Source organism: Maledivibacter halophilus (assembly GCF_900167445.1).
GTDB classification, from domain to species: domain Bacteria; phylum Bacillota; class Clostridia; order Peptostreptococcales; family Caminicellaceae; genus Maledivibacter; species Maledivibacter halophilus.
In genome coordinates this window covers 111,729-227,071 of record NZ_FUZT01000006.1, presented here as the reverse complement: position 1 = coordinate 227,071, position 115,343 = coordinate 111,729, and the positions used below count along the sequence as shown (strand labels likewise).

At 30.9% G+C, this 115,343-nt stretch carries 117 protein-coding genes and 2 pseudogenes (2 of these 119 cut by a window edge); 9 read left to right on the top strand and 110 right to left on the bottom strand.

Features of this window, described 5'->3' with window-relative positions:
* From B5X81_RS28785 to B5X81_RS13200, 7 genes and pseudogenes are all read right to left on the bottom strand, one after another.
* A protein-coding gene (locus B5X81_RS28785; protein ID WP_079492307.1) for a recombinase family protein crosses the window boundary here: on the bottom strand, positions 1-86 show its start. Its footprint begins 130 nt before the window's first position; only the first 86 of its 216 coding nucleotides appear in the window; its start codon is at positions 84-86; its stop codon lies off the left edge, out of view.
* A 151-nt stretch (positions 87-237) separates the two neighbouring features.
* On the bottom strand, positions 238-1,425 hold the full coding sequence (locus B5X81_RS13220) for a M28 family metallopeptidase (RefSeq protein WP_244282097.1): 1,188 nt from the start codon (positions 1,423-1,425) through the stop codon (positions 238-240).
* 92 nt (positions 1,426-1,517) lie between these two features.
* Positions 1,518-2,288, bottom strand: a complete 771-nt coding sequence (locus B5X81_RS13215) for a MerR family transcriptional regulator (RefSeq protein ID WP_079492305.1) — start codon at positions 2,286-2,288, stop codon at positions 1,518-1,520.
* A gap of 86 nt (positions 2,289-2,374) precedes the next feature.
* Positions 2,375-2,482 (bottom strand): hypothetical protein, encoded by a 108-nt coding sequence (locus B5X81_RS28780; protein WP_408606808.1) that lies wholly within the window; start codon positions 2,480-2,482, stop codon positions 2,375-2,377.
* Positions 2,464-2,808: pseudogene (locus tag B5X81_RS28775) on the bottom strand (C40 family peptidase); the annotation flags it as partial. The pseudogene B5X81_RS28775 and the gene B5X81_RS28780, both read right to left, overlap by 19 nt.
* Positions 2,809-2,823: 15 nt before the next feature.
* Complete coding sequence (locus B5X81_RS13205; protein ID WP_079492302.1) at positions 2,824-3,486, bottom strand: TetR/AcrR family transcriptional regulator; 663 nt, start codon at positions 3,484-3,486, stop codon at positions 2,824-2,826.
* A gap of 9 nt (positions 3,487-3,495) precedes the next feature.
* Positions 3,496-4,626 carry an alpha/beta fold hydrolase gene (locus tag B5X81_RS13200; protein ID WP_079492301.1) on the bottom strand — a complete coding sequence of 377 codons (1,131 nt, stop codon included), beginning with the start codon at positions 4,624-4,626 and terminating at the stop codon, positions 3,496-3,498.
* Positions 4,627-5,172: 546 nt separating this feature from the next.
* On the opposite strand from B5X81_RS13200, the gene B5X81_RS13195 reads away from it, so the two are divergent.
* On the top strand, positions 5,173-5,793 hold the full coding sequence (locus B5X81_RS13195; RefSeq protein ID WP_079492299.1) for a CocE/NonD family hydrolase: 621 nt from the start codon (positions 5,173-5,175) through the stop codon (positions 5,791-5,793).
* A 197-nt stretch (positions 5,794-5,990) separates the two neighbouring features.
* On the opposite strand, the gene B5X81_RS13190 is transcribed toward B5X81_RS13195, so the two are convergent.
* The 34 genes and pseudogenes from B5X81_RS13190 to B5X81_RS13035 form a co-directional block, all read right to left on the bottom strand.
* Complete coding sequence (locus B5X81_RS13190) at positions 5,991-6,608, bottom strand: HutD/Ves family protein (protein WP_079492298.1); 618 nt, start codon at positions 6,606-6,608, stop codon at positions 5,991-5,993.
* Positions 6,609-6,680: 72 nt separating this feature from the next.
* A complete protein-coding gene (locus B5X81_RS13185; RefSeq protein WP_079492296.1) occupies positions 6,681-7,100 on the bottom strand; it encodes a hypothetical protein in 420 nt (139 codons plus the stop codon).
* Positions 7,091-7,558: a recombinase family protein gene (locus B5X81_RS13180; protein ID WP_208985059.1), complete on the bottom strand. Its 468-nt coding sequence runs from the start codon at positions 7,556-7,558 to the stop codon at positions 7,091-7,093. The genes B5X81_RS13185 and B5X81_RS13180 overlap by 10 nt, the downstream gene beginning before the upstream one ends.
* A gap of 352 nt (positions 7,559-7,910) precedes the next feature.
* Positions 7,911-10,292, bottom strand: coding sequence for an ABC transporter permease (locus tag B5X81_RS13175; protein WP_170917413.1), 2,382 nt, complete (start codon positions 10,290-10,292; stop codon positions 7,911-7,913).
* A 1-nt stretch (position 10,293) separates the two neighbouring features.
* Positions 10,294-10,971 carry an ABC transporter ATP-binding protein gene (locus tag B5X81_RS13170; protein ID WP_079492292.1) on the bottom strand — a complete coding sequence of 226 codons (678 nt, stop codon included), beginning with the start codon at positions 10,969-10,971 and terminating at the stop codon, positions 10,294-10,296.
* A 118-nt stretch (positions 10,972-11,089) separates the two neighbouring features.
* Positions 11,090-12,121: a sensor histidine kinase gene (locus B5X81_RS13165; protein ID WP_079492290.1), complete on the bottom strand. Its 1,032-nt coding sequence runs from the start codon at positions 12,119-12,121 to the stop codon at positions 11,090-11,092.
* Positions 12,118-12,801 carry a response regulator transcription factor gene (locus tag B5X81_RS13160; RefSeq protein ID WP_079492289.1) on the bottom strand — a complete coding sequence of 228 codons (684 nt, stop codon included), beginning with the start codon at positions 12,799-12,801 and terminating at the stop codon, positions 12,118-12,120. Before B5X81_RS13160 ends, B5X81_RS13165 begins: the two co-directional genes overlap by 4 nt.
* A 352-nt stretch (positions 12,802-13,153) precedes the next feature.
* A complete protein-coding gene (locus B5X81_RS27855) occupies positions 13,154-13,303 on the bottom strand; it encodes a hypothetical protein (RefSeq protein WP_208985058.1) in 150 nt (49 codons plus the stop codon).
* Positions 13,281-13,649 (bottom strand): hypothetical protein, encoded by a 369-nt coding sequence (locus tag B5X81_RS13155; protein ID WP_079492287.1) that lies wholly within the window; start codon positions 13,647-13,649, stop codon positions 13,281-13,283. The genes B5X81_RS27855 and B5X81_RS13155 overlap by 23 nt, the downstream gene beginning before the upstream one ends.
* A gap of 76 nt (positions 13,650-13,725) precedes the next feature.
* A complete protein-coding gene (locus tag B5X81_RS13150; RefSeq protein WP_244282096.1) occupies positions 13,726-14,253 on the bottom strand; it encodes a hypothetical protein in 528 nt (175 codons plus the stop codon).
* A complete protein-coding gene (locus B5X81_RS13145; RefSeq protein WP_079492284.1) occupies positions 14,241-14,633 on the bottom strand; it encodes a DUF4320 family protein in 393 nt (130 codons plus the stop codon). The genes B5X81_RS13150 and B5X81_RS13145 overlap by 13 nt, the downstream gene beginning before the upstream one ends.
* A 49-nt stretch (positions 14,634-14,682) precedes the next feature.
* A pseudogene (locus tag B5X81_RS13140) lies at positions 14,683-15,230 on the bottom strand (SF0329 family protein).
* Positions 15,231-15,379: 149 nt separating this feature from the next.
* A complete protein-coding gene (locus tag B5X81_RS13135) occupies positions 15,380-15,871 on the bottom strand; it encodes a Csac_0668 family 2Fe-2S cluster-binding (seleno)protein (protein WP_408606802.1) in 492 nt (163 codons plus the stop codon).
* Between the two features lie 196 nt (positions 15,872-16,067).
* Positions 16,068-16,418 (bottom strand): hypothetical protein, encoded by a 351-nt coding sequence (locus B5X81_RS13130; protein ID WP_170917412.1) that lies wholly within the window; start codon positions 16,416-16,418, stop codon positions 16,068-16,070.
* A 93-nt stretch (positions 16,419-16,511) separates the two neighbouring features.
* On the bottom strand, positions 16,512-16,820 hold the full coding sequence (locus tag B5X81_RS13125; protein WP_208985056.1) for a hypothetical protein: 309 nt from the start codon (positions 16,818-16,820) through the stop codon (positions 16,512-16,514).
* 127 nt (positions 16,821-16,947) lie between these two features.
* The gene (locus B5X81_RS13120; protein ID WP_079492283.1) at positions 16,948-17,157 is read right to left on the bottom strand and encodes a hypothetical protein; all 210 of its coding nucleotides are present in this window, start codon (positions 17,155-17,157) and stop codon (positions 16,948-16,950) included.
* Positions 17,150-18,190, bottom strand: coding sequence for an RcpC/CpaB family pilus assembly protein (locus tag B5X81_RS13115; protein ID WP_139380330.1), 1,041 nt, complete (start codon positions 18,188-18,190; stop codon positions 17,150-17,152). Before B5X81_RS13115 ends, B5X81_RS13120 begins: the two co-directional genes overlap by 8 nt.
* Before the next feature lie 211 nt (positions 18,191-18,401).
* On the bottom strand, positions 18,402-19,253 hold the full coding sequence (locus B5X81_RS13110) for a hypothetical protein (protein ID WP_079492281.1): 852 nt from the start codon (positions 19,251-19,253) through the stop codon (positions 18,402-18,404).
* A 151-nt stretch (positions 19,254-19,404) separates the two neighbouring features.
* A complete protein-coding gene (locus B5X81_RS27850) occupies positions 19,405-19,635 on the bottom strand; it encodes a hypothetical protein (protein WP_079492280.1) in 231 nt (76 codons plus the stop codon).
* Between the two features lie 241 nt (positions 19,636-19,876).
* A complete protein-coding gene (ltrA, locus tag B5X81_RS13100; protein ID WP_079492278.1) occupies positions 19,877-21,142 on the bottom strand; it encodes a group II intron reverse transcriptase/maturase in 1,266 nt (421 codons plus the stop codon).
* 853 nt (positions 21,143-21,995) lie between these two features.
* A complete protein-coding gene (locus B5X81_RS13095; protein WP_244282093.1) occupies positions 21,996-23,039 on the bottom strand; it encodes a BtrH N-terminal domain-containing protein in 1,044 nt (347 codons plus the stop codon).
* Between the two features lie 157 nt (positions 23,040-23,196).
* The gene (locus tag B5X81_RS13090) at positions 23,197-23,676 is read right to left on the bottom strand and encodes a relaxase/mobilization nuclease domain-containing protein (protein ID WP_079492277.1); all 480 of its coding nucleotides are present in this window, start codon (positions 23,674-23,676) and stop codon (positions 23,197-23,199) included.
* The gene (locus tag B5X81_RS13085; RefSeq protein WP_139380329.1) at positions 23,663-23,986 is read right to left on the bottom strand and encodes a plasmid mobilization protein; all 324 of its coding nucleotides are present in this window, start codon (positions 23,984-23,986) and stop codon (positions 23,663-23,665) included. The genes B5X81_RS13090 and B5X81_RS13085 overlap by 14 nt, the downstream gene beginning before the upstream one ends.
* Positions 23,987-24,003: 17 nt before the next feature.
* On the bottom strand, positions 24,004-24,309 hold the full coding sequence (locus tag B5X81_RS13080) for a DUF6809 family protein (protein ID WP_079492273.1): 306 nt from the start codon (positions 24,307-24,309) through the stop codon (positions 24,004-24,006).
* Positions 24,310-24,529: 220 nt separating this feature from the next.
* Positions 24,530-25,363, bottom strand: coding sequence for a dihydrofolate reductase family protein (locus B5X81_RS13075; RefSeq protein WP_079492272.1), 834 nt, complete (start codon positions 25,361-25,363; stop codon positions 24,530-24,532).
* A 206-nt stretch (positions 25,364-25,569) separates the two neighbouring features.
* Positions 25,570-25,767: a hypothetical protein gene (locus B5X81_RS13070; RefSeq protein ID WP_079492270.1), complete on the bottom strand. Its 198-nt coding sequence runs from the start codon at positions 25,765-25,767 to the stop codon at positions 25,570-25,572.
* 117 nt (positions 25,768-25,884) lie between these two features.
* Positions 25,885-26,220, bottom strand: coding sequence for a helix-turn-helix domain-containing protein (locus tag B5X81_RS13065; RefSeq protein WP_170917411.1), 336 nt, complete (start codon positions 26,218-26,220; stop codon positions 25,885-25,887).
* A gap of 321 nt (positions 26,221-26,541) precedes the next feature.
* Positions 26,542-26,682: a hypothetical protein gene (locus B5X81_RS27490; protein WP_170917410.1), complete on the bottom strand. Its 141-nt coding sequence runs from the start codon at positions 26,680-26,682 to the stop codon at positions 26,542-26,544.
* A 226-nt stretch (positions 26,683-26,908) separates the two neighbouring features.
* A complete protein-coding gene (locus B5X81_RS27070; protein ID WP_139380328.1) occupies positions 26,909-27,085 on the bottom strand; it encodes a hypothetical protein in 177 nt (58 codons plus the stop codon).
* 197 nt (positions 27,086-27,282) lie between these two features.
* Positions 27,283-27,936, bottom strand: a complete 654-nt coding sequence (locus B5X81_RS13060) for a DUF3991 and TOPRIM domain-containing protein (RefSeq protein WP_079492267.1) — start codon at positions 27,934-27,936, stop codon at positions 27,283-27,285.
* Positions 27,937-28,214: 278 nt separating this feature from the next.
* Positions 28,215-29,339 carry an aminotransferase gene (locus B5X81_RS13055; RefSeq protein WP_079492266.1) on the bottom strand — a complete coding sequence of 375 codons (1,125 nt, stop codon included), beginning with the start codon at positions 29,337-29,339 and terminating at the stop codon, positions 28,215-28,217.
* Between the two features lie 114 nt (positions 29,340-29,453).
* Positions 29,454-29,741: a PucR family transcriptional regulator ligand-binding domain-containing protein gene (locus B5X81_RS13050; protein WP_079492264.1), complete on the bottom strand. Its 288-nt coding sequence runs from the start codon at positions 29,739-29,741 to the stop codon at positions 29,454-29,456.
* 918 nt (positions 29,742-30,659) lie between these two features.
* Positions 30,660-31,496: a class I SAM-dependent methyltransferase gene (locus tag B5X81_RS13045; protein ID WP_079492263.1), complete on the bottom strand. Its 837-nt coding sequence runs from the start codon at positions 31,494-31,496 to the stop codon at positions 30,660-30,662.
* A 1,609-nt stretch (positions 31,497-33,105) separates the two neighbouring features.
* On the bottom strand, positions 33,106-33,405 hold the full coding sequence (locus B5X81_RS13035; RefSeq protein WP_079492260.1) for a LysM peptidoglycan-binding domain-containing protein: 300 nt from the start codon (positions 33,403-33,405) through the stop codon (positions 33,106-33,108).
* Positions 33,406-33,556: 151 nt separating this feature from the next.
* Between B5X81_RS13035 and lexA the strand changes: the two genes are divergently transcribed.
* Positions 33,557-34,177 carry a transcriptional repressor LexA gene (gene lexA, locus B5X81_RS13030; protein WP_079492258.1) on the top strand — a complete coding sequence of 207 codons (621 nt, stop codon included), beginning with the start codon at positions 33,557-33,559 and terminating at the stop codon, positions 34,175-34,177.
* A 203-nt stretch (positions 34,178-34,380) separates the two neighbouring features.
* On the opposite strand, the gene B5X81_RS13025 is transcribed toward lexA, so the two are convergent.
* The 8 genes from B5X81_RS13025 to miaB all read right to left on the bottom strand — a co-directional run bounded on the left by B5X81_RS13025 (position 34,381) and on the right by miaB (position 45,020).
* Positions 34,381-35,679, bottom strand: coding sequence for an acetamidase/formamidase family protein (locus B5X81_RS13025; protein WP_244282092.1), 1,299 nt, complete (start codon positions 35,677-35,679; stop codon positions 34,381-34,383).
* 70 nt (positions 35,680-35,749) lie between these two features.
* Positions 35,750-37,033 carry a methionine gamma-lyase family protein gene (locus B5X81_RS13020; RefSeq protein ID WP_079492255.1) on the bottom strand — a complete coding sequence of 428 codons (1,284 nt, stop codon included), beginning with the start codon at positions 37,031-37,033 and terminating at the stop codon, positions 35,750-35,752.
* Between the two features lie 101 nt (positions 37,034-37,134).
* Positions 37,135-37,377, bottom strand: a complete 243-nt coding sequence (gene hfq / locus B5X81_RS13015; protein ID WP_079492254.1) for an RNA chaperone Hfq — start codon at positions 37,375-37,377, stop codon at positions 37,135-37,137.
* Between the two features lie 41 nt (positions 37,378-37,418).
* A complete protein-coding gene (gene miaA / locus B5X81_RS13010; protein WP_079492252.1) occupies positions 37,419-38,360 on the bottom strand; it encodes a tRNA (adenosine(37)-N6)-dimethylallyltransferase MiaA in 942 nt (313 codons plus the stop codon).
* A 13-nt stretch (positions 38,361-38,373) separates the two neighbouring features.
* Positions 38,374-40,278, bottom strand: a complete 1,905-nt coding sequence (mutL, locus tag B5X81_RS13005; protein ID WP_079492251.1) for a DNA mismatch repair endonuclease MutL — start codon at positions 40,276-40,278, stop codon at positions 38,374-38,376.
* A 10-nt stretch (positions 40,279-40,288) separates the two neighbouring features.
* Complete coding sequence (mutS, locus tag B5X81_RS13000; RefSeq protein WP_079492249.1) at positions 40,289-42,931, bottom strand: DNA mismatch repair protein MutS; 2,643 nt, start codon at positions 42,929-42,931, stop codon at positions 40,289-40,291.
* A gap of 228 nt (positions 42,932-43,159) precedes the next feature.
* Complete coding sequence (locus B5X81_RS12995; protein WP_079492248.1) at positions 43,160-43,555, bottom strand: YlbF family regulator; 396 nt, start codon at positions 43,553-43,555, stop codon at positions 43,160-43,162.
* Positions 43,556-43,592: 37 nt separating this feature from the next.
* On the bottom strand, positions 43,593-45,020 hold the full coding sequence (gene miaB / locus B5X81_RS12990; protein WP_079492246.1) for a tRNA (N6-isopentenyl adenosine(37)-C2)-methylthiotransferase MiaB: 1,428 nt from the start codon (positions 45,018-45,020) through the stop codon (positions 43,593-43,595).
* Between the two features lie 290 nt (positions 45,021-45,310).
* Between miaB and B5X81_RS12985 the strand changes: the two genes are divergently transcribed.
* Positions 45,311-45,625, top strand: a complete 315-nt coding sequence (locus tag B5X81_RS12985) for a hypothetical protein (protein ID WP_079492245.1) — start codon at positions 45,311-45,313, stop codon at positions 45,623-45,625.
* A 175-nt stretch (positions 45,626-45,800) separates the two neighbouring features.
* On the opposite strand, the gene B5X81_RS12980 is transcribed toward B5X81_RS12985, so the two are convergent.
* The 6 genes from B5X81_RS12980 to B5X81_RS12955 form a co-directional block, all read right to left on the bottom strand.
* Positions 45,801-46,733, bottom strand: coding sequence for a phosphotriesterase family protein (locus B5X81_RS12980; protein WP_079492243.1), 933 nt, complete (start codon positions 46,731-46,733; stop codon positions 45,801-45,803).
* 600 nt (positions 46,734-47,333) lie between these two features.
* Entirely contained in the window at positions 47,334-47,678 is a 345-nt protein-coding gene (locus B5X81_RS12975; RefSeq protein ID WP_079492242.1) for a transcriptional regulator GutM, read from the bottom strand.
* Position 47,679: 1 nt separating this feature from the next.
* On the bottom strand, positions 47,680-48,048 hold the full coding sequence (locus B5X81_RS12970) for a PTS glucitol/sorbitol transporter subunit IIA (RefSeq protein ID WP_079492240.1): 369 nt from the start codon (positions 48,046-48,048) through the stop codon (positions 47,680-47,682).
* A 31-nt stretch (positions 48,049-48,079) separates the two neighbouring features.
* A complete protein-coding gene (gene srlE, locus B5X81_RS12965) occupies positions 48,080-49,084 on the bottom strand; it encodes a PTS glucitol/sorbitol transporter subunit IIB (RefSeq protein ID WP_079492239.1) in 1,005 nt (334 codons plus the stop codon).
* Positions 49,085-49,098: 14 nt separating this feature from the next.
* Positions 49,099-49,629 (bottom strand): PTS glucitol/sorbitol transporter subunit IIC, encoded by a 531-nt coding sequence (srlA, locus tag B5X81_RS12960; RefSeq protein WP_079492238.1) that lies wholly within the window; start codon positions 49,627-49,629, stop codon positions 49,099-49,101.
* Positions 49,630-49,699: 70 nt separating this feature from the next.
* A complete protein-coding gene (locus tag B5X81_RS12955) occupies positions 49,700-50,719 on the bottom strand; it encodes a Gfo/Idh/MocA family protein (protein ID WP_079492236.1) in 1,020 nt (339 codons plus the stop codon).
* A 232-nt stretch (positions 50,720-50,951) separates the two neighbouring features.
* On the opposite strand from B5X81_RS12955, the gene B5X81_RS12950 reads away from it, so the two are divergent.
* Positions 50,952-51,815 carry a MurR/RpiR family transcriptional regulator gene (locus B5X81_RS12950; protein ID WP_079492235.1) on the top strand — a complete coding sequence of 288 codons (864 nt, stop codon included), beginning with the start codon at positions 50,952-50,954 and terminating at the stop codon, positions 51,813-51,815.
* A 265-nt stretch (positions 51,816-52,080) separates the two neighbouring features.
* Here the strand turns inward: B5X81_RS12950 and amrS are convergent, their stop codons facing one another.
* The 9 genes from amrS to B5X81_RS12905 form a co-directional block, all read right to left on the bottom strand.
* Positions 52,081-53,052 (bottom strand): AmmeMemoRadiSam system radical SAM enzyme, encoded by a 972-nt coding sequence (amrS, locus tag B5X81_RS12945; protein ID WP_244282091.1) that lies wholly within the window; start codon positions 53,050-53,052, stop codon positions 52,081-52,083.
* 46 nt (positions 53,053-53,098) lie between these two features.
* On the bottom strand, positions 53,099-54,499 hold the full coding sequence (amrA, locus tag B5X81_RS12940) for an AmmeMemoRadiSam system protein A (RefSeq protein ID WP_079492232.1): 1,401 nt from the start codon (positions 54,497-54,499) through the stop codon (positions 53,099-53,101).
* Between the two features lie 304 nt (positions 54,500-54,803).
* Positions 54,804-54,995 (bottom strand): hypothetical protein, encoded by a 192-nt coding sequence (locus B5X81_RS12935; protein WP_079492230.1) that lies wholly within the window; start codon positions 54,993-54,995, stop codon positions 54,804-54,806.
* A 194-nt stretch (positions 54,996-55,189) separates the two neighbouring features.
* Positions 55,190-55,921: a DNA alkylation repair protein gene (locus B5X81_RS12930; protein ID WP_244282090.1), complete on the bottom strand. Its 732-nt coding sequence runs from the start codon at positions 55,919-55,921 to the stop codon at positions 55,190-55,192.
* A gap of 2 nt (positions 55,922-55,923) precedes the next feature.
* Positions 55,924-56,343, bottom strand: coding sequence for a hypothetical protein (locus B5X81_RS12925; protein ID WP_079492229.1), 420 nt, complete (start codon positions 56,341-56,343; stop codon positions 55,924-55,926).
* Between the two features lie 205 nt (positions 56,344-56,548).
* Positions 56,549-57,913: an alanine/glycine:cation symporter family protein gene (locus B5X81_RS12920; protein ID WP_079492227.1), complete on the bottom strand. Its 1,365-nt coding sequence runs from the start codon at positions 57,911-57,913 to the stop codon at positions 56,549-56,551.
* A 405-nt stretch (positions 57,914-58,318) separates the two neighbouring features.
* Positions 58,319-60,430, bottom strand: a complete 2,112-nt coding sequence (locus tag B5X81_RS12915) for a methyl-accepting chemotaxis protein (protein WP_079492226.1) — start codon at positions 60,428-60,430, stop codon at positions 58,319-58,321.
* 512 nt (positions 60,431-60,942) lie between these two features.
* Entirely contained in the window at positions 60,943-61,140 is a 198-nt protein-coding gene (locus tag B5X81_RS12910; protein ID WP_079492224.1) for a cold-shock protein, read from the bottom strand.
* A 298-nt stretch (positions 61,141-61,438) separates the two neighbouring features.
* Entirely contained in the window at positions 61,439-62,545 is a 1,107-nt protein-coding gene (locus B5X81_RS12905; protein ID WP_170917409.1) for an HD-GYP domain-containing protein, read from the bottom strand.
* Positions 62,546-62,816: 271 nt separating this feature from the next.
* On the opposite strand from B5X81_RS12905, the gene B5X81_RS12900 reads away from it, so the two are divergent.
* Positions 62,817-64,010 (top strand): pyridoxal phosphate-dependent aminotransferase, encoded by a 1,194-nt coding sequence (locus B5X81_RS12900; protein WP_079492221.1) that lies wholly within the window; start codon positions 62,817-62,819, stop codon positions 64,008-64,010.
* 70 nt (positions 64,011-64,080) lie between these two features.
* Here B5X81_RS12900 and B5X81_RS27485 read toward each other — a convergent pair whose 3' ends face one another.
* The 21 genes from B5X81_RS27485 to surE form a co-directional block, all read right to left on the bottom strand.
* Complete coding sequence (locus B5X81_RS27485; RefSeq protein ID WP_170917408.1) at positions 64,081-64,218, bottom strand: hypothetical protein; 138 nt, start codon at positions 64,216-64,218, stop codon at positions 64,081-64,083.
* A gap of 125 nt (positions 64,219-64,343) precedes the next feature.
* Complete coding sequence (locus B5X81_RS12895) at positions 64,344-64,964, bottom strand: MerR family transcriptional regulator (protein WP_170917407.1); 621 nt, start codon at positions 64,962-64,964, stop codon at positions 64,344-64,346.
* Between the two features lie 525 nt (positions 64,965-65,489).
* Positions 65,490-66,266 (bottom strand): CheR family methyltransferase, encoded by a 777-nt coding sequence (locus tag B5X81_RS12890; protein ID WP_079492218.1) that lies wholly within the window; start codon positions 66,264-66,266, stop codon positions 65,490-65,492.
* A gap of 371 nt (positions 66,267-66,637) precedes the next feature.
* Complete coding sequence (gene rpsA / locus B5X81_RS12885; protein WP_079492217.1) at positions 66,638-67,792, bottom strand: 30S ribosomal protein S1; 1,155 nt, start codon at positions 67,790-67,792, stop codon at positions 66,638-66,640.
* Between the two features lie 3 nt (positions 67,793-67,795).
* Entirely contained in the window at positions 67,796-68,638 is an 843-nt protein-coding gene (locus B5X81_RS12880) for a 4-hydroxy-3-methylbut-2-enyl diphosphate reductase (RefSeq protein WP_079492215.1), read from the bottom strand.
* A gap of 13 nt (positions 68,639-68,651) precedes the next feature.
* The gene (gene cmk / locus B5X81_RS12875) at positions 68,652-69,302 is read right to left on the bottom strand and encodes a (d)CMP kinase (RefSeq protein ID WP_079492214.1); all 651 of its coding nucleotides are present in this window, start codon (positions 69,300-69,302) and stop codon (positions 68,652-68,654) included.
* 624 nt (positions 69,303-69,926) lie between these two features.
* Entirely contained in the window at positions 69,927-70,538 is a 612-nt protein-coding gene (locus B5X81_RS12865) for a histidine phosphatase family protein (protein ID WP_079492211.1), read from the bottom strand.
* 170 nt (positions 70,539-70,708) lie between these two features.
* Positions 70,709-73,501, bottom strand: coding sequence for a VWA domain-containing protein (locus tag B5X81_RS12860; protein WP_079492209.1), 2,793 nt, complete (start codon positions 73,499-73,501; stop codon positions 70,709-70,711).
* The gene (locus tag B5X81_RS12855; protein WP_079492208.1) at positions 73,491-75,290 is read right to left on the bottom strand and encodes a vWA domain-containing protein; all 1,800 of its coding nucleotides are present in this window, start codon (positions 75,288-75,290) and stop codon (positions 73,491-73,493) included. Before B5X81_RS12855 ends, B5X81_RS12860 begins: the two co-directional genes overlap by 11 nt.
* Before the next feature lie 5 nt (positions 75,291-75,295).
* A complete protein-coding gene (locus B5X81_RS12850) occupies positions 75,296-76,153 on the bottom strand; it encodes a DUF58 domain-containing protein (RefSeq protein ID WP_170917406.1) in 858 nt (285 codons plus the stop codon).
* Positions 76,154-76,177: 24 nt separating this feature from the next.
* On the bottom strand, positions 76,178-77,158 hold the full coding sequence (locus tag B5X81_RS12845) for an AAA family ATPase (protein WP_079492205.1): 981 nt from the start codon (positions 77,156-77,158) through the stop codon (positions 76,178-76,180).
* A gap of 45 nt (positions 77,159-77,203) precedes the next feature.
* Complete coding sequence (locus B5X81_RS12840) at positions 77,204-78,841, bottom strand: hypothetical protein (RefSeq protein WP_079492204.1); 1,638 nt, start codon at positions 78,839-78,841, stop codon at positions 77,204-77,206.
* Positions 78,831-79,763: an ABC transporter permease gene (locus B5X81_RS12835; protein ID WP_079492203.1), complete on the bottom strand. Its 933-nt coding sequence runs from the start codon at positions 79,761-79,763 to the stop codon at positions 78,831-78,833. The genes B5X81_RS12840 and B5X81_RS12835 overlap by 11 nt, the downstream gene beginning before the upstream one ends.
* On the bottom strand, positions 79,760-80,689 hold the full coding sequence (locus B5X81_RS12830; protein ID WP_079492202.1) for an ABC transporter ATP-binding protein: 930 nt from the start codon (positions 80,687-80,689) through the stop codon (positions 79,760-79,762). The genes B5X81_RS12835 and B5X81_RS12830 overlap by 4 nt, the downstream gene beginning before the upstream one ends.
* Positions 80,689-83,082 (bottom strand): hypothetical protein, encoded by a 2,394-nt coding sequence (locus B5X81_RS12825; protein ID WP_079492201.1) that lies wholly within the window; start codon positions 83,080-83,082, stop codon positions 80,689-80,691. Before B5X81_RS12825 ends, B5X81_RS12830 begins: the two co-directional genes overlap by 1 nt.
* Before the next feature lie 285 nt (positions 83,083-83,367).
* Positions 83,368-84,228, bottom strand: a complete 861-nt coding sequence (locus tag B5X81_RS12820; RefSeq protein ID WP_079492199.1) for a MurR/RpiR family transcriptional regulator — start codon at positions 84,226-84,228, stop codon at positions 83,368-83,370.
* 33 nt (positions 84,229-84,261) lie between these two features.
* Positions 84,262-84,795, bottom strand: coding sequence for a 2-oxoacid:acceptor oxidoreductase family protein (locus B5X81_RS12815; RefSeq protein ID WP_079492198.1), 534 nt, complete (start codon positions 84,793-84,795; stop codon positions 84,262-84,264).
* A 2-nt stretch (positions 84,796-84,797) separates the two neighbouring features.
* Positions 84,798-85,619 carry a 2-oxoacid:ferredoxin oxidoreductase subunit beta gene (locus B5X81_RS12810; protein WP_079492196.1) on the bottom strand — a complete coding sequence of 274 codons (822 nt, stop codon included), beginning with the start codon at positions 85,617-85,619 and terminating at the stop codon, positions 84,798-84,800.
* Positions 85,620-86,759: a 2-oxoacid:acceptor oxidoreductase subunit alpha gene (locus tag B5X81_RS12805; RefSeq protein ID WP_079492195.1), complete on the bottom strand. Its 1,140-nt coding sequence runs from the start codon at positions 86,757-86,759 to the stop codon at positions 85,620-85,622.
* Positions 86,749-86,958, bottom strand: coding sequence for a 4Fe-4S dicluster domain-containing protein (locus B5X81_RS12800; RefSeq protein ID WP_079492194.1), 210 nt, complete (start codon positions 86,956-86,958; stop codon positions 86,749-86,751). Before B5X81_RS12800 ends, B5X81_RS12805 begins: the two co-directional genes overlap by 11 nt.
* Before the next feature lie 231 nt (positions 86,959-87,189).
* Positions 87,190-87,951, bottom strand: a complete 762-nt coding sequence (gene surE / locus B5X81_RS12795; protein ID WP_079492193.1) for a 5'/3'-nucleotidase SurE — start codon at positions 87,949-87,951, stop codon at positions 87,190-87,192.
* Between the two features lie 102 nt (positions 87,952-88,053).
* Here surE and B5X81_RS12790 point away from each other — a divergent pair, with 102 nt between their 5' ends.
* Positions 88,054-88,701, top strand: coding sequence for a hypothetical protein (locus B5X81_RS12790; protein WP_244282088.1), 648 nt, complete (start codon positions 88,054-88,056; stop codon positions 88,699-88,701).
* Positions 88,702-88,772: 71 nt separating this feature from the next.
* Here the strand turns inward: B5X81_RS12790 and B5X81_RS12785 are convergent, their stop codons facing one another.
* The 10 genes from B5X81_RS12785 to B5X81_RS12740 all read right to left on the bottom strand — a co-directional run bounded on the left by B5X81_RS12785 (position 88,773) and on the right by B5X81_RS12740 (position 99,686).
* A complete protein-coding gene (locus B5X81_RS12785; protein ID WP_079492190.1) occupies positions 88,773-89,342 on the bottom strand; it encodes a tRNA (mnm(5)s(2)U34)-methyltransferase in 570 nt (189 codons plus the stop codon).
* A 31-nt stretch (positions 89,343-89,373) separates the two neighbouring features.
* Complete coding sequence (locus tag B5X81_RS12780) at positions 89,374-89,850, bottom strand: GNAT family N-acetyltransferase (protein WP_079492189.1); 477 nt, start codon at positions 89,848-89,850, stop codon at positions 89,374-89,376.
* A gap of 174 nt (positions 89,851-90,024) precedes the next feature.
* Entirely contained in the window at positions 90,025-90,732 is a 708-nt protein-coding gene (locus tag B5X81_RS12775; protein WP_079492188.1) for a pseudouridine synthase, read from the bottom strand.
* A 1,392-nt stretch (positions 90,733-92,124) separates the two neighbouring features.
* Positions 92,125-93,174: a serine hydrolase domain-containing protein gene (locus B5X81_RS12770; RefSeq protein ID WP_079492186.1), complete on the bottom strand. Its 1,050-nt coding sequence runs from the start codon at positions 93,172-93,174 to the stop codon at positions 92,125-92,127.
* A 586-nt stretch (positions 93,175-93,760) separates the two neighbouring features.
* Positions 93,761-94,450: a hypothetical protein gene (locus B5X81_RS12765; RefSeq protein ID WP_079492185.1), complete on the bottom strand. Its 690-nt coding sequence runs from the start codon at positions 94,448-94,450 to the stop codon at positions 93,761-93,763.
* A gap of 507 nt (positions 94,451-94,957) precedes the next feature.
* Entirely contained in the window at positions 94,958-96,238 is a 1,281-nt protein-coding gene (locus tag B5X81_RS12760) for an FAD-dependent oxidoreductase (protein ID WP_079492183.1), read from the bottom strand.
* The gene (locus B5X81_RS12755; protein ID WP_244282087.1) at positions 96,238-97,203 is read right to left on the bottom strand and encodes a sulfide/dihydroorotate dehydrogenase-like FAD/NAD-binding protein; all 966 of its coding nucleotides are present in this window, start codon (positions 97,201-97,203) and stop codon (positions 96,238-96,240) included. Before B5X81_RS12755 ends, B5X81_RS12760 begins: the two co-directional genes overlap by 1 nt.
* Before the next feature lie 103 nt (positions 97,204-97,306).
* A complete protein-coding gene (locus B5X81_RS12750) occupies positions 97,307-98,404 on the bottom strand; it encodes a D-alanyl-D-alanine carboxypeptidase family protein (protein ID WP_079492182.1) in 1,098 nt (365 codons plus the stop codon).
* Positions 98,405-98,450: 46 nt separating this feature from the next.
* The gene (gene ytfJ / locus B5X81_RS12745) at positions 98,451-98,903 is read right to left on the bottom strand and encodes a GerW family sporulation protein (protein WP_079492180.1); all 453 of its coding nucleotides are present in this window, start codon (positions 98,901-98,903) and stop codon (positions 98,451-98,453) included.
* A 159-nt stretch (positions 98,904-99,062) separates the two neighbouring features.
* A complete protein-coding gene (locus tag B5X81_RS12740; RefSeq protein WP_079492179.1) occupies positions 99,063-99,686 on the bottom strand; it encodes a DUF2953 domain-containing protein in 624 nt (207 codons plus the stop codon).
* A 259-nt stretch (positions 99,687-99,945) separates the two neighbouring features.
* Here B5X81_RS12740 and B5X81_RS12735 point away from each other — a divergent pair, with 259 nt between their 5' ends.
* From B5X81_RS12735 to speB, 3 genes are all read left to right on the top strand, one after another.
* On the top strand, positions 99,946-100,485 hold the full coding sequence (locus B5X81_RS12735; RefSeq protein ID WP_079492177.1) for a helix-turn-helix domain-containing protein: 540 nt from the start codon (positions 99,946-99,948) through the stop codon (positions 100,483-100,485).
* Positions 100,486-100,679: 194 nt separating this feature from the next.
* Complete coding sequence (gene speE, locus B5X81_RS12730) at positions 100,680-101,534, top strand: polyamine aminopropyltransferase (RefSeq protein ID WP_079492176.1); 855 nt, start codon at positions 100,680-100,682, stop codon at positions 101,532-101,534.
* On the top strand, positions 101,521-102,381 hold the full coding sequence (gene speB / locus B5X81_RS12725; protein ID WP_139380325.1) for an agmatinase: 861 nt from the start codon (positions 101,521-101,523) through the stop codon (positions 102,379-102,381). Before speE ends, speB begins: the two co-directional genes overlap by 14 nt.
* A 9-nt stretch (positions 102,382-102,390) precedes the next feature.
* Here the strand turns inward: speB and scpB are convergent, their stop codons facing one another.
* The 15 genes from scpB to B5X81_RS12650 all read right to left on the bottom strand — a co-directional run.
* Positions 102,391-102,939, bottom strand: a complete 549-nt coding sequence (gene scpB, locus B5X81_RS12720; protein WP_079492174.1) for an SMC-Scp complex subunit ScpB — start codon at positions 102,937-102,939, stop codon at positions 102,391-102,393.
* Positions 102,940-102,959: 20 nt separating this feature from the next.
* Positions 102,960-103,706 (bottom strand): segregation and condensation protein A, encoded by a 747-nt coding sequence (locus B5X81_RS12715; protein WP_079492173.1) that lies wholly within the window; start codon positions 103,704-103,706, stop codon positions 102,960-102,962.
* Between the two features lie 266 nt (positions 103,707-103,972).
* Positions 103,973-105,139, bottom strand: a complete 1,167-nt coding sequence (locus B5X81_RS12710; protein WP_079492171.1) for a D-alanyl-D-alanine carboxypeptidase family protein — start codon at positions 105,137-105,139, stop codon at positions 103,973-103,975.
* 161 nt (positions 105,140-105,300) lie between these two features.
* Complete coding sequence (hypE, locus tag B5X81_RS12705; RefSeq protein WP_330397377.1) at positions 105,301-106,311, bottom strand: hydrogenase expression/formation protein HypE; 1,011 nt, start codon at positions 106,309-106,311, stop codon at positions 105,301-105,303.
* Between the two features lie 11 nt (positions 106,312-106,322).
* On the bottom strand, positions 106,323-107,408 hold the full coding sequence (gene hypD / locus B5X81_RS12700; protein WP_079492168.1) for a hydrogenase formation protein HypD: 1,086 nt from the start codon (positions 107,406-107,408) through the stop codon (positions 106,323-106,325).
* Between the two features lie 29 nt (positions 107,409-107,437).
* Positions 107,438-107,680 carry a HypC/HybG/HupF family hydrogenase formation chaperone gene (locus tag B5X81_RS12695; RefSeq protein ID WP_244282086.1) on the bottom strand — a complete coding sequence of 81 codons (243 nt, stop codon included), beginning with the start codon at positions 107,678-107,680 and terminating at the stop codon, positions 107,438-107,440.
* A complete protein-coding gene (gene hypF, locus B5X81_RS12690) occupies positions 107,670-109,922 on the bottom strand; it encodes a carbamoyltransferase HypF (RefSeq protein ID WP_079492167.1) in 2,253 nt (750 codons plus the stop codon). The genes B5X81_RS12695 and hypF overlap by 11 nt, the downstream gene beginning before the upstream one ends.
* An 8-nt stretch (positions 109,923-109,930) precedes the next feature.
* Complete coding sequence (gene hypB / locus B5X81_RS12685; protein ID WP_079492165.1) at positions 109,931-110,599, bottom strand: hydrogenase nickel incorporation protein HypB; 669 nt, start codon at positions 110,597-110,599, stop codon at positions 109,931-109,933.
* 1 nt (position 110,600) lies between these two features.
* Positions 110,601-110,942 (bottom strand): hydrogenase maturation nickel metallochaperone HypA, encoded by a 342-nt coding sequence (gene hypA, locus B5X81_RS12680; RefSeq protein ID WP_079492164.1) that lies wholly within the window; start codon positions 110,940-110,942, stop codon positions 110,601-110,603.
* A complete protein-coding gene (locus tag B5X81_RS12675) occupies positions 110,935-111,411 on the bottom strand; it encodes a hydrogenase maturation protease (protein ID WP_079492162.1) in 477 nt (158 codons plus the stop codon). Before B5X81_RS12675 ends, hypA begins: the two co-directional genes overlap by 8 nt.
* A 2-nt stretch (positions 111,412-111,413) precedes the next feature.
* A complete protein-coding gene (locus B5X81_RS12670) occupies positions 111,414-112,823 on the bottom strand; it encodes a nickel-dependent hydrogenase large subunit (RefSeq protein WP_079492161.1) in 1,410 nt (469 codons plus the stop codon).
* Between the two features lie 11 nt (positions 112,824-112,834).
* Complete coding sequence (locus B5X81_RS12665; protein WP_079492159.1) at positions 112,835-113,707, bottom strand: hydrogenase small subunit; 873 nt, start codon at positions 113,705-113,707, stop codon at positions 112,835-112,837.
* 18 nt (positions 113,708-113,725) lie between these two features.
* Positions 113,726-114,139 carry a cytochrome b5 domain-containing protein gene (locus B5X81_RS12660; protein WP_244282085.1) on the bottom strand — a complete coding sequence of 138 codons (414 nt, stop codon included), beginning with the start codon at positions 114,137-114,139 and terminating at the stop codon, positions 113,726-113,728.
* Positions 114,140-114,338: 199 nt separating this feature from the next.
* Entirely contained in the window at positions 114,339-115,004 is a 666-nt protein-coding gene (locus B5X81_RS12655; protein WP_170917405.1) for an ABC-2 transporter permease, read from the bottom strand.
* Positions 114,997-115,343, bottom strand: the 3' portion of a protein-coding gene (locus B5X81_RS12650) for an ABC transporter ATP-binding protein (RefSeq protein WP_079492156.1). The gene runs 523 nt beyond the window's last position; 347 of the gene's 870 nt are visible here — the last part of the coding sequence; the start codon falls outside the window, past its right edge; the stop codon is at positions 114,997-114,999. Before B5X81_RS12650 ends, B5X81_RS12655 begins: the two co-directional genes overlap by 8 nt.

The following is a 115,343-nucleotide window of genomic DNA, read 5'->3' as shown; positions in this document are numbered from 1 at the left end:
AAAATCTCCTGTGCTTTTTCAAAGACTTCCTCATTGATAATCGGCTCATGATGTTCACGAATATAGAATTGGTCTTCTTCTCCCATATTATCTAATCGTCATTTAAAAATTGGGTCAACATACCAAGAATAGTAGATGGTAGGTATCTAAAGTTTGCAGACGATTAAGTTCCTTTTCCGGCAGTTCAGAAAACGGGCATTCTTTGAGGATTTTTTTCCCAACAGAACGACGGCAATTTCATTTAAAATTTTTAATAATTTCTATTAAAACTGAAACGGTAGGCAATATTAATTCATAATCAATGGTATTCATTGTATCTAGTGGTGTATGTGTATATTCTAAAGCGCCATCATAAAAGTCTGATGATGTAACAGCTATACATGGTATTTTATTAAAAGCAAATACACAATGGTCACCAGCAAACCACTCATTACCTTTTTCTATGTACTCATGATTTTGAATTATATTATCTATTATGGAAATCGTGTTTTTTTTAAGATTATAATACGAGATTGCTGTTTTGGAATTTTTGTGACATGGCGAATCAATATTTATTACTAATTTGATTTCAGATTTCTGCTGTGTGATATAATCCAAATATTTCAACTGTCCATTAACACCAAAATATTCTTCGCTATTAAATGGAACAAAATCTATATCAAATGATGTCGCTACAGATTTTAAACTTTCCATTAATTTCATTAAAACTGTAACACCTGTAGCATTATCAAGCGTTCCGGCAGTATTATATTTACTGTCCATATGTGCACATATTACAATTTTTCCAAGACTGTTTTTATTCTTTTTAAAGGCAACTAACTGTTTGCTTTCACTATGTTTATTCTTAGAATTTATTTTCAAGTGTATGGTGGATTCATTTTCAATAAGTTCTAAAATCCGTGGTAATAGACTATTACTTGCATACGCAGTAGGAATTAATAAATTACCATCTTCAAACATAGGAAATGGATTCATTCCATTAAACTGACTCTTTCCGGTCAAAGAAACAATAGCTTTAGGTTTCTTCCTTTCCAATAAAGTAATAATTTCTTTGTGTTCATCTGGATAATAAAAAGGAAAATCTTTTGGTTGTAAAGCGCTTTGAGCTAAACTACCGTATATAATTAAGATTTTATCTTTTAAATATTTCTCTCTTAATTCCTCTAAGGAACTTATAAAAAGTACATTACCGGTTCCATTAAAATATTTTGAGAAAGGACTGGCATAAATACTTAGTTTAACTGTTCCGATTCTTATTACAGATTCTCCACATTTCCAAACATTGCAATCAAATGGTAAAGAAGTAACAGTATAACCTTCGTTTATGAATAATTCTTCGATATAGTTTATAAGCATAGCATTTTTTTGTGTGCCAACTGGACGTTCTATTGCAACTCTTTGTAAAAAATCCAAATTGCTAATCATCAATTTTCCTCCTATTCTAATTGGGTTAAAAATACACCACCCCTTTATTCAAAGTATAGCATTGAATAAAGGGGTGGTGTACAAATGTAAAGTTAATCTTCTAGTATGGATACTTGCTCAAAGAGAATAGGGATATTTTGTGCTGCGTTATATAATTTTTTTAATTCATATATCCATCTGTCACCAACTGAAATAATATCATTTTCTATCGAAGGGGTATTCAAAGCTATAATAATCATCTCCGGATTCCCTGTATTTAACATTAGTAAACTACTATGGATTGCAGCTATACTATAGCCTGCTTGTCTTAGCATATATATAACTTGTATTCTTTTAAACATAGATTGTGAATATAGTTTTTCACCGAATTGACCAGTATTATCAGAATAAATTAAATAGTTTCTTTCCCAATTTCTTATAGTCTCAACAGTAACCCCAAAGAATGCTGCAATTTGTCTCCGTGAAAAAAAGTTTCCATCAAGAAGGTTTTGATTATTACACTTTTTAATTGCCCAAACTTTTAGGATATTAGCTGTATTATTTGCAATTTTAATTTCATGTTTTATTAATTCTATATATTCTCTTGTATAATACTCTCCTTTATCCCATTGCTGTTTTCCAGAAGCCCACATTATTTTGTTTCCAGCATCTCTAATTCGTTTATTAAAGAATGGATAACCATATATACACCTACATATTTTGACCTGTAAAACATGAAGTTCAGTAAAGATACGATAATTATTATCTTTTCTTTGAGCTAGTGAAATATAACCTAAATGTTCATATAATCTTATTGTATTAGGATGTAAGTTATACATTTTAGCTAATTCCGATGTACTAAAAAATTTTGTTGTTTTTCCCATGTTCTCACCAGCCTCATGACGATTTTCTTATTATATAATAGCATAGTTTGAATGTTTATACTAAACAAACAAAACTTTAAATCCATTTACTTTGTGATAATCCAATTTTCTTTTTTTTCTAAAGTCAATATGAATTGTGAAATCTGTACAGCTTTAGTCCTATTGTCAAGATATTTTACAGAAACAGATACCAGTGTACTTGATTTCCACTCCAGTTATAGACCGGATTTATCAGTTCTGAAAATACATAATCTTTCCCGATTGGGTCACCAGCATAGTACATACGGTTATTTCCCTGATATATCCCCACATGGGGAATGTAAGTATCTGCATCATAGGTAGAATGAAAAAAGACCAAATCCCCAGCCTTTGCTTCGGATAAATGTATATGCTGCGTTACGTCGTATTGCTCCTGCGCGGTTCGTGGCAGGGAAATCCCTGCTTTTCTATAGCCCCACTGAATCAGACCGCTGCAATCAAAGGAAGTGGTCGGGGAAGCACCGCCGTATACATATTTATAATCAATGATACAAGTTTAGTCATTGATTATAAAATTCAGAGTTCCACTTGGTGCACCAAGTGCTCTTTCAAGGGTGTTTTGGTAAAATAGAATCAAGTCATTAATTTTTTTGTAACCTGCATGAGAATTATCCTCAAAAGATGGATCAGTAATGAATGTAGCTATTTTTTCTTTACAGAGTGAGGTTAGACGTATATACAATTCAGCCATTTCTTGTGGGTTAGTAGTATTAAAGACACCTTCTTTTATACCTTGTTCAATAATAGATTGAATATATTTAGCATTCACATCTAGAACTTTTTGCATAAATTTTTTAGCTATATAAGCGTTTTCATCTTTTTTTTGTAAATCATATAATTGACGATAAAATGATGCATTATCCCTTCTCAATTGATTGGCTGCGTGAAAAATATGGTCGAATTTGTCTATAGCACATAAATCATCCTTGTTAGAAATAGTTTCTATGGATGCTTGCATCTCTTGTGTAAGATGATCAACAATAGTGTCTAGGAGTTCTTCTTTTGAGTCAAAATAGTAATAAAAGGCGCCCTTGGTAATGTTAATGGCTTTTAAAATATCATTAATGGAGGTTTTTTCATAGCCCTTTATTATGAACATTTCAATAGCTGTTTCAATAAATTCTTTTTTGCGTTCATCACCTTTTTTTGCTGTCCACATAGTTTATTATCACCTTTTCCTTTCAATCCAATCTAAGATGTAATCTAGAGCGAGACCAATATTACCTATCTGACAATGATGGGAAGCATATTCATTTTTCGTAAATATTCTTCCGGTCACGGATTTTGCATGGGTAAGTGCTTTTTTCTGCTTATCAAAAAATGATGTGTAAATATCTTCTTCTCCTGCTAGCAGGAGGACATCCTGATCAATGTACTTAGATATTTTTTTAGTATGATACTTTTTCATACTGTTTATATACTGCCAGATTGAATGAACACCGAATGTATGATAGCCTTGAAGGATTAACCAGTGAAGAAAAAGATTATCTGCTACTTTTTCTTCCGCTTTTCTCCAAAAATAACTTTCTTTAAAGGGTAAAAAACATCTAATCAAAATCTGTAAGTGCTTTGGAAATTTGCATAAAAAAGCATTATAAAAATCATAAATAATATCATAGAGAACAACCCGTCCAATTCTTTTTTCGAAAGCAGCCGCACGAGCTGCCAGATATCCACCTAAAGATATCCCAATTAATGTTACATCATCTATAGCATAGTGATCAAGGATTTTTGAAACAGGTTTTTCCCATTCATGGGTTAAAACCATGTCATACTCATTAAGGGCTCCGCCTTGACCGGGACCTTCAAACATAATAACATCATATCCCTTATTAACAAAAGTTTTGCAAAAAGGATACAGCTCTTGAATAAATGAATCATAGCCACCATGTAATACAATCCATCCTTTACTTGGTTGATCCGTCATTATGCGCATAATAGGTAAATAACCCTTATCATATGGAACCTTTTCATACAGAATAGGTTCATCTTCATAAGCTTTACAATAGGCTTTCATACATGTATCATACAACTTATTTTTTTCAGGATCTCGACCCAACGCAAAGAATTCAGCACCACGAAGGTAAGTAGCACCTACAAGCCATTGATTATTATTTATAGCCTCTTCTCCTAATTCTTTAAATACCTTTTTTGCAGACTCAAAGCTGTTGATACGTTCACCAACTTCTTTTAGTTCATCATACCCTAAAAATCCAGTTGAATACCAACGGTTCAGTTGAAAATTCAGTAAGTTATTATCATTGAAAGAATGATATCCTACAGGAAATTTAAATGACATGGTTTCACTTCCTTTCTTTTATATACTATTAGTATAATTATACCAGTGGTATGTTTTGAGTGTCAATAATTATTTGCTGATGATAAAGTGTTACCTCATTTAATAATAACTTCTAACTTCAATTGGTGTATTGTATAAACAATCAATTTCCACTAACAACTAACAAGTATAGATTCAGTTCGGAAGTAGTTTATCAATATATGTTTTAGTATAATAATGAAAAAATATAAAGCTCAAAGTATAGGACTCTTTGAGCTTTATATTTTGTATTTATCACCTTTCTATCAAAACATGTGGAGACGGTAGTACGACTACAAAAATTATAATTGTCCTAATTGAACAAATACTAAGTTGGTAAAAGATTTGCACAAAGATATAGCCTCAGATATTATTAAATCTAACCGAATATCTTTATCTAATTACTAATCAAGATACAATGTAATAAAATCGTAAGAAATTCTTAAGCAATAAGTTAAACAGTAAAACAATAACGGATATAAAATATTAGTATATTTTAATTTACTTATTGTATAGGAGGATATTATAATGAAGAAGATATTGTTAGCATTATTGGTAATAGGTATATCAGTAGTTATGATAGCTGGTTTTATACCAGAAAAAATCCTTATGTTGCCAGTAGGATGTGCACAAAATCAATCGACATATGTGACCATGAAAGATGGGACAAAAATTGCAGTAAGAATATCATTGCCATATGGAATGAAGAAAAATGATAAAGTACCTACCATAATGGAGACAACTAGATACGGTACAAAATATAAAAAGACATTCTTACTCAATGCATTGTTTAATCTTGGTATAGGAAAGGAAGTAGAATCAATATTTTATGAGACTCTATTAAAGTCAAATTACGCATTAATAAGAGTAGATGCAAGAGGGTCAGGGGCATCATCTGGGAATAGAGATATGGAATGGTCAAAAGAAGAAATAAATGATATGAATCAGATAATAGAGTGGATAACAAAGCAGTCGTGGTCTAACGGTAAAGTAGGAACATATGGCATATCATATAGTGGTAACACAGCAGAACTTGCAATTACAAACATCCAGAAAAAATGGTCTCAACCTATTAGGCAATGGAATGAATGTATATCTCAAGTAGGAATATATTTTAGTGAAAGATTAAAAGAAGAGTTGTCTATATAATCTATAATACTCAAAAATATAGGGGTAACTTGACAGTCACCTCTGTTGCCCTCCGGGCTATTTATGCATAAACAATTAATAATTATTCACATGTGAATTTTTAATAAATCATCCATTTACACAAAATAATTTATATTCTCTATCCTAGTTGCATAATACCGATTCTCCTTATTTAAATGCTGTCCATATAAATAGTATTAATAGGATATACTAGCTATAATCAAATCAGCCTTTCTATTTTTTTCATTATATACTTTAAAATCCAGATCACTAAAATCATTTTTAGGTGTTATCAAAACAATATCACCTTCATACAAAGTAATCATATCATCAGCCGAAATCTTTATTTTTATTTGTCCATTGACACAATATATAGCTTGAACGTTTTGTGAAAATTCCTTCTTATTATCAAAAGAAATCATATTAGATTGTTCTTTCTCGAGATGTATAGCCTCTAATTCACCTTCACAACCTTCATTCATCATCAAATTAAAATCTATCACTTTTCCAAAACTTTTTGTTTTCCAGCTCCCACTAAAGTGATCTTGATTAAATGATTTTAAAATACTTCTATGATGACCTTCATGCTCTAATATCAGCTCTCCTTCAATAATCATAATAATCCTATTAATATTAGGAAGTGATGTAAAAACAGATTCTTCTACCTCCACCTTTGCTGAGCTTAAACGCCATTTGAAATTGTGTTCACTATATATGGCATCCTTTGGAAAAATTGCAAGTTGAGTTGTAGTCCCACCTGACCATTTTGAAACTTCAAGCTGATCTTTTCTGATTAATTCAATTTCATATGACATGTTATCAACCTCATTCATTTAAGTTTAGTTATTATAACCTATTTGATTTACTATTTTCAATATATCTACTTCTTATATATCCTTACTACTGTCTCCACAGGTATCGTTTCCGTTATAGGAATACACAATACCATCTTTAATACCATGTATTCCATTAGGCTTTTTTACAGTACAGTCCTCCTCTAATTGTAAACCTGTTTTAAAAATAAAAGTTACTGAATAAGGATTTCTTGTACCTGACTCATCGACTTTCCCAATGATTACTTCGTCGATGACATTCTCAAATATTTCTCTATCAAACTTTTCTAGTAGCTCATTATTGTCAAATATTTTTCTAAAGGACTTCATCTTCTTCTCTAGTTCTTTTTGTTCTTCATATGCATTCCCTACTTGTTCTTGTTCCTCTTTGAGTCTTTTTATTTCCGATGTAGTATTATGATACTTATCTTCATATGTTTCTTTGTTAATTATACCATCAATATTTAATTCCACAAGCTTACTAAGCTTATCTTCTTAATCTTATTAGTGAGATTACTTTTACTTATTGATTCTTCAACAGTTTTTACAAATTCTATTACCACATCTTTATTATTAGTACACATAGTATTAAATGCATCTACAAAAGCAGCTTCTAATGCTTGTTCGCTAATACTTTTAAAATGCTCACAATATCTTTTGCCCTTTTTCGTACCTGTATTATATTTTTCATTCTTAATAATCCCCCTAACGGTGCTTTCACCCCAGTTAGTACTACCTCTTTTGGTTCTATACTTTAATGCTGTCAATTCCTTTGCAATCACATAACATCCATTGCCTTCAGTATATCTTTGAAATATGTATTTGACTATTTCTGCCTCTTTTTTATTAATGGTTATAACCTTTTCTTTTGGGTCATAATCATATCCTAAGCAACCATTGAAACCTACTAACTCTCCTCTTTTCATCTTCATTTTCAATCTCATTTTCACATTGGATGATATAGATTCGCTCTCTTGTTGGGCTAATGAACTTAAAATAACCAGTAGCATTTCACCATTAATTATTAATGTGTTGATATTTTCTTTTTCGAATTTGAAAAGCGATGCTTTTATTTTATAAAATTTTAAGGTTTATTTCTAGGCGTGTTAGGGCTTACGCTTACATTATAAGTATTCATGTAATATCTTCATCTTATATAGTGCAAGTTTCATGAATATCACTCCTTTATTTTTCTTATTCTTTTCTACTATATACACACTAAGCTCCCAATAGATAGCGAAACACAATTCACTATACAAAAATAAGAATTGTATTTTTGTTATATTACTCCATTGAATTAACACGTTCTAATAGCGGTTGTTTTTTCATATAACGCACAGCGACTACCGAATAGCAAAGATGAATGACCATTAGAATAGCTGTAAAAACAGCAGCTTCCAGAAACGGGAAGCGATAGGTCAAAACACCGAAAACACCCATTTGATTGAGCTTTGAACAAAGCAGCATACCGGCCGCAGTTCCGGCTGTGATAGCAATTATGAGGGTGATAACTACATACCAAAGGCATTCTGCCGAAAGCATGACTGCCATTTGCCTGAAACTCATGCCAATTGATTGTAAAATACTTAGTTCCTGCTGTCTTGCAATAAGATTAGTCATTAAGGTGTTGATTAAATTTATTAACGCAAAGACAAATAAAAATGTTGCTAATATATAAGCAGCTTTTATAGATTGATCAAGGGATGGCTGCAGTCTATCTGCGATATCTTGTTTCGTGGTTATGTCAATTCTGGCATCATCTACAACTTCAAATATATTTTTACGCAAGGTATCCGAATCATAATCGGCATAGATATACCAAGCTGTATTAAAATTATTCGTTTCAGGATAAAATTGCTTCAGCGTTTCATCAGTTACATAAAAAAATGATGCTGCCACAGCAGGATTGACAGTACCCTTTGCAATTCCCAAGACAGGCAACTCCATACTCTGTCCGTCAAAAGATGAGCAATGTAAAGTATCTCCAATTTGGGGTGAGTATCCAAACAGTTTCTTGAGAAGATTTTCATCATCACCGACTATAACTCCGTTTTGCTTTAGCAGAGCACTGTATTCGGCTGTACCTTCCATCTCAAAATTTTCTGGGAAAAATTTACTCATCTGATTTTCTGTTAATCCTGTAAAAGCAATTCCAGCTGTTTTCTTAGGCAGCTCCACTTGAATATAGCTGCTATTGTACCGGGTGATACTATTCACGGCCTCCAATGATGTCAGTCTTTTATACAAGTTTTCATTTAACGGATTTTCTTTTAATAATGTCTGTTCTTCTTCCATATCATTCAGCTTTAAAGTCAACATGTAATTTCCACCAGACAACTGGGATGATGCCATACTGTTAACATCAATGGATACGGCTAAAGAAGCAATGCACATGAACATAATTGCAGTCAGGCCTAAAGAAATAAAAGTGAATACGGATTTTTTCCGATTGCGTTCAAAATTCATCCCGGCTAAGGAAACAGGTGTGATGCGGCGATGCAGTCGTAATGAAACACTCTTTGATTTATCTGAATATGGATTAGAACGGACTGCTTCAATTGCAGATACCCGTCCGGCTAGCCTGATTGGAACTCGGGTAGATACTGCCACTGCTAAAAACATGACAATCGCTACACCTAAAGATGACTGTAAATTTTCCTGCCAAACCCAATATTCGGGCCTCATAGCAAATATTGCAACACCTGAAAGTAAAACCCCTAAAGGAACAGCATATAATAAAAGCACTATGGTTTCACGCCGTACAATACCTTTTAATTGTTTTGTAGTAGCGCCGATTGCTTTTAATCTTCCATATACTCGAATTTTTCCTGCCACAGAAATATAGAATATATTATAAATTACCACACTGCAGGCTATTACAAGCAAGGTTCCTACAATGTACAGCATGACGCGCCCTGATGCCTGTAAGTCTATCATGCCAAAGTAATTGGAACTATAAAAGATTTTGTCTTCCGGAACTCCGTTTGCCAATAGAAAGTCTTTAATTTGATTTTTCAGAACGTCCTTATTTTCTGTATTATCATCTGCGAAACGAAAACGAAATTCAAAAACAGGCTTCTCGGGAGAATGAGCTATAGCATATGCTCTGGATAAAAGAACCATAAAGGAGCGAGAAGCATTATCGCTCTGCATGATACCTGTTATAGTATATTCCCTCTTTGCTCCATCCCCTAAGTCAAGCAATATAGTTTGCCCTATCGATTGTGGCAGATTAAAGTATTTTAAAAAATCCTGCTCAACCATAATGTCCGTTTCTTTTTGTGGCAAGTTCCCTTCAATGGGTGGGCGCTTTGCAAGCTTCATCTGGTTTTCATCTTCGTATAATACAGATAAATTTGTATCCTGATAGCGTATTAAACCGATTCGTTTAGCTACGCCCCACTGCTCAACTTTCGGACTTTCAGAAAGAGTATTAATCAGTTCCTGTGAAATATCCACACAGCCGGCTTGATAGTGCCCTCTTATACGTTCCTCCAATTCTGCTTTTTGAGCAGAAAGATAAAAACAAAGGGAGGATAAAAGAACTGTGGTAAAGGCAATTGTAACTATAATAATCCATCTTCGACGTTTATCTGCTTTTAAGCTTTTATATGCAAGCTTCTTTACGATTGATTTATTATTGTTTCCAAAAAGAATATCATTCACTTTACTTTCCCCCTTGATGCACAATTTTCCCATCTTCAATGCGGACAATACGGTCGGAAAGCTGTGCGATCTCCGCATTGTGGGTAATCATAACGAGGGTTTGATTAAATTCACTGCTTGTGCGCCTCAGCAATCCAATGACATCCGCACTTGTCTTACTGTCAAGGTTGCCGGTAGGCTCATCAGCCAGTACAATGGCAGGCTTAGTAATAAGAGCACGGGCGATAGCGACTCTCTGCTGCTGCCCGCCTGACAGATTATTAGGCATATTTCTCAACTTATCTTCTAATGCTAACATCTCCACAATTTTATCCATAAATCCTTGGTCTATTGTTTCACCGTCAAGATCAACAGGGAGAACAATATTTTCATAGACATTCAAAATGGGAACAAGGTTATAATTCTGAAAAACAAATCCAATATTACGGCGGCGAAAAATGGTAAGCTGTTCATCGTTTAGTTTTGAAAGATCTTTCCCTTTTACTATAACGCTGCCCGAAGTAGGAATATCTAACCCACCCATCATATTTAGCAGGGTTGATTTACCGCTGCCGGAGGTTCCGACAACAGCTACAAACTCTCCCTGTTCAATGGAAAAAGTAACACCATCTAATGCTTTTGTAATATTCGGCTCTGTACCATAATATTTTTTAAGTTCCATTGTTTGTAATATACTCATACAAACACCATCCTTTCTTACTAATGGCATTATTGTAAAGGACAAATCTCGCAGAAATGTCACGAGAAAAATTTTTTCAACACTCGATTCTTGCAAAATCGTGACATTTGAGATTAACCTACTTACGGGGTAAAAATACGGAAAAGGTAGAGCCTTGTCCGATTTCCGACGCCACTCTGATATAGCCGCCCTGCATGGTAATAATTTCACGCGCAAGGTATAAGCCAATCCCGATACCCGGAGTATCGTGTACTTCCTTTTCCCGATAAAATCGTTTGAAAATTTTGGCTTGATGAATTTCGGGAATACCCTTGCCTGTATCAGTTATGTCAATTTTCAAAAACATTTCCCAAATTTCAACGGCAACACGAATACAGCCGCCGTTCGGGGTATATTTTACGGCATTGTCAAGAATATTGAACAATGCTTCGCTTGTCCACTTGCGGTCGTGAGATACTTCCAGACTTTCCTTGCAATCAATGTCAACCGTAATATGCTTTTGCTCTGCATTTAGTAGAATGCCGCCCAAAGCCGCTGCAAGGGTATCATAAATTGATTGCTTTTTCTTTTCTAATGAAATAATGCCTGCTTCCAAACGGGAAGTTTTAATCATGGCTTGCATGAGGAAATCCAGTTTATCAAGCTGCCCTCCGCAAGCTGACAAAAACTCCTTACGCTTTTCTTCCGGCATGGACTGTTCCAACAATGTAGAGTTTACCATTTTAAGATTTGCTATCGGTGTTTTTACCTGATGAGAAATATCCGAAATTAACCCCTGTAAATCGGCTCTTTCCTTTGCAATGCTACGTCGGTTTTCCCGCATGACTTCATATAAACGTGTCAACCGATGATTGATTTTATAAAAAAGGCTTTCTTCCTCCGCAATCTGAGGCGGCTCAATCTCCCCAGTCATCATGTCGTCCAATAGTCGGCATAAGGTGTCCGAAAAGGCCGTCAGCTTCTGGCGTATAAGTATGATGAATAGTACTAAGCAGAAAAACACAAGAACAGAAAACAGAATCCCGCCCCATATTACGTTTAGATTGTCAGTCAGCAAATAGAGTACAGTAATCATTAATACAGATAGCAACACAAGTAAAGTACAAACTATAATACAGGCTTTGTTGATAGAGAGTTTTGCGGTAGTCATTTCTTTATGCCTCCAATCCACATATAGCCCATGCCGTAAACGGTTTTGATGTATTGAAAGCTGCCGGTTTCGATCTTATTCCGTACCCGGCTGATTGCCGAGGTCAAAGCGTGTTCGTCAACAAAATTACCGTCTATATCCCATAGCTTTTCAAGAAGAGTTCTCCGGGTCAAAACGATTTGAGAATTTTTTATCAGCACTTTCAATAAGCGATATTCCATAGGCGTAAATGAAATTACTTCCCCGGCGAGGGTGGCGGTCATTTCAGAAAAATTGATAAATAAATTTCCGTCGTCGTAGCAATCGCCGCCGTATTGCTTTGAAACGCGGGTAAGCAAAGCAGCTACTTTTTTCTGAAAAACGCTCATGAGAAATGGCTTTGTTACATAATCATCCGCACCCAATTCAAAGCCCCGAAGCTGGTCGTTTTCCATATCACGGGCTGTCAGAAAAATTACGGCGGTATCCGGCCGGCGCTCCTTTATTTCTTTGCAAAAATCAAAACCATTACCGTCCGGCAAATTGATGTCAAGAACGATGAGGTCATAATCCTGTTTCATACTAAGCTGTTTCGCCAAGTTTTTTGTCATAGCAGCGTCAACAGAATATCCCGCTGCTGTCAGGTTATAGCAAAGTGTATTATTCAAAAGGCGGTCATCTTCAACCACTAATATTCGCATAAAATCACTTCCTTTTCTTTAAGGTATCAGAAGAATGTCACAGAAACCTCGCTATAAATTATTTTTGTTTTCTTTTTTTCGTCCATCAACAGGCTTTGTTTTCCTTCATATGTATTTTATATAATAAAATATATATTGATAGACTTACTTTTGATTTATTTTAATACCTAGTGTAATTAATAAATATCTAATATTATCCAATTATGTTATACGACTTTTCATAACCAAAAACAATTGTTTACCAACTTCTAAAATCTTAACTACTATAAATAATATCCCATTTATATTCTTTCCTCAATATCCCTTCCCCTTAGAGATGTACAATTCAAGGTATGACAGTATTACTTAGCCCCTATGACAAAATGGCACTAAGGGACTGTTTTAACCGTTGAATTACTGATGTTTTAGGAAGTTTCGTCCTTTTAGTTTTCTCATCATTAACAGTTTTTTCTCTATCACTTTCATCCTGAAACATAAGATCATTCATGATTACTAAATCCATTGAAATTGAAAATAATATTATATTCAGTTTCTCCTAATAGCTTTAAACCTTTTTCATAGAATGGCAATTCATGAGGCTTGTTCCCTGTACATAGAATTCTTATATTACAGTTTAAAAACCCTTTCATTGTTCTATTATCTAAGACCCCTAAATCATATATTATAAAGTCAAAAACTATATTATTACTAGAATTTATCCCTTCAAATGCAATCCCCTTATATCTGTAACCATCATCAATTTTCTTCATTTTGTAATGCTCAGCTATTAATTGTAAATGACCACTTTCATTGGCTTCTATATAGCTTACATTCGCTCCTATAGAATTTAAATAAGCAACAAACTCCATGGCAATAGTTGTAGTTCCTACTCTATTTTGGGTACCAACAACTATATATTACTATATTTTTCCTGTCAATAAAATTTCAAAATTTTGGTGTGAATTTAGCTTCTACCTTCAGAGGAATGACCATATCAGGCAAAGCATTCCAACCAAAACTGAGGGGAACGCTTAGTGTAATAAACACATTAGCCTTAAATTTGTCCTTCTTATCTCCTCTAAATCTAGCATTAATAATCTCTACCTCAAGGTCATAAAGGGCATATTCTATTTCATGATTACCTGTATATTTGACATATTGACTGCCATTTCTTTGTAGCCCTAAAAGCTGAGATAAATCTTTATATACTTCCCCTTCGTCAATATCACTTTCCCAACTATTGCATTCCAGTATATATCCCCCTGAATATCCTTGTCTAAGTCCATTATAATTATTGTCCCAGTTATTAGTTACTACTGAAATAACCGATGATCCAACACCATCTCTTACTCCCTTGGCAATAATTTTTAGTCTCATATATTCTGATATAGCTGTAAAAATAATCATAAAAATAAGGACTAAAACACATGCCCAAATGACTACATTTCCTTCCTTATTTTTTAATCTTTCCAATAGATTTCGCTCCTTCCTGTAGCTTTCGATGCTAATGTGATCGGAAATGAGCCAAAAGAAAAGAAACCTATATCGGTTTCTAATGTAAGAACTAAACTAAATATATGATTAAGTTGTATTTTGCCAGTAGTTGACCAATTTATATTAGGGTCAAGCCCTGTATTGGCTTTTAGTTCATTAATTCTATTTTTTGTTTCATTTCCTATATAGCCTTCTATTTCTGCACACCGTACTGCTTCATCTGCAAAGGTGTCAAGCTTTGACTTAGCTATGAATACTGGTAGAACTCTAGTGGCAAATGCAAGCATTAAAACCACCACAAAAACAATGATGACTGTATATATATAGCCTTCTCCATGTTTATCTTTTAAAATATTCAACTACATAACCTTTCTTTCAAGAAAAAAAGATGACCCTCTATGAGTCACCTTATCTTTCAAAACGTATATTTTCCACATCTAGTCTTAATTCATAAAACTGCTTTAACCACTCTTGTTGGTCATTTACTTCACTTTTTAGTTTATAAAGTGTTCTTTTACCAATTCTTCTGTCTAATATTGAAAATAATCGCACTAGAGGATTTGTTGAATTTATACTCTCTTTTATTGAATGGTGTAGGTAAAAATCAAGAGCTTTTGTAAATAAGGATCAATTATACCTTTATCAATGCAAATCTCATCAACCCTTTCTTCAATCTCCTTATTTTCATTATCATAAAGGATTTCCTTACCATTCCATGAACGTCTTGGAATTTCCTGTTCTGCTCGAATTTTATCTATAAGAGGGTTAGCTTCCCTATAAAAGTCATATATATTTCCACGTATAACCTCTTTTTCATCTATTAATATGGCTATTCTAGACTCCTCGTCATGAGCCTTTCTGTATTTGGTAATAAAGTATCTCACTCTACCTCTTAATTTTTCACATAATAAATCTTGTTCTAGTCTTTTCTTAATTCCACTCCATGATTGTCCCATAGGTACCTCCTGATAATATCTGTAGCTATACCGTAAACTGCCTATATTAAATATAAACTATGTTGAAGCATATTGTTTTTTATAATATTTTTATAATAAACTAGTTGCATTCTGTTGATTCATAATATAAGAATGATGTGTCATGCTTTCTACTTATTATCTAAAACTTTATTGATAGCTTTCTGAATAAAAGGACCACAACATTTACTTAAAGGATTATTGATTTCACACTTCCCATTCTTCATCGCTCCAGTAAGCCTAATAATATCCTTTATATTTTTTGCCCCATCATGTAGAACTGCGTTAACAATTTGCTGCTCTGTAACTTGATTACAGTAGCATATATATTTAGGGTCAGCATCTTTTTTATACCAAATAGGAATTTTAATATCTTTTTTTCTAAATATTATATTCTTCTCTAAATCATAGTAGACAACATCACAATCTTCATTTAAACAAATACGATAACTCCTATCATGTGGCATGTCTACAAAACTATCTATCACAAAATGTTTAACAGTTATGGCTTTGACCTCTTGGGTGACCCCTTTGCATGTAGGGCATATAGAAATTTTTTCTACTGTACCAGTAGAATTTTCGTTACTTGTTCAACAAGACCTCTTAACATCGTTATTTTCCAATAAGTGCACCTCCAAAGTTAAATCATTACTTCGCAATTTTCTACAATCTTGAAACAACTTTATAAGATTTATATTATTTTTATCTAGTTTCTCGTTCATTATTTCTTTTCGCCTGTTTTATGTCATGTTTTAAGGACAGTGGAGAATTAGTGTATTTATAGCTTATGTTCGTAACCTTAACCTAATATTTTATAGGTTAAACACCATAATGTATAACATATTTATTTTCCCTTATAGCCTTTCTAATCAATGCCATCAGATTTGCTAATTCTTTTGAATCTCTAGACCTGTTGTCATTAGTTATAATGTTATAAAAAGCATCCAATGATTCTGGCGGTATTAGTGTTACTCCCCATCTTGCTAGTGCATATTCTGGTCTATTATAATTATGAAAATACGTCTTTATTAAAACCAGTTCATTCCACCAACCATCTATTATATCGTCGTCAATAGCAATACAATTATATTTTTGTGGTTCATATTCTGAAGAATAATCCTTGTTTTTATCAAAATTATCTATTATACCGAATTCAGCAACACATGGCATCTTACAGTCACCTCTAACCTTTATTTCATTTCAATTCATATTTTAATATTTCTACCATGAGTTAATTATACAAATACAAAATGTTATTGTCCACTAAAACAACCTCCCCATATTCTCCACAATTTGAAGCATCATAACAGTAAGATACATCACAATAAAGCACCCTAGCATTAACATTGAATATCTTCGTATTTTTCCAGGACGTTTCATTACCTCTGATTTAAGCCTTTGAAGTTCTAATTGTTTAAAATCATGGGATAACATCTGAAAATAGACCACATTATTATCTCCACGGATAACACCAATAAGTCCTCTAACCACATCTGATAACATACTACTTCCTATTCTTGTTTCAAATCGTGTTAATGCGGACTCTACATTTCCTGTTTTCATATCTGCCACAGTAATTTCTAATTCTCTTTTAAATATACCACTAGTATTATTTTTATAGGTATCTAAAATGGATAGTACATCTCTACTGGCTTGTAGCTCCTGTGTAAGGGCTGAAACAAATCGAGGTAATTCATATTCATTGGGTCAATGTAGGTATCTCTAAAGCTTTTCCTAGTGATCTATCCTTTTCAGAAATAAATGGAAGTATAGTTCCCAATGATGGAGCTACTATATCACAAAATACGACTATTACATTATGAGTCTTTGAAAGTTCATTAGCCAATTTTACACTAAATATTGTCTTGCTACTATTAGGGCTTCCCCAAATAGTTATCGCTTTATTCAATGTCCATCACCACTCTTTCTTCTTCCATTTGTTCCTCTTTAAGTTGTTTTTCTGCTACTGGATTACGGACAATAGCTTCCTCTGTTCCTTCAAATACTTTATCTTGTTGCTCTAAAAAAGCCTTTGTATTCTCATGGTCTCCACGATATACAAAGGCTAGATGTATTTTCCCATTAGCTTCTAGGTCAGCTAATAAGATAGCTTGTTCCTCATTAATTTTTAGGGTTACTGTAGATGGTAGTGCTTTTTCTTCTCCCTCCTTATTTGCTGTTTCTTCTGTATTATATCCTGTTTCCAAGGTAACTGCTAAAACCTCTACATATTTTAATTCTTGAGGCGATAAGGTTTCTTTTTTATCTCCATAATCTGCCACGTAGACTGATACAATATCTCCACTTTCCAATTTGCCTGATAAGCCATTTGCAAAGCTTCTAATAGTTACAGAAATAGCTCTTTTTTCTCCATCAAAATCTTCAAGGTAATCATATTCAGCTAATGGCTCATTTGATGATATATCAATTCCATTATTTGAAAGTCTTAACCAATACATATTAGATGTTATTTGATTATTATAATAAACGAAAGATGTATTCCTCAAATACTGCTTTAATTTATTACTATCAGAATCTATTTTCTCAATTGTTGCACCAGTAATAAAATTATTTATCTTGATATCATTAACTAAATTATCATCATCTAATACTATAAATTTCTTTTCAATTTTTGAATAAAATATTATTATATAATGATGTATTTGACCATCTGCCATATCATATCTTAATTTGTTAAGTAATGTTGTTTTGCCAGCACCATTTTTACCTACTATTGCTGTTAGCGAACTTACCCCTTCACCATAAAACGATATTTTAGAACTTGGTTTTGGACATATATCTATTCTTTTAGACTGTTCATCAAAAACAATTTTAAATTTATTTGATAGACAAACCCCTTTACCAAAATTTATTGCTGCATTACTATATTTCATACTTTCATCTAATTGCCAGTAAAAGCATAACTCATAATTTTCAATCATATTTACACCTACAATATAAAATTTGATTATATTAAGAATCTCTTTACATTTGAAATAATTTATTTTTATAGCTTATTTAAAAAATATCATGAAATCTATTTTTATTATTTAGATATCTAAAAGCCAAAATTTTTTTGTAATAAAATCTAATCACTCAAAATAAATAACTTAACAATTAATCTTTCTATTTGTATATTATCTTTTTTTGTATCTACAAGTATTTATTCAATATTTCTTTTTTAATATACTTTTCCTCTATTGAATTACCAAATATTTTAGGTATCATATCATAGTTTTCTTCAAAAATAATTTTTAGAATCTCAAGATAATCTTTATCTTCTGGAAAAATAAGCATAGTTTTATTCTTTGAATACTTATAGTCATGTGGTAATATTTTTTCTCCGCCTAGTACAGCAGTAATTAAAATACTCTGCCTATACATATCAAATTCAAAATATATATATGGAAAATTAAAATCATTAGATGTTCTATCTACATTACTTTTATTTCCTATAATAAAAGAATAAAAAGCTAGTTGAAATTTTCTGTTAGTTGCATTAATAAATAAATCAGCTATTTCAATAGCTTTATTAACTTCATCAATTTTAGGGATAATGTATTCATGTTCAACTTTATTCCTTAAATGTCTTGTTTCAGAAATTAATAAAGTAGGAGCAAGTCCAAGGATATTAAGTAGTTTTATTTTTTCTGTAATCCCATCATTATTCTTTTTTTTATAAAATTTTTTAATAAAATCCTTTATATTTGGATAGTTATCAAATTTTTTATAATCAAATCCTAATGCACAAATTAGTAAATCCACTTGTGCATCTATTGATCGTTTTGCATTTGTTAATGAATTAATTAATGATTCATTTGAAGATTTTTTTATACCATTTTTTGCAAACTGCAAATACTCTATTGGCTCGACTTGAAATGGTATGGTAGGATCACCAAGAGTATCATATAAATACACATAAAAATTGGTCCAATCAATCTTAACACTTTTGTATATATCTTGTATGTTCGTATATTGCTTCTTTCTCTCAAAATTTTCTTTCATTTACTCACCTTCTCATAACAAACCTAATCCCTTGACATTACACATTCTTAAAATATCAACATATAACTTCATACATCACATTTTTATCTTTAATACCAATTATAAATGGACTCTCTCTTTCTTCTATAATACAATAATAACACCAACCTAGCTACACACACAATACCACAACCCAATACCCACCCCCCAAATAAGGAACTAAAGGAAACTTTCCAATATCATCCAAACCTTTATAACTAAAGTATAACACATTTACAAGTATTGTAAAAACTAGTCCTAGACTACTTCCTAATAGTCCTCCAGAAATCCCTAAATAAAAGGAACAAGCTCCAACTAACTTGATATCTCCCCCGCCTAATGTACCATTTTTTATTAATGCCACTACTAAAAATGGTAGTGGACTAACAGCAATTCAAGTATAGATGACACTATATTAACTTGAATTAATCCTAATAAAATAATCATAACATCTACCCTATCAAAAATAATTCTTCTATTAAGTATTGACATTAATTCAAAGTAAATCGAGTAGCTAGAGAACAGGATAATTAATCCTGTTTTCTTTGCTCTCACAGAACCGGACTTACGTTTGCCGTATCCGGCTCCTGAAATTTCTCACCGAATTAATAATAATTCGACAACAGACCAACTTCGTATTTGTGTATATCAATGAGTCCTAGGTCTTCAAAATATTTATTGGGAAGTATTTGGTGCATAATGTGTGCATTTGAATTCTTCCACTTTGTTACAGCCATTTTCAACCCATTTCCTTTAATTCCCAAACTTCTCATTTCTTTATGCATTGCCTTGTAGGTCTTCCATTGTTTCATTTTAACCATTCTAAGTCTCCTGCGTAGCCATTTCATAAAATCTCTTGTGAAACCTTTAATATTCGCTACGCGATAGTAGTTCATCCATCCTCGCAGAACTGGATTTAGTTCTTTAATGATATTTTCAAACTTTCTTCCTGAATTTCTTCTTGTAATTCTTCTCACTTTATCTTTGAAACGTTTTATCCTTTTAGGGTCAACTCCAAGAGTTTTAGCACGAATTACAAAGCCTAGAAATCCAACTCCTTCATACACACTTGTAAGCTTAGTTTTGTTTTCATTAACTTTCAGCTTCAGTTCTTCTTCTAAGACTTTTGTTGCATAGGACCTGTAGTTACCTGCTGTATTCTTATCTTTTGCAAAGATAAGAATATCATCAGCATAACGTACTATCCTTATGCCTTTACTCATCATCTTTTGGTCGAACTGATTAAGATAAATATTACTAAGTAGTGGTGAGATGACACCGCCCTGCGGGCTACCAACTTCTGTGGCATTGAAGCTCTCATCTAGCATTACACCTGATTTTAGGAATCTCCTAATGAGCTCTAATACTTTCCCATCACTTATTCTTTCTGATACTGCTTTCATCATAATTTCATGGTCTAACGTATCAAAACATTTACTTAAGTCCATATCTACCACATGCTTTAAGTTATACCTGTTCATAAAGCGTTCTGCTTTCGCAACAGCCTGTTGCTGTGAATGATTGGGCCTGTATCCATAGCTTGATGGATGAAATGTCCTATCAAAGATTGGTTCTATAATATTAACAATAGCTTGCTGTACTACTCTGTCCTTTACTGTAGGAATTCCCAGTAATCTTATGCCACCTTCAGGCTTTTCAATTTCTGTTCTTCTTACAGGACTAGGCTCATACGTGTTAGTTTTCAGTCTGTCATGAAGAAACTCAATATTTAATTCTAGCTTTTCTGCAAAGTCAGAAACAGTTTCTCCATCTATTCCAGGAGCTCCATTGTTTCTCTTTACACACTTAAAGGCTAACTTTAAATTTTCTTTTCGATATATTTTATCGATAAGGCTGTACCATTTCCTCATGCTTTTCCTCCTCTGTTGCTGTATCTTTCAGTATTCTTTACTCAGGCTATATGTTCTTCACTAGGGTTACTCGACGTCTCTAGCTCTATGGCAATCTTATCTTCGCTTCCCTACTTACTTCATATCTGTGTCGTCGAGATAGTCCGCAAATTCTTTTATGCCAACTATTCGTACCTTCTGGCATTACAGCCTTCTTTTAACACCTTCACCCTTATTCAAAATTCTTTCCCATACACTTTGAAATCTCTTCCGCCCTTCGCATCTACCATAGGCTTTTGACCTAGGGTAGCCACATCAACTAGGTGGTATGTCACCTATATTTTATCCTCCAGTCTATTACTAGCTTTCATTGGTATAGGTTTACTCACTACTACGGCTTCATCTGTATACTGCACTCTCATCTCACCTCTTGCTTTCACTTGTAGGTGAAATCTACAGCTTCGAATACAGCACTTCCTAGGTTAAGTCACTCCGCCTGTTATTAAAACGACCATCATAACACATGCAGCTAAGCTAATTTTAGGACATTCCCACTTTATGGAGGGTTATCCACCACATATGCCAACATTGCTTCACTTACGTTCCGTTCCAATAACCGCCATCAGCTTCCTTCAGACCCTTTCGTCGCCGAAAACGCCCTTACTTACAGCTTGTCTTCCCATTAGCTAGGTGACAGGTTTTCTTTCAAACCATCGGCTCGGCAACATGCCTCGCAAACATAAAAAGAGATAGCACAATATAAGCTATCTCTAAAATAGTTTTTTATTAGTTTCATGATTTTCTTCCTTTAGTGTTAAATATGTAATCTCTTAATGGTTAATTATTTATATCTTCATACTGATTATTAGAAAATTTATAACAAAAGATTAAATGCTTTAACTTCATAATTTTGTATTGCATAAAATAGTTCTATGTATTTGCTCATATTACTAAAATCATCATTAAGAACATCTTTTATCATGTAATTACTTACCTGTTCTATAATATTACCACTTCTTTCAAACAGTATTGAAGCTTTTTCCCAATTTTCATTTCCATATTGACTACTATATGTTATCAGTGCTTTTGACATTAAATCCCGTGTACCTCTATGTGGATTATTTATGCCAGAATTCATTTTATTAAGCTGTTTTGGTAATTCTGGAAGAACACTACCTGTAAATTTTATAAAGTGCATATATATATCTTTTAATATATCTTTATTATACATATTTCTCCATAAAGAAAACTCTTTTATTAATTTTGTTAGTCCTTTTGTTCCCATAAAACCTAATTTTGGCTTTAAAAATCGCTTTGCCATACCTTTTAAACCAGCTTGAATCACCTTTTTATCACTCATTACAATGTCACTAAACTCAATACCAAAATAAGAATTCTTTCTGCTAAATCCTGCATACCCATCTTCCCAAGCTAGTCTTAAATCATTATTTGGAATGATTTGAATGCCTATTTTTGAATTATCGTAAATATAAACCTCATTATCATCATATCCTACCATTAATACAATATGTCCAGGAATATGTATCTTTTGATAAAATTTTTCTTGATAAGGAAGATGATACATATCTAGACCAAATAAAATGACAGGTATATTATTATTAATTAGTTCTTTAATATCTTCCACAGTTGAGGAAAATATTTCTCCTTCTGAATGATAAATTTTATAGCCCATAATATCTTGCCAAAACTCATATTGCCTCTTACCTATTCCAGAGCCTAAAAATATCATTTTAGGTGGCATTAAGTTTTCATTTGTTATTATTTGAAAACCTAACTGACAATAAAAAACAAGCTCGTCTGGTATACGGCTTTGTGTTTTCCATTCATATATATCACAAAGTCCGTTTACTGGGCATAAATAATCTGCCAATCTGTGTGGTAATTCTAAAATTTTCATAGCAATTCCTCCTGTTACTGTATTTATATAATTAATTATATAGTTTCCCCTAACAGGAAGGTCAAGCATTTTGTTGAAATTATATCCTTACTACTGGTATTTAAATTTCAGTAATCCATTCTTCCTTATACAATGAATCAAATGGGCCTTTAATATATCATTCTCTTGGACTATCTATTATAAAGTAGTTATTTTTATCTATCCAATTCATAATATGTCCATATGCTTTGGGAAGTTTATGATAAGAACCTTTATGATAAATACAAGCCAATAGAGTAGAATCATATGTTTTCAAATTTTCCATTTTATTATCATACATAGTAGACACCTTTACTGCTTGTCCATATTCTATTTTTATATCACTTAAAAGTAATTCATCTGCAATAGTCTTAACGGTTTCTGCTGATATATTTTCACGGTTTGAAAAATACTGAATAAAGTGTATATATTGTCGTCCAGTCTCTTTATAGTAATTTCTCTTGGTCATAATAAAATCGTTGTAAGCATTATCGGCATCACAATTAAAACCACTGTATAAGCCAAGTTGAGTTTTATCTTCACGATGAATATAGTCAATTACTCTCCTTAGCCCTGTATACGTCTTGTTTCTTCCGTTAATTTGTTCAACAATAGCCATATGGCATGTATCTCCTTTTAATAGGCATAATATCTATGGTATTGAGCTTTCCTTGATGTACTAATATTAAGGCTTGATTGAAATTTCCTCCTAGTCTTGATAATTGACGGGTATGTTCCTTTAATCCATCATAAATCCTTATATCTCTTTCTAATGCCTGTAAACATACGTATTGGCTGATATTCATTTTTGCTCTTTTAGCTTTTCTTTCTATTTGGCTATATTCTGTTTCTTTTACCCTAAATCCAATAAATCTTTCTTTTTTTATGGTGATCGTCTCCTTTTTTCCATATAAAAAAGCTAGTAACATTAAAGCTACTAGCCCCTCTATATACAACTTAATTTTTTTATAATCCTCATACCATCAATCTGACCTTGTAAATATATTTGACTACTTTCTATGGTAATAATTTTAAAATACACATCAATAAATTTATCTATTAAGTTTCCATCTTCTTCATTAAGTATTTCTGATAAATATTCAGTTCTATCTAAGATTTTACCAAGTTCCTTACGAAGAATTTTATATTCTTCATTGTTCTGTTTTAGTCTTTTTAGAATTTCTTCTCTATATTCTGTAGTAAATTGTTCTAGGCTTTCATAAAATATTTTTTCATCTACAATAGTATCCATTCCTTACCCCTCCCCAAAGTTATTAAAGGTATTGTAATATTATTAGGAAGTAAAGTCTAGTTTTGGATGAATTTATTTTTTGGGGTTTGGGCATAGCCCAATATTAAGGGGTTGGGGATATCCCCAGAAAGCTGCTTTGTTTAACAAAGTGGAAGCTTGCCCGCAGGAAGGCAAAGCCTTCTGAGGACTGCGGTTTTATTAGGATATTGAAAATAAATATCTACTTCTTTTTATAAGTAAGGGTCACTACATCCTTTACATTTTTCTTAGAAAGTAGTTCTAACCCTACTCTATCAACACCACTTTTAAATAACGGAATTCCCTCTCCTAAAATAACAGGCAATATAGTTATCTGATATTCATCTATTAAATTATCCTCTATAAAGTCATGTATTAAGTCTGCTCCACCTATTAACCATACATGTTTACCTGGTTTTTGTTTCAATGATTTTACTAAATCCACAGGTGGTGTATGGATAAATTCAGCATTTTCATCTTTTCCTGTTCTTGTTTTGCTATAGACATAACTCTTCACATTTTGGTAGGGGTATTCTCCAAAGCCAAGAACTTGGTCGTATGTTTTTCTACCCATTATGACCGTATCAATAGTTTTATAGAACTCATCATAATCTGTATCTTCTATGTTAGCATATTCCTCTAGCCAATCTATTCCTCCATCTTTATCAGCAATATATCCATCCAAACTCATGGCTATATATAATATGATTTTTTTATTAAATACAAACTTACCATTATCCTCAATTAGTAATCCCTCTTTAACCATTTTAGCTCTGTATTTTTCCTTTTTGCTTATGAAATGCTTGTATACTTCATCCTTTGGAATCCATATTTGTCTTTCTTCTATTTTTTCCATGACTGCATCTATAATATCATAGTTTTGTTTATTGTTAGGAAATACTCCTTTTGTCATGACGTATGCCTTACACTGAGCATATAGTTCATGGGCAATAAACTCTCTTTGACTATGTTTTAGTTGAGAGTACTTCTTATTTATTTGCAAAAGCCTTCCATCTACTTTTTTATGATTTTTCATTAAATCCTCCTATCCATTCAATACGATATATTGTAATTCCACCTAATACAATATTCGCCATACATCCTATCAATCCTTTGTTATTGGCTATACCTATTTAATAAAAACACCCCCATTCTATCCATACAATAAAATGAGGGTGTAAAAATGCCTTGAATAGCATTTGAATATAAGATTATTTACTTTACACTACACTTACAAACTAATCAATAGGTATTAGGCTGATATTCCACATACCTCTTTTCGGCTTTCCCCACAAGCCTGATTAAATCTTCATGTATCTTCTGCAACAGATACCCCTCTTCGTTAAAACGTTCCTCACTACCTTTAGAAACAATTTTAGATTCTGCTTCATCTATGATGTCAAATACCTTCCCTATAATCTCTACATAATCATTCTCCACAGTTTTTTCCTCCTTCATGTGATTAGAGTTTCTTAAAGAAACTTTTGTTACCTTAAGTATGCACCACTTAAAGTGCAGATTATATCAAACTGTGTAATAATTATAAATTATTTGTATTTATAGATCTCGATGTCGATGTTTTAAAATGTCCTCTATTATATCTTTAGCTAATTCTATTTCATTTGGGGATAAATTTTTTAGCTTATTATATAGACTCTTTAAGTTATCTGGTTCATCAATTTCTTTTAGACTATCTTTTAATAAGTATTCAGGGGAAACACCTAGTGCATTACATAGCTTTACAAATACTGGGATGCTCGGATATTTGGCAGCACTTTCAATTTGTCTTACAAATGATGGCTCTATTTCGCATAACTCTGCTAGTTTATTAGACGTTATATTTCTTAACTTTCTAGTCTCCTTTAATCTTTTTCCAAACATGACCTTATTCATTTCCATAACACTCACCCGTTTCTTATAGTTTCATTAGTTACTATAAGATTACACGATTGTTTTTTGATTAGATAGCATCTTTCAGAAACATAAGTTACTATTAGTATCTTATGTCTAATTCTATTATTTATTCATACTACATTTCTAATTCCCCATTGTCTTCTTGAACATGGGACACATTAGGGTAAGCATTCATCATTTTTTCATAATGCTCCTTATATATTTCTGCATTCCCTATTTCTAAGGTTGGTGACTCTACTTTATTACTGACTTTATTATCTTGTTTTTCAGTGGCTTTATCAGGTATTTTCTTTTCTACTTCTATCTTTTTAAACAGGTTAGTCTTAAGTGACTCAATATTTCTCCTTGAAATTTCAATTTTTCCTGCTTCGTAAACCTTTCTAACTCCTTTAAACTATGGCGATATTTAATTTTCTCAAAAAAATTTTTGATAACACCCATTTTCTCCCCTCCTACATGACTAGCTCCCTATCATCATCTTAAATATTATCTTTTTTGGATATATAACTTTAAGCGTGGAATATATTTTTAGTATGAACTTCTTAATATGTCTTCCGTCATAATAATCTTGTAATACGACATAAAAAATACCGCAAATTCATTTCTGAATAATACGGTATTTAAATAAAATGTTTAGTTTTAACAAGCACGGCGTTTAATAAGAATATTACGACTTTTTATTTTTCTTCTGTGATTGTATTATAAAATAAATTATTAATAAAATAACGATAATAGTACTTTTAACAAGTATAGAATCTAATTCAAAAAAATCAAGAATAAATGATAATACAAAATAAGCTATAAAACCACCCATAAAACCCTTGATTGTATCTTTCTCAAACATAAAATTCACCCTCCTATATACAAATTCAATTCCATTAAATATACACTTTCTAAAATCATCCAATTTAAGTCATGATATTCTACTGTTACGAATTAATTGTAACATATTTTTTAATACTGTATTATTCAGTTATTAAAGATCAATTTTATATTTCTAATTAGTTCGTATTTTTTTCAAATTGTGCAACTTAACCATAGCTAAAGTTGCATACCCTCAGTTTTCTCATAATCATTTAATCTATTGTGTATAACAATTAAATCTTCGTTAAAATCCTTGGCAGTTGGCAAATGCTTTAATATCTGAAATCTCTCTCCAAACCTTTCTTGAATTTGTTGCGAAAAAAAATGACCCTCTTGGTCATTATCAAGACAAAGGATCATTTTCTTTATGACTGGATGTTGGCTAATATAGTATTCAATAGGTAAATAGGAAGTTCCACCCATTGAAATCATATGATGATTCAAATCTTTTATTTTATATATCTTGGCTAATGTCATATAGCTCATTAAGTCAATAGGACTTTCAAAGATTAATAAAGTATCATTTGTTCCTTCTCTATGGAAGGGGTAAGTCTTGTCGGAACCCCATAGGTCTTTCCTAAACTGTTTCCTACCAGTACCCCTTAGATTGGCAAATTTAGGTTCATTTTCATTATTGTAGCCAACAAATACACAATTTCTTTTCTCATCTTCATAAAGTTGTTTATTTTTTACAAATTCTTGCACTACATCCCCATCAATTTTTCTAGTATGAATAAGATAAGCAAAAATATGCTTGTAGGTGCTGTTTCTTCTTGGTAATACTAACTCTCTTTTTTCATCAATATCCTTGAGTGGGCTTATGGTCCCCAAGGGGTTTAAGTCATATTCTTAATTTAGAAATACACCCTAAACCCTGATTTCACCACTACTTTATAAGTTCAGCACAATTGTATATGATTTTAATCTCTTGTTTTTCACCTAAACTAGTTTCATTTATATAATGTTCAAATATATATTCGACTAAAGTCTAGAGCTTTCAATCATATTTAGTAATCCCATTAATATATTCTACAAAATAGATAATATAACGGTAAAGCCTTATCGATTTTTTTGTCGATGCATGAAATCGATGTACGGACCTGTTTTAACTATTCAAGTGTTTTTAGAAATTCAGCTAATTTTTCAAGTCCTTCTTCTAATTCTTTTATTTCACAAGCATAACCTATTCTTACACATTTCTCTAATTCAAAGCATGATCCCGGCGTTAATATAACACCCTTCTCTTTCATTAAAGAAACACATAAATCTCTTGAAGGTATATCGAAGTCATAATATAAAAGCGCCGTTGTACCTGCCTTTGGTTTTATATATGAAATATACGGCTGTTCTGATATCCATTTATCAAGTATAGCCAAATTTTTTCTTATTATTGTCTGATTTCTTTCCAGTATTTTATCCGCATTTTTCAATGCAAGAGCTGAAAAAATTTCATCCAATATTCCACAGCTTATCATGTTATAATCCCTATGTTCGAAGCATTTCTGCATGACTTCTTTTGACGGTGAGGCAATCCAGCCCATTCTAAGTCCAGCAAGGGAGAATACTTTTGACATGCTGCTTACGCTAATTCCTTTTTCATATAGGTCAGCAATAGATTTTGTGTAATGTTCCTCTTGGTTAAGTCCTCGATATACTTCATCGCATAATATATATGCATCCACACCTCTTGCAATCTCTACGATTTCTCTTAACATTTCTTCTGGCATTAGTGAACCTGAAGGATTATTGGGATTATTGATATTTATTATTTTTGTATTGCTATTTACAAGGGCCCTTAGCTCATTTAAGTCAGGTAAAAAATTATTTTCTGATCTCAATCTCAATATCTGCACATCTGCTCCAAAGGATTCAGGTATTGAGTAATGCTGCTGGTAAGTTGGCAACACCGATACAACTCTATCTGTGCTTTCAACAAGAGAATATAAAACCAAATGATTAGCCCCTATTGCACCGTGAGTTGAAAGAATGTTTTCTTCTTTCATGTTTTTATATAGCTTACATACGCCTTTTTTAAACTCTGGAGATCCCTCTATGTGACCATAGGTTAGCCTTATATCACTTATCTTTTGCCAATATTCTTCGGGATTTTCTCCGGACATCTCCATTAACTCATTCAGTGTAATTGAATGAACACATGTTTCTGCAATATTATATATTGCATCATTCTCAAATTCGTTCATCCATTGCTCAACTTTAAAGGGTTTGATTTTCATTTTTTCTCCTCCTTGTGATTCATAATTAATTTTTATATAAAACCATATTTTATAGGTCTACTTCTAATCCAAATCCTTTCTCCTTAGCTAAATCTAAAGCCAGCTTTGAAGTCATTAGAATCTGTTGACTTTGAAAGATAGACCTTTAACTTTATCATTAAGTAAGCACTTAACTGCGTCAAATATTAAACTGGCATCATCCTTTGCAAACAATAGACTAGATATAACAAACTGGGCTTTTTCGAACTGTCCTTTATAAAGCTGTCCTTCTATTCTTTTATCGTACTCATAATCTAGTATTCCAACTCTCTCAATCTTGTTTTCAAACCCACGATGTCCAGCTATTAATCTAAAGTTTTTAAAAGTATCAAGTTTCATCGCTTCTAATACTGTAATAGACATCTCAAATCTCCTTAATGTTTTCACAAAAATTAAATATATAGAACGCACTTATAAATTTACATTTTGATTTTTTGAATAGCCAATGTTTTAAGGATATTCAAAAAATCAAAATGCAAAAAATTTATTGCGATTTCTATATTAGAATAAATCTCTCCATTTTAAATTATTTCCATTTTTCAAAATGCTTAGCAAGCTTTACTATTTATTATATATTAGTATATTACTAAAACAAAGAATACACAACAAACCATAATCATTAAGTTTAAGAAAAAAATTGATGTTCCATTAGCTAAAATATAGTTATTGAATTCTAGCAGCTTTTTATATCCCTTTGGTAATTCTTTAGAAGCTAACTCATCAGTATTACAATAGGCTTAAAGAAGCTTTTATACTGGCGATATAGATTAATGACACCATCTTCATAGGCTGCTCCTATTTCTTTATTTGAAGCTTAAATACTTATATATACATTACCATACTTAGGTTTTACTCTCTCGGTTTTAACTCCTTTTATTTTATATAATAGAAAAAGTACCGAAACCTTGAAAAAAGTTTCGATACTTCATATGCTAATGTAAATGTCTACTATATACTTTATTGGTTTTATGCGATTCTTCCACACAAATTCTTTTTCTCTGTGTGTCCAATATTGTCTAGTAGCGGACATGATGTTTAGTTAAAAGTTTAATTGATATCCCTGTGATACCAAAAGAAACAATGTTATTATCTTATATACATCAAACTAATTTCTAGATGCTACTGATTTTTTATCTAATTCTAATATAATTTTTCCCATTTTCTTATCTTATTTAAATTCATCTTTAGTTTAATAATAATTATTGTCTATTATTTGTTTTAATAAATATTTATTTTCATGCAATTAACCTACACATCTATCTATTTATATTTACGTATATTTTATTTTATAACTTTATAAAAAGTAACACCTTTATCATTATATAATCCATTATTCTCTAATATATTTTCATAATTTTTAACTTTTTTAAAACCTAGTTTTTTAAAAATATTCTTAATATCATCTTCATTAAAATAGTGATTCCAAAAACGATATATTTTGTAATTATTTTCTTCATCAATAATTATATTTTCATCTAATATTGCTTTCTTTTCTGGAAAATGACTTGATTGTGACAAACATAAATATGGTTTATTCTGCCAAAATCCGCCTTTAGAAAATTCCCAATTTCTCTCAAACGTTAAATTATCAATGGTATATTTATTCAGAGCATCAAAGATAAAAATTCCACCTGGCTTTAATGCCTCGTAAACATTTTCTAACAACATTTCTCGCTCTTCTATAGATAACACTCCAAAATCACAATAGATCATAATGATTAGATCAAATTTTTCTTTAAACTCTAATTTTAAATAATTTTCACAAATATAATTCACATCCAAATTATTTTGTATTGCACTATTTTTTGCATATTCTATTGAGTTTTGAGAGAAATCTACACCTGTAACCTTATATCCTTTTTTTGCAAGTTTCTCTGTATATAGACCAGGACCACACCCCAAATCTAAAATATAACCATCATTTTTATATAATTGTTCTAATATCCAGTTTATTATTTTATCAATGCTTTCTTCTTTTCTACTTGCTGTATTAATATCTGGGTTTATATGCACTTTAAGCAATTGTTTTGAAATATATTCATCTGTCCACATATTTGCCGTACCTTTTTCATAAGGCTTCACATCATTTACTAAACTCATCATTTTTTTTATATTCATCTTTTTCTACTCCTCTATACCTTTCTTTCTAATGAACAAAGGTAAATATTATTATTTATTTTGATTAAATTCCTATTTTCTTACATCTTATCAACCGCAGTTAAGAAAATTTATAGATTTTCTCTTATATAATCACCTAGAGGATACATATTCAAATATATTAACTTTATATCCCTTGCTTTCTAGTAATAATGTTCTCATAGAGTCTGCTATCATATCAACTAATCTTTCCTTATATACTCCATGTTTTGTAATGGAGGTTAATGGATGTTTTTTTATCTGATTTCGAACAGTATGTTGACAACAGGATACCGTCATTATTTATTTGACATACTCATCGTAATCAATACAAACAAACTTAATTTTCCTCCTAGTAATCTTGGTAAAATAGTAATTAGCAATAACAATAACTTCGAAAAAATACACCGTAGAGTAACCAAGACTCTACGGCTAAAATAGAAAAGTAGCCCTAGAGAATATACAAAACCACAAACTGATAAATTAGGAACAACCAATAGACTGTTTGTTTAAAACAGCCCTTCCTAATTATTCAGTTAACGAGTTTGTATTATTTCTCCAAGCTACTTATGTTATTTGAAACAATATAACACTAAGTGGTCGGATGTCATTCCACCTTTTCTTACAAATTTAGTTATTGTTATTGCTTTTAATACTATCATATTAATAATAACATTTTTAAAATGCAAAATCAATCACTAGTTTAGCTATAAAATCAACTTATCCAATACTATTTTCTCTGCCACATCACTTGCCTAATGTCCTAATGCTACAACCCTATATAAAATTTCCATCAGCAGACAATGAACGCTCTCTTAACCCTGTATTTCCAAGGTCTAAACCTACAACTATCACACCTACTATTCCTTCCTAATCAGTAGCGAGCAACACTCCACATGAATCTTCTGAAGAAACATACTATAACTTCATTCTTTCTATTTTCGTTGTCCATGTATACGGTTCACCATATCCTATTCTAAATTTACTTAATCCATTCTATAATTAATACCCTACACAAAACTTCCCATTATAGACATAATAAGTATCTACAACATTCAAGAAAGGTACTCTGTTACCCTTATCCCAATTCAATCTATCGCCAACTATACATTTTACACAACAAATTCAATCTCTTTATCTACGCCTACTCTTTTTCAACATCAAATATACTTTTCGGTTTACGGTAATTAATATATGATTTTAGCATGGAATAGGTTTTTAGATATCTCTTTCGCTTATCAGTCTATAAACCTCTGGGAACTCTGTAACTAACATATTAGATTCCTCATAACAGCTTTATATTTATTGTAAACAAAATCATTTTATATTGGACTTTTGAAATAGAATATTTGATAATATTAATAGATTAAAAGATGAACTTTATTATTTGATTTTCAAAACTCAAAACAAAAATAAAGTCCACATGCTCAGAAATGAACTTTATCAAAAATATTTAGTATTTATCAGTATAAAGCCTATATTGTATTAAAAGTTAAAAAACAACTTCAATAAATAATTAATTTTTTTACTCTAAAGAATGGCCTTAATCTTAGAACTGCGACTTAGAACAGAGTAAGGCACTGTTAGGCCCTTACTCTTTGGGTACCTTAATAACTTGTCCTGGAAAAATATCATATGAACTCAAATTGTTAATTACACCAATTTCATATATTGACTCCCTTATATCTTTATCTTTAGATGCATATTCTCTTACTAAACTCCATATTGTATCACCACTTTGAACAACTATTTCTATGTACTGAGGTTCTTCATATCCTTCTACTCTATTTGTTAATGCTCCTATGTTTAATATTATAAAAAACAATATAACCATTAAAACAATAGTACTTAACATAATTTTTTTCTTGTCACCTATAACTAATTTTATCATTTGAAACCCGCCCTCCAAACGTTTGTTCGATTTATGATTCTATTATACTCGAACAGATGTTCTTTGTAAAGGGTTTTTATCGAACTTATGTTTGAATACTCATGCTTTATATGTTATAATATAGCAAATAGCAATATTGTGAGGTGCTAACATGAGTTCAGATCTAACTAAGAAACAAAGTCGCATATTAGAGTTTATTAGAAGTGAGGTTAATTCTAAGGGCTATCCACCTTCAGTTAGAGAAATATGTCAGGCTGTTGGATTAAAATCAACCTCTACTGTTCATGGACATTTAGGAAGACTTGAAAAAAAAGGTTATATAAGGCGTGATCCAACAAAACCAAGAGCCATCGAAGTTTTGGATTCATCAAGCGAAATAATTCCAGATAAAAAAGAAATTGCTCATATTCCGGTAATAGGTAAGGTTACTGCTGGAGAACCAATTCTAGCAGTTGAAAATATTGAGGAAACTTTTCCTGTTTCAGTTGATTTCATTGAATCCGGTACATACTTTATGTTAAAGATTGAAGGAGAGAGTATGATCGAGGCCGGTATTTTAGATCAGGATTTTGTCCTTGTCAAACAACATCCTATTGCCGAAAATGGTGAAATTGTAGTGGCATTATTAGATGATTCTGCAACTGTTAAAAGATTTTTTAGAGAAAAAAAACATATAAGACTTCAACCTGAAAACAAATTTATGAACCCGATAATAGTAGATGATGTGAAAATATTAGGAATTGTTAAGGGTGTTTTTAGGAAAATACAGTAAAAAAGCGTCATTATAACGCTTTTTTACTTTAGACAAACCACCTCAAAAGTTGAAATAGTTATTAGCAGGCTAAAACTCTACTGAGAACAGTAGAGTTTTTAATTTTCAAAAAGGACTTTGTTAGGTATAATAAAATGGTCTAAATATATTTTAATAGATAATTGTGTAGAAAATATGAATAAAATATGAACAATTTAAAAAATTTAATAGATTTTATACTGCTCTTTAATAATGTCAAAAATATTAGCTTTTTTTAACGCATTAACAGGGGCTAAAAAAGTTACTGTTACGGTACCAGGAGCTCTACCTATTTCTATTGAACCATTTATAGTACATCTATTTTTAATTTCAGGAACACTCAATCTTAGAAGGTTAGAAGCCCTTGAAAGGCCATTGTCTATTGCCATATTTAAATTTTCTCCTGTACCGATAAAGCTTATTGGAGCTGTGGATTCTATATCTATAAAGTCCCATTTTTCTCCCAATGCTTTACCTTTTTCAAACTCTTTTTCGGTTATAGGTTTAGCTAAATATGGTAAATCTTCTTCGATAGGTAATAATATGGGACCATCTATATTCATATCTTTTATGACCTTTACTTTCAATGTAACAACAGCGGATACATCACAGGTGTGACCTGCTATTTCTCCGTTTCCCTGCATTGCATGAACATCGCCAACATATACTCCCCCTCCATCTACCTTTACAGGACATATAAGTATAGCTCCTTCTCTAACTTTGTTTATATCCATATGTCCATCTGTTTTATGTTTTTCCAACTCATCTTTAGTAAAAGCATACTCATGGGGTGCATCGATTAATGCAGCTCCAAAGTCTCCAGCATTATGTGAGTCTGGAGTAGGCTTAGATGGAGTGGTTCCTAATTGACCTATAAAAGGTCTTAGTCTTGATATAGTTCCAGTTATATTATGGGGAGCAAAATTAACTATTGGATTTTGTATAGAACCATCAGGTATTGACATATAATCTCTTGCTTTTTTTGCTGCTTTATAGGCACCATCTTTATTCAATGTAATTCCAATACTTTTGTCTTCATCAAAGGCCATTGTATATCCATTGGTAAATTGAAATGGAGAAATTTCTTCACCGCATTGAGCACATTTTACTGAATCAGGTCCTATACCTTCTAATTTAGTTTTAGGGTATAAGATTCCACAATTCGGACATTGACCTGCAATAAAGGGATCACCTAAGAAATTTTCATCAACTGTTCTTTCATTCCCCGATGAAGTAACTGTAGATGTGACATTAACTGATTTTATGTAAATAGCTATTGCATCACCTACTTTTGCGTTTTCAACAAATACAGGTTTAGTTACTTCATGACCTCCTTTTATAGCTGGAGTTATCATAGGACCCCAACAACCAGGAGCAGTATTAGCAACTATAGTACCACCATCTTTAACAGGACCTAACATTTTTTCCTCTGGATTAAGGATACCATCAGTAAGTTCATTAACAAAAACCGTTTCCTTTGACATAATATATTCCTCCTAATATATTTGTCAATATATATACCCTATAGACATATACTTAAACTTATTGTTAAAACTATAGCAGTCCTTTCTCCTCCATGCTCTGTAATCCTTTTAAAACACCAAATTTAGCATGTTCATAGGTAAGTCCTCCTTGAAAATAAGCTATATAGGGTTCTTTTATAGGAGCGTCTGCACTTAATTCAATTGAAGAGCCCTGAACAAATGCTCCTGCTGCCATAATCACTGGGCTATCATATCCCGGCATATCCCAGGGTATTGGTGTTACGAAGGAATCTACTGGAGCAGCTGCCTGTATTCCTTCACAAAATGCAATAACTTTTTCCGGTGAACCCAGTTTAATGGCTTGTATTATATCACTTCTTTTATCATTAAATTTGGGGCATATTTCATATCCTAATTTTTCAAATACTCTTGCACAAAGAAGAGCACCCTTTAACGCCTCTGTTACTACCTGTGGCGCTATAAACAGTCCTTGAAACATACTTCTAGTTAATCCGAATGTAAGACCACATTCTTTTCCAATTCCCGGTGAAGTCATTCTATAGGATATTAAATCAATTAATTTACTCTTGCCAACAATATATCCACCTGTAAGAGCAAGTCCTCCTCCTGGATTCTTGATAAGTGAACCTGCCATTATATCCACACCCACATCTGTAGGCTCTTCTGCCTCTAAAAACTCACCGTAGCAATTATCAACCATTATAATTATATTTTTATTAATTTCCTTTACCCTATCTACAATTTCTTTTATTCCATCTATGGTAAGGGCCTTTCTCCATCCATAGCCTGTTGAACGCTGAATATATACCATTTTGGTTTTATCTGTTATATTACTTATTAAGCTTTTTATATCAACTAACCCAGAAGGTAAGAACTCTATCTGCTTATACTGGACCCCAAACTCCTTTAAGGATGACTTGTTTTCATTTTTTATTCCTATTACCTCTTCCAGAGTATCATATGGCTTACCAGTGGCAGATATCATTTCATCACCAGGTCTTAGTATACCTGTAAGACAAAGGGTCAAAGCGTGGGTCCCATTGACAATAATCGGGCGAACGATTGCATCTTCAGTATTAAATACTTTACTATATACTTTCTCTAAAGTTTCCCTACCGGAATCATTGTAACCATATCCAGTATTCCAATTAAAATGAGTATCACTGAGTCTACAATCCTGCATGGCTTTTAAGACCTTAAACTGATTATATGATTTGACTTCATTCAATTTTCTGAACTCCTGTATTATTTCATCTTCTGCATTTTCTACTAGTTCAGTAATTTTTTCATTTAAGTTAAATGTATTTAATAATAAACTTTTAGTTATTTCCATACATACATCACCTTTCTTACTTAATCAAAATGAAATCTAGTTTATACACATAAAAATACGGCTAAAAAGCCGTATTTTTATAGATTACTAGCCATTTGCTTCTATTTTTCATTATTATTATTACTTGATAAGAAATTCACTGGTTTTGAAGGTAGTATAGTTGAAATAGCATGCTTATATATCATTTGCTGTTTCCCATCACTTTCAATTACTATTATGTAACTATCAAAACCCTTTACTACTCCTTTGATTTGAAAACCATTAACAAGGAATATAGTAATTGGTACACGTTCTTTTCTTACTTGATTTAAAAAAATATCCTGTAGGTTTAATGAAGATTTCATATTTTATTTTACCCTCCTATTTAATTTCTTACTAATGTATTCTATAAAAACTTTATATTCCCTTCAACAAAGTGGATAATATTATTAATTATTTTTTCTTTATTCATATTTTCCTCTAATTTAAACCATTTAATCTTTTTATATCTTTTAAACCATGTCAATTGTCTTTTGGCATACCTTCTTGTATTTCTCTTGACAAGTTCAATAGCTTTATTAAGATCATATTCACCACTGAGATAATCTATCACTTCTTTATATCCTATACCCTTCATGGAAATATCATCAGAGGTCAATCCCATTTCCATAAGTCCTTTCACTTCATCTAATAGGTCACTGTCAAACATAATATCAACCCGTTTGTTAATTCTGTCATATAATTCTCTTCTATCTCTATTAAGGCCTATAAGAACAACATCATAATCTTTGTTTTCAGTTAAATCTTTACTAAAATCCTTAATTTTCTCACCGGTTGTGTGGAAAATTTCCAATGCTCTAATAACTCTTTTTACATTATTTTGATGTATCCTTTCAGCCCCCTCTGCATCTACCTCCTTTAATTTATTATGTAAATACTCTGCACCATATTTTTCATATTCTTCAGTTAATTTCTCTCTAAAAGCTTTATCAGATATAGTTTCGGAAAAATCCATATCATAAATCAAAGAATTCACATATAGTCCTGTTCCTCCTGCAATAATAGGAAGCTTGTTCTTTGAAATAATTTTATCAATATACTTTTTAGCTAAATCTCTATACTGTGCAACAGAAAAATCTTCCCTTGGATCTATTTCATCAATTAAATAATGCTTAATATCTTCCATTTCTTCATCGGTAGGTTTAGCACTACCAATATTTAAATACTTATATATTTGCATGGAGTCTGCCGAAACAATTTCACCATTTAGCCCTTTGGCAACTTCTATAGATATCTCTGTTTTACCTACTGCTGTAGGTCCTGCAATTATTACTAAAGGTTTTTCCATACTATACACCTACTTAAGTTCTTAAAAATTTTCTTTCAATTTCCGATTTTGATATTGAAATTATAATTGGTCTTCCATGGGGGCAAGTGAATGAATTCTCTGTTTTTTTAAGATCAGCTATAAGCTTTTCTATTTCAATATTTTTAAGTTTATCAGCTGCCTTTATAGCTTTCTTACATGACATTTGAATCAATCTATGTATTTTAAATTCATAGCTATTTTTTGAAGTATTATTTAAATTCTCAGCAACCTCAAGAAAAAATTTTTTTGCTATGGGAGCTCCAAAGAGAATCGGAACTTCCCTTAATATAATTGTATTATAACCAAATTCTTCTATTTTGTACCCTAATTTAGAAAAAATATTCTTATTTTCCATAATGAGATCTTTATCAATATAATTAAGTTCAATTACTATTGGTTCCAATAATATTTGAGATAATATCTCACTATTTAAATAATCATTCATGAATTTTTCATAGAGTATTCTTTCATGGGCAGCATGTTGATCAATAAGAAGCATTTCCTCTCCTTTTTCACAAATTATATATGTGGAAAACAACTGACCTATAATTCTTATCTCATCTAATGGATGCTGTTTATCATCTACAGTTTTTTCCTTTTTGGGATATTTGATTGTTTTCGACTCGCTAGTAAAAACCTCATCAAAAATTTCCTCTATTTTTTCTTCCCTTGCCTGTTGATTGATATTATCTTTATTATACTCAATATTATCTTCTATACAAGTATCATGATTTTTTATTTGAGGATATTCTTTTTTTTCTACAGGTTGAATTTTCCTATATTTATCCTCATCAGTAAAAGTATTTCTATTTTCTTTAATACCAATGCTTAATTGCTCTGATATATCATCAATTTTTTCTTCTTTTACCCTAGAGCTATTACTTATATTTATATCGGGTATTAAATCAGATTTCAAAAGTTTTTCCTTTATTGAAGCTGTTAAAAAGTCCATTACTCTTCTTTCATCACGGAATCTTATCTGGAGTTTAGCAGGATGTATATTCACATCAACTTTATTTGATGGAGTTTCTAAATACAAAAAACATATTGAAAATCTATTTTGTGGTAAAAGAGTTTTATAACCTGTATCTATTGCCTTTGAAATCACTTTACTCTTTACATATCTTCCATTGACAAAGGATATCTGCAAGCTTCTATTTCCTCTTGTATAGCTTGTATTTGTTATATACCCCTTTAGTTTCATATCTCCATCTTCATTATTGACTTCAATTAAATTCTTTGCCACCTCTCTGCCATATATAGTATATATTGTGCTGTATAAGTCACCCTTCCCTTGAGTTGTAAAAATATTCCTATTATCTATAATATATCTAAAGGAAATATAGGGGTGGGATAAAGCAATATTATTGACAATAGTGCTAATATAATTTGTTTCAGCAGAGTTGGATTTCAGAAATTTATGTCTTGCAGGAGTGTTATAAAAAAGATCCTTTACAACTATTGTAGTTCCATTTGGACAACCAATTGAACTATTTCTTATAATATCTCCATTCATAAGCTCAGCCTTGGTTCCAAATTCATCTTCAGAAGTTCTTGTTATAATCTCAATATTTGATACAGATGCTATACTTGCCAAAGCTTCACCTCTAAAACCTAAGCTCTTAATATCATATATTTCTTCATCGCTATAAATCTTACTTGTCGCATGTCTTTCAAAGGCCAGGTTCAGATCTTCTCTTTTTATTCCCACACCATCATCTGAAATTCGTATATATGATTTTCCAGCTTCTTTTATTTCAATGACTATTGAGGAAGAATTTGCATCTATTGAGTTCTCCAAAAGCTCTTTAACTACAGAAGCCGGCCTTTCTACAACCTCTCCTGCAGCAATTCTATTTGATACTGATTTATGAAGCTTTTTTATTCTATTAACCATATTTACCACCTTATATCTTCCTAACCTTTTCAACTAAATTATACAACTTATTCATGGCATCTATTGGGGTCATATTAATAATATTGACTTTCTTTAATTCCTCAATTATCTCATTTGAATTTAAGTTAAAAAAATTAATTTGCTCTCCTGAGGTGTCCTTTGATGTTTCTTCAACTGTCATGGATATTTCCTTTAAAATATCTTCATTTTCCTGGGCTATATCACTTTTTTCTAACTTATCTAATATTATCCTTGCCCTGTCAATAACTTCATTGGGAAGACCTGCTAGTTTAGCCACTTGTATCCCATAGCTTTGATCTGCACCACCGCGGATTATTTTTCTTAAAAAAACAATGTCATCCCCTACTTCCTTCACTGAAATACAATAGTTTTTTACCCCCTTGAGCTTTCCCTCAAGTTCAGTCAATTCATGATAATGGGTGGCAAACAATGTTTTTGCTCCCAGAATATCAGAATTACTTATATATTCAACTACCGCCCAGGCTATACTTAATCCATCATAGGTACTGGTTCCCCTACCTATTTCATCTAATATAATTAGACTGTTCTGAGTGGCATTGTTTAATATATTTGAAAGCTCACTCATTTCCACCATAAATGTACTTTGACCCTGAAATAGGTCATCGGAAGCTCCCACTCTGGTAAAAATTCTATCCACTACTCCTATTACAGCTTCATCAGCAGGAACAAAGCAGCCAATTTGAGCCAATAGCACATTAAGGGCAACTTGTCTTAAATAAGTTGACTTACCTGCCATATTAGGTCCCGTTATAATATAAAATCTATTTTCATTATCATCCAGTAAAGTGTCATTAGGTACAAACATTTCATCACCTGCAACTCTCTCTACTACTGGATGTCTAGCATTTTTAAGTTCAATTTTTTTAGAATCGTTAATACCTGGCTTATTAAATCTATATATAAAGCTCACCTCTGCAAATCCCAGCAAAACATCAAGTCTCGCTATGGCTTTAGCAGTAGTTATTATACGATTTATTTCTCCCAAAACCTTATTCCTTACTTCATTGAATAGATTATACTCCAATTTAACAATTTTTTCTTCAGCACCAAGTATTTTATCTTCAATTTCCTTAAGCTCAGGCATTATATACCTTTCAGAATTGGCTAAGGTCTGTTTTCTAATATATGTATCGGGTACATTTTTAATATTGGATTTAGTAACTTCTATATAATATCCAAAAATCTTATTAAAACCTACCTTCAATGTTTTTATTCCTGTGCTTTTTCTTTCTCTGCTCTCTATGTCCATAAGCCATTTCTTACCATCGGTTATTGCACTTCTAAGTTCACTTAATTCTTGGTTAAATTTACTCTTTATAATACCTCCTTCCTTAAGGGCAAGAGGAGGATCTTCTTCAATTGCTTCATCAATTAATGCAAAGACATCCCTTAGTTCATCTATTTCTTCAAATATATTTATTAGTTCACCCTTAACCTTTCCCTTGAGCTTGTCTTTTATAACTGGAACAACCTTGATTGAATTTTTAAGGGCAATCATATCTCTGGCATTAACAGTACCGTATACAATTTTCGATGACAGCCTTTCTAAATCATACATATTCTTTAATAATTCCCTTAATTCATCTCTAAGCAGTATATCCTCATAGAGGAGCTCAACAGAATCTAATCTAGCATTAATACCCTTTATATTGACTAGAGGTTCTTCAATCCACTGCTTTAATGTCCTTGCACCCATTGAAGTACAAGTTTTGTCAACAACCCAGAGAAGGGAACCCTTCTTTTCCTTCCCCCTTAAGGTTTCAGTCAATTCAAGGTTTCTTCTGGTAAACTTATCTAAAATCATGAAATTATTATGATTATATATATCTATTTTGTCTATATGCTTTAAAGGAACTTTTTGAGTATCATATATATAATCTAATATGGCTCCAGCCACTATTATACTGTATTTCTTATCTTGAAGACCAAAACTGTCTACAGAAAAAATATTAAAATGCTTTTTTATAATATCTTCTGCATTTTTATATTTAAAGGCTCTACTGTAATGGGGTGTAAAAACAAGATTGCATATATTTTGAAGCTTTTCTATTTCATTATCCTGATATTTAAAATTTTCGTTAATAACTATTTCCCTAGGATTTATCTTCATTATCTCATCTAAAGCTTGATTTTTTCTGTTTTTACCTTTAAATTCAGTAGTTTTCAGCTCCCCGGTTGTTATATCGGCATATGCTATTCCAATTCCATCTTCATCTTCAAAATAAGTCATTATATAGTTATTTGAATTTTCATTTAGCATCGTTGGATCGATTATAGTCCCAGGTGTGATTATTCTTACTACTTCCCTTTTTACGATTCCCTTAGCCTGGGAAGGATCTTCCACTTGCTCACAAATAGCCACTTTATACCCCTTGTCTACAAGCCTTCCTATATATGAATCAGCTGAATGAAAGGGCACTCCACACATAGGAGCCCTTTCACCCAGACCGCAATCACGTCCCGTAAGGGCAATTTCAAGTTCTCTAGATGCAAGCTTTGCATCGGAAAAAAACATCTCATAAAAATCCCCAAGTCTAAAAAAAAGTATATATTCCTTATATTGTTCTTTTATATCCATATATTGTTTCATCATTGGAGTCAATTTGCCCATATAGTATCCTCCTATTATCCAAGTGTTTATGTAATTTTAACAATTATTATTTTATTCAAGTAAATTGCATAATTACCTTCTTAAAATCATTTTCTATATAGTTTTAAATTCTTCAAGGATATACCTGTAGCCCAACAAAGTCAGATTTATACAATTTCTTCATCTATATATTATAACATAAAAATAAAAGCTTAAACCCATGAGGTTATCATGGGTTTGGTTTATAAATTACTTTTTGCAGCCGCCACAGCCTTTACTGCAGCCACAATTATTATTAAAAGATAGTATTTCATCTTTAATTTTTATATAAGCTTCTATTTCATTATAAATTTTTTCTTTTATTATTAAAAATTCCTTTAATGCGGTATTTAATTCTGAAATAATATCATTTTCTTCAATCTCAGTGAACAATTTGCTTAACTCAGCTCTATTACCTATTATATTGATATTTTCATTACTTTGAGAAGCCAAATTTAATTTTTTTTGCTTTTCTTTAAATTTAGATATTAATTCACTGGCTTCTTTATCTCTCTTAAAATTTTTCTCTGCTTCACAAAGTCTAATATACTCCTTTGAATTTGACATTTCTCTTCCAAGTTCATTAGCAATATCTATATATTTCATATAACCCACCTTTTATATAGTTTAATGTTAAGCTTCATTATACTAATTCACCATATAATGAAAAGTTTTTAGGCTTTGTAATTTTCACATTACAAAATTTGCCAATCAAATCATTAGAACCATCAAAGTTCACAACCTTATTTGTTCTGGTTCTTCCCATTAAAATATTTTCATCGTTTTTACTTACTCCTTCAACTAAAACCTCCACAATTTTATCTTTATATTCAAAATTACTTTCCTCAGCAGATTGATGCATTAACTTTAAAAGTCTATTGAACCTGTGATGCTTTACATCCTCGGGAACCTGGTCTTCCATCTTGGCAGCCGGAGTACCTTTTCTAATAGAATAAATAAAAGTAAAGGAATTATCATATTTTACTTTTTTAACTAAATCCAAGGTGTCCTCAAAATCCTCTTCTGTTTCACCTGGAAAACCTACGATTATATCGGTGGTGATACTGATATTTGGAATCTGTTTTTTAATTTCTTCTACTATTTCTAGGTATTTTTCCTTTGTATATTTTCTATTCATTCTCTTAAGCACATTATTACTTCCAGCCTGAACAGGAAGATGTATATGCTCACAAACCTTATCACATTCCTTAATGGCAATTATGAGTTTTTTGGAAATATCCTTTGGATGGGATGTCATAAATCTTATTCTCTCTAAACCTTCTATTTCATTAATCCTATAAAGCAAATCTGCAAAATCCAATTTTTCTTCCAAAGTTTTTCCGTAAGAATTGACATTTTGACCTAATAATGTTATTTCCTTAGTACCATTTTCAACTAAATGCTTTACCTCATTGATTATATCCTCAGGTTGTCTACTTCTTTCTCTACCACGGGTATAAGGGACTATACAGTAGGTACAAAAATTATTACAACCATACATAATATTAACAAAGGCTTTTAAGCCATATTTTCTAATACTGGGCATGCCCTCTATGATTTGTCCTTCCTCATCCCATATTTCAATGAGCATATTATCTGTTTGTTTACAATTTGCTAACAAAACCGGGAAATTATGCAAATTGTGGGTTCCAAATATTAAATCTACAAATGGATGTTTTTTCTTGATCTGTTCTACTACATGGGCTTGCTGCATCATACAACCACAAACAGCAATAATCATGTCAGGATTTTTTTTCTTCAATGCCTTTAATTGTCCTAGATTTCCATATACCTTTAATTCAGCATTCTCCCTAACACAACAAGTGTTGAATATTATTAAATCTGCTTCTTCTTTATTATTACATTCTATATAATCCATATTAGAAAGAATTCCTGCCAGTTTTTCCGAATCGTGTTCATTCATTTGACAACCATAGGTTTTTATTAGATACTTTTTCATTTTGCCAGTTTTTTTATGGTATTCTTCATTTTTTTTTCTAATTTCATCTATATAAGGTTGCTGTTTTTCTAATTCTCTATCTGAAATATTTATATTTTTTCTATGGCTCATAGTTTTTCCTCCTCAAAGTTTATACTATATATTATACCAAAACATTATATCAAAATTACTTTAATTAAAAAAGTCCAGGGAATATTTCCTGGACTAAACCTTTAAAAAATTAGGAATTTTTTCTTAGCTATGTATGATATTTAAATCAAGACTTATGGCATATATTATAACAGACTAACTGTAAAATTAATCCTAAATTCAATATACCTAAATATAATTTTTAAAAATAACAATTATAATTTTACTGCATATTATGAACTATCTATATTAAATTCTAGGAGGAAAATATTTTGAATACAGTAACTTCAATTCCACAAAACCTTTTAGCTAAAGCTAGAAGACTTAATCCCTATACAACAGTTCCAAATAAACCAGGCGAAGGCACTGTAATATCAAGCTACTTTATGCGTGATGTATCCCTAGGTGACTTATTTTATTTCGCTACTGCAAAATCTCACGATGATAAATTATATTTGATATACCATGTTGTTGATAAACCACTTATTGACTCAATACCCAACATTATATTACAGTCACCTTTTCTATTTATGACATGGGATAAAACGGGTAAAATTCTTGAATGGGCTGCTGGTCAACCAAAATAGTTTTTTTGAAAAAAGGTCGCTTTTATGGCCTTTTACTCTTTTTTGAGTCATAATAACTTCGTTAAGTCCTCAGTTAATTTCTGAAAATCTCATTTAGACGTATTTTTTCTTTGTATTCTATAAGCTATCGCTAAGGCATGGATCTATGTCAATATGATAGACACTTTTTTCGAATCTAAATGTCGTAAAATCTTGCAGAATTTTCTATAATAATGCTTTCAATCACCTCTTGAGGGATACCATTTTTTATACAGTACGGTATAAATACATTAAAAAAAGCGCAATATCTTTCTATTCCATTTTTCTTTTCACTCTCTTCACAAAAATCATAATCCTCCGAGAGAATCACTTGATGACTATAATTATATGTAATGGCATGCTCAATAAGTTTTTTTCGTGATTCATAAGTGCCTTCTCTTATGCCATCAAAACCAACCCAATAACCCTTCTCAACAACTTGCAGAATCGTTTCCAGATGACCTTCATGATCTGCATGTGCCCATACGAATTTATGAGGTGGCACTTTCATTTTTTGTAGGATTGTTATGACTTTAGGCATATGTTCTGCCTCCAATACATGACAGTGAATTGGCATTCCCGTGGCATTACAGGCTATAGCAGCAGCTTTGAGCATAGCCTCGTCTACAGCATTAACACCTCCTCGATCGAAAAGCAATTTAATATAGCCTGGTTTTATACATACATCATCAATAACATCTAGACCTTCCTTAAAGTCTTGAATCCACTTTTTTGCCAATTGCACTTCAAAATTTTCTTGAAAAATACGATGTGCATACTTAGTAATGTTCATCCCTGTACATGAAATGATGTTTACGTTCGTTTTGTAAGACAAATCATATAACAGTTTTAAATTTTGTCCTCCAAGAGGTGGTGAAGCTTCTACGATAGTTTGGCATCCCGAAGCACTTAATTCACTTAGTATAGGCAAAACTTTATCAAATAGTTTCTGAGTATAAGATTCATCATACTGTTTGTCAAAATACATTTTGCTTGCAAAATCTTCATCAGATATCCAACTAAAATGTTCATGGGCTAGTGTTTTACCCATTTGTGTTTTATCGATTGGTCCTCTTACCGTATAAATCATGTTGAACCCCTTTCTCTACTCAAATTTCCACAGCATTTTGAGCTTCTTAGTTTCATAAATCACTTCCATTTTTATAGTTTGGCTAACCAAAAATATATTATTATGTAGCCTTTAAAATCATGATTAAAATCTTTAGAGTATCTGAGTTATGATTATTACCTATCTAATATTTTATAAAATAACTCTAAAAAAATATGTTGAATGCAGTCGAAATTATAAAATTTTTATAAAAGTATGTTTTTTCATACTAATGATAGATATTTATTGGTATAATAAAATACGCTAGGACAGAACATGAGTTTGCTATATGAAAGGGGAATTATATGATTAAGACTGAACATCTAAAATCTATAATTTAGGTATTGTCAAAGAATTTGCTCAATTATTATTAATATTTCTGGAGAAAAAATAAAAGAAATCCTTCTTGAAATTTAGGATTTCTTTTAAATGCAACAGAATTTTTTACATTTGCTTACTACAGGACTTTATTATCAATATTGATTTTCTTATAGAAAAACCATTCTATCATGCTAATAACTAAGGGCGAGTATAGATGTTTTTTATCAATATAAGGTACAAAGGATTAGTCCTCCTTAAATCTTAGTACTTAGTCTGAAATCTAGCCACAGCATCATCAAATGCCAGTTTTATGGTAGAATCATCAATATCAATATCATTTAAATGGTTGCCTTCTAAGTATTCCAATTGTTTCATTTTAGAAAAAACACTATATCCTTTTAATACATATGCTTCTTTAATACAATCCTTATCCATTAACATCATTATAATAGCACCAGGTTTAAAGATATGCTTTGTTTTCCCAACTAAAACATCTCCTCGAGTCCTAAGTTTATAGAAAAATGCGTTTAAAGTTTTTAATTGTTTTGAAAATAAGAAATTTTGTATAACGCTTCCCAACATAAAAATAATTAATAACTTCAACATATCAACTTTTCTCCTGTTCAACTTTTATAAACTCTCCAATTTTAGGTATTCCTTTTAATTTGTTATTTAAATGTACTGTTCCTGGTAATTGAGGAGTTAACTCACCATCAAACCTTAGAGTCACATGTCCTAACTCCTGCCATTGTTGCAAGGCTGTATTTCCTATAGCTGAAATAGTATATTGGTCCTTTCCTAAATAAATTTTTTGGTTAACTTTTAAATCCCTTAATAATTGTTTATTGTCATGAATAATACAGTAATCCCTTAGCTCACTAGGAGCATCGTTGGAAAATAATATTAACATACCTAATTGACTCATTTCATCTACTGAAGTACCTAGCTCTATTATTTTAGATTTATATTCTTCCAACTATATCCCTCCAATACCTAAATAACCATATTTAATACATACCTATGCTCATTAAATATGCTGCAATAACTGCAATTGGTCCCGTGATTTGCCTTGAAATTAAAAATGCAGGTGTCCCATATTTAATAGTATCCGGCTCCGCCTCTTGCATAGATAGTCCAACTGGAACAAAATCTGCTCCTACCTGCACATTTATAGCAAATAATGCTGGAAGTGCATATTTAGGTGGTATAACACCAATGGCTATTTGACTTCCAAGTAATACACCAATTACTTGTGCAATAGCTGCACCAGGACCTAACAATGGAGACAGAAATGGAAATCCACATATTATTGATATCACTATAAGACCTAATAATGAACTTGCCATAGGTTTTAAAACGTTTGCAATAGCATTTCCTATACCACTAGAAAGTATTATAGTCACTAAGACACTGACAAAAACCATAAATGGCAGTACAGTTTTTATAACTGTATTTACAGATTCTTTTCCCGCTTCATAGGCTAAAGAAATAACCTTTCCAAGAGAAGTTCCTATTTTCTCAATGGCTGATATAAACCAAGCCTCTTTTTGGGCATCATCATCAGAATTAACCTTCAAATCAGATTTCTTCTCCTTAGCTCCATTTTCATGGGAATTTTCTGCTCTTATTTCTACATCAGAGCCTTCCGTAGATATATGAATACTTTCAGAAGTTACTCCAGAAACATAAATATCTTCCTTAATAAATTCAGCCAATGGACCTGATGGACCAATAGCATTTAAGTTAATAGTGAAAATTCTCTTTTTTGGATAAACTCCACATCTTAATGTTCCTCCACAATTAATAACTGCTAAAAGAATTTCGTCATCTCGTAGTCCTGACTTAAATCCATCTACAACTTTGGTTCCAGCAAGTCTAGCTATTTCCCTAGCAATAGGATGAATCCCACCACCTGTCATAGAAAGGACCTTTTTCTTTGTATCCACTGGTATACGAAGTGGACCTCCCCAACCTCCATTATCCTTTTCAATAATAAGTTCCTTAACACTCATCTTTTAATCCTCCTTTATGCTACTTGCCTTTTATTTCTTTTCATGAGATATATAAAAATCTTTTCTGTTAAAATTCCTCTAACCATCCCGAGAATTAAACCTGTTATAATATAACGTATAGCAAGGGGAGCTGTAGACAGTCCAAGTTTTGTGATACCGTTTGCCACACCCAACCAAATAAATAGTTCCGCTGGAACTATATGGGGAAATAAAGATGTCAATGGATGAACAGTAGTTCCAAGAGCATCTTCAAAGCCTGGTTTTCTTTTCTCTGGAAGAAATTTTCCCATTGTAAGGGCTCCAGGACTGCTGAAAAAGAACCAGGCAAAGGCTGGTAATACCAAATAGGAAAGGATAGTACTCCTTCCTAAGAATTCGGCAATCCTTGTAATTTTTTTATCCCCTATAACTTTAATTATAAAGTTAATTAGGAATAATAATCCAAGCAGCATAGGTATTGTACCTCCTATATTTGCCACAATTTGATCTCCTGTTTTTTGGAAAAAACTTATAAACCCTTCTGCTAAACCAACTATACTATTCATTGCTATGCCTCCTTTTATTTTTATTATAAAAACATTCAAATTTAGAGTGGATATGTATTGCTAGTGTTGTTTATCTTTTTATTTTTACAACTTCACCACTTTCTAAACTTGAATGTACAGCTTCTGCTATTCTCAATGATTCTAACCCATCCTTTCCATCTGCTATAAAAGATTTATTGTTAATGATACAATCAACAAAATCATTAATCGGTTCAATCCCAAAACCGTAGGGCCTTCCATTATTATTAATTATAAAATATGAATTTGGAGTTTGTCCTTTAGTATTACTATAAAACTCCAAACCTCTATTCTGTGAATCTAATCTTAATAAAGCATTCTCCGTTAGTATTTGAGTCCTTCCATCATTATTCTTAGGAAATCCCGATGGATAGATCCATGAATTTTCAACCGTCCAATAACAGTCATTTTCAAATTTAATAAAGGCTTGTATAGTATCATAGGAATCTATCCCCTTTGATTTTAACAGCTTTTTAGTTCCAACAGCATACGTGCTAACAGCTTCACATCCCATGTACCAGCGTATTTGATCATAACAATGGGTCCCTAGAAAATGTACTGGAGAAGATTTATCAGCCCAATTAAACCACTTAGTAGGCACATCTATAATATCATCCATGTTCATATAACCACGAATTGGTACTCCAGTAGATTCCTTCAATAATTCATTTTTTAAATTAATTGCTGCTGGATCCCATCTTTTATGATAATCTACTGCAACTCTAACATTGTACTTCTTAGCTTCCTCGATTATCATTAAAGCATCCTCAACAGTAGTAGCTAATGGTTTTTCCACTAGAATATCCTTTCCTTTTCTTATGGATGCTAAAGCTGGTTCCATATGAAAAAAATCTGGAGTTGCAATAGAAACAGCATCCAAATCTTCGTCTTCCAACATTTTTTCAATATTAGTATAAATATTTACATTAAATCCATCTTTTAATCCATCTAGAATATCTTGATTCAAATCACAAACTGCAACTAAATCTGCATCTTTGTTCCAACTAAATGCTTTAATATGATTTATACCATATATTCCAGCACCTACAACTGCTACTTTTAACTTCTTCATTTAAACCCCTCCAAAATATTTCGATTATTCTTATAAATCAAGCTTCTTATAACATATATTTCATATTTAACTCTTAATATATTATACTCCTTCTGTAGTAAAACTTCAAGTATTTTTTAAAATTATGAAGTTTTACTACTAAATTAAGATAAAAAATGTCCCTTTTGTTATAAAGTTTTAATAGCAATTAGTGTATAATATAGATATATATAAACAAAAGGAGTATTTAATTATGGCCAGTAATATATTAATAAAATTAATATCTAATTTTGATTCCTTTACACCTGCTGAGCAGAATTTAGCACAATATATCATTGACAATAAAGAGTCTATTGTTGATATGTCACTTAACACTTTATCTGTTAACTCTAATGTTAGTGAAGCAACTGTAATAAGATTAACTAAAAAACTCGGCCTATCTGGATATTCAGAATTCAAACTAAAATTATCTGCAAGTTTGGTTTCTCCACACGATTTTAAATCTATAAAGGATATTTACTCAAATGATTCTCCTTATGAAATTCTAAATAAAATAACATCTTCAACCTGTAAGGCATTAGAATTTACGAATCAGATTATTGATCGGCCAGAATTGGAAAAAGCCGTTAGCTTAATTAGTAAAACTCATAAAGCTAATAAAAATATCTTTATAGTTGCATTAGGGGCTTCAGGTATTATCGCTAGGGATTTACAAACGAAATTTATGCGATTAGGCATAAACACAATTTATTATGAAGATATGCATTTGAGTTTAGAAAGTATTATTGGCATACGAGAAAATGATTTATTAATCGTACTTTCAACATTAGGTAAATCCATGCATGCGCATCATTGCATGGAAATAGCTAGAAATAATGATGCTTCGATAATACTCATAACCCAATATGGAAATGAAAATATAGCTGCTGCAGATATAGTACTAAATACTGCAAATATTGAAAACAATCTTAGATTAACCTCTCAAATCTCTAGAATATCTCAATTAGTCATAGTAGACACTATATTCACCTCTTTGGCACTAGAAAACGATAAAATACAGGATGAGGTTGAAAATACCAAAAGATTATTTAGAAAATACCAATATTACTGTGACTAAAATATTCTGGAATAAATGCTCTTTTCTGGCAATAGGCAAACTAAGATTAAAACCCGGAAGGAGCATTTATTATATCAACATCAAAAAAAGTTTCAAATAATATAATACATAAATAAAAGCAATGGGCATTATAAAAAACCTCATCGCTTCTACACATTATTTTATCAATTTCATTATATATCCCAGCTCATTTGTTGATTCATTGGGCTGCTCTTTTTCAATATAATTATATACCTACTTTGTTTTAAATTAGTTCAAAATTAAACTATAACAATATTTGCAAATCATATCCACACTCTGGACAAATATTGTCTCCAATATAAATTTTTGAGAAAAAGCCCTTTCGCTCTATTAAAAGCTTATTGCACTGAGGACAATAAGTAGAATTATCTACATTAGCTATATTCCCTAAATATACATAGTTCAAATATTTTTGAGCTATTTTCCTTGACCTTATCATTACATCTATTTCTGTAGGAGGATAGTTCATTTTATAAGCAGGAAAATATCGAGACAAATGCAGGGGAATATTTTTATCAAGTCTTCCTAAATAAGAAGCAATCTCTTCAATTTCTTCTTTGGAATCATTAATACCATTTACCAATAATGTGGTTATTTCTACATGACACTTTTTTACTGCTTTTTCAATAGTTCTAAGGACATTATTTAAATTTCCGCCACATGTTTTCTTATAATATTTCTGATTAAAGGATTTCAAATCTATATTCATAGCATCTATATAGGGTAAAATTCTTAATAAAGGCTCCCTTTCCATATATCCATTGGTAACAAGAACTATACTTAAATTTGGATAATTTTCTTTAACCCTTTTTGATACATCATATATATACTCATACCATATAGTGGGTTCATTATATGTAAATGCTATTCCTACATTATTCTTTAAGTCTAAACTAATTTTTATAAGTTTATCTGGTGATAAAAAATCACTTTTTGGTTTGTTATGGGCTATTCTATGGTTTTGACAAAAGTCACAGGAAAAATTACAGCCAAAGCTTCCTACTGATAATATGTTTTTGGTAGGTTTAAAATGATAGAGAGGTTTTTTCTCTATAGGATCCTTTGCAATGGCTGTTATTTCTCCATAATTAATAGTTTTCAAAGAGCCGTCTTTATTTGTCCTAACAGAGCATAATCCAAACTGACCTTTATCTATAATGCAATTATGTGGACATAAAAAACACTTTATTTTTTCATTATATTTTTCATAAAACAAGGCATTATTTAGCAAAATATCACCTGCATTTCAATAATATTAACCTCTATTTATATCTTATAACTTCAAATTTCTCAATAGTATATTTTTCATTGGGAGATATATTTCCCTTTTGAAGGGCAATACGAAGCTGCTGCTCCACAGTATCTACTCCTTCAAGATTTGGAAGTAATAATCCAGACTTAAATTCACTTCTAACTATTACACCATATTTTTTAGGATCCAGCTCTTCCCTTAAAGCTTTTTGAGGCTTTGTGAGTACATCAACGGAAAAGTCCAATTCCTCTAACTCTTCTTCACTTACAGGTAAAAATCTTGGATCATGCTCACCAGCTTCAACAGCATTTTTTATAATCTCCTTGGCCACATTTTCTGTAGTTGGCAATATTGTTCCTATACATCCCCTTAATTGACCTTCCTTTTTCAATGATACAAAAACTCCCCTTTTAGATTTCTTCATTTCATCGGTTACATAGCTAGGTATGCTAATATAATCACCGTACTTTAGATAGTAAGTTAAGCTTTCTCTAGCAAGTTTCACATAGGGGTCTTCATTTGCTATTTTTTCCTTAATCCTTTTTTTGTTTTCTTTTAACAGTTTATCATATGTATCTTTCTTGCCTTCACCAATAAAAATTTTCATAACACAGTATCCAACACCAAAGGTTCCTTCATAGGATAGAAGATTTCCCCTAATATCATATCCGTTCATTGCCCCTAGCATAATATAAAAGGATCTGAGACCGCATTCTCCTGCCTTTTCAATAATTGTAGGATTCATATTAAAGATGCCGGAAACATCACCTTTTTTAAGAAGAGATACTATCTCATTATCAAATTTTTCACCATATGGGCTGTATTCGTAGGGACCATCATCAGTGAGTCTGTGGGATAAATCTCCACTGGCAATGAATACTGCATTGGTGTTGATATCTTCCACAGCTTTTTTTATACTCATACCAAATCTATAAAGCTGCATTTTAGGCAGCATACCATAGGTTATGTGAACTATTCTATAATTTGAAAACTTTTGATTTATAAAATACAAAGGTATCATAGCTCCATGGTCCAGTTCATAATTAACTTCATATTGTTTAGCAAAATCTTTTGTTACTTCTGCAGTTAAAATTCCTTCTTTATTTCCATATTCAATTATTTTTTCTGTTAAATCTAAATCTATATCTAAATTTAACTCTATCTCTCTGGCTCCAAACCTACTTAAGTTTCCTGATATACTGCTTTCACAAGATACTGCAACAGCATCACTAAACATTGGTCCATGGGGAGTAACGATTATTATTGTATCGGGTTTTATGCTTGCTATTTCCTCGGCAACTTTATAGCATGCCTCAGATGTTTCTTTTATTTTTTCTTCTTCTCCCCGTCCTACCTGGGGAATTATAATTGGAGGATGGGGCATTGTATAAAAAGATAATATTTTTCCCATACTAAACCACCTCTTTATATAGTTTTTGCATCAATAAAAATCTTTATACTTTATAGATTTTTTGCTGTTTATATATATCAAATAAAATTCTTAAGTTTAACTATCTATGGATAACCAACATTAGAATTTATAATACTTTAAGGTTGATATACCTATATTTATTATTATATCAAAACCCTCTAGTTTTTGTAAAATTGAATTACCAATTTTTATCAATATAACTTAAAAAGCCCTAGCACCTATGCTAAGACTTTTTAATAATTATTAGCTTAATTATAGTTACTGTTTAACTATAATTTTGTATTTATTCTTGATAGTTTGAAAGAGTTCTATTAGCAGTAGATATTGCATTATCGATTGCAGCTATAGTATTTTGAATTTGAACCTTATTCTGTTGTTTTTCTACTGAATTAACAGCTTGATTTAAATTATTCTTACAAGTTTGAAGTTGTGTATATACATCTTGTACTTGCTGCCTTGCATTTCTATTTTGCATTTATTTCTCCTCCTTTTTAAAAATAATTTTATACCGATACAATATTATTATTTATCATTTTAGCCAAATTATTCTATTTATAAAAATATATTTGTATATACACAATAACACCCTATACTATATAATATTTAGTCTCACATTTTAACCAGATTCAATTGAGCCACTTAGATATTAAGGATACATTAGAACCGTCCCTATGTATCTTTCTGTATCCTTTTACCCATCTTAGAATTAGATGACAATAATCGACCACGCTCTTTAACTGAAACTAAAGTTTCAAGCTCTTTTAAGGCATTTTTTCCTATCCAATTGAGGTTTTTTTGTGAACCTTCAATAAATTCATATGCCAGTTGAATCGCCTGTTCCTGACAATCAAAATCCTTCTTTCCAATTTCTCTTAACGCCCAGCTAACAGCCTTCTTTACATGATTTCTACTGTCATCACCACATTCTCTAATTATATCAATATATCTGTTAACTTCATCCTTTTCAATTTCTTTTTTATGGATCATAGTAGATGCTATTAAGGAAAATGCAGCACGTTTATAATAGACTCTATGGTCACAACACCAATCAAAAATCAATTCCTCATATGATGGCATTTTAATAATAAGATTTTTACAAATGTGATCACATAAATCCCAGGACATCACATCCTTCATTAACTGTGAAACATAATTTAAGCTTACTTTACTTTCATCCATAATTAAGATAGATAACAGTCTAGCTTCATGATATCCAGCAACCCATAATTCTTCAGCTAAATGATGATCTATTTTTATTTTTCTTGCAAGTTTTCTTATTTCACCTGTTGAGACACCAATACTTTTTTCTTCCGGAATTCCAAGCTTAATAATGTTTTTTCTGAACTTATCTGATTTGATTTCATTTAAGTATTCTATTATTTCGTCCTTTGTCATGGCCATGTTTATATTTCACCTAATTTCTTTTTTAAATCTACAATATATATATTTTGAATCTTTTTCAAATCCCAAATGAAATATGAAATATAATGAACAATAGGATTTTTAATAAATATATTTTCAGTAAAGATAACCTTTGTCCCTCCGTTTTCAGTTTCGGAAAAATGTCCCGTCCAATATCCAGTAAACATCTTATTTCCCATATTAAATTCATATTTCTTATATTTTTCTTTTTTTGTCATCATAAAGTTTGTTGCTTTTCCATCATTGCTATATTCTATCCATTCCTTTTCTCCAGGCAAAACCTCAATATGATCTATATCGCTTCTCCATCCGTAATCTAAATTATTAGTAACAACATTCCAAACCGATTTTACATCTGATCTAAAATAAGCAATTATCTCTGACACTCTCTCTTTTCGCAAATTTATCCCCCCTAACATAATAAAAACATTTTATATATATTATTATATTTTTACATAAGAAAACAATCAAGGTGAAATATTGAATAAAATTCCAATATAATATATATTTTCTCAACTTTTTATTTTTCTAAATAAATAAAAAAAAGTCCCTACCTTTTTAAAATAGGGACTTTATAATTAATTTTTATTATCTCTTTCGAATTCCTTATAATGTTTTTACTTTTTTTCCATTATTAAAGTATTTTCTAGTTTCATTGACAATTATACCGCTTAAACCTATAATTCCAATAAGGTTTGGAATTGCCATTAATCCATTTACTATATCTGCCATAATCCAAATAAGATCTAATTTGAGATTTAATGCTCCCGAAGCTATTATACATATGAATATATATTTATATGGTTTTATTCCCCTTACTCCAAAAAGATATTCTGTACATCTTTCACCATAATAATTCCATCCCAATATAGTGGTAAATGCAAAGAAACAAAGACCTACAGTAACAATAAACTGACCAATAAATGCTGTAGGAAGGCCTATTCTGAAAGCCTCGTTTGTCATTGCAGCTCCTTCTAAATTTGAATTCCATACTCCAGTCATTACAAGAACTAAACCCGTCATGGTACAAACAACAATAGTATCGAAAAAAGTTCCAGTCATTGAAATTAACCCCTGTCTAACACAAGACTTAGTTTTAGCTGCAGCAGCTGCTATTGGAGCACTACCAAGACCAGATTCATTAGAAAATACTCCCCTTGATACTCCACTTCTTATAGCAAGCATTACTCCAGCTCCTAAAAAGCCCCCTGTAGCTGCTGTTCCATTAAAAGCACTACTGATAACTAACCCAATAGTTTGAGGTATTAATTTATAGTTATACAATAAAATTGCTAATGCTCCCAATATATAAAGTACTGCCATAAATGGTACTATTAACTCAGATACCCTTGATATACTTTTAATCCCACCAAGTGTAACCAATGCCACTAAAACAGTTAGAATAAGTGCACTTACTGCAATAGGCAGATTCAATGAAATTTTGATTGCATTAGTTATGGCATTTACCTGGGGAAAAGTACCTATACCAAAATAGGCAACCCCTATTCCAAATATAGCAAAAATCTTTGCCAGCCATTTATTTCCAAGACCCTTTTCTATGTAGTACATTGGACCACCTGACATTTCACCATTTTCATCAGTAACTCTGTACTTTACCGCCAATAAACCCTCTGAATATTTTGTTGCCATACCAAAGAAAGCAGCTATCCACATCCAAAACAGAGCTCCAGGTCCACCTAATTTTATCGCAGTGGCAACACCAACTATATTTCCTGTTCCTATAGTTGCCGCCAAAGCTGTACATAAAGCTGCAAAGCTTGATACATCCCCCTCACCTGTTGAATCATCATCCTTTGAAAATAAATACTTAAGTGCTAAAGGTAGTTTTACTATTTGAAGCAAGCCTAATTTTGATGTTAAAAATATTCCAGTACCTACCAATAAAATTAATAATGGCGGCCCCCATACAAAGGAATTAATTGTTTCAAATAATGATAAAACCTTTTCCATGATGATACCCCTCCTATAAATTTAGTCTATTAAATTTATGATGTCATTAAATAACTTAATGATCCTAAGGAGATATTAACATATTGTTATAATTTTATCAATATCTTTTAAATTTGACAGTTATTTCTTTGCAAATATTAATAGCAAAACGATTGCTAAAAGGTAAATATAGGTAATTTTTAAATATTTGTAATAAATTCATTTGATCATAATATTATCACCTTGTACATATTTGTTGTCTATTTAACAAACAATATAATTTTACCTTTCTTTATTTATTATATATAAGATTTCAAATCTAAATATAAATTTATAACACTTTGTTTATAGTTGGTTATTCCTATAAATATTTGACTAAAAATTTAAAAAGAAGAACCAACCAATGGTTAGCTCTTCATACAATTATTAAAACTTAAATTTAGAAATACTCTCCTGCATTTCTTCTGCTAATTTTGCCAATGCTTCGCTTGCATTTGCAATTTCTTCCATAGAAGCTGTTTGCTCTTCTACTGATGCCGAAGCTTCCTCAGTCCCTGCTGCATTTTCTTCAGATATAGCCGATAGATTTTCTATTATATCTATAATTTCATTTTTCTTAACTTCCATTTCTTCACCAGAATTATTTATATTTTTTATTACATCTTTCATTTTCTCTATTGCATGATTAATTCCTTCAAATCTTTCACTGGTTTTTTCTACACTTTCAGTTTGAGATGCTGCAATTTTATCAATTTGCTTTACATTATCTACTGCTTTTTCCGTTTTATCAGTCAATTCTCCAATAATATTAGCAATTTCTTCTGTAAATTCGTTGGATTGCTCTGCCAATTTCCTTATTTCATTTGCAACCACTGCAAAACCTTTACCAGATTCTCCAGCCCTTGCTGCTTCTATCGCTGCATTTAGTGACAATAAATTTGTTTGCTCTGCTATGCTTTTAATCATTTGACTTGCATTTTCTATTTTCTTTGCACTTTCGTTAGTATTCATTATAACTTCATTTACTTCCTTTAATGCCATATTATTTTCATCGGTCTTTTTTACAAGCTCCTTTAAAATATCAATACCTTCATTTTTTAACAAATCTACTTCTTTAGTAGATTCATTTAGCCCTCTTATATTCTGCTGATTCTTTTCTATCAGATTACCTAATACATTAATATTGGCTGCACCATTTTCTGTATTCTTTGCCTGCTCCCCAGCACCCCTTGCAATTTCTTCTATTGTTCTAGCCACTTCTTCTGCAGCTGTTGAAGATTGTTGACTAGTTGCTGTAAGCTCCTCAGAAGAAGAGGCAACCTGCTCAGAATCATGAGAAATATTTTTAATTAAAGAAATAAGATTTTGCTGCATTGTTGTTAATGCTCTAGATATAATTCCAATTTCATCTTTTCTTTCTGTATATTTTACTGCTTTACTATTCTTATCCAAGGTTAAATCATAATTTGATAGCTTGTCAATTATATCAGACAAAACTTTTATAGGCGATGCTATTCTACTTGAAATTATATAGATAATACCAATTAAAACCAATAATCCTAATATCCCTATTATTATTAACATTTGAATCAATTTATTGGTTTTTTGTGTAACTTCATTTATTGGCACCGATACTGCAACTGACCAGGGCGTTTTTGTATTACCTATTTTTATCGGAACTTGCTGCATATAATTCTCTTTATTATTGACTTCTGATATCGCAATTGTATTAAAGTATTCACCTGACTCAATTGCTTTTTTCATTTCTTCTTTATTATTCATATCTGTATCTATAATGTTTGTTCCTAACAATTCTTCTTTTTTATGGGTAACATAAGTTCCTAAGTTGGATATAATAACTCCATAGCCTGATTTATATAGCTTAATTTCATCACTAATGGCTTGTAATTTTTCTAAAGATATATCAGTACCTACAACTCCAATAACTTTTCCATCAATTTTAATAGGTACTGAAAGGGATGTCATTAGTATTTTCTTTCCATTTATTTCATATGTATAAGGTTCAAGTATTATTTCTTCACCAGAATTTTTGGCTTTTAAATAATAGTCTCCACTTCCCTGAGTTTTATAACCCTCGCATGGAATTAACTCTATACTATCTCCACTATAGTACCAATATGGAATAAATCTTCCAGTTTCGTCATGACCATCGGTGTTTTTGAAAACTTCATCTTCACCATCAAAAGCATTTGGTTCCCATATTGTCCACAAACCAAAAATTTCAGGATTTTCAGCTAATACATTTTTAAGTATAGAATTAATTTTTCTTCTGTCAGGTATACCTGCTTGTTTAAGACCTTCAAAGCTATTTGCTAAAGTCCTTGCCGTATCCATTGAATCTTCTAATTCCTGCTCCACTTGTTTAGCAGCCAATCTTCCTTGTATTTCAGTTGATTCATAAGCAGATTCTAGTGAATTCTTCCGTGTATTGATCCCTACTACACTAACAATTATAGCAATTATTACTATAATACTTATAGACATATTGATTATCATTCTACTTTTTAGGGACTTCATTTTTTTCACTCCTTAAATTAGAATTATGAAGCTTTTAACAATACTTTGCAAAGTTTTTCTACTTATTTTAGATATCATCCCCTCTCATGTGATTCGTGTATTTCTGGCATCATTCGTCAAAATTCGACTCTTTTTTATTAAATTGTATACCCATCTTATATATATGTCAATTTAAACATTATAAAAACACCTAACATATAGATTTCTAATAGTAAAACTTAATTTATGCGTATGAAAATATCCAATGTTTCCGGGGATTTTTCATATGTGTAAATTAATTGTTTTACTGGAATATCTATAATAGGTGTTTTTGCCATTTATATAAATATTTAATCTAATACTTTATCTCTAGATATACGCTCATAAAACTTTAGGAGCTTAAAAAATTCTCAGAGATTACCTGAGAAAATTAAATTTCACCATACAGCTCCCTATGCAATTCAAAAAATTATAGAACCCTGAAACAGTTCAGGGCTTTTTAGTAGTCTTTATATTAAAATATAAAATTATATTTAAAATTTAACTACATTAGTTGCTTGAGGTCCTTTTTCTCCTTGAACAACTTCAAATTCAACTTCTTGATCTTCCTCTAAACTTTTGAACCCATCTCCTTCAATAGCAGAAAAATGAACAAACACATCATTACCATCTTCTGCAGTAATAAATCCAAATCCTTTGTCGTTATTAAACCATTTTACTTTACCTTTCATTAAACAATTCCTCCATTAATTTTCAATTTGTAACTTAGTTACTCTGTAAGGCTATCATTTATATTAATTAATGTCAAGGTAAATAATGAAATATTTTTAATATAATTTTATTTAATATAATTTTAAATGAAATAATTGCACAATTCGATTTTGGGACAATTGCATATGAGAATATTATCCTTAATTTAGGTATTCAGAATAGGACATATTTTAATGGTAGTCCTTTAGATTTTTTAAAGCTAGGTATAAATAGGTGATTATTAAAAAAGTAATTATTCAATTCTATTAAATATGTAATTTATATATCATAAACAACATTCTTGATAACAATATTCTTTTCTTTCGCCAAATTACATAAAAATGGAGAAATATTTTCATTATTGTATTTTAAAACCTTTATAACTGGTCTTAATAACATATTAGGATTAATCTTCTCTACCGTTCCAATAAACCCATTACTAAGTCTAATAACTGTACCTACTGGAAATGGTATTATTCTTTTTAGAAAGCTTTTAACCATATTCATATTAAAAAAAGTGCCTCCTGAACCCATAAAATATTCAACTGCTTCGTGGGGAGACAATGCTTTTCTATATGGACGATCTGATGTTAATGCATCATATACATCAGCTATTGAAGCAATTTGAGCTGAAATGCTTATTTCTTTTCCCTTAAGGCCCTGGGGATACCCAGAACCATCATACCTTTCTTGATGTTGGAGTGAGATAATTCTTACTTTAGCACCTAAATCAGTATTTTCCCTTAGATAGGCATAGCCTTTTTCACAATGCTCTTTAATAATTTCATACTCATCATCATTTAATTTTCCTTGTTTATTCAATATCTCATTAGGTACAAATATTTTCCCAACATCATGTAACATACAACCTAAAGTGAGATCATATAGGTCATTTCTATTTAATCCATATCCAATGCCCAAAGTAAGAGCCAAAATTCCAACATTTACACTATGATTATATGTATATGTATCAAGACTTTTAATATCAACTAAACTAATTAAAAGTTTAGGTTGAGAGAATATATCATCTACAATCAACTTAGCCAATTCTTGAATCTCATCAAAGTTAGATTGACTTTTACCGATTAACTTTTTTCTTTTAAATTTATTTGTATTTTCACTATCAACGATAGTAAAATTGTTATATATATTTGAAATAGTATTTATAGCCTTTCTTCTAATTTGAGGCTTTATTATATCATCCAATTCTTGTTCACTATATCGATCAAAAATATATATAGAATAGAATCCATGTTCCCTGATTTTATCTATGTATCTATGGGTTAACTTTGTCCCTTTAACTAATAAAACCTTACCATTTGTATTATACAAAGTTTGTGCCAAAAACACTCCTTCTCTCACTACTGATAACGGAACCAATCTCACTATATCACCTCATAATAACATAAAATAATTATACTAATTATAACATAAATCTTATTATATAAAAAATATGCTTTTTACCATTATTAATAATCATCAATTGTTATTAATAACAATTTTTAATATTTTTATCAAGAATTTTACAATCATTTGAAAAAAAGCAAATATTTTTTGGGATTAGAATAATTTAATATTTCAAATTTTGTATACATATTATCTGAAATATATGTTATTATAATTATGAATTCATTATTTTAAGACAGGAGGTATTATAATGAACCTATCAAAACGAGTTAGAGGCATGCAGCAATCACCAATAAGAAAATTGGTTCCTATAGCTGAAAATGCTAAAAAGCAAGGCAAAAAGGTTTACCATTTGAACATCGGGCAACCGGATATTGAAACTCCTAGTGAATTTTTTAACGCCGTAAAAAACTTTGATGAAAAAGTCTTGAAGTACTCTTTTTCACAAGGAATTCCTGAATTAATTGATGCTTTGATTGAATACTACAAGAGGTATGACATAAATTTTGAAAATGACGAAATACTTATTACGAATGGTGGTAGTGAAGCACTACTATTCTCTTTAATAGCCGTTGCAGATCATGGAGATGAAGTTCTGGTTCCAGAGCCTTTCTACACTAATTACAACGGCTTTTCATCAGCAGTTGGTGTAAACGTTGTCCCGATTACTACCAAAGCAACTGAAGGTTTTCATTTACCTAAAAAACAGGCTATAGAAAATCTTATTACTCCTAAAACAAAAGCTATTTTATTATCAAACCCTGGGAATCCAACTGGAGTAGTATATACTCCTGATGAGATTCAAATGGTGGCTGACATAGTAAAGGAATATAATTTATTCGTTATAGCTGATGAGGTATATAGAGAATTTGTATATGACAACCTTAAGTATACTAGCTTTGGTAATATTGACGAAATATCAGATAGAGTAATTATTGTAGATAGCATTTCCAAAAGATATAGTGCATGCGGTGCTAGGATTGGTTCAATAGCTAGTAAAAACAAAGATTTAATTAAACAAATATTAAAACTATGCCAAGGTAGGCTATGTGTTCCTACACTTGAACAAGTTGGTGCTGTTGAATTATATTCTGTACCTCAAGAATATTTTCTTGATGTCCACAATGAATATCAAAAGAGAAGAGATATAGTATACAATGCTTTAAAAGAAATGCCAGGTGTTATATGTGAAAAACCTAAAGGTGCATTTTATGTAATAGCTAAACTCCCTGTTGTAGATGCAGAAGAATTTGTTATATGGCTACTTAAAGAATTTGATGTGGACAATGAAACTATAATGTTAGCTCCAGCTGAGGGTTTCTATGCAACGGAAGGGCTAGGTAAAGACGAAGTTCGACTAGCTTATATATTAAATGAAGATGATTTAAGAAAAGCTATGAATATTTTAAAAATTGCATTAGAAAAATATCCAAACAAAAAATAAAAATGAAAACTATTAAACATCAATATGGAAAAATAGAAATGCCCTTGAGGATTAACTCAAGGGCATTTTTTTAATGCTCCTGTCTATAAATTCTTTCATAAAAATCACATTTATCAGCCGTACAAACATTACAAATGCAGTGTATACATGTTATCATTCCACATTTTCTCCTTGATGTGTTTTCTCTGCTTTCATTATGTCTTTTCATATTAATTCCTCCCCCGATTTTATCTCGTCTATATATATATTATAATACATGTATTCTTTTTTGTCAATTGTATACAATTATATTTGTGAAAAAAAAGAAAAAAAGATTTAATATACTTGCATATATTAAATCTCATTTTTTGTATCAGTGAACAATCTCTTGAAGATAGAGCCTTTTCTCTTCTCTGACCTTTTTAATTTTTCTTTCAACATTGCAGTTTCATAGGCTCGCTCCTTCAATTTCATCTTCAGCCTAGCATTTTCTGATATCAAAGCGTCTTTATCATTGTTTTTATAATCATCTTTAAAATCATCTAATGTATCTTTCAATTCCCGAACCAATGTACTACTGAGATCTTTAAAATTGTCCTCCATCTTTTCTCCAATCATATTGCCTATTTCTTGAATATTTTTTGAATAATCATTTTCCAAATTATTTAGCGGAACTATATCCTTTACCATTGCAGCACCAGTATCTAAAACAGTAGCTGCAACTTCATTCATATTCATTAACTCCTCCGGAGAGTTTAAAACTGTTTTTATCTGCTTATTGGATAAACCCCTTTCCTTTAAAGTTTTAATATATATGTACTTCTCAACTTCAACATATGTAAAATATCTGTGTCCTGATTTATTTCTAGGTATTTCTAAGTCAAATTCCTTCTCATAATACCTCAGTACATGATTTGGAAAACCAATAAGCTCACTTGCTTCAGATATAGTGTAACTTTTGTTTACATCAATCATCTTCCCACCCCTATTTAAATCTTTTATTATATAATGAAACAAATTAAAGTTTGACATTGTTTCACTATATACAAACAACACTAAAACTTAATGTAAATTTTAAAGTTGTTTTTAAAGTTGTTTAATATATGTATTCGTTTAAAAGCTCTCAATTCCTTTTAACTTTAGAAGTTTTTTCATAGCAATTTCGTTCATATATTGAGGTTTTTTAACATTATTTTTCAACTAATAATGTATGATGACATAATTATTTGTATTTAGTCAAAATAATTAAAACTATTCGCCTTGATTTGCAAATAGTTTTTTTATAAACATAAATTAATTTAACCTGTTGTGCTAGTAAATCAAATTTTTTGTTCTAAAACATAAACTAGGGAGTTTTAATATTTCATTTGAGTGATTTTTATAAACCTGTTTTTCCCTTGAAAATTATATATAAACAGGTTTATAGCATGAACGAAAAGGAAATATTAAAACTCCCGATATAGGAACTAACACAATAAGTTAATTTAAAGGTTAGATAAATTAAATTTTTTCATAGAAAAAAGTCTTAATAGGATTAAATTTATACCTATTAGGCAATATTATTTGCTCAGTACTTCCAACAAATAATACTCCATTATTTTTTAAAGCTCCATTAAATTTAGTATATATCTCTCCCTTTGCCTCCTCTGTAAAATAAATAAGCACATTTCTGCAAATTATCAAATCACAATTACTTGGATAGCTATCTTTAAGAAGATCATGCTTTTTAAACTTAACACATTTTTTAATTTCTTCACTAATTTTATAAGAATTACCTGTTTTTATAAAGTACTTCTTTTTAAACTTTTCTGGTGAATTCTGAATACTTTTTGAAGAGTACAGACCTACCTTGGCTTTATTTATAGCTTCCTCGTCAAGATCCGTTGCTATAACTTCAATATCCTTTAAATCAAAAAATTCACTAAGCGTCATTACAATAGTATAAGGTTCTTCTCCAGTAGAACATGCTGCGCTCCAAACTTTTAATTTCCTATTTCTATTATCATTTAACAATCTAGGTATTATTTCTTCTTTTAGAACCTTCCATTGATTAGGATTTCTAAAAAATTCTGATACATTAATTGTAAGATAATTTATAAATTCGTTATAAAGTTTCTTATCTTTAGTCATGGCATTATAATAGTCCTCATAAGCATTGTAATTATTCCTTTTTATTAAAGATTCTATACGTCTTTTCATTTGTCTTTCTTTATAGTAAGATAAATTAATTCCTGTTTTTCTTAATATTTTTACTTTAAAATCTTCGTACCCTACCATATTCAGCCCTCATTTCAAATTATATTATTTTATATGAATATTTAATCTTATACCCAATATTTTAATTTGTAAAGATATTAATTATAAAGATTTGAAATAAAAATTTTGCATTTATAGGAATGTAAGTAAAAGACTTTAGGATATACACTCATAAAAACTCCATAAGCATCGACATTTTTATTATGTATAAATTAAAAAAATGCCGTGATAAACACGGCAAACGAGAAATATAAGGGGGTCTTTATAATGTTTTGTGAGGGTATTAATATTTTTACCAAAGAACAAAAAAATATTCTAAAGATAATAAATAAAAAATCCTCATAAAAATCAAAAGTCTCTACATTTTTTCTGAGGATTTTCTATTTACTATATTAATCTTCCTTAAACTTTAAAACATCACCAATTGTAGTTTTTTCACTTTCTTCACTATCAGTTAAGTAATCTTCCATATCCTTTGAAGCTTCAGCCTCTTTAATAGATAAGCTTAATTTATTATCTTCGGAGTCTATATTTAAAATTTTAACATTTACAATCTGTCCAGGCTCTAAAACTTCAGAAGGCTTTGCAATTCTATCTTCAGAAATTTGAGAGATATGAACTAAACCCTCAATTCCCGGTTCTAATTCTACAAATGCACCAAAATCAACTAATTTAACTACTTTACCTTCCACTACATCTCCTATAAGATATTTCTCTTCAATATTTGCCCAAGGATTCTTTATTGTTTGCTTTAAGCTCAACGATATTCTATTTTGTTCTTTATTAAAGTCCTGAACATATACCTCTACAGTATCTCCAATGCTTAGAACTTCACTTGGATGTTTTATTCTACCCCAAGACATTTCAGAGATATGTACAAGACCATCAACACCACCAATATCTACAAAAGCACCAAAATTAGTTATTCTCTTAACCTCACCCTTAACAACAGCATCCTTTTCAATATTATTCCATAATTCTTTTCTCTTTTCCTCTAATTTTTCTTCTATAATTTGTCTACGTGAAAAAATTGCTTTATTTTTTTTCTTATCAATTTCAATAACTTTTACTTTAAGCTCTTGGTTGGCATATTCATTTAAGTTTTCAACATACTGATCAGATAGCTGAGAAGCAGGTATAAACCCACGTAATTCATTATAATAGGCAATAATACCACCCTTTACTGCTTCTCCTGTCTTTATAACTATAGTTTCTTTATTATCAAAGGCTTCCTTTAAAGCATCCCAATCCTTTATATAATCAATTCTTTTCTTAGATAATACAACATTTCCTTCACCATCATCAGACTTCAAAACTAATACCTCTATCTCATCACCTTCATTTACAATATCTTTAAGATTAATATCAGTATTATTTGAAAACTCATTCAAAGGAATTATTCCATCGGATTTATAACCAATGTTTACTACAACTTCTTCATCTAGTACTTGTACAACCTTGCCTTTTATAATATTACCACGCCTTGGAACATTAAATAATTTGTCATCTTGCTCAAGTAATTCGTTAAAACTATTGTTGTTTTCCATAGTTTAATCTCCACCTTTATTTTCTATTTTTTTTACAACATCATTTATTATCCACTCTGGTGTCGAAGCACCAGCTGTTATCCCAATTTTTTCACAACCTTCAAGCATTTCAAAGGGGATCTCATCAGATGTTTCAATGTGAATAGAATTTTCACAATATTTTTTGCTTATTTCAAATAGTTTTTGAGTATTGGAACTATGATAACCTCCAATAACAATCATAGCATCCACCTTCTTAGCTATATCAGCACAGGACTCTTGCCTTACCTTGGTTGCTAAACAAATAGTATTAAATTCCCTTAGTTCACCAGCTTTTTCACTTAGTTTATCAATTATTGAATTCCATTTTTCCAATGTAATAGTTGTTTGTGCAACTACACACATTTTTGGGGTGAATTCAATATCCTTTACCCCGCTATCATTTTCTATAATATAAGCATTATTATCACACCAGCCATTTATTCCAATAACCTCTGGGTGATTAGGGTTTCCAATTATAACAACTTTATATCCCTTATTATAATACTCTCTAGCTATTTCTTGAACCCTTCTAACAAAAGGACATGTTGCATCAATGATTTCTATATTCTTCTTTTTTGCTTTATCATAAATACTTAAGGGTATGCCATGGGATCTGATAATTAAAGTAGATTCCTTTGCACTTTCTACATTATCAACAGATTCCACTCCTAAGTCAGTAAGTTTTTCTATTGCCTGTTTATTATGAATTAAAGGTCCATAAGTAAAAATTCTCTTTTTCCTTTCCTCGGCTGCATCAAAGGTTTTTTTTAAGGCCCTTTTAACTCCAAAGCAAAATCCTGAGTTTTGAGCAACATATATTTTCAACTAACTATACCTCCTAGTTACGGATAATATTTAATATAATATCAATAACTTCATTTATACTCTTACCCGTAGTATCTATTATAATCGCATCTTCAGCCTTTCTCAATGGATCCACAGTTCTTTCACTATCTAATTTATCCCTATGGGCTATCTCATCTACAGTCTCCTCATAACTACATTGATATCCCTTTTCTATTAATTCCTTGTATCTTCTTTCGGCTCTTTCTTCAATTGAAGCTGTTAAAAAAAATTTATATTTTGCATCTGGTAAAACCCGGGTTCCAATATCCCTACCATCCATTATAACATTATTATCCTTTGCAATCCCTCTTTGCAAACTTACCAATATTTCTCTTATAAAGGGCATAGCTGCCACCTTTGAAACACTTTCATTTATTCTAGGCTCTCTAATTTCTTCATTTACATTAATATCATCCAAAATTATATTCCCATTAGAAAATTCAATTTTTGTGTTTTTTAAAATTTTTTCTATCTTCTCTTTATCATCAAAAGAAATATTACTATTCAGTAATTTTAAAGTAGCAGCTCTATACATTGCTCCAGTATCAATATATAATAAATTATTTATATTTGCAATTTCCTTTGCAATTGTACTTTTCCCTGCACCTGCTGGGCCATCTATTGCTATTGCTATTTTATTCACTATGCTGCTCCTCTCACAAATATATTAACCACCAGATAAGCTGGTGGTTAAATTTAAAATAAATTTGATTATGTAAAAATAAGCATATTTTTATATCCTCTATCTATAATAATCTTAACCTATAATCGACCAACTTCAAAATTTAATAACTCTCTTGTCTGATACTGAAAATTATATAGCAGTAAGCTTTCACAAAAGGTAATTATGAAATTTCCTCACCTATCTAATTATTCTTATAAGAAAATTATAACTTAATATGTTAACTATAACAAGTATAGATATACTTTTTTTGATAATTATGGCTTAATAAATACCAGTTCTATTATTATTCTTTGGTATTATTTTTACAACTTCAAATTTAAAATTATCTTTATTGCACATTTTATTCAGAAATGGTTCAACACTTTTAATACTAATTTTTAAGTAAAATTGGGTTATGATTAATAAAATAAATGAAAATGCACATGCTTTTAATAGAATTCTATTAATTTTTTTATATTTGTTAATGGGGTATTTCCTCATTTTTTCACCTCTAGATATAGGTTTAACATTAAAATTTAATATGAATATTTTACTGAGAAACTAAAGAAGCGAAAGTAGACTTTAATGTTTTTTCCTAGTATTTTATGACAAATGACATAAATCATTTAAGTTACTTAATACAGGTCCATAATTTCTAAATTCTATTTTATTTAGGGAAGCATTTCCCAATGTAATATTATAAAAATACTTTAAATCAATTCCTAATATTCCCAATAAAATCGTTTTTATTGCCACACCATGGGATACTATTATTATTGATCCATCATTATGAATATTTAGGATCTTTTTAACAGTATTCAAGCACCTGTTTTGCACTATTTTTAAGTTTTCTCCCTTAGGAATAGATGCGGTGTGAGGTTCCCTGCGCCATCTGATGTATTCCTTTGAGTACCCCTTTTCTATTTGAGATAGGGTTAGTCCTTCCCATGCACCAAAAGACATCTCTCTAAGTTTCTTATTTACTTCAACATCCACATGTATTTTTTCACTAATTAATTTAGCAGTGAAGTAACATCTATCAAGGTCACTGCTATATATTTTTATGAAATCCTCATTTTCTCTTTGCAGCTTATTAGCCAATAGCTTTCCTTGCATTATTCCTAATTTGGTTAATTGGATATTTCTACAGCCTTGTGTCTTTGATTCACAATTCCATTGGGTTTCTCCATGTCTTATCAGATAAAGTTTTTGCATTTTTAACTCCTGATAGATAACCAACAATAAAATTTACATTGGAGTTTTGTACAGGTATAAATTAAACTTTGATCTTAAAGTTGGTATCTTTATTTTAGATTATTATATTTAATATTTTATCCAAATTTCAGAAATATTAGTACATAAAAAATAAGAGTTCTCTAGAACTCCTATTTTTTTCTCTTGTTTTTTGCCTTTAATAGTCTATCTGTATTTATTGTGTTCCTATTATTTATATTTGGCTTTTCATTATTTTTGTCTTTAGACCTTTCATTAGCTCCTACACTTGTTTTTTCTATGTTTCTATTTTTAAATCCATTGCTTTTATAAGATATCTTTTTCCTCTTTATGGTAGATTTTGTATTCCCTTTAGCTTTCTTATCTACATCTCGTTGTATATTTTCTCCTATTGTTTTAAATTTTTTGAATCTAATATTAAGTCTTCTAAGGGCTATATCTATGATAAATAATGCTAGGGAAATAATAATCAAAATCTCTGATATATCTGTATACCCAAGGACATTTTTTTCGGTTTTTGTAAAGACCTCATTGGGGTCGATAATAATTGTCCCTTTAGATTTTTTTATAAGATTATTTAGTTTACCAGATGATGAAGTTATATCATATTCCTTGGAATAATTTATGGTAAAGGCTTCTTGGGTAGATTTTATTACTTCTTCATCATGAGTGGCATTTATATTAATAATATATGTTCCTTTTTCTGAAGCTTCAAACTCTCCAATATATTTATCAATATCAGTTATATTTAAATCAATACCAAATTTTTCAAGCTCTGGTGTTATTATTGTTGCTTCCATATCATACAATCTTTCATCATCATTTAAATTGGTAACACTAATTTGAATAGCATTTCCCTGCCTTTTTGTTTCTACAAATAATTCTTCACTACCACCTTCATAAAAAGTTGACTGAATCATTCTTGTAAAAAAATCAATTCCTTCTTCAGCTTCCAAATAATCTGAAGTCCATTTCCCATTGGAATCCGATGTCCAGGCAATACTCCTCCCTAGCCCATATTGCCACAGAGCAAGTATAGGTTCATCTTTATCACTATATAATATTATGTCTGCCCTATCCTTTGAGGAAGTACTAATATATCCACTTAAGGGAATAGGTCTATCCATCATTGGAATTACTATCTGATTAGATGATGCTATTTTAGGAATAAATGTTCTATTATTTATATATGTCTTAGACGCTAAAAAGGTCTCTTTAGTAAATATTTCCGGTATACTACTATATTCATCAACATAATAATATCTACCTTTACCTCCCTTTGCTATTCTTTCTAAAAGAGATACATCGGAGCCTTCACCTACAGCTACTGTTGAAATAGTTATTCCTGCTTCCTTCATTTTATTTACTACTTCATCATATCCAACTCTTTCTGCCTGACCATCTGTTAATAGTATAATATGCTTTTGCTTCGTATCAATTTCTTTTAGAGTACTATAGGCTTCATTCAGTGCAGGTATGATACTTGTTCCACCTCCAGCCCTAATGGTTTGAATATCTCCTTTAACTTTATCTTCCTTTTGGTCTGGTGAAGGCTTAACAACCCACTGAGGTGTATCATCAAAGGTGATTACACCTATCTGATCCTTAGGCTTTAAAGAGTTAACAGCTTTTATGGCTGCTTCCTTGGCCATCTCTATTTTGCTTGTTTGGAGTTCTCCCCCCTCCATACTTCCCGATTTATCTATCACAAGCATTAGTCCAAGACTAGGTACCTCTCCCTTTATCTTCATCTCCATATTTACAGGAAGTATTTCTTCAAGCTTTGTCTTATAATAACCCCCTAGGGCATAACTGTTCTCACCACCAGTTACAACTAAGCCTCCTCCATAATCCCTCACATAGATTTGCAAAGCTTCTATAAACTTCTTATCTATATTATGAAGGGATACATCACTCATTATTATACTCTTATATTTCAAAAGATTTGATAGCTGATTAGGTATTTCTTTGGAGTCAACATAATCAACACCAATAGCAGCAGCCTCTAAAATCTTATTTATTTCCCTGCCGCCTTTACTCTCCCCATCAATTAACAGCACATTAGGCTTACCCTTTACATTTGAAAAGGTAGAATAGGTATTATTTTGAGTGAATGTATCATTTTCTGGAGCTATTACTGCTCTATAGGATCTAAAGCCGCTGTTTAAGGCCTTATCTTTAAAAACAAACTTATTATTTCCCTTTTCCAGACTCACCTCTTTTTCTCCTACTATATTATTTTCAGAAAAAAGAGTTATTTTAGAATTTGTGATTACATTACTATATATATCCAATATTACATCAAAGGATTGATTTTCATATACTGTCTTTGGTATAACAATTTCCTTAAGCTGTACTTCATTTCCTGTAAAACCTTCAGTTTTAAATATCTTAAGGTCTATATCATTTATATTTAACATATTCCCTTCATTTATACTGTCCCCTACATTTTCTCTACCATCGGTTAATAGAACTATCCTCTTCTTTGAATTTTCTGGTATTAATGACCTTGACAGTTTCAATGCCTTTTCAATATTTGTAAATTCTCTTTTTATCTTTGTTTGAAAATTAATGCTTTGAAGCTTGTCAACTATTGGAATCTCAACTTCGCTCTTTTCTCCAAATGCAATTACCCCGACTCGGTCATCCTTACCAGCATATTTTAATGATTCAGATATAAACTTCCTTAAGTCCTCCTGATTTTCTTCATTGCTTTTAGATAAGTCAACTGCAAATATGGTTGTAGTAGTATCTACATGGGTTTTTATATTAATACCACTCAGTGCAAGAATCATTAATATAAATACAATTATTCGTATCCCAAGGATTGTTTTTCTTCTTCCATTATTTCCAGCTCTAAATCTAAATTTGCTAAAGTAAGTGGCAAATAAAATAAAAAGTGGAATCAGTAATAAAATATGGGGATTTTCAAAGCTAGTACCCACGACTATACACCACCCATTCTGCTGCTAAAATTATTAATGCTATAATTAGAAAAACATTCTTTACACTGACCATAGCATTTTCCTCTACTTTATCCTTTATATCAACTTGATTTAGAGTTTCAGCATCATAACTTATATTCGATTCCTTTATTGTATTTACATTGGAAGCAAAGTAACTGAATAATTTAATATCATCGATATTTTGTTCTACTGTATAAACCCCTGTATCATTGGTATCTGTAAAGGTTGATACGGGAAAAGGAGGTGCTATCTTTATTTTATCTTTATTAGGGCCTGTAACATATGCCTCCCTTGTCTTAGGAGATATATTTATTTCTATTCCCTGTCCTGAAAACACCTTGGTATTTCTTTGTAAATTTAAATCTAAAGTATAATCAAGTACATTTTGAATGAAAATAGGGAAACTGTACTTTAAGGGCAAATCCGTGTCATGAATATCAAAACCTAGTACTACAAACTTTTGATTCTTTTTGATTCCCTTAAATCCTATTGCTTCATCATTAGAGTATATAAAGGGTCTACCCCAGTCAGGAGGAGAAAGGAGCTTTACCCTACTCATGGATATATCAAAATCAACATATTTTAATAATTCATCTTCCTCTGATACCGTAAGCTTACCTTCCTTAACTATTTCATTAACCTTAACAACTCCATCAAAATTAGCAGGATTCAATATGAAAATGCTGCCATCGGTTGGCAAGCTAGCCGGGAGCATTTCATCATAAACATAAAGATCATATCCTTCAATATCTGGTAAAACCTCGTTGGTTTTGTAAAGTTCAATATTCTCATTTAAAGCTATTGCCTTTTCAAGAAATATATTTCCCCTAGTAATCATAAGGACCTTTCTTGCACTGCCATCCTCTATTACACAGTATCTTTCATTATCAGCCTTTAATGGGTCGTCTATATCTATCTCTGCTTTAATTATATCTGTTTTTGGAATTCCCTCCGCATAAATCTTTTTACTTTCCCCTGCCTTAATAAAAATCTCTTTAACATCATATATTTCATTTCCCTTATAGATTATTAAGTCAGTTGTTTGATCCCTATTTCCATAATTTTTAACATCAATTAGTGCCTCTACAGAATTATTATCCTTTTTACATGATAGATTTTCTATAGCTAGATTATTATGGGGATTCCCTATTTTTTTAATTATTAAATTATCTATATCAGTCTCTATGCTTTTATCGGTATAAAAAATAACTTTATAGTTCTCCATCTCATTGGTCATTGCCTTTAATAAAGACAAGGTTTCTTCAACATTATCTGTGGAATTGCTTTGCTGTATTTTTTTTAATTTATCAAGTAAAACTGATTTATACTTTGATTTACTAATAATGACCTCAGGACTATCATCCATTGTAATTAACGTTACCGAGGATTTGGGTTTTAAGTTTTTTAATATATTTTCCACATCTTTTTTTGATTTATCAAGCCTACTGACATTATCCTCTAGAGTTGACATGCTCAAGGATTTATCTATAACGATAATCAAATTGTCTGTCTTAAATGTATCGGAAATGATGTATGGCTTAGTCAGAAAAAAAACAAGCATTATAAAAATTAGAAGCTGTAATATTAATAATATGTTTTTCCTCAGCCTCTGCCAGGGAGCATTAGCCTCTACATCCCTAACAGCCTTTTCCCAAAGATATATACTAGACACTTCCACATCCTGATGCTTCTTTTTCAAAAGATACATAATTATTATCGGGATTATACCAAGTAAAAACAGAAAATTTATTGGGGAAAAGAAACTCATTATTATCACCTCAAAATACCAGCCCCCATGAGCCTTTCAAATATTATTTTCTCCATCGAAAATTCATTGGTAATAAGAGTATATATTGCTCCGTATTTTTTAGTAGTTTCTTTAATACCCTTCAAAAAATTTTTAAATGTATTTTCATAGGAGTTCAAAATCGCCCTATTTATGGAGATATCATTATCTTCCAATGTCTCACTATCTATAAGTCTTAGATCCCCAATTAGATCAGGCTTTATCTCTTTTTTATCGAGTAAATGAATGACTATTATTTTTTGATTCATATAAGATAGATATTTTATGATATTTTGAAACTCATCAGTAAACAAATCAGAAATTATTATAGAAATTCCAGGCTTATAGAATCTTTTTTCTATTAAGGTAAATATATCGGTTTTATTTTGAAAACACAAGCTATCTAACAATTCTATAACCTTATTAAGAGAATTTTTACTCCTTAAATATCCAGATTCTTTAAGATTGCTCTCTTCACCATAATATAAATTTATCCTATCCAGATTATTAAGACCTATATAAGAAAAAGCAAGTGCAAGATTTTTAAGGAATTCAGCCTTTTGAGGCATACCAAAATCTATGGATTTTGAATTATCTAAGAATATATTTATGAGCACTTCTCTTTCCTCCATAAATTCCTTTACATAAAGCTTTTCAAATCTTCCATAGGCATTCCAGTCAATCTTTCTAAAATCATCGCCGTGGATATACTCTCTAAAATCTGAAAACTCACTTGAAGATCCCTTGGCATTGGACTTTCTTCCACCGCTGTAGCCTTTATTTATTGATAATCTATAATTCAATTTCAAGGTATTTAGTTTATTTAAGAAGCTTTTATCTAACAATATATCACCCCTTATTTAGTGACTTTAGTCAACTTTGTCTATTATCTTATCTATTACATAATCGCTGTCTACATTATCACCCATAGCCTCAAAATTAAGTATTAATCTATGTCTTAATGCTGGAAAGGCCACGTATTTTATATCATCAAAGGATACATTAAATCTTCCTTCTATAAGGGCCTTAACCTTTGCAGACCTTACTATTGCCTGTGCTCCTCTAGGGCTTGAACCAAATCTAACATACTTCTTAGTTATCTCTGGACTTCCTTCACCTTGGGGATGGGTAAATAGAACTAGCTTCATGGCATATTCCAACACTGGTTCAGATATGGGGATCTCTTTTGATATATTTATCATTTTTAATATATCTTCTCTATCGGTTATCTTTTCAAGGTCTATATTATTACTATTAGTAGTAAGGTTTACTATATCTTGCAGCTCCTTTAAATTAGGGAATTCTACATTTAATTTAAATATAAATCTATCCATTTGAGCTTCTGGAAGAGCATAAGTTCCTTCCATTTCTATAGGGTTTTGAGTGGCCAATACAAAAAAAGGTTTGTCGAGATTATAGGTTGTATTTCCAGAGGTAACCATCTTCTCCTGCATACATTGAAGCATGGCACTTTGGGTTTTAGGAGTTGCTCTATTTATCTCATCTGCCAAAAGAATATTGGTAAATACAGGTCCTCTTTGAAATTCAAATCTATTTCTTCCATTTTCGTCATTGACTATTATATTTGTTCCTAAAACATCTGCTGGCATAAGATCAGGAGTAAATTGAATTCTTGAAAATTCAAGATTTAAAACCTCTCCAATGGTTTTCACAAGCTGGGTTTTCCCAAGTCCCGGTACTCCTTCAAGTAACACGTTTCCCTCACATAACATTGCAATAAGCACCTTTTCAATGAGCTCCTCCTGGCCTATAATAGCTTTTTGTATTTCATTCTTAATACTATTAAATTTATCCTTGAATTCTCTAAAATCCTTTTCATTAAATTCCATAACCTCTATCCTTTCCCTATCTTTTTATTCTTTTCCCTTTGTTATTTACTCGTCTAACTTAATAAAATACTCCTTAACAACTTCCTGCATATTCAGGGGAATTTCTTCTTCTTCCAACCTTTTGTATTCACTATCTCTATAATTTCTAAACACTTCACTAAATGGAATAGATTCTCCCATATCTTCTCCGAATTTTTTAACCTCTATAATGTCTTTTTGCCCTGACTTATCTATTTCATCATGGATTTTACTGCTTTCACCATCTACATTAAGCCTCTTTGGTGTAAAGATTTTCTCATAGTCCTTGGCCTTTTCATCACTACTTTCCTGTTTTCCACCACTACTATTTTGAGGGCTTCCTTCTCTTCCTTCACTACCGGATGAACTTCCATTTCCTGAACCATTATTTCCAAGGCTATTGCCTTGATTTTCATTATTTCTATTACTTTGGCCACCTTCTTGAGCACCATGCTCTCCAGTCGGGTATGAAGATGGACTTTCGCTATTTCCTTCATTTCCTAAGCTACCTTGGCTTATGGTTATATCTTCATTTTCTGTCATTTCATTTAAGCTATTATTTAATTCATCTATGCTATTTAAAGCTTCAGCTAATTGAGTAGAAATATTGGAATTATTAAGCATATTATTTATTGCTTTGTTTAAATTCTCAAGACTCTGATTAATCATGTTGCTGTTTTGACTTTCCTGCTCTATAGACTGGGATATGGCATCTCTAATTTCTTTAAATGCCTCTACAAGCTTGGGATTATTCTTTAACAGTTTTTGCAATTCCTTCAATTCATTTATTAGTTTTTCCAGATCATCTTTATTCATTTTTTTTATTTTATTAGCCATGCCTTCAATTTCCTTAGTTATTTCATGGGAATTTCTCTCTTTGAGTTTTTCAGCTAATGTTTTAGTGAAATTCTTATTTTCAAGTTTTTTAGCTATTTTATTCATTTCTCTTTCGTTAATATCTTTACCTATTTTCTCCAGTTCATTTTTAGTCTTTATAATTTCTTTTTGAATATTTTTTAAATCCTTTGATTCTTCAATACGATTTTTTATTTTATTTAAGCTTTCTTCTATTTCCTTCTTTTCTTCTAGTTTTAGCACCTTATCTTTCTCTATTTTTTTCTTCACCTTTTCTATCTTTGCTTTTTCTTCTTCTAGTTTTTCTATATTTTTCTCCCTTTCTTTAGCAACAGTATAGGATTTTGTTGGTATAAAGCTTACTCCTATAGTAGAGATGAAAAATATTAATATAAATAGTAATACTTTCAAAGAAGGCCTTAAAGAAATTTTTGATTTCAAATCTTCTCTTTGAAGGAATTTTAAGGTATCCTCCTTTTGAATTTTTGCAACTAAGCTCTCTTTGCCCTTTAAATCCAAGGATGTTACTATCCTCTCTTTAAGTCCAAAGGAATCCAGTAAAATTGCTGTTTCCTTATAGGAAGGCTTTTTATATAATGACCAAATAAATCCTGCTATTAAAGAAAAAATTAAAACTATAATTATTTTATTCCATATAAAAGTTATGGGGAAAAATCTTGAAAAAATCATAAAAGCAAACGAAGCTCCTCCCCATAGCATCAAAGACAGTGTTATAACATGAATTAACTTTTTAAAATAATATTTAAACATTAAAGGTTTTAAAAGGGTGATTATTTTTTTATCTAGCATCTATCTTTTCATCCTTCTTTTTTCTTCTCTTTCTATTTTTCTTGTCTTCTCCTCTATTACCAAATTTCTTCATTGGATTTATCTTTAATGAAGTTATAAATAGTAAAATACAAGATGATATGAAACTAAAGGCCATATTATAATAAAGTGGTTCAAGATAATTCATATTTACTTTTTTTCCAATTAGGAAATGTCTCATAGTACCTTCGCTAAATTGATCTTCCAGTATGGCTCCTATACCAATCATTGGATTTATATAAGCTATTCCATTATAAATTGTTTTTAATATGGAACTAGTATTATTTATTCCAGCTCTATCTATAAACATTCTAAATACAATCAAACAAAATCCAGTTCCAAACACAAGCATTAACACTAAAAAATAGGTGAATATAGTGGAAGTAGTGGTTTTTCTAAAGAAAGCCGAGCCAAAAATCCCTATACTTCCAAACAATAATGCAGTTATTAGATAATACGCAAATAGTATTAAAACATTTGCTGGCGTAATAACTCCAAAAAGAAAAAAAATACTAAATATGGGAATTGATACAATGAGCAAGATTATCATAAGGGATAATGCCGCAGAAAGTTTACCCGAAACTATTGAAAAGCTTGAAAGTCTAGTACATAACAATAGATCAAAGGTTCTTCTTTCCTTTTCACCACATATACTGCTTGCTGTAGTTGCAGGTATAATAAAGGCAATTAGCATCAATTGAAATATTGTGATGGCAATATATATAAATTTAAGTTCTTCTATCCGTATTCCCCTATAGTTGCTATAACCAAAAAACATCTGGGATGCCAAGAGCCCTAAAAATGCACATAGTAAGAATAGATACAACGATATGGTTATAGGCATTTTCCATGATCTAGTCCTTACCTTTAACTCCTTTTTTAATACAGGATTGATTTTAATCATTCTCCATCCCCCCTAGTAACCTCCATAAATATATCCTCTAAATTATTTTCAATAGGTTTAAAGGATATTACAGGAATATTTGCATCTAAAACTCTCTTTACAAGATTGGATACCTCTTTTAGTTCTCCGCTAAATTCAATTTCTATATACCTTTCCTCTTCTATAACTGACTTAATCAAAGGTTCTTCCTTCAAAAACCGTATGCATTTTTCCTTTTCTCCTAAAACTTCTATCCTTATTACACTTGCCCCTTTAGCTCTGTGCATTATTTCCTCTACAGATCCATTTACTACTATCTTTCCGCCCTCAATTATTCCTATATTTGTACAAAGCTCAGATAGCTCAGGTAGTATATGGGAACTGATTATTATAGTCTTACCCATTTTCTTAAGCTCCCTAAGTATTTCCTTCATCTGAACTCGTGCCCTTGGGTCCATACCCGATGCAGGCTCATCCAATATAAGAAGCTTAGGATTATGGATAAGACATCTTGCAAGACATAGCCTCTGCTTCATCCCCCTTGACAATGAATCTACATAGGCATTCTTTTTATTTGTAAGGTCCACTAGCTCTAATAAGTCTTTAATAATACTTACTTTTTCACTTCTATTAAAACCTGCAATATCACTGTAAAAATCCATATATTCATTCACCTTTAGTTTATCATATACACCAAAGAAATCTGGCATATAACCAATGTTACTTCTTACCTTTTTCAGGTTTTTATGGTTAATTTCGGTTCCATCTAAATAAATATTTCCTGAAGTTGCTTTAAGAAGCGTTGATATCATTTTAAAAGTAGTAGTTTTTCCTGCACCATTTGGTCCAACAAATCCAAAAATTTCTCCCTCATTTATTTCTAGTGAAATATTGTCCACAGCTTTAAACTTTCCATATTTTTTAGTTAAATTCTCTATTTTAAGCATTATTCCTGCACCCCCTCTATTGTAAAACTTGGTATAGATAGATTTGTGCCTTTTTCGGGGTCAATTTTAACCAAAGCTCCTCTTTCTTTTTGATAATACCTATTCATATTAGAATCATCTATTATAATCGTGTTTTTATTCCATTTTTCCCATTCATTTTTTTCATAGTTGAAAATATATGTGATAGCATCATATTTAGAGCTTTCATGCATCATATCAAAATCAATTTCCATTGAATTTAGTCTAATATTATCTTCCGGCTTAAATCTAAGTACTACATAACCATCACCATATAGCATTGTCCCATTTCTCTCTATATGCATATCATTATTTTCTTGGATTTCCGGATAAAGTATGCCATAGGGTATTTGTACCCTATCTCCCTTTTTATATTCTATATCCAGTGGCAATATTATCAGATTTCTATCGATTCTCTTAACTTCTTTACCATTTATTTGTATATTTTTTCCTGTTTCTCCTCTATTCCAAGCTATTATAAAAAATCTATTATTATTGACTGCAAATTCCTCTGAATCAAAAACGCCTCTTAATATATCTCTTTTAATATTATTATTTAGAATATCATCTCCTTCATTTTTAGAATTTGTTGAATTATTTTGATAACTACTCCCATATATACTGTCAATAATTGAGTACCAGTTCTTGGTAGTTTTATTTTTACTTATAGCAATTTGAAATTCCTTTGATTTTTTTCCTGCTTTTAAATCACCTAATTTTCTATATTGATCACCATAAAAAATAATTACATCCTCCAGGTCAAATTCAAAAGAATTATTAACACTGCCCAAGAGCTTATTATCTTTAATTTCAATATCAGGTATTATATTTCCATCTAGCTTTATTTCATTACTAATTGTAAGATTTTCCACATCAAGAATACTAGCTTTATTAAATAAAACATGGCTATCTTCATCAAATAAGTATTCTGTTATTACTTCTTCATCTGCAAATCTTCTTAAAATATCGTACTGGTTTCTATCCTGTAATAAAAAGTTACTGCTTTTATCAAAGGTAACGTCCCAAGTACCGTTCTTAAACCCCATAATCCCCAATCTGGTATTTACCACCGCAGTATTAGTTGTATCATCAATCTCTATAATTGAAACATTATTCACTATTGGCTGCCTTAATTTAGATCTAAATCCTAAAACATATATTGAACTAGAAAATATAATTACTATTAAGGGAATAGTGACCCATAACAACTCTCTTCTATCAATTCTTTTAAGTATATAATAATTTATTGGACCAACTAATAAAATAAATAATATTAATATAGTTAATATTGATCTAGCAGAAGGAAGTAAATTTTGCGGTAAATAGGATACTATATTTTCGAACCAATGTGATCCCATCATTTGGTATTTTTCATCATAATTCTTTATGTTGCTATTTAAATAATTATTAATTAACTGGTTTATAAACTTGTCCTTTTCCTTCCAATTGACAAAGGGTGAAAGGCCCAAATCAAACCCTGCAATTACCACATGTCCCTTCCCTATTCTTTTATGATATAATTTAAGTTCTTTATTATTATCTATAGTAATTTCTTCCCCATCTTTTAGTACTGGGTCAATTATCTTCATATCTTCTTCACTGCTTATATTTTCTATCATTATTTCCTTAGTTCCTTTAACATCTATAAAATTTATATTATCCAGTCCCTTTAAAGTCTTTTGATAATTTGGACCTGTACCTACTAATAATAGGCCTCCTGCTTCTATCCAATTTTTTAATGCTTCTCTTTGCCTAATATTTAGTTTCTGAGAATCGTAGTTATTAATAACTATCGTCTCAAAAGCTTTTAAAGTTATATGATTTTCTGGTAATGTATCATCCAACTCAGCAATTTGAAAAAAACTTTCTCTACTTCCCTTTGGATAATTAATATTGTAGGCTTTGGATAAATACCTTAAACTATCAATATTTTCATCTAATATCCCCATAAACATGCCTTCATCTCTATTAATTGTTAAATACTTAACCATCTTCTTGAAAACAACATTATTGTCTTTATCTAATACTCTTACATACAGCAGGCCATTTCTATGAAATACAGATTCCATATCTATAATTTTAGTTGAATTTTTAGCAATATTAATTTTTCTACTATAAGCAGTATAAAAATTCTTTTTATTGTATTCATCATGTACAAGAAACTGAATTTTCCCTTCAACATCCTTGTAATTATTTTTTATTTCTATTCTCACTGGCGTAAGCTCACTTCTTTTAACATGTCCATCAAAACCAACTTTTACATCTATTTCAAACTTTTCCTCACCATAACTTATATTTAATAGTCCTAAACAAATAATAAAACTTAAAAATATAACTAATATTATATGATTTATATTTTTAATGCTAATATTCATTACTTTTCCTCCTCAGATTATACAATAGCAACATAATCATTTTACATTTAACAATAATAATTATCAAGTACAAAAGGAGTTTGTAACTAACTAAAATTGCTAGTTACTTGATTACAAGTCAACTTAAACTCATTCTTAAAATTCTCTTACAATAGCCTCAATAGATATTAGTAATTTTAAGTGGTAAGTTGTTAATAGTGTTTTACAATAATAAAAAAAGCAAAAGCAGCTACATATAAATATGTAGAAACCTTTGCTAACGGTCCGTTCTTTTAAATATTATGACTATTTATTTAAATATATATCATATTTTTCCCAAGTTTCTTCTAGATCTTTTAATCTCTTTGTTATTTTATCCTTTTCTTTCATTCCTAAAGCTATAATTAAAGCATTCATTAAACTGACCGGGGCAACTAATGAATCTACGAAAGAAGTCATTGTACTCTTTGTAGTCAAAATAATATCGGCAACATCTGAAATTGGTGCAAGATGACTGTCTGTAATTCCAATTATTTTAACGTTTTTGCTTTTTGCAAACTCAGCAGCTTCAATTGTTTTTTTAGAATATCTGGGATAGGATATTCCAATTAAAACATCGTTTTCATTTATTCTTATTAATTGATCAAACACATCGTTTATGCCCGATGGAATAATATAGACATTATCTAAAATCATATTCAAATAAAAGGCTAAATACTCAACAATTGCTATTGAACTACGAAAACCTAATAAATATACATTTTCAGCTTTCAAAATCGCATCTACTGTGTTTTTAAAAGCTTCTGTGTCCAATTCATCAATAGTTTTAATAATATTATCCACATCAGCCTGCATGGCCTTCATAATAAATTCTTCGTCATTATAATTACTAGATAGCTCAAGTCTTTGAACAGTAGTTAGCTTAGTTTTAATCAATTCTTGGAGTTCTTTTTGCAAATTAGGATATCCTTTATAGTTTAATGCATTGGCAAATCTTACAACAGTAGATTCGCTAACACCAACCTTTTCACCTAATTTAGATGCAGTCATAAAAGCAACTTTATCATAATTATTAACTATAAAGTCAGCAATAAGCCTTTGCCCCTTACTTAATTTATTATATCTTTCTTTTATTCGATTAAGTAAATCTCTTTTCGCTTCATTCATAAGCCAGCGGCTCCTCTTTTAGATTATATAAGCCTATTTTACTAAATTATAGCCTTCCTGTAAAGCCTTTTTATTTAACTCTTCAGTTCCCCTTGGTACTCTACTCAATACTGCTTCTTCAAGATGTTCTTTTGACACCATACCTGAAAGCTCTTGAATAGCACCTAATGCAACAATATTGGCAACCATGCTTTTTCCTATCACTTCTTTAGCTGTATCTAATATAGGTATAGAAATTACTTTTCCTATTTTTAAATCTGAAGGTACTTTAAGAGATGAATCAACTACTAATACGCCATCTTCCTTTAATGTATGGGCATATTTATCAAGGGCCACTTGTGTAAGTGAAAGCATAAAATCTGCTTTATCTACTTTAGGAAAATATATATCGTCATTGCTTATAATTACTTCTGCTTTACTAGCTCCGCCTCTTGCTTCAGGTCCATAGGATTGAGATTGAACAGCATTATTACCTTCCATGATTGCAGTTTCAGCCAAAATAATACCAGCCAATATAAGTCCTTGTCCCCCTGAACCAGTCAATCTAATTTCAGTTCGCTTAACCATTCCTATCTCTCCTTTTGATTTCTTTCTATTATCTTCATATATTCATCAGTATACTCAGGCTCTGTAACATTTTTAAATTCTCCAATTAAGAACTTACCCTTTACCTTCTCTTCTGGCAATTTAGATGCTACTTTTACATCTATGGCATTATTCTTTAACCAGTTCATCATATCAACTGCAGAACCTTTTTTATTTTTTCTACCATAATAAGTAGGACATACACTAATACCTTCAATTAATGAGAATCCTCTATTTTTTATTCCATTTTCTATAAGTTTAATTAATTGATTTGCATGATATGCAGTTCCTCTAGCTGTATAGGTTGCTCCAGCAGCTTCAGCAAGTTTTGGAATATCAAATGGTTTATCAATATTTCCATAGGGAGCAGTAGTACCATATTCATTAGTTGGTGTTGTAGGTGAATATTGTCCTCCAGTCATTCCATAAATATTATTATTAAATACAACAGTTGTTATATCTATATTTCTTCTAGAAGCATGGATCAAATGGTTACCACCAATAGCTGCAGCGTCTCCATCTCCAGTTACTACTATTACATGTAGTTCAGGTCTTGCAAGCTTAATGCCTGTTGCAAAGGCCAATGCTCTACCATGAGTGGTATGTAGAGTATTGAAATCCATATATCCTGTCGCCCTTGAAGAACATCCAATACCAGATACTATGCATACATTGTCTTTATCTAATCCTAAATTATCGATGGCTTTTGCAACAGATCTCATTAAAATTCCATGACCGCAACCGGGACACCAAATATGAGGTAATTTATCTTCTCTAAAATAATCTTTAATTAATTTGCTAGTCACTTATAAAACCTCCTTAGCTTTGCTTACAATTTCCTCTGGAGTAATTACTTCTCCATTTGCTTTGCCTATATGGTTTATTTCACAATTTCCTTTTACTGTTCTCTCTACCTCTAAAACTATTTGACCAAGATTCATTTCTGCCACTATAATTGATTTAACTTTTTCTCCTAATTTTTTAACTTGTTCTTCAGGGAAAGGCCAAATCGTAATCGGTCTAAATAGACCCGCTTTAATTCCTTCTTCTCTTAATTTTTTAACAGCACTTTTAGCAGATCTTGCTATACTACCGTAAGAAAGAATTGCTATTTCGGCATCTTCAAGCATAAATTCTTCATACTGAACAATATCATCTAAATTTTTATTAACTTTATTCATTAATCTGTTTAAAAGCTTTTCAGCATTTTTAGGACCAGTGCTAGGAAAACCAGTTTCATCATGTATAAGTCCAGTAACATGATATCTATGACCATCTCCAAAGGCTGCCATAGGAGGCACTAATTTATCTCCACTAACCTTATAAGGTAAATAATTATCGTCATTATCATCGGGCTTAACTCTATCTATCACTTCAATTTCACTTGGGTCAGGAATCTCAATTCTCTCCCTCATATGTCCTACAACTTCATCTGTTAAAATAATTACAGGTGTTCGATATTTTTCAGCTAGGTTAAAAGCTCTTATAGTTACATCAAAGGTTTCTCTCACTGATGAAGGACTAAGGGCTATTATTGGATGATCTCCATGAGTACCCCATTTAGCCTGCATAATATCTGCTTGAGCAGGAGCTGTAGGTAATCCAGTACTTGGTCCTCCTCTTTGAACATTCACAATAACAAGGGGTATTTCTGATACTGTAGCATATCCCAAATTTTCTTGTTTAAGTGAAAAACCAGGTCCACTAGTTGCAGTCATAGACTTAAGTCCTGCCAAGGATGCTCCGATAGCTGCAGCTATACCACCTATTTCGTCTTCCATTTGTATAAATTTTCCTCCAACACATGGTAACTTTTCAGCAGAAATTTCCGCAATTTCTGTAGAAGGAGTTATTGGATACCCACCATAAAACCTCATTCCAGCTGCCAAAGCTCCTTCAACACAAGCTTCATTTCCTTGCATTAATCTTACTTTTTTATTTTTCATCGTCATTACCTCCTAAGAAAATAGCGTAGTCTGGACATCGTAATTCACATTGACCACATTTTATACAATTCTCTATATCAGCAATTTTTACTTTTCCGTTTTCCATAGTTAATACATTTTTAGGACAGAATTCAACACAAATCCCACATCCTTTACATAACTCTTTTTCTACTTTTAGTTTAACTTTGTTTTGGCTCAAGGTTATTCCCTCCTTATAATAGTTAAAACAATTTCTCTATATCATCATCATAACAGTTTCCGCAAAATTTTGCAATAAATATTTCATTTTTAAAAATGTTTTTTTATTTTCTGCAATATATATTGCAAATAGTATAATTATATCTATGTATTTCTGACTTTTTCTATATTTGTATACATTTATTTTGTATACAAATATAGAAAAAGGAAGGTGTTTAGTAACACCTTCCCTTTAAAATTTAATATTCCATTTTCTTATTATTTTATTTAAATCATAATCTGTAAGGTCATAATGTATTGGAGTTACTGATATATAGTTATCTTTCACACTATTCACATCGGAATCTTCATTTTGATCCTCCTGAATTAATTCTCCACCAAGCCAATAATAATCCTGTCCCCTAGGATCAACTCTCTTAATAAAAGTATTTTTATATTTTCGTGCCCCTAGAGTAGTGATTTTAACTCCTTTTACCTCTTTTTTATTACAAGTTGGAACATTAATATTTAATAAGGTATCTTTAGGCAGTTTATTATATGTTAAATTATCAATCATAATATTTGCAAATTCAGCACCAATATCATAATCAATATTTTGAGTATCAGCCATAGATATGGCCATAGACTGTATTCCATGTATAGCCCCTTCCATTGCAGCAGAAACTGTTCCTGAGTATAATACATCAGTTCCCAAATTTGGTCCATCATTAATCCCCGAGATAACAAAATCAGGTTTATCCTTTAATATGCCTTCAATGGCAAGCTTTATACAATCAGCTGGAGTTCCATCAATGGACCAAGCTAAAATATCTGTATCAAAAAATTTTATTTTATTTGCCCTTAAGGGATGATGCATTGTAATCCCATGCCCAGTAGCACTTCTTTGTCTATCCGGTGCCACAACAAAGACTTCATGCTTTACACTTAATTTTTTTGCTAGTTTATATATTCCTTCAGCAAAGATACCATCATCATTTGCAACAACTACTTTCATTGTAAAACACATCCTTTCAAATTAACAAAAAAAGTATTTATTAAATACTCTAATAGTCATTTAGTTTTATACAAATACTAAAGTATATTATAATTCCTTGAGGTGATTTTATTGATTTTAATTGATGATGCAGGTAGCGGCAGTTTAATTGGTGGGACAATAATCGGTGCAATGCGGTATGAAACTGAGGAATTTCATTTTAATACAATTCCATTAAAATACTATTCACCTGAGTTCTTCAGCAAAAAAATCTATCTTGATTACGTTATTGAAATAGTTAAAGATTTATTTGAAAAATTACAAGTTAATAAAAATGAAGAAATTCTAATTTGTAGAGGCTATATGTTTGACAACCTTAGAAAATGGTTTTCTAAAAATAATTTTAAATATACTAGTACAAAAATTGGAGAGCCTCTTCAATCAAAAATTGAATCTACCTTTGAAAACTATACCATTAGATTAGGTTTTCCTCAAAGGTTTATAAGCTACACAAAATACCCTTTTCATTTTCATAGAATTTTAAGATGGGTATATGCTGATTATGATGAAAGAGTAAAGCTTTGCAAAACGGGATGGAAAAGCTTTACAAAGTATGGTTCTCTCCCCATTCAATATAATACCACTAAAATAAAGAAGTCTCGATTTATCTGCCTTAAATGTGATAAGAAAATTGAAGATAATAGTTACGTAAGATTACTGGAATTCACCAGTAACAGACCACAAAAAATTTATCTTCATCATGATTGCTAAGCAAAGGGTCTGTGACGCATTTCGCTTTATACTATTGCTTCGTAAAATCTTGTAACTTGAAAATCCTTAATCTATTTCTTTTCTATAGCTATAAGTAAAGGAGGATTATTTATTTGATTGATAAATTCCATTTTTAATACATTTCCTTGTTTTTGATCAATTGTAGATAAATATTTTAACAGTTCCTCCTTTTCTTTTAATCCTTCCTTATGGCCTGGATAAATGGCTATGGTCATAATACCATTTACTTCTAATAAGTCTATTCCCTGCTTTACAGCTTCAATTGTGGTTTTATATTTGGTTGTTATTTCATGGTTTTTTCCTGGTAAATAACCTAAATTAAACATAATTGCAGAAACCTTAGTGTCAACATATTCCTTTAGTTTTTCATGTCCAGAATTTATAAGCATTACTCTATCAATCATGTTTTTATCCCTTAACTTCTTCTCAGTATTTTCAATAGCTATATCTTGAATATCAAAACCAATAACCTTCCCCTTTTCTCCAACCAAATCACATAAAAATAGAATATCATTGCCATTACCAACAGTTGCATCTATAACTACATCATTCTTTTTCACTACCATAGCTATTAAGTTTTTAGCTAAATCAGTAGCTTTACTTAAATATTTTGCTTGCATTTATTATCCTCCATCCATTTTATATGAATACTTATCGGCTACTCTTACAAGCTTTGTTAAAAAAGTCAGGTAATATTGCCTGAAAAACTTCTACAGTTTCCTCATTTCCTAATTCATTTCCAATATATTTTATTATCTCTTTGCAATCTTCTATTTTTCTTTTTATTAGTCCTGCTTTTTCATAAAATATAGAGTTTTCCCCATGGGATATGAGATAAACTTTTTTGATTTGTCTTTTATCAGCTAAATTTAATATTGCTTTAATCAATCCATCTCCTATATACTGGCCTCTATATTCTTGTTTTACTATCAATAAATCTATCAATGCCATATTTTTATTTGAAAGTTTTTTATAGCTTGAATATCCTAAAATTTTATCGCCATCATATACTGCCATAGAATTATTTAAAATTTCATTATGCAAGTCAAAATTATTTACCTTTTCTGAAGTTAACAAATCAATAATTTTATTTTTATCCTTTTCTTCTGGAACCCTAATATTTATCATATTGTTCCTCTCCTTATATTCTAATTACAATATACATTTTTTCACTTCTTAAATAGTAGTCCTTTTTTTCTCTTGTCCTAAATTATTACTATGTAATCATATCCAATTATGTTACTATTTTTTAAATAATTCAATGCCAATAGCATAACTTTTTTAGCAGGAGAAGATGATTGTTTATAAAGATTTTAAATATTCTTTTTCTTCCTTAGTTAAATATCTCCATTTTCCCTTTGGTAACCCTTCTATATCTATTTTACCGATTGAAATTCTCTCCAGTGTTATAACTGGATGACCTAAAGCCTCCATCATCTTTCTGATTTGTCTATTTTTCCCTTCATGAATAATAACTTTAACTAAACAATTATTTTTATATTTTTTTAAAAGCTTTATCTGAGCTGGAGCAGTGGTATAACCGCCAATATCTACTCCACTTTTAAACTCATCCATTTTTTTGTTAGTAATGAGCCCCTTTATCTTACATTTATAAGTTTTGTATATATGGCTGCTTGGATGGGTTATTTTATGAGTTAATTCTCCATCATTTGTCAGTAAAAGCAATCCCGAGGTATTATAATCTAATCTTCCTACAGGATATATGCGCTTCCTTATTCCTTTAACTAAATCTAATACAGTAGGTCTCCCAAATTGATCCTTTGCTGTTGTTACATAGCCTTCAGGTTTATTTAAAAGAACATAAACCTTATTATCAGATAACTTTATATCCCGATTATCAAAAGAAATTGTATCAATTTCCGGGTTCACTTTTATTCCCATTTCGGTTACTATTTCTCCATTGACTTTGACTCTTCCCATTTTTATCAATTCTTCTGCCCCTCTTCTAGAAGCTATACCAGCCAAAGCCATATACTTTTGAAGTCTCATTTTTACAACTCCTTTATTATAGTTATATGACTAAGAAAATTAATAAAAAGAAAAGAAAGTGACTTTAAGAATTTAGCAAGAAAACTATCTGAAAGATTTCATAAAAATTCGTGGAACTGACAGGACATCAGTTCTTAGGCCTGAGGCATGGACACTTCGTGGGGCGTCCACATTTTTTTGAAATCTTGAAGATTAAGTTTTCTCTAAATTCTTGTTGGATTGAAGGTTTTTTTTATTAATTTTCAGAATCACACGCCATATATATAATTGAGGAAATTGCATAATACATTTGAAGAATTTTAAAATACAAAATGTAGCAGAGATAGCTAAGCAAGTTATCTACATATTGTATTTTAAAATTAATAATGTTCATTATACAAGTTTCTCAATTATGTAAAACTTCTCTCTATATAGATATTCCAGTAAAACAGTTAATTTATACACATCAAAACTCCCCAAAAGCTCTGGATATTTTGATATGCATAAATTAAGTTTTGCTATTGAAAATCTATATAAATAACCAATATCAAACTATATTATACTTCATAGTGGGTTTTCAGCCAATAGCAAATAGAAAATCAATACAGTATCAATAAGAAATAATGAATTTATTATTTAGTTTTACAAAAATATGACCATAATAATCTAATTGTTAATCTTTGATTATTATGGTCATCCTTTCATTCCTTCTAACTCAATATCTAAATGCCACCACCAATTTTCATTAGGTTCATTATTATTACAACCACAAAATGGCTCTTTTAAATAATCAGCAAATTGGTTAGCCTTTTTTAATAAAATTTTACCATAGATTTCTAATTTTTTTAAAATTCATTCAATTTTTCATAGTTGTTCTGAATTTTACTTCTCTTTAAAAATGTTTTTATATATTTAAATGAACTTACTTTATAAATCATAGGATATATCAATCACATAGATTTAATCACTTCAATAAAAATAATAGATATTTATCTATTATTTTTATTCTAATTCACTGTTGATTTATTTTATATATAGAAATAGATAGGGATAAACTACATATTTCTATAATTTAAAAATTGTATTATTAGTGATATATGTTTTAAGTAAAGCCTAATATTATTAAATAAAGCTAAAAATCTTCTAATTAGGAGTATTTTAGAAATATATTTAGATTATAAAATTTCTGGCTTTTTTACGTTAAAGTCTGTTTTAGCGTTGTAACATTTCAGATTAGCGATGTCCGTTAGCTTTAGCTGGTTCTAAAGAAATTGTTATTAGTGGAGACTCACTTCCAGCTAAGAATATCTGCTAATTTATTGTTATCTGAAGTCCAACGTACTAAACTGTATGGCCTGACAGGAGTATCAACCTTTAAATATTTTGCATTCTTAACAAATCCTTATAACTTATTCAATTACCAAGTAGTGACATAATTTTATCCTTAATTTTTATACGGTCAGTAGCGGTATTATTACTTAAAATAATAATTGTCTGTTTTAATTCAACATTACGATATATTAAAGCCCTAACTCCATCTATTGTTCCCATATGCTGCATTATTGGCTTTTTGCCAGGTTTAATAATAAACCAGCCATATCCATAAGAATCTAAAAAAGGAGTGAACATTTTATTCATTGATTCCTTATCTAAGAGTTTATTTGTATATAAAGCTTGGTCCCATCTATATAGGTCTTCAATTGTTGATTGTAAAGCCCCAGCAGAATATGCTGTCGACATATTAATATAATCTGCCTTTGCGTACATTACAGCATTCAAATATTTGTACCTAATTGCTTTTTTAGGTAGCTCTTTATTATGGTCATATCCCGTATCTTTCATTTTTAATGGTATAAATATATTCTCTTTTACAAAGTCTTCATATTTCATGTTAGATACTTTTTCAATAATATAACCAAGAAGAGCATAGTTAGAATTACTATATTCAAATCTCTCTCCTGGATTGAAATTTAAAGGTTTATCTTTAAATACATTAATCAGGTTTGTTGGAGAATAATGTTTAGTACCTTTCAAAAGTTCCTCATTTATATATTCAGCTATACCTGATGTATTGGTAAGCAAGTTATGTATCGTTATTTTATCCCCATTAGGATATCCTGGAATATACTTATCAATTGTATCACTTACATTTAAAGCTCCTCTTTCATTAAGCATCATAATACCCACGGCAGTAAATTGTTTTGTTAATGAAGCAATTCCAAAAATAGTATCAGGTGTGTTTGGTATTTTCTTTTCATAATCAGCAAATCCGTAGCCTTTTTTAAGGACTATTTCACCATCATCTGCCACAAGTATGGAACCATTGAAGTTATTAGATTTGCAAAATTTATCAAAGCTGTCATCCTTTTCAATCAAGATTTCTACTGTTGAATTTGAATCACAAGCACTAATAGTAAAAATAAGTATTAAAATTAGAAACAAATATTTAAATCTACTAGTCATCTTTTCCCCTCCTAATACTTTGTAATTCTTCAGTCTATCAAAGTGCTCTCTATTGCTGCTGCATTTCAGATAACTTAGGGGTTACCGTCTTCTTTATGTCGCTAATACTTCTAAGTAAGTATATTATACGGCTAGTTGTGTCGGTAATACTTTCCTATATATGAAATATTCTTTATATATTATATCATATTTTGGTAGTATTTTACTTAATGATGTCATATATGTCAAACCGCATATAACAAGGATAAAATTGAACTCTATTCTAATCTTCCACTAACTATTCTTCTACTAAAAAATAAAGACTAGGGTACCTGGTCTACGTTAACTAAAGTTTTAGTCAAAATTTGAAAAATCAGAGTTTAATTCCTACACTAATTAATTTCTATACTAGCGTGATAATATACTGATATATATAATTGAGGAAATTGCATAATACATGTAAAGAATTTTAAAATACAAAATGTAGTGAAGAGAGTCAGGTGAGTTGTCTACATATTGTATTTTAAAATTGATAATGCTAATTATGCAAGTTTCTCAATTATACAGCCTTGTATTATATGGATAAGTAAAAGTTAAAGCCACTTTTTTATTTTTTACCCCTAAGGCCTCTTTTTTTAGCTTCCATCGATTCATTAATATGTACTAAATTGTGACGAGTAACAGGCATTAACAATATACCTGCTGTAGTCTTTTTTCTCCAAAAATCAATCAACCATAAAGCATTTTCATCATTTGCCACTGCTCCTAATGCTATAGCTTTTTCAAGTCCAGCCTCTAAAGTCTTAGCTTTTAAATCGCTATATGTAAGTGAAAAAACAATTTCACGAGTTTTTTTACCAACTGCTTTCCTATAATCTTTCAAAGCTTGCATATCTATTGTTTGACTAAACTTTAATATACTATCTGAATCTAAATCATTACCTGTACCATAAATGGAAGATTTCATTTTTTCCATCCAGTTATCTTGATCAATAATTTGATCCTCCCCAACTACAAGAAGATTCATTGTTATATCTTCAATACGTGCTGAATGCCACATTCCATATGCAACTGTTCGCCCCTTTTTATTCTGGCCTGTTCGAAAAATCACTTCATCCATTCCTTCCCATAACTCATCTTCAAATGTTATACTCTTAATTTTAGATACATCAGAAGTATGTATTCTAGCATGTTGATCCATGAACAAATCAATCCCATCTTTAAATGTAGACTCTTTTTTCAACAACTGTCGAAGTATTTTATGGTTCTCGTTCCATGTTTTTTTAGTATATTCCATTGTTGTACCCCCTATTATCTACTTGATTAGACTTAAATTATATCGTAAAGTTTTCTATATTACACATAATAATATTTATATAAGACACCATACAATTCTTAAATCAACTATCACATTTCTATAATTCATCTTTAACTATAAATACTTATACAAATTATTCTAAAATCCTTTGACTATTTTTGTCGATATGTCTCTAGTTTTGTTAAATACAAAAATATACTTATATTGGAATATAAATATTCCTGTATAATTTATGCTACTAATTTTTTTATCCCTAGCAAAAAAGCAGGTGAGGATCGCACCTGCATTTTTTAACTCATCACCTGCATTTTTAATAGTATTATACAATATTTGTTTATTTCATTTAATAGAGCAAGTTGCATAATTACCTTCTTCAAAAACTATCTACTACATATAATTTTGAAATCTCCAAAGCTATGCCATATATATTATGCAATTTTGCCAAATTAGAGTTATGCAATTTCCTCAATACACTATAGCCTTTTTTTATAGTAATTTTTCTTCAAATATATTTAAAAGATCCAGCCTTTTTATTTTCTTCTTTAAACTATCTTTGTCTAAAGTATATAAACCTAGCTCCTTCATTCTATCAAAATAAGTGGAACCGGCAAATGTATATCTTGTCTTTAAGCCTTCCGGTGTATTTATTTTTTCATTGGCAAATGCAATTATATCACCTATGCCAATACTAATCGGCAGTTCCAATAGCTTCATCCCTTTATTCATTCTTACAGCATTATGTCCTGCCAGACTTCCCGTAACAATTGCCTCCGTATGTCCTACAAAAAATCCTGATTTTTCTCCTGCACACAATAAATTATCTATATCCTTTACTTTCATTGTATTTTCTCTAGGAGCAATAGACAAATACCTTATAGAATTACCTATCCCCCCTGAATATGGGTCTTCATATTTAGCATTTTCTAGGCCCTTTATTTTCCTAAGCTTTTCTAAGGGGTAATATGGTGCCATCAGCTTGGCATGACCTGTATCAAGCAACACAATATTTTGTGCATACTCCTTTAAAGCATACTGCTGACAAACCTTTTTATCTAACTTTCCTACATTTATATCCTCAATAGGTACTGGTAAAACTACTACACCTTTCTTATTAAGCTTATTAACAATTTCCTCACTCAAAGAATCCTTATTTAATTTGCATGACCCACTAAAGGCTCCGTAAGTACCATCTTTTCTTTGCCCTAATATATCTTCAACACCTGATTTCATACTTATGCTTACCCTTGGGCCAAAGGTAGGACATCGTAGGATACACATTGCACACCCATTTCCATATTTTAAACAATTCCCCATAGGTCCTGTAGAACCTGTTGTCTCGATGAAAACATCACCTTTAATAATTTCTTCATTATGAAGGACAATCCCACTAATTATTTTATTATCAATATCAACATCTACGGCCCTTGTTTTGAACATTATTTTTATTCCCATTTCCAGAATCTTTTCCCTAACCATAGGTTCTATCTTTGTAACATCATAAAGATTAGCATGCTTATGACCAGGAAAATCTATTCCAACATGTCTAGAAACCTTGTCACAAATTTCAAAAAGCTCTCCAGCGCCTAATAGTATGGCTTCTTCTGATGCTGTATACCTTCCATTATTTCTCATTATTCCGCCCACGTTTCCAAGACCAAGTAACAAATCTGTTCTTTCAATTATCACAACATCAGCACCAGCCTTTTTTGCTGTAATAGCTGCCGCACATCCAGACCATCCTCCACCTATTATTACGACCTTAGCCATTATTTTTCCCCCTCTCTAAAGATCCAAGCAGTATCTATCTGAGACTTACAAGCCTTTAATATTTCATCTCCTATTTTGATGCAACAAGCCCCGCATATACCTTCTCCACAGCATATCTCTTTATTATTCGTGACTACAAAATTTGTATCTGGTGATAACTCATTAAGAAACCCTTTAATTTCCTTATGCTGAATATCAGAGCCCCCGCTAAAGCATAAATCATAGCTATTATTTCTAATTAATTCTTGTATTAATAATTTTCCCTTTTCTTCCAGAATATTTGTCTCTATAGTCAATATTCTATTTTCATCGATGTAATCAGTAATAAATAAGTCTTCGAACTTACCTTTATCCATTATTAAAGTTATTCTGTTATTATTTCGTATCAAATAATTTAGAATATTAACCGATGGTGCCAAAGCCACTCCCCTTGCAATAATTAATGCATTTGAATCTTTAAAGGTTTTAAGTTCTTTAAGTCCTAAAATTCCATTCCAATAGGGCCCTCTTACTATTAATTTTTCATTAGTTTCCAGCAAAGTTTTTGTTTTTGTTCCTATTATTTGTACCGCTATATCTATTTGGCCACTTCTATCATTAGCATACATTATAGACATTGGCGTATCAAAATACTCAGGCTTATGAGGATCTCTTATAAACACATATGATCCAGGTTGCTTTAGATACCTTGCGAAGGTTTTTGTAGTAATAAGCTTGAATATTATTAAATTATCACCAATTATTTTTTTATCTAAAATTCTAGCTTCGAAATTCTTTCTAGGAAGCTTTGCCTTTTTCCCATTCCAGGTATACTCCGTTAAAATACATACTCCCCTCCAATTGCAATCGCAAAACTCCATTCCCTGGAGATGGGAACACGTGATACAGTCATTAGTTTCTGCTAAATAACAGGGGCAATAATCGCTACCTGCGTCAATGCATTCATATATGATTTTTTTACTCACCCTAATCCCTCACTTTTCAAAATAAACCTTATAATATTAGAATATTGACAATGCTTAGATTATGTTACATAAAAAAATCTGATTGATTAAATCAATCAGATTTTTATTTACTAAAGAAATTTTTAATTATATCTATAAGTTTCCTTTTTTCAATATTCTCCTTTGCAAATAACTCAGTAGTGCCAATAAGCCTATCTCCAATATAAATTTTTGCTTTTCCCAGCTTTTGTCCCTTTCTCACAGGTGCCTCATAGGTTTCATTGCATTCAAAAACAATATATATCTTATCCTTTTCTTCTTCTTTAACTGGTATAACTATATCTTCTTTAGCAATCATATAGGATCTCTCAACTTTACCGTTGTTAATCCGAAAGCTTTTTATATCATTATTTCTGGTTATCACTTTCTCGGGACTATATTCTCTAAATGCTTCTTCCATTAAAAAATAACAATCATTAAACCAATTTGGATCATTTAAAACCACGGATATTATCTGCATACCGTTTCTAGTTGCAGAAGTAACCAAACATCTGCCTGCTGCTCTAGTATATCCGGTTTTCACCCCGTCCCCACCTTTAAATTGATTCAAAGTTTTATTTTTATTGTAAAATGTATTATATCCTTCCCTTTCAGAAATCCATCTCTTTGTTCTAACTATTTTATTAAAATCTTCATTTAACAAAGCCTGCCTTGTAATTAGTGCTAAATCATAGGCTGTCGTATAATGATCTTTATGATGTAATCCATGTGGATTTTTAAAGTTTGTGTTATTTGCTCCTATTTCTTTAGCTCTTTTATTCATAAGATTGGAAAATTCTTCTATTGACCCTGAAATATGATAGGCTATGGCAGCTGCCGAATCATTTCCTGACCTAAGCATAAGTCCATAGACCAAATCCTTAAGTTTTACTTCTTCATCATACTTTAAATAAATTGATGAGCCTTCTACACCAACTGCATTTTTATCTACTTTTACAAAAGCTTCTAAATCTCCATATTCCAATGCCAATAATGCAGTCATTATTTTTGTTGTACTAGCCATGGGTTTTTTAGCTGAAATATTCTTTGAATATAATATTCTACCTGTTTTTACATCCATAACAATAGCACTATGAGCAGAATTAGCATATGAGTCTGTATAAGTTATAGATAAGATAATTATCATAATAAAGAACATATATTTTATTCTCTTTTTCAGCACATATATTCACTCCAGTTTTGAAACATTAAAGAGCGGTAAACCGCCCTTATTCTTCTTCATTGTCTTCGTCATCACTCTTTTTCTTACTTTTCTTATTATTTTTTTTATCCTGTGACTTTTCTCCTTGGATCTTGTCAATTAATTTGCTAGACAAGCCAACTAAATTCTCAAACATATTTGCACTTTGATCAACAGATAGTAATTTCATATTTTCCTTACCAACAATCATGAATGCCACAGGTTGTACTGATACTCCAGCTCCTGTTCCACCTGCAAAAGGCATGGACTGCTGGTCATTATCAGTATCGTCATCGATATCACTGCCACCTTTATATTCACCGCCTCCTGAAGCGAAACCAAAGGAGACCCTAGATATAGGTATAATAGTTGTACCGTCAGGTGTTTCAACAGCATCGCCAACTATTGTGTTTACATCAATCATCTGCTTTAAACTCTCCATTGTTGTCTTCATTAAGCCTTCAATTGGATGACTACTCATAATTTACACCACCTTAAAAAATTTATATGTTGAAACAATGTTAAACATTATTTTACACATCATAGAACATCTATATTTGGGGTACATTTTATGATGTATAAGCTTATTTATCAGCTTGCTTTACTATATAAACCCTATATATATGTTCATATTTTTTCACTAATTCCTTTTTCTATACCTTATCCGTAAGTATTTTAATCCTGCTATAATAATATAGCCTATTTTAAATGTAAATATACAATGTATATAGGTATCTAAAACTTGCTTTTTAAAATCAGGAATAATTTTAAAATGAATATTTTTAGGCTTATTTTTGACATTATTAAGTATGACAAATAGATTACTCATGAAAATATTTGCTATTCCCGTTGCTATTCCTGTAACAGCAGCATCTTCAAATCCAAATTCAGTTTTCCAAAATATTGTATTGAAATTAATTTTTTCTATTGAGTAAGTAATGACAGATTTATATTTTTTTGATATTCTAATACCTTCTTCAACTCTTTTTCTTATATTAACAAAGTCAGTATATCCATCATGCTTTGTCCAGGAATCACTTTTCATTTTAACTTCTATATCTTCATCATTAACGCCATCTATTTTTTTACTTTTTTTAGTAATCTTAAAGGAACCTAGCTCTTTCTTTAATTTTACTAGGCCGTACAATAATTTTATTTTTATAATTAATTTATTATCTTTATTATTTTTAAAAGCCTTTAAATCTATATTTACCGATGAAATAATAATTAAAAATATTGCAAATAATATAACTAAACTGAGCAATTTAGTCACCTCAAAATTCTTCTATTTTATATGTTAAACAATGTTAGATATTATTAATCAGCTTTCAACTACAATGGGTTGAAGACCCTTTGTCCTTATAAATATCTTTTCCAATATTATACTTTGATAAACCCTATAAATAATTTTTCATAAAAATTGAATAATTCACTTGACATTTACGGTTTTTTATATGATATTTAATAAATGTAAACAAAAAGTTTAATATTTGTATTACTTTTATTATATATGGGGTGATATTTTGAATATCGGAGAAAAAATTAGAAGACTAAGACGTGTTAATAACTTAACTCAGGATGAACTTGCAAATAGGTGTGATCTGACAAAGGGATTCATTTCACAAATTGAAAGAAATCTGACTTCCCCTTCTATAAATACATTAATAGATATTTTAGAAGCATTGGGAACAGATATAAGCAATTTCTTCAATGAAAAAATTGATGAAAAAATAGTCTTCTCTAAGGAGGATATATATGAAAATCATTATGAGGATTACGGTTATCTAATTTCATGGCTAATTCCAAATGCTCAGAAAAATGAAATGGAGCCAATATTAGTTACAATTTCAGGAAAAAGTAGTACTAAAGAAGACCAGCCCCATGAAGGAGAAGAATTTGGTTATATCTTGAAGGGTAAAATAAATTTAATACTTGGTAATCAGATTTATAAAATTAAAAGTGGTGAAAGCTTCTATTTTAAATCCAATAAATCACATTATATAGACAATCCATATAATAAACCTGCTATTATTCTTTGGGTTTCTACACCACCGTCATTTTAATATTACATACTCAAAAGTGAAGTTGGAAAAACTAATTATGATATCTATCTTTGTAAATCTATTATAGGGATTTAAGTACAGACTTTAATTTATACATCTTTAAAACTCCCAGACACTCTGAATATATAAATTAAGTTTTACTATGTAAACCTTATATATTTCAAAAAACTATAAACATAGTAGGAGGTAAAAAAATGGAGCTATGGTATTCTGAAAAGCATACAAATAATGTTAAATTTTCACTGAAGGTTAAAGAACATATTTTTTCTTCCCAAAGTAAATTTCAAAAAGTAGATATTTTCGACACATATGAATATGGTAAATTGTTAACCTTAGATGGATTAGTTATGGTAACAGAAAGAGATGAATTTGTGTATCATGATATGATTGTTCACACAGCTATGGCTGTTAATTCTGAAATAAAAAACGTTTTGGTAATAGGTGGAGGCGATGGAGGAACTGTAAGGGAACTTGTAAGATATCCCTTTGTTAAACAGGTTGATATGGTTGAAATTGATAAAATGGTTGTAGATGTATCCAGAGAATATTTACCTACTATATCATGTGAATTGGACAATGAAAGGGTTAATGTTTTATATGAAGATGGAATAAAGTTTGTAAAAGATAAAAACAATTTCTATGATTTAATATTAATCGATTCCACTGATCCAATAGGCCCTGGGGAAGGTCTCTTTACTATAGATTTTTATACTAACTGCTATAATGCTTTAACTGATAAAGGTATACTTATCAATCAAAATGAAACTCCAATATATGATGAATTCTTTAAGGTAGGTATAAATTCAAATAGAAAACTAAAAAAAATGTTTCCAATAGTTGAAGTCTATGGAGCCAACATACCAACTTATCCTGGTGGATACTGGCTTTTCAATTTTGCCTCTAAAAAATACAATCCCATAGATGATTTTAATGAGGATAAATGGAATTCCTTAAATATAAAAACCAGGTATTATAATACCAATTTACATAAAGGATCCTTTGCACTTCCAAATTTTGTTAAGGAGAAGCTGGAAGATGGAAATGTTTAACAAATACTGCTTTATAGGCTGTGATACTGATTTTGAGGAAAGTAATTTAGTCATTTTTGGAGCACCCTTTGACGGAACCTGTACATTTAGACCGGGCTCAAGATTTGGACCGTATAAAGTAAGAATCGAATCATATGGATTAGAAACTTACAGCCCTTATCTTAATAGAGACCTAGAGGATTACAAGGTTCATGATGCAGGAGATTTGGATTTAACCTTTGGTAACACTTTTTCTGCTTTAGAAAACATTGAAAACTTTGCAAAAAAAATTATTGCGAAAAATAAAAAGCCTCTAATGATAGGAGGCGAACACCTTGTTACATTACCTGTGGTAAAGACTGTATATGGAAAGTACAAGGACCTTATAATACTACACTTTGACGCACATACCGATTTGAGAGAAAATTATATGGGAGAAAGCCTATCCCATTCAACTGTCATCAGAAGAATTTGGGATTTTATTGGAGATGACAAAATATATCAGTTTGGAATTCGATCAGGGTTAAAAAAGGAGTTTTTATGGGCTGAAAAAGGTGGTCATACTTTTATAAATAAATTTGGTTATGACAAGCTAAGTGAAATAGTATCAGTAATCAAAGACAAACCGGTTTATGTTACAATAGATCTTGATATACTGGATCCATCAATTTTCCCTGGAACTGGAACCCCTGAGCCTGGCGGAATTTCCTTCAAAAACATGTTAGAAATACTTAAAACTATAGATTCCCTTAATATAGTTGGTGCAGATGTTGTTGAACTAGCTCCAGATTATGATCCAACGGGTGTATCAACGGCTGTGGCATCCAAAGTAATTAGAGAATTAATGCTCGTAATGCAGGATTTTTAAAGCAAGAGTCTATTTCTCAGTCTCTTGCTTTATTATATCAAAATCACCAAACACTTCCACTTCAGGTAAATCATCCAGATTTTTAAATCCAAAGGCCTTTAAGAATGTATCTGTTGTACCATATACAATGGGTCTTCCAGTTTTTTCAAGCCTCCCCTTTACTTCTATTAATTCTCTGTCCATCAATGTGCTGATTGGCTTGTCACATTTTACTCCTCTAACACTTTCTATCTCATGCTTTGTAATGGGCTGCTTATATGCAATTATTGCTAAAACCTCTAATGTTGGCTGAGATAATCCCCTGTTTTGTGAAGTTATGCATAATTTCTCAATATAAGGATGATTTTCCAGTCTTGTTGCCAATTGAAAGCAATCGTTTACTTCAATTATTTTAATTCCTCTATGCTGCACTTCCAGTTCATTTTGAAGTTCCTTTATATATTCTTTAACCTTCCTTTTAGGAAGTTCCAATACTCTAGATAATTCTTTAATATTTAGAGGTTCCCCCCATACAAACAATATGGACTCTATAATCGACTTTATTTCTTTATCATCCATAAGCTAATTTATTACCCCCTTTAAGCTGACTTGAAAATATATATTTCATCAAACAAGTTATCTTGCTTTATATCAATAACCTTTAGCTTCAATAATTCAAGAACCGCTAAAAAAGTTACAACAATCTCTAATCTACAGTTGTTTTCATTAAACAGATCATCAAATTTTATATTTTCATTTTTTTCAAGCTTGCTTTTTAAAAGTGATATCTTATCTTCAACTGTATATATATCTCTTTTCAATTCCTTAAAAAATCTTTTCCTATTTATATCCATTTTGTTGATTTTTTGTAATACTCTGTTTACTGACTTTATTAACACTTCCTCTTTTAAATTCAAATCCGTCTTTTTAATCATATCTTTATTTATAAAATCCTCCAGTTGTTCCTGGGATTTAAAATGAACCTTGCCATATTTATCTTCTCTATGCTTAAAATACTCTGCAATATTCTTATATTTTTTATATTCTATTAATTTTATTACTAAATCCCTTCTTGGGTCAAGTCCCTGTATATCAAATTCTAATTGTTCCTCAATGGGATTAGGAAGAAGCATCTTAGATTTAATCTCAAGAAGTGTAGCAGCCATTACTAAAAATTCACTTGCCACTTCCATATCCAAATTTTTCATCTGACTTAAATAATTTAAATACTGCTCTGTTACCTCTGATATAGGTATATTATATATATCAATTTCATTTTTCTCAATCAAATGAAATAATAAGTCAAATGGCCCTTCAAAGGCTTCAAGTTTCACCTCATAATTCATAGAAACACCTCAATTGAATCATTCTTTATGTAAAATATAATTTTATCACTAATTAGTCTTCTCATCAATCATCCTATCTAAATTGAACTATCCTTCACAAACTATTTTTTACTATTTTATCATAAATGCAGTAAATAATCCTTTGTGTAAACAAACTATTTTTGCTGCAAAACCACATGCACATAAAAACCACATATTATCAGTAATGTTTTTCTGAAAATATGTGGCTTCTAAATTTAATTTTTTTCAAATTTTAATCTTACTTTTTATTGTGAAACACTTTTGAGCATCTTCCCTAATGTATCGAACATTGATGCCTTTTCACACCCGACTTCAGTTATCAAATCTATCTTACCAAGATTTTCGCCACTATTGTTTGTTACAATAATCTCGCCTACCTTTTGTCCTTTTTCAAAGGGTGCTTTGATTGCTTCAGGTAAAACTATTTCTTTCTTTATATCCTGCTTATTACCTTTTTTAACTAGAACCCTTAGGTCTTCCTTAGCAATTATATTGACCTTATCTGCCTTTCCTTTTTCAACATTAATCTCCTTAATTACTTCTTTGTTTTTTGCAATTACTAAGGATTCATATGAAGCAAAGCCATAATCAAGGAGCTTCTTAGATTCCGCAAATCTTACTTGAGATGTAGGACTCCCCAATACAACGGCAATAAGAGTAAAATTATTTCTTGTAGCTGAAGCCGATAGACAATATCTTGCTTCCTGTGTAAATCCAGTTTTTATTCCATTGGCACCAGGATATGTCCTTATAAGCCTATTGGTGTTAACCAGTTCAAGGGTAGCTCTACCTTTTTTGCCCACCTTCATGGAAGACATCCATATTTTCAACCATTTATGTATCATAGGGTATTTTAATAACTCTCTGGACATTAGAGCAATATCCCTAGCTGAGGTATAATGGCCTTCCTCCGGTAACCCATTTGTATTCATAAATTGAGTATTATTCATCCCAAGCTGAGTAGCCTTTTCATTCATTTTTTTTACAAAAACCTCTTCTGTCCCGGCAATATGTTCAGCTATGGCGACACAAGCATCGTTGGCTGATGCAACTGCAATACCCTTTAATAGCTGCTCTACAGTTTTCTGTTCTCCAGGTTCAAAATAAAGCTGGCTTCCACCCATACTTGATGCTCTCTCACTAATAATCACTTTATCTTCCAAGGTTATTTGTTTATTATCAATAGCCTCCATAGCCAATAGCATTGTCATTATCTTAGTTACACTGGCAGGCGGCAGTTTTTGGTCAATATTCTTTTCATATAGTATTTTTCCTGTTCCAGCATCTATTAAAATTGCTGACTTAGCATCTAAATCAAATTCTATACCACTGGAGTAGGTAAAAGAACTAATAAATAGTAATACTGCACTAATTGCTAAACACATTATCTTCTTATTACAATTATTTTTCATCTCCATTCCTCCTAAAATATATTGATAATCTTATGTTATCCATTGAAATAATTGCTTATGCATGGAAAAAAATCTTGTTTGAAAGAACTGCTTTAAACCTTGTATTAATGTCAATTCCTATTTTTAACAATATGGAATGGATAGAATCAAATAATTAATTTTCAGCATATTCTAGGCAATAATTCCCCTTCACCCATAGTTAATAATCTAGTTCCTTGTATTTTAGTTTTTAAATATACATTATTCCTATTATCATCAATAACCTCACCAATTATTTTAGAATCTCTACCTAATGGGTTTTTTTTCATAGCTTCAAGGACTTTTTCTGCATCATCCCTTGAAGCTATAACAACAAGCTTGCCTTCATTAGCCACATATAATGGATCAAACCCCAATAACTCACACATACCTATTACCTCATCTCTAATTGGTATATCTTTTTCATTTATAACCATACTTATTTTACCTAATTCTGCTATTTCATTTAATGTTGTGGCTAAACCTCCTCTAGTAGGGTCCCTCATAAATTTTATATTTTCACTAACCTCTAAAATATCCTGAGTTAGTATATTTAACAAACTACAATCACTTTTTATATCTACAGAAATACCTAGATCTTCCCTTTCATTTATTACACAAATTCCATGGTCTCCTAATGTTCCACTAACTATAACAATATCTCCTCCTTTTATATTGTTAGCACTTAAAATTCTATTATCATCTTCTATTATTCCTATTCCCGTTGTATTTATATATATTTTATCACCTTTCCCCCTTTCAACAACCTTAGTATCTCCAGCAATTATATTTACATTTGCCTTTTTTGCTGTTTGTGCCATTGATACAACTATTTTTTCTAATGTATCTATATTTAATCCCTCTTCTATTATGAAAGCAGCTGTTAAATATACAGGCTTGGCGCCACTTACTGCCAAATCGTTTATTGTTCCGCATATAGATAATTTTCCAATATCTCCTCCAGGAAAGAACAGGGGTCTTATAACAAAGGAATCTGTTGTAACAGCTATTTTACTACAATTTAATTTTTGCAGTAAACTTGAATCATTTTGCTGCATGAGTATATCATTTTGGAAATGCTTAAAGAATATATTACTTATAAGGTCACTATTTACCCTTCCTCCACTTCCATGAGCTAAAGTTATTACTCTCAAATTAACACTCCTCATCTCATATTGTACTTATAGTAGGCCATACAAATTCCCTCTTGTGTTATCATACATGGACCTACTGGATTCGTAGGACTGCAAACCTTAGAAAACAATTTGCACTCTGTAGGCCTTTTTAGTCCCCTGAGAATTTCACCACATAAACAATCACTATTAATATCAGATGATGGTATCTCTATTTTAAATTTTGACTGTGCATCATATTTTTTGTACCTTTCTTTTATTCTAAATCCTGTATTTTCAATAACTCCAAGTCCTCTCCACATACTATCTGCTAAATCAAAAACCTCATTTATAATGGCTATAGCCTTTGTATTTCCTTCATATTTTACAATCCGACTATAAATATTCATAACCCTAAATTCCTTTTCATTTATCATTTTCACCAAAAAATAAATGGCTGAAATTACATCACAGTATTCAAATCCTGCTATTACCCCAGGAAATTTAAACTCTTTGGCTAAAAATTCAAATGGTCTAGCTCCAATAACTGAACTTACATGTCCTGGACATAGAAAACCATCTATTTTTATTTCTTTATCTAAAACCAGCTTTCTTATAGCATTTGGTATTGTTTTCATTGCTTGCAGCACACTAAAATTTTCAATATTCTCCTTCTCAGCCTTGTAAATACTAAGGGCTATAATTGGTGCTGTTGTTTCAAAGCCAACACCTAGAAACACCACTTCTTTTCTGGGATTTTCATATGCAATTTCAAGGGCTTTAAGAGGAGAAATTACTACGCGAATATCTCTTCCCAAGGCCTTCTCAATTTTAAGGGAGCTGTAGGTTCCCGGAACTTTCATCATATCTCCAAAGGTGGCTATTATTACATCCTTACTCCTGGACAAATCAATAGCAGCATCTATATATCCACCGCATGTCACACAAACTGGACAACCTGGACCTGATATTAAATCTATATTTTCTGGTAACAAATTTCTTATTCCATTTTTAAATATCGCCATTGTATGGGTTCCACATACTTCCATTATCCTTATATCCTCTTTAACTTTATCCACCATTTCATCTAATATTTTTTTGGCTAGCTCAGAATTTTTAAATTCTTTAATATATTTCATACACATAACCTCAAAGTTGTTTGTATTCGCTAATCTTCAACAATCTCATTAAATATTTTCAAAGTTCTTTCAGCCTCTACTTTGTCTATTTTTTGTATAGCACATCCAACATGTATTAGTACATAATCCCCTATATTTAAGCTTCCTACCAAGCAAGTGCTCACCTTTGTTCTAACTCCTCCAAAATCTACCAGAGCCATGTCTTTATAAACCTTAATAACTTCAGCTGGAACTGCTATACACATATCATCACTCCCTTTATCAATTCTCACAATTTGCACCTGCTATTACTATTTGTCCAAGAGATATTCCGCTATCATTGCAGGGAATTATCTTATGGGTATAGACTTCAAAGCCTTGGTCTAATAGTTTTTCATATATTCCTTTAAAAAGTATTTCATTTTGAAATACTCCACCACTTAATACAATTTTATATATCTTGTATTTTTCAGCTATAATATTGCACATTTCTACAGAAAAATCTATTAGTGTATTATGAAATTTATTAGATATAAAGTTATATCCTGTACCTATATTTATATCCTTAATTATTTCCCTTATAATCCTATTTGTATTTATAATATACTTTTCATTTTTAAATTCTATGTCATAATTATATCTGCTATTTTCATTCATATCCGCCATACTCTCCAAAAGTATTGCTGCTTCACCCTCAAAGGTTATTCTACCAGTATATCCGGTTATAGCTGATACAGCATCAAATAGTCTTCCCATACTAGAACACTGTGGGGAATTTATATTGTTTTTAATCATATATAATACTGGTCCTATATTTCTATCCTTTAAAACCCTGGGCATATATTTATATACTTCATTTCCATATGCATTATAAATATAGCTTATGGCCATTTTCCAGGGTTCTTTAGTTGCAGCATCTCCACCAGGCATTCTTACATAATTTATATGTCCTACTCTTTTAAAATCCTTATAATCGCATAGTAAAAATTCTCCTCCCCATATACTCCCATCGGTTCCATATCCAATCCCATCATAGGTGATACCTATGACATTATCGTCAATATCATTTTCCACCATACAGCTTACTATATGGGCATGATGATGCTGTACCGGTATTTTTTCTATATCCTGCCTAGCTGCGTATTCCATAGACCAATAATTGGGGTGGATATCATAGGCTATGACGCTAGGAGTTAGATTATATATTTTTTTTATATGGGATAGGATATTTTCAAACCTATTATATGTTTCAAGATTTTCTATATTTCCTATATACTGGCTTATAAATATTTTATTATTCTTGGATAATGCAAAGGTATTTTTTAACTGTGACCCACAAGCTAATATGTTTCTTTTATTTTTTATGTCTATATAAACAGGAGAATATCCTCTGGCACTTCTTAAAACCCTTTCTTTATTTAAAGTAACTACTACCACTGAATCATCTATAGGAGTATATATGTCTCTATTGTGAATTAAAAAATAATCAGCTATAGGTTTTAATATTTCAATAGCCTCTTTGTTTCTATAGATTATAGGCATCCCACTTGGATTGGCACTAGTCATTATTAAGACTTCTATATTCTCATCAAAAAGGAGGTAGTGAAGAGGTGTAAAGGGAAGCATTACTCCTAATTTATTGTTATTAGGTGCAATATTCTCTGGAAGTTGGGATATTTTTCTATTTAAAAGGACTATAGGTCTTTTATTACTTGTTATAACCTCTTCCTCTTTGGCATTTATATTACAATATTTTTTTACAGTATCAATATCCTTCATCATAAGTGCCAGAGGTTTTTTAGGTCTATGCTTTCGATTTCTAAGGATTTGTACTGCTTTTTTATTTTTAGCATCACAGCTTAAATGGAAGCCTCCAAGACCCTTTACAGCTATTATTTTTCCTTTTTTTATAAATTTAGCAGCTTCTTTTATAGGATCTATACATATTATTTTATAACCACAGTTATCTATTAACTCCACCTTTGGTCCACAGCTTGGACAAGCGTTGGGCTGAGCATGAAATCTCCTATTTAGAGGATTCATATATTCATAACAGCAATTATCACACATTTGAAATTTATCCATAGTTGTTGCTGGTCTATCATAGGGCAGTTTTTGTATTATAGAAAACCTTGGTCCGCAATTTGTACAGTTAGTGAAGGGATATCTGTATCTTCTATTCTTTGGATTAGCAATATCCCTTAAGCAATCCTTACAAATCCCCATATCAGGAGGTATTAAAGTTACTGTATCTTTTTCCCTATCACTTTTTTCTATCTTAAAGCCTTTATAATTCACTAATTGTCTATTCTCTATAATAATTTCCTCTATTTTAGACACAATCGGTGATTTATGCTTTAAGTTATATGTAAAACTGTTGATTTTCTCTATAGTTCCTTCAACATCTATATATACACCCTTTGAAGTGTTTTTTACCCATCCCTTTAAATTATTTTCACGTGCTATTTTATAGACAAAGGGTCTAAAACCAACTCCCTGAACAATTCCTTTTACTGTTATATATCTTCTAACCATATCTTTACTTATTGTTTTTTCCTCCTCTTAAGGTTTATTTCCTTCTCTAGGTAACAACACAATTCCTTTATGCCCTTTTCTTTGGTGCAGGAAGTTTCAAATACCTTTATATTTCCATTTAAAGACTTTATATCCTTATAAAACTCATGGATATTAAAATCCGTATACTCTATTATATCCGTCTTATTTAGTATTACTGCCTTAGAACGCTGAAACATTGATGGATACTTAAGGGGTTTATCATTTCCCTCAGTCACACTCATTACGGTTATTTTCATATCTTCGCTTAAATCATAGGCTGCCGGACAAACTAAATTGCCAACGTTTTCTATTACTAAAAATTCCAATGAGTTCATATCCATACCTTCAAGGGCCTTATCAATCATAGCAGCATCCAGATGACAGGCACCTACTGTATTTATTTGAACAACATCTATATTATATTTTTCTATTCTTTCAGCGTCCTTTGTAGTATACAAATCTCCTTCAATAACTGCCATATTGACATTATCCTTTAAATATTTTATTATCTTTTCAAGTATTGAAGTTTTTCCAGAACCAGGAGATCCCAGCATGTTTATGGATAATATCCCTTTTTCCTTTAAAATTTGTCTGTTTTTATGGGCAATTTCATCATTATTCCTGAGTATATTTTTATCTATTAATATCTGTTTCACTTTACTCACCCTCTATTCTATCCAATAATAATTCATACCCCGTAGATATATCTGTACTTTCATTATTACATTTTGGACAAAGCTTATTTGTATAACTAATAAAAAAATTCTCTTTACAGTATTTGCAATAAGCTCTTGCTCTTACTCTCTCTATTACTATCTTAGAATCCTCACAAATGGTTTCTTTAGCCACGGCTGTAAAAGCAAAGCTAAGGGCACTTTCTTCTATGCAGGTAAATTCACCAATTTTTAATCTTATTTTATTTACTTTATGCAAATCATATTTCTCAGCTGTTTGATTTACGATTTTTAAAATTTCTTGAGCTACAGCCACTTCATGCATTATATTCACCTGCTTCAATATTTTCTAAAATATTTTTGATATTATTAAGTACTTTATTACATATCTCATCAAACCTGGATATTAGAACATTTGATAGATTTAAACCAAAATCCAAATTAAAAACTTCTATTCCAATAATACACCCTTTAATACTTTTTCTATAGGCTGTTATTATATTTACAAGACTAAACTGATGCTGTGAAGCAGGCCTATTTAAATATTGACGGGCCTGCTCAAAGGAAAGAAGAGTTACCTTTCCTGGCTTTAAATCAAAACACGTACTGTCTACAATTATAATAAAGTCATTATCATTAATTTTGTTTAGGCAATATATAAAATCTGTTTCTCCTATTATAATCTCTATATCTTCATTGATAAGCTTGATTTTATCTTGAATCTCTTCTAATACCTTTAGGGCCACCCCATCATCACCCATAACTCTATTTCCAATACCAATAATCCTTATCATATTCAAACAACCCTTATATTAATATTTAGATCTCTATCACTTATAATATGGGTAGCACAGGATACACAGGGATCAAAGGACCTTACTATTCTTCCTATTTCCACAGGATTTTTTGGGTTTTCCACTGTGGACCCTATAAGTGCTTTTTCTACAACTCCCTTCACTCCCTCTGAATCCATCGGTGATAAATTCCAGGTTGTAGGGGTTATAATAGTATAATTTTTTATTTTCTTATCTTCAATGGAAATCCAGTGGCCCAAAGCTCCCCTTGTAGTGTCCCTAAGACCAATTCCCTTCGCCCTTTCAGGTATTTCATATATTTTTTGATCCGCTGGTTTTAATTCAATCTTTGATAAGAGATTTTCCATTATATTGCATACCTTTTTTGCTTCTAATACCCTAGCTATGGTTCTATCCATAGTAGATATTCCCCTAGTATATCCCCCACTGAGCCACATCCTTGCCAAGGGGCCTACTTCCATTGGGTATCCATTATATCTAGGTGCTTTAACCCAGCTGTATGCCCTTTCTTTATAGACATCGGCCTTGGTATATCCTTCCGTGGGCTCTATATTTATCTGATTTGCCTTATACCAAGCATAATATATATTTTCAGAAATTTTATTGTGATCAAGAGCATCTCTTTTATTTTGTATTTCGATTCCCGGCGATACATACCTTAAGGGTTCATCTACATAGTCATCAAAAACCCCATAGCTCATGAAATTACCATAGCCCTTGCCATTATAAAAATAATCATTATAATATTTAGCTATAATTTTTACATCTTCTACCATTATATTTTCTATGAAGGATTTTATAGCTGAAAATATTGATTTTACCTCTATGAATATTGAAGCATTCATATTTACTGTTATCCCTCCAACAAATACACCATGATTATGGGGTGCTTTTCCCGCAAGGATAGCCAGCATTTTATGGGCCTCTCTACTGTATTTTATTGACTCAAGGTAATGATTGCTTAGTTTTTCATTCAAGGCCTTTGGAAGTCTGTAATCTCCATAGGATTCCTTGTACAATGGATTGATTTTAGGACCATTTACATAATCTGGAAAGGTATATTGATAAAAATGTCTTAAATGGTTTTGTAGAAATTCACATCCATGTACTACCTGCCTTATCATACTGTCATTTTCATTCGGTACTACCTTTAATGCCTCTTCTAGGGCACCAGCCGATGCTATCGAATGGGCAGTAGAGCAAATTCCACAAATTCTCTGGGTAAGATATATAGCATCTAAAGGAGGCCTTCCTTCAAGAATTTTTTCAAAGCCTCTAAAAAGCATTCCACTGCTTTTGGCATCTACTATTTTATGGTTTTCTATTTCTACTTCTATCTGTAAAAATCCGCTTATTCTAGTAAGTGGGTTTATTATTACCTTTTCCCCCATAAAATCCTCCTTTAATATCTAATAAATGGTTCCATACTGTCTGGAAATCCACTTCTTGCACATCCTATACAGGGAGTATTGTCTCCTATAGGCCAATTTGTACTGTCATTCCATCTTCTTATTGGGCAATCGGTTCTGGTAATAGGACCTCTACATCCTAGTTTAAACATACATTCCTTTTCTCCTAACCTTTCTGCAAATATTCCCTTATCAAAATAGGACCTTCTTGTACATGTATCGTGAATTGTTACTCCGTAAAAAATTACTGGTCTATTTTCTTCATCTAATTTTGGTTTTCCAAAAGATATTATATGAGCTATTGTTCCTATTGCCCACTGAGGATGACTAGGACATCCTGGAATCCTTATAACTTCTCTATCGAGGTACTCATACACACTCTTACTTGAAGATGGGTTTGGTCTTGCCGATGAGGGACCTCCATAGGATGCACATGAGCCTACTGCTAAAACATATTTGGCTTTCCTTCCAGCAATGGTTACTGCTTCCATTCCTGTTATAAGCTTACCTTCATGTCTAGCTATAACATTATAAAGTCCATTATCCTTTGTTGAAACGGCACCTTCTACCACAAGAATAAACTCTGTCTCTAAGGTTTTTAAAAATCTATCAAAGGCCCTTTCTCCCTCTTGGGCCATTAAGCTATTATTGTATGTAAGATTTACCATTTGATTTAATAAAAATATCACATCGGGATCCTCTGCATTTAATAATGATATGATGTTCCCTGAACAGCCACAGGCCTCAAGCCAAATAAGATTTATTTTTTTAATTCTATTTTGATCTATACCTTCTATAGTCAAATCAATTATCTGTCTTGGGATATTCCTTTTATTCTTCAATATGGGACATTTTCTGCTATCCAATATATATCCCCCCCCATTTCACTTCAAAATCCCGATCTTAGGTAGTTTTTTTAATATTTCACTTCCTCCATGACATCTGGCAAACTCCTTTGTCGCATCGGTTCCTGCATATATTCCAAAGTGAGTACCGCCACCCCAAGTCGCTTCACTGCTTACATCGTAAACTATGCCATTGACAGCTATATAGGCTGGCTTACCACCGGATCCATTATTTTCTTTTAATTCTTCCATTGTGAATTTCCTTACTTCCCTTGTATTTGTATTATTTAAATTAGTCATTAATTGAGTTAATCTTCTCATTTCCTGGATAAGTAATTGATTGTAATATTGTTTTTGATAGGGATGTATAGTAAATCTAATCATCTTTTTAAAATAATTTATATTTTCCTTTGTTTTATTTATTTTAAAATTGATTTCTCTTTCATTCTTCAATTTATTCACCCCATATTTTTAAAACTAAATATTCTAATATATAAATACTTAAATACAGGATGTACTATTACAAAAATAATATATTATATAGTGAATCAAAATTAAATAAATATAGCTCCCCTTAGATTAGACAGATTATTTTATCTGTCTAATCTAAGGGGAGCTATATTACTTTTAAACTTATAGTAAAAGATTTTATTTAAAATTCTCTTTTATTATAAATTACCATAGAAATTGTAAAGGATACGAGTCCAGCTCCAATTATAATTCCTATAAAAAATAAACTTAATAAAAATTCATTTTGAGAATTTAAAAATATGATAAGCTTATCTAGCCCTTCATTTTTTCCTCCATAATCTAAAATATTTTTCAAAAACACAGGTCCAACAAAAACCATAATAAAAACTATAAAATTAAATATTTTGGCTTTAACATAGCCAAATTTAAAATAAGTAGGTAAATATGAAAAGGAAATTAAAGAAATTCCTATTAAGGATCCAATTACACTACCTATTTTTAATTCTATGCTTATATTTAAAAGATTAAGACTGTCTAATACAAAACCAGCTAAAATCATGCTAGCTAATCCTAATAAAGTAAATAGAAATACAGAAATATATCTATAAAGAACAATTTTAAATCTTGAAATTGGGAGACTGTTTAAAACAACTTCACTATTATTCTTATCATCGTAGGAAGTTGCATACATCATTAAGGTATGGGCTATCATAACAGTTCCTATAGAATAAACTACTGCTAACTCACCTATATTTTTAGATAATACAAAAACAACAAAACTATAAAATAATGGAATCCACAAATATTTTTTTATAATATAAAAATCCTTTACTAATAAATTATGCATTTTTTTCACCCCTTCTAACGGTATAAAGCATAATATCATCAAGAGTAGGTCTTTCTATTAAAACCTTCTCCCTATATTCATCTTCAATATCATCTATTCTTGATACTAAGCCTTCAAATCCATAATCACTATTTTTTATTCCTATAAATTTTTTCTTTAATTCTTCAGTTAAAAGATCCCTTCCTCCTTTTACTATACGATAACTATCTAAAATTTCATCCTTTGGTTTTGAAAACACCAAGCTTCCATCGTTAATAAATGTTATATAATCTGCTATCTTTTCTAAATCAGTTGTTATATGGGTTGAAAAGAATATTGACTTCTTCTCATCCTGAATAA

Coding starts and splice junctions, on each gene's coding strand:
- B5X81_RS13220 (WP_244282097.1), bottom strand. CDS start 1,425: ATGATTAGCAATTTGGATTTTTTACAAAGAGTTGCAATAGAACGTCCA.
- B5X81_RS13215 (WP_079492305.1), bottom strand. CDS start 2,288: ATGGGAAAAACAACAAAATTTTTTAGTACATCGGAATTAGCTAAAATG.
- B5X81_RS13205 (WP_079492302.1), bottom strand. CDS start 3,486: ATGTGGACAGCAAAAAAAGGTGATGAACGCAAAAAAGAATTTATTGAA.
- B5X81_RS13200 (WP_079492301.1), bottom strand. CDS start 4,626: ATGTCATTTAAATTTCCTGTAGGATATCATTCTTTCAATGATAATAAC.
- B5X81_RS13195 (WP_079492299.1), top strand. CDS start 5,173: ATGAAGAAGATATTGTTAGCATTATTGGTAATAGGTATATCAGTAGTT.
- B5X81_RS13190 (WP_079492298.1), bottom strand. CDS start 6,608: ATGTCATATGAAATTGAATTAATCAGAAAAGATCAGCTTGAAGTTTCA.
- B5X81_RS13180 (WP_208985059.1), bottom strand. CDS start 7,558: ATGAAGATGAAAAGAGGAGAGTTAGTAGGTTTCAATGGTTGCTTAGGA.
- B5X81_RS13170 (WP_079492292.1), bottom strand. CDS start 10,971: ATGAGTATATTACAAACAATGGAACTTAAAAAATATTATGGTACAGAG.
- B5X81_RS13165 (WP_079492290.1), bottom strand. CDS start 12,121: ATGACTACCGCAAAACTCTCTATCAACAAAGCCTGTATTATAGTTTGT.
- B5X81_RS13160 (WP_079492289.1), bottom strand. CDS start 12,801: ATGCGAATATTAGTGGTTGAAGATGACCGCCTTTTGAATAATACACTT.
- B5X81_RS27855 (WP_208985058.1), bottom strand. CDS start 13,303: ATGGATTTAGTAATCATGAATGATCTTATGTTTCAGGATGAAAGTGAT.
- B5X81_RS13155 (WP_079492287.1), bottom strand. CDS start 13,649: ATGGAGTTTGTTGCTTATTTAAATTCTATAGGAGCGAATGTAAGCTAT.
- B5X81_RS13130 (WP_170917412.1), bottom strand. CDS start 16,418: ATGCCATGTGTTGCTGAATTCGGTATAATAGATAATTTTGATAAAAAC.
- B5X81_RS13115 (WP_139380330.1), bottom strand. CDS start 18,190: ATGATTGAAAATTATGAGTTATGCTTTTACTGGCAATTAGATGAAAGT.
- B5X81_RS13110 (WP_079492281.1), bottom strand. CDS start 19,253: ATGAAAGAAAATTTTGAGAGAAAGAAGCAATATACGAACATACAAGAT.
- ltrA (WP_079492278.1), bottom strand. CDS start 21,142: ATGAGGAAATGGTACAGCCTTATCGATAAAATATATCGAAAAGAAAAT.
- B5X81_RS13095 (WP_244282093.1), bottom strand. CDS start 23,039: ATGAAAATTTTAGAATTACCACACAGATTGGCAGATTATTTATGCCCA.
- B5X81_RS13090 (WP_079492277.1), bottom strand. CDS start 23,676: ATGGCTATTGTTGAACAAATTAACGGAAGAAACAAGACGTATACAGGG.
- B5X81_RS13085 (WP_139380329.1), bottom strand. CDS start 23,986: ATGTTACTAGCTTTTTTATATGGAAAAAAGGAGACGATCACCATAAAA.
- B5X81_RS13080 (WP_079492273.1), bottom strand. CDS start 24,309: ATGGATACTATTGTAGATGAAAAAATATTTTATGAAAGCCTAGAACAA.
- B5X81_RS13075 (WP_079492272.1), bottom strand. CDS start 25,363: ATGAAAAATCATAAAAAAGTAGATGGAAGGCTTTTGCAAATAAATAAG.
- B5X81_RS13065 (WP_170917411.1), bottom strand. CDS start 26,220: ATGAATAAGGTCATGTTTGGAAAAAGATTAAAGGAGACTAGAAAGTTA.
- B5X81_RS27490 (WP_170917410.1), bottom strand. CDS start 26,682: ATGGGTGTTATCAAAAATTTTTTTGAGAAAATTAAATATCGCCATAGT.
- B5X81_RS27070 (WP_139380328.1), bottom strand. CDS start 27,085: ATGTTTGAGAAAGATACAATCAAGGGTTTTATGGGTGGTTTTATAGCT.
- B5X81_RS13055 (WP_079492266.1), bottom strand. CDS start 29,339: ATGAAAATCAAACCCTTTAAAGTTGAGCAATGGATGAACGAATTTGAG.
- B5X81_RS13050 (WP_079492264.1), bottom strand. CDS start 29,741: ATGTCTATTACAGTATTAGAAGCGATGAAACTTGATACTTTTAAAAAC.
- B5X81_RS13045 (WP_079492263.1), bottom strand. CDS start 31,496: ATGAATATAAAAAAAATGATGAGTTTAGTAAATGATGTGAAGCCTTAT.
- B5X81_RS13035 (WP_079492260.1), bottom strand. CDS start 33,405: ATGATAAAATTAGTTATAGGTGACAAGAAAAAAATTATGTTAAGTACT.
- lexA (WP_079492258.1), top strand. CDS start 33,557: ATGAGTTCAGATCTAACTAAGAAACAAAGTCGCATATTAGAGTTTATT.
- B5X81_RS13025 (WP_244282092.1), bottom strand. CDS start 35,679: ATGTCAAAGGAAACGGTTTTTGTTAATGAACTTACTGATGGTATCCTT.
- B5X81_RS13020 (WP_079492255.1), bottom strand. CDS start 37,033: ATGGAAATAACTAAAAGTTTATTATTAAATACATTTAACTTAAATGAA.
- hfq (WP_079492254.1), bottom strand. CDS start 37,377: ATGAAATCTTCATTAAACCTACAGGATATTTTTTTAAATCAAGTAAGA.
- miaA (WP_079492252.1), bottom strand. CDS start 38,360: ATGGAAAAACCTTTAGTAATAATTGCAGGACCTACAGCAGTAGGTAAA.
- mutL (WP_079492251.1), bottom strand. CDS start 40,278: ATGGTTAATAGAATAAAAAAGCTTCATAAATCAGTATCAAATAGAATT.
- mutS (WP_079492249.1), bottom strand. CDS start 42,931: ATGGGCAAATTGACTCCAATGATGAAACAATATATGGATATAAAAGAA.
- B5X81_RS12995 (WP_079492248.1), bottom strand. CDS start 43,555: ATGAAATATATAGATATTGCTAATGAACTTGGAAGAGAAATGTCAAAT.
- miaB (WP_079492246.1), bottom strand. CDS start 45,020: ATGAGCCATAGAAAAAATATAAATATTTCAGATAGAGAATTAGAAAAA.
- B5X81_RS12980 (WP_079492243.1), bottom strand. CDS start 46,733: ATGATTTATACGGTAAGAGGACCAATCGATAAAACACAAATGGGTAAA.
- B5X81_RS12975 (WP_079492242.1), bottom strand. CDS start 47,678: ATGTTGAAGTTATTAATTATTTTTATGTTGGGAAGCGTTATACAAAAT.
- srlE (WP_079492239.1), bottom strand. CDS start 49,084: ATGAGTGTTAAGGAACTTATTATTGAAAAGGATAATGGAGGTTGGGGA.
- srlA (WP_079492238.1), bottom strand. CDS start 49,629: ATGAATAGTATAGTTGGTTTAGCAGAAGGGTTTATAAGTTTTTTCCAA.
- B5X81_RS12955 (WP_079492236.1), bottom strand. CDS start 50,719: ATGAAGAAGTTAAAAGTAGCAGTTGTAGGTGCTGGAATATATGGTATA.
- B5X81_RS12950 (WP_079492235.1), top strand. CDS start 50,952: ATGGCCAGTAATATATTAATAAAATTAATATCTAATTTTGATTCCTTT.
- amrA (WP_079492232.1), bottom strand. CDS start 54,499: ATGGGAAAAATATTATCTTTTTATACAATGCCCCATCCTCCAATTATA.
- B5X81_RS12935 (WP_079492230.1), bottom strand. CDS start 54,995: ATGCAAAATAGAAATGCAAGGCAGCAAGTACAAGATGTATATACACAA.
- B5X81_RS12930 (WP_244282090.1), bottom strand. CDS start 55,921: ATGGCCATGACAAAGGACGAAATAATAGAATACTTAAATGAAATCAAA.
- B5X81_RS12920 (WP_079492227.1), bottom strand. CDS start 57,913: ATGGAAAAGGTTTTATCATTATTTGAAACAATTAATTCCTTTGTATGG.
- B5X81_RS12915 (WP_079492226.1), bottom strand. CDS start 60,430: ATGAAGTCCCTAAAAAGTAGAATGATAATCAATATGTCTATAAGTATT.
- B5X81_RS12910 (WP_079492224.1), bottom strand. CDS start 61,140: ATGAAAGGTAAAGTAAAATGGTTTAATAACGACAAAGGATTTGGATTT.
- B5X81_RS12900 (WP_079492221.1), top strand. CDS start 62,817: ATGAACCTATCAAAACGAGTTAGAGGCATGCAGCAATCACCAATAAGA.
- B5X81_RS27485 (WP_170917408.1), bottom strand. CDS start 64,218: ATGAAAAGACATAATGAAAGCAGAGAAAACACATCAAGGAGAAAATGT.
- B5X81_RS12895 (WP_170917407.1), bottom strand. CDS start 64,964: ATGATTGATGTAAACAAAAGTTACACTATATCTGAAGCAAGTGAGCTT.
- B5X81_RS12890 (WP_079492218.1), bottom strand. CDS start 66,266: ATGGTAGGGTACGAAGATTTTAAAGTAAAAATATTAAGAAAAACAGGA.
- rpsA (WP_079492217.1), bottom strand. CDS start 67,792: ATGGAAAACAACAATAGTTTTAACGAATTACTTGAGCAAGATGACAAA.
- B5X81_RS12865 (WP_079492211.1), bottom strand. CDS start 70,538: ATGCAAAAACTTTATCTGATAAGACATGGAGAAACCCAATGGAATTGT.
- B5X81_RS12855 (WP_079492208.1), bottom strand. CDS start 75,290: ATGAGTTTCTTTTCCCCAATAAATTTTCTGTTTTTACTTGGTATAATC.
- B5X81_RS12845 (WP_079492205.1), bottom strand. CDS start 77,158: ATGGAATTTAATGAAAAGGATTTTAGAGAATTCAAGGATAAATTTAAT.
- B5X81_RS12840 (WP_079492204.1), bottom strand. CDS start 78,841: ATGCTAGATAAAAAAATAATCACCCTTTTAAAACCTTTAATGTTTAAA.
- B5X81_RS12835 (WP_079492203.1), bottom strand. CDS start 79,763: ATGATTAAAATCAATCCTGTATTAAAAAAGGAGTTAAAGGTAAGGACT.
- B5X81_RS12830 (WP_079492202.1), bottom strand. CDS start 80,689: ATGCTTAAAATAGAGAATTTAACTAAAAAATATGGAAAGTTTAAAGCT.
- B5X81_RS12825 (WP_079492201.1), bottom strand. CDS start 83,082: ATGAATATTAGCATTAAAAATATAAATCATATAATATTAGTTATATTT.
- B5X81_RS12820 (WP_079492199.1), bottom strand. CDS start 84,228: ATGAATGAAGCGAAAAGAGATTTACTTAATCGAATAAAAGAAAGATAT.
- B5X81_RS12815 (WP_079492198.1), bottom strand. CDS start 84,795: ATGGTTAAGCGAACTGAAATTAGATTGACTGGTTCAGGGGGACAAGGA.
- B5X81_RS12805 (WP_079492195.1), bottom strand. CDS start 86,759: ATGAAAAATAAAAAAGTAAGATTAATGCAAGGAAATGAAGCTTGTGTT.
- surE (WP_079492193.1), bottom strand. CDS start 87,951: ATGAAAGTAGTTGTTGCAAATGATGATGGTATCTTTGCTGAAGGAATA.
- B5X81_RS12785 (WP_079492190.1), bottom strand. CDS start 89,342: ATGCAAGCAAAATATTTAAGTAAAGCTACTGATTTAGCTAAAAACTTA.
- B5X81_RS12780 (WP_079492189.1), bottom strand. CDS start 89,850: ATGATAAATATTAGGGTTCCAGAAGAAAAGGATAAAAATAAAATTATT.
- B5X81_RS12775 (WP_079492188.1), bottom strand. CDS start 90,732: ATGAGACTTCAAAAGTATATGGCTTTGGCTGGTATAGCTTCTAGAAGA.
- B5X81_RS12770 (WP_079492186.1), bottom strand. CDS start 93,174: ATGACTAGTAGATTTAAATATTTGTTTCTAATTTTAATACTTATTTTT.
- B5X81_RS12765 (WP_079492185.1), bottom strand. CDS start 94,450: ATGGAATATACTAAAAAAACATGGAACGAGAACCATAAAATACTTCGA.
- B5X81_RS12760 (WP_079492183.1), bottom strand. CDS start 96,238: ATGGCTAAGGTCGTAATAATAGGTGGAGGATGGTCTGGATGTGCGGCA.
- ytfJ (WP_079492180.1), bottom strand. CDS start 98,903: ATGAGTAGTCATCCAATTGAAGGCTTAATGAAGACAACAATGGAGAGT.
- speE (WP_079492176.1), top strand. CDS start 100,680: ATGGAGCTATGGTATTCTGAAAAGCATACAAATAATGTTAAATTTTCA.
- speB (WP_139380325.1), top strand. CDS start 101,521: ATGGAAATGTTTAACAAATACTGCTTTATAGGCTGTGATACTGATTTT.
- scpB (WP_079492174.1), bottom strand. CDS start 102,939: ATGGATGATAAAGAAATAAAGTCGATTATAGAGTCCATATTGTTTGTA.
- B5X81_RS12715 (WP_079492173.1), bottom strand. CDS start 103,706: ATGAATTATGAGGTGAAACTTGAAGCCTTTGAAGGGCCATTTGACTTA.
- B5X81_RS12710 (WP_079492171.1), bottom strand. CDS start 105,139: ATGAAAAATAATTGTAATAAGAAGATAATGTGTTTAGCAATTAGTGCA.
- hypD (WP_079492168.1), bottom strand. CDS start 107,408: ATGAAATATATTAAAGAATTTAAAAATTCTGAGCTAGCCAAAAAAATA.
- hypF (WP_079492167.1), bottom strand. CDS start 109,922: ATGGTTAGAAGATATATAACAGTAAAAGGAATTGTTCAGGGAGTTGGT.
- hypA (WP_079492164.1), bottom strand. CDS start 110,942: ATGCATGAAGTGGCTGTAGCTCAAGAAATTTTAAAAATCGTAAATCAA.
- B5X81_RS12675 (WP_079492162.1), bottom strand. CDS start 111,411: ATGATAAGGATTATTGGTATTGGAAATAGAGTTATGGGTGATGATGGG.
- B5X81_RS12670 (WP_079492161.1), bottom strand. CDS start 112,823: ATGGGGGAAAAGGTAATAATAAACCCACTTACTAGAATAAGCGGATTT.
- B5X81_RS12655 (WP_170917405.1), bottom strand. CDS start 115,004: ATGCATAATTTATTAGTAAAGGATTTTTATATTATAAAAAAATATTTG.